This is a genomic window from Knoellia sp. Soil729 (assembly GCF_001427985.1).
Taxonomy (GTDB): domain Bacteria; phylum Actinomycetota; class Actinomycetes; order Actinomycetales; family Dermatophilaceae; genus Knoellia.
In genome coordinates, this window is the sequence record NZ_LMSA01000002.1 from 1,187,134 (window position 1) to 1,302,476 (window position 115,343).

Below are 115,343 nucleotides of genomic sequence, written 5' to 3' on the forward strand. Positions count from 1 at the left end.
ACCGGTCTGGACGGCGGCGATCTTGTCGACGACGTCGCGGCTCTCCTGGTCGGCGACCTCACCGAAGATGGTGTGCTTGCCGTTGAGGTGCGGGGTGGGCGTCACGGTGATGAAGAACTGCGAGCCGTTGGTGCCCTTGCCCATCTGCTTGCCGGCGTTGGCCATGGCGAGGAGGTAGGGGCGGTCGAACTGCAGCTCGGGGTGGATCTCGTCGTCGAACGCGAAGCCGGGGCCACCGAAGCCCTTGCCCAGCGGGTCGCCGCCCTGGATCATGAAGCCGGGGATGATGCGGTGGAAGATCAGGCCGTCGTAGAAGCGGTCGGGGTTGCTGCGACCGGCGTCGTCCTTGTAGTCGAGCTCGCCCGTGGCGAGGCCCGTGATGGTCTTCACCGTCTTGGGTGCCTGGTCCTCGAACAGGTTCAGGTTGATCGTGCCGTGATTGGTCTTGAGGGTTGCCTTCATGCCTCCAACTGTAGATGTTGCCCCGTGACCCTCTTGTGACAGTGGGCCCGTGACAGTGTTTGATGGAAGAAGTCGCTCAGTCGTCCATCGATAGGAGAACGCTGTGTTCCGCACCAAGAGCAAGACCGAACAGGCGCGCGACGCCGTCGCCGCCAAGGCCGAGTCCGCTGCCTCCGCCGCCTCGGACGCCACATCCTCCGCCCACTCCGCCGCCGCTGACCTCAAGTCACGCGCCGCCGACCTCAAGGTCAAGGCCGCACCCCACGTCGAGAGCGCCCGCGACACCGCGCGCCTCTACGCCGACCAGGCCGCTCCCAAGGTCCAGGACGCCCGCGACACCTTCGTCGACGAGGTCGTGCCCAAGCTGGCCACCGCGTTGGCGACCGTGATCGCCGGTGCCACCGCGGCCAAGGGTGCAGCGGTCGAGGCCGCTGACCGCGCGCCCGACGCATACCACGTGCTCAAGGGCGACGCCGTCGCCAAGCAGACGGGTGGCGGCAAGACCAAGGGGCTCCTGCTCCTCCTGCTCGCGGCCGGTGCCGCTGCCTTTGCGTGGAAGAAGTCCACCGAGAAGAAGGACCCGTGGGCGACCGCGGGCGCCTACACCCCGCCCGGTGCCGGACGCGACTCCTCCGTCGGTGGGCACTCCGCCAAGGGTTCCTCGGTCGGCGACAAGGTGACCGACCTCGCCGCCGCCGCCAAGGAGAAGGCCGCCGCGGCTGGTGCCGCCGTCAAGGACAAGGCCTCGGACGCCAAGGACAAGGCGGCCGAAGCCAAGGACAACGCGGCCGACAAGGCCGACGACACCAACGCCTCCGACTTCGGTGGCGAGCCCACGACCGAGTCCGTCGCCGAGGGTGATGCTTGGTCGAGCGCCGGCGACTTCGCCGACGGCTCCGCGCCGTCGGTGTCGGGCACCTCCGAGGGCTCCGACCTGTCGACCCCCAACATCGACAAGGGCCACGAGCAGGGCTGATCGCCTCCCGCTCGCCCAGCCCCACCTTTTCCGGCTGATCCCGGAAATGCACTGTTCCCCCCGGATCCGTTCCGGGGGGAACAGTGCGTTTCCGGGCCGAACCTCGCCCCCGATACCGTGAGCGCATGTCATCGTCGACGCCAGCCACCGCGACCCCCCTCGTCGACACCGGGATGCGGACCGAGCCCGACCGCGCGTGGGTGCGCGAGGCCATCCGCAAGCTGCGCGCGGACGCGACCCGCACCTCCGACACCCACCTCATCAAGGTGCACCTGCCCGGGTGTGGACGCGTCGACCTCTATCTCAAGGACGAGTCGACGCACCCGACCGGCTCACTGAAGCACCGGCTCGCGCGCTCGCTGTTCCTCTACGGCCTCTGCAACGGGATCATCGGCCCGACCACGACCGTCGTCGAGGCGTCGTCCGGGTCGACGGCGGTGAGCGAGGCGCACTTCGCGCGGATGCTCGGGGTGCCGTTCATCGCCGTCATGGCGTCGTCGACCTCACCGGCCAAGATCGCGCTCATCGAGCGTGAGGGTGGTCGCTGCCACCTCGTCGACGACCCGACCGCCGTCTATGACGAGGCACGACGGGTGGCCGACGCGTCCGGTGGCATCTACCTGGACCAGTTCAGCAACGCCGAGCGGGCGACGGACTGGCGCGGCAACAACAACATCGCGGAGTCGATCTTCGAGCAGATGGCGCTCGAGGAGCACCCGGTGCCGTCGTGGATCGTCGTCGGCGCGGGCACCGGCGGCACGTCGGCGACGATCGGCCGCTTCGTGCGCTACCAGGCGCTCGACACCAAGGTGTGCGTCGTCGACCCCGAGCACTCGGCGTTCCTCCCCGCCTGGCAGGGCGACGGGGAGGCACGGCTGGCGTCCTCGGCGATCGAGGGCATCGGTCGCGCCCGCCTCGAACCCTCGTTCCTGCCGCTTGTGGTCGACCGCATGCTGGGCGTGCCCGACTGCGCGTCCATCGCGGCGATGCGGTTCCTGCGCGAGCGCACCGGCATCTCCGCCGGCCCGTCCACGGGCACCAACATCTATGGCGCTCTCAGGCTCGCCGCCGAGATGCAGGCTGCCGGAGAGCGCGGCTCGATCGTGTCCCTGGTCTGCGACCGCGGCGACCGCTACGAGGACACCTACAACAACGACGCCTGGGTCGCGTCCAAGGGTCACGACCTGGCCCCGTATGCCGCGGTGCTGGCTTCCGCGTGGGACGACGGTGTCTGGACTGGCTGAGGCCCTCGGTGTGGTGCTGGCTGGCCCACTTGGACCACGTCGGCATCAGATTGGCGCCTGAAGCACCCGAACCCCTCACGGAACCCCACTGTGCAGGCGCATCATCGAGGGGTGGGCCCGTGCGCCCGTCCGGCTCCACGTTGGAGGTGGGCCATGTTCTCCCCGCGACGCATTACATCGTGGGTCGCTGCCGCTCTCGCAGCCGGTGCTCTTGGGGTGGCTCTGCCGCCCGCGGCCAGCGCGGACCCGGCCACGCCCGGCGCCTATCCCACAGCCTCCTCGGCCACCCGCGTGTCGGGTCGTTTCTTCGACACCTGCACCGCGCCGTCTCTCTCCGCGCTGGCCGCGTGGCGTGGCACCTCCCCCTACACCGGGGTGAACATCTACTTCGGGGGCCGCAACAGGGGCTGTGCCCAGCCCAACCTCACCGCCGCGTGGGTGCGCAGCGCCTCGGCCGCGAACTGGTCGCTCGTGCCCACCTACTTCGGCGACCAACCGTTCTGCGTGTTCGGATCGAAGCCGTACCGGTATGCCGCCAGCGGCGCCGCTGCCCGTGGGGCCGCCGATGGCGCCGATGCGGTGGCCAAGGCCAAGGCACTCGGGATGCTCGCGGGCAGTGCCCTCTATGCCGACGTGGAGCACTACGACCGGGCTGCTTCGGGCTGCATCGGCGCCGTGCGGACCTATGTGTCCGAGTGGACGAGAGCTCTGCACCGAAGCGGTTATCTCGCGGGCGTCTATGTCCACCAGGACTCAGGGCTGCGCGACCTCGCGGCCAGCTACCTGACCACAAGCCTCGCGCGACCCGACGCGGTGTGGATGGCGAGGTGGGACAACGTCGCCACCGTCACCGGTTGGCCCACAGCGGGCAACACCCTGTGGGCCGAGTGGCAGCGCGCGAAGCAGTACCGCGGTGACCACGTCGAGACCTGGGGAGGCGTGTCGATGAACGTCGACAGCGACATCATCAAGGGCCCGGTCGCGACCGTCGCCAGGTCCTACCGGGTGACCAGCTCTGGCTCGCTCAACGTGCGCAGCGGGCCGTCCAGCGCCTATCCGATCGTCGGCTCGCTCGCGGCCAACTCGACCGCCGCCGTCATCTGTCAGGCGCGCGGCCAGGTGGTGGGCTCCAGCGGGGTTTGGGACCGGATCAGCACCGGTGGCTTCGTGTCCGACTACTACGTCTCGACACCGTCGCAAACCACGTTCAGTGCACCACTGCAACGGTGCTCCTACCCGGGGCAGGTCAACATCTCGACCCCCGTGAACACCCGCAGCGGCCCTGGCACCTCGTATGCCGTCAACGGCACGCTGCAGGGTGGGGCGCTGGCCTACGTCGCCTGCCAGAAGGCGGGCACGCTCGTCGGCACGACCCGCGTGTGGGACCAGCTGGTCGACGGGCGCTGGCTCAGTGACTACTACGTGTCGAACAGCTCCAACAGCACGTATGCCGCCCCCGTCCCGCGGTGTCCGTGAGTCCGGGGGTCCCTTCCGTTCCGATCCACCGCATCGGGCCCGGCTGAGTCAGGTCGACTGGGTTTCGAGCACCCCTTCGAGGAACTCCTCGATGGCGCCGCACTCGTTGCAGACGAGAGCCAAGCTCTCCTTGTTGGCCCAGGCGAACCCGAAGAACTCGGCACCCGAGGTGTTGAGCTTGATGCGGCGAGTGCCGAACGTCGTGCCGTCGCAGTGGCGGCACGTCACGGCTCGGCCCCTGATGGTGGCCGTGACAAGCGCAGAGTCGTTGAAGAAGTTCCCCATGAGCCGAACTCTGCCACCCACCGCCAGCCGCTGTGGGGCGGACGCCAGTTCAGCCAGGGCCCATAACCGAGAACTCGTTGCCGTCGGGGTCGGCCAGCACCACCTCGCCGTCCCTGCTGCTGCCCTGGCCCGGATCGAGCCGCGAGGCTCCGAGTCCGAGAAGCCGCTCGACCTCGGCCTCGTGGTCGGCATCGGCGTCAAGAGCCAGGTCGAGTCGGATGCGCGCCTTCACGGTCTTGGGTGCCACGGGTGGGCCTCCCCACGACATCTTCGACCCGCCGTGCCTCCTGAGGGCGTTGCCCCATGTCGATGAGCCGGCCACCGAGCTCCAGTGCCCGGGCGATGGTCAGCGCCATCTGCGTGTCCGAGGAGCTCGTGAGGTCGAAGTGGGTGCGGTTGACGTCGACCCGCTCGGCGTCCGACGGCACGAAGCGCACCCGGAACCCGCGCCCGTCCGCCGGCAGCAGCGCCACCGCACCGCCCGGCTGCACCTCGACCTCACGCCCGAGCAGTCCCGCCCAGAACGCCTCAGGGTCGTGGGCGTCGAAGGTGACCGCGTGCAACTGGGATGACATGCGTCGCACGCTAGGCCCGCGACCAACCCATCGCAACGCGGTTTCGACTAGGGGCCTTTCGCCTCCACCAGCCGGCTCGGCGTGGAGTCGTCGTGCCAGACTCCTCGACGTGGCCATGCATCCCCAGGACCTCACCGCCGACGCCCTCGAGTTCGTGGCGCAGCGGCACCTCGCGACCCTGACGACGCTGCGGGCCAACGGCACGCCGCATGTCGTGCCAGTGGGCTTCACCTGGGACACCGAGGCTCTCTTGGCCCGAGTCATCACGAGCGGGAGCTCACAGAAGGCGCTCAACGCGGCCAGGCGAGGCAGGGCCGTCATCTGCCAGGTCGACGGTCGCCACTGGCTCTCGTTCGAGGGAGACGCCCGCGTCGTGGACGACCCAGCAGCGGTCGCCGACGCGGTCGAGAGGTATGCCGTTCGCTACCGACAGCCTCGCGTCAACCCGGCGCGGGTGGTCATCGAGGTCGGCGTCGACCGGGTCCTCGGCAACCTCTGAACCGGGCCTTTCGGACCACATCCACAGATGGTCACCCCGGAGCCGGTTTGCCCACCGCGTATCGGGGAATGTCGGGAGTGTGAACAGCAGGCAGCTCGACATGCACCAGTCGCATCTCCTCTCCGACGGCAGCACCTTCCCGCCGGTGACGCCCGACCCACCGCCACCTCCCGGCTACGTTGACCCGCTCGCAACGCGCGAGGCCCCCGAGGAGGACGCACAGGACGACGACAGCGACTCGAGCAGCACGCACTGACCGCAGGAAGCCAGGCCGGAGGGGGCCTGACGATCCAGCGCCGGCCGGTCGGCCTCAGGCGCCCGAGTCCGCGGTTCCCCGCTCGTGGTACTCCGCGTTGGGGACGAAACCCAGCGCGCTCGAGACACGGTTGGTGAGGTTGAACATCGCGACCACCTGCACGAGCTCCATGACCTGGTGCTCGTCCAGTCCGACCGTACGCAGCGGCTCGAGGTCGGCCTCGGTCATCTCAGCAGGGTGAAGGGTGAGCTTCTCGGCATAGGCCGCCATCGCTGCCTCGCGCTCGGCCAGGTCGGCCTGGCGCCAATTGATCGCCACGAGGTCGGCCGTGCGCTCGTCCTGGCTGAAGGTCCGCAACGCCTGCCCGTGGCTGACGACGCAGTAGGTGCAGCGGTTCACCCCGGACACGACGACCCCGAGCAGCTCGCGGTCGGCGTTGCTCAGGTGGCCCTCCTTGTTGACGAGAAGGTTGAAGTAGCGCCACCACGCGAGGAACTGCTCCCCGTTGACGGCCTGCGCGCGGAAGACGTTGGGCACGAAGCCGAAGGCCTCCTGCGCCTTGTCCCACAGGCGGGTCACGCCCTCGGGGACGTCGGAGCGGTCCGGGACGCGGAGGTACGAGATGCGTGAGTGGTCTCCCATGAGGGCACCCTATTGCGGCGGCCGAGAAGCCCGCAGGCCTGCCCCGACTGGTCAGACCTTTTCGCGCAGGATCCGCCTGAAGTAGGTCACGGGCAGCGCGTAGCGGTCCACCGCCCAGGTGAGCCGTCGGGGGCGGACGAGGTCCGGTGCGGGCACCGATGGAGCGGGCCTCCCCTCGCGGTCGATCTCGACGAGCATGAGCTGGTGTCGGCCGACCGTGATCGGCATGACCGTGTAGCCGTCGTAGTGCTGGAGGTCCTTGGGGTCGCTGGCGAGGAGGTTGGGCGACAGCACGGCGACCTGCTTGCGCAGGGCCCCACCGGACGGCTTGATGCCGAGGACGGCGACGTCACCGAGCGACCAGACGTTCTCGTGTCGACGGTGGCGCAGGGTGAGCGGGTCGACGTCAACGAGGCCCGCCTCGCCAGCTCCGGCCAGGTCGCTGTCGGTGATCCAGCCGGGCGCCCGGTAGCCCGGGATGACGTGGGCATAGGACAGGTCGCCGATCTCCGTCTCCCCCTCGGGGCTCGCGACCGTCACCTGCCGGTCGCCCACCCGCGTGACGCGCGCGTTGCGCAGGACCTGCACGCCGTATGCCGTCAGCGCGTCTTCCAGGATCACGTCCGCCTTGGCGACGCCGATCGGCGTCGGACCGGGCAGGACGAGGTGAACGTCGAGGGCCTCGAGCACCCCTGCGCGTCGCCAGTGGTCGCAGGCCATGAACAACGGCTTGAGCGCCGTCGCAGCGCAGGGGGCCGGCTCGGGCGGCATCGAGAACACGACGCGCCCGCTCGTGAGCTGACGCAAGGCGGGCCACACCTTCGGGGCACTCTCGACGACGAAGGTCGACCCGGCCCAGCCCACGGCATACCCGGTTGTCAGTCCCGGAGTGGCGTCCCAGTCCTCGTCAAGGCCGGTGGCGACCACGAGCGTCGTGTAGTGGATCGTCCTGCCGTCGCGCGTGGTCACGCTCTGCCCGACGGGGTCGCAGGAGGTGACCCGGTCCCGGATCCACGTGGCACCATCGGGCATCACCGTGGACGCAGGCCGCTCCAGGTCGCTCATCGTCGCTTCGCCACCGCCGACGTAGTTGAGCATCGGGCGGTAGCGGTGGGTGGACTCCGACTCGATGATGGCGACGTCCTGCGCACCGTCGCGAATGAGCTTGGCGGCCAAGGAGATCCCCGCGTTGCCGCCCCCGACGATCAACACTTCGTGGTGGTCCATGTCGTCCTCCGAAGGTTCGGCTCTGACCTTCGACCGTAGCTTGGATGCTGCCGCCAGGACGGGGAGCGGATAGACATGGTCGGTGCCCCATGATCCGAGTGACCACTTCGTCCATGTCCGCGGAGCCAGCGAGAACAACCTCAAGAACGTCGACGTCGACCTGCCGCGCGATGCGATTGTTGCCTTCACCGGGGTGTCGGGCTCGGGGAAGTCCTCGTTGGCGTTCGGCACGCTCTATGCCGAGGCGCAGCGCCGCTACTTCGAGTCCGTGGCGCCCTATGCCCGCCGACTGCTCCAGCAGGTGGGCGCCCCTCACGTGCAGGAGGTCACCGGGCTACCGCCTGCCGTGGCGCTGCAGCAGCGACGGGGAGCGCCGAGCTCGCGCTCGAGCGTCGGCACCCTGACGACGCTGTCGAACCTCGTGCGGATGCTGTACTCACGGGCAGGTACCTACCCGCCGGATGCGTCCCGGCTGGAGGCTGAGGCCTTCTCTCCCAACACCGTGGCCGGTGCCTGCCCACGCTGCCACGGGCTGGGTGAGGAGCACGACGTCAGCGAGAAGCTGATGGTGCCGGACACCTCGCTGAGCATCCGGGAGGGAGCGATTGCTGCCTGGCCCGGCGCCTGGCAGGGCGCCAACCTGCGCAGCATCGTCTCCGGGCTGGGGATCAACGTCGACACTCCGTGGCGCAAACTCAAAGTCAAGGACCGCGAGTGGCTGCTGTTCACCGACGAGCAGCCCAAGGTGCTCATCAAGCCCGAGCGCGACCGGATCGACCACGGCTACTACGGGCTGTTCTGGAGCGCCCGCGCGCACGTCAACCATGTCCTCGCGACCTCGAAGAGCGAGATGATGCGCGAGAAGGCGATGCGCTTCGTGCGCAGCATGCCGTGCTCGGCCTGCGGCGGCAGTGGGCTGCAGGCGGACTCGCTGGCGGTGACGTTCGCGGGCCTCAACATCGCGCAGCTCAACGCACTGTCGTTCGTCGAGCTCGCGGCGCTGCTGCGCCCCGTGGCCGAGCTGGCCGACGCTGCGGCGGCGACGTCCTCGGCCGACTCGGGGGAGGCCACCGAGGTGGCGGTGCGGATCTGTGCCGATCTCGTGGCCCGGGTTCAGGTGCTGCTCGACCTCGGGCTGGGCTACCTGTCGCTCGGTCGCAGCTCGACGACGCTCTCACCCGGGGAGGCACAGCGCCTGCGCATCGCCACCCAGCTGCGCTCGGGGCTGTTCGGCGTCGTCTACGTGCTCGACGAGCCGTCGGCGGGGCTGCACCCGGCGGATGCCGAGCCGTTGCTCAACGTCCTCGACTCCCTCAAGGCCTCCGGCAACTCGCTCTTCGTCGTCGAGCACGACCTCGACTTCGTGCGCCGGGCCGACTGGGTCGTCGACATCGGTCCCGGCGCGGGAGAGCTGGGTGGTGAGGTGCTCTACTCCGGACCGGTCGCCGGGCTGGAGACGGTGAAGACGTCGGTCACCGGCGACTACCTCTTCGGCCGCGTGGTGCCGGAGGAGCGGCAGAAGCGCAGCCCCCACGGATGGCTGCACCTGCACGGGGTCAGCCGGCACAACCTCGTGGACCTCTCCGTCGACATCCCGCTGGGTGTCCTGACGGCGGTCACGGGGGTGTCAGGCTCGGGCAAGTCGACACTGGTCTCCCAGGTCCTCGCCGAGCTCGTCCGGCGCCACCTCGGTCAGGCTGTCGACGACGGGGACGACGACGAGCTCGAGATCGACGTCGACGACGCCGCTGGCCTGGAGGCGTTCGACCGGCTCGTGCGGGTGGACCAACGTCCGATCGGACGCACTCCGCGCTCGAACCTCGCCACCTACACCGGGCTCTTCGACGCGGTCCGCAAGGTGTATGCCGCGACGCCCGAGGCGCGTCGGCGCGGCTATGGAGCCGGTCGCTTCTCCTTCAACGTGGCGCAGGGCCGCTGCGAGACCTGTCAGGGCGAGGGCTTCGTCTCCGTCGAGCTCCTCTTCCTGCCCGGCACGTACTCGCCGTGCCCGACCTGTCACGGTGCGCGCTACAACGCGGAGACTCTCGAGATCGACTACCGCGGCAAGAACGTCGCCGAGGTGCTGGCGTTGTCGGTGGACGAGGCTGCGGAGTTCCTCGCCGACGTTCCTGCGGCCGCACGCAGCCTGGCGACGTTGCGCGAGGTCGGCCTGGGTTATCTGCGGTTGGGACAGCCGGCTCCCGAGCTGAGCGGTGGGGAGGCGCAGCGCATCAAGCTCGCCACCGAGCTGCAGCGAGCTCGCCGTGGGCATGCGCTGTACCTGCTCGATGAGCCGACGGCCGGGCTCCACCCCGCCGACATCGCGCTGCTCCTGCGCCAGCTGCACCGCCTGGTGGATGCCGGGAACACGGTGGTGTTGGTCGAGCACGACCTCGACACGATCGTCAGTGCGGACTGGGTTCTCGACCTGGGTCCCGGTGGTGGCGACCACGGCGGCCGCGTCGTCGCGACGGGGACACCGAGGGACGTCTCGCAGTCCACGGAGGGGGTCACGGCGGCATACCTCGCCGCACGGCTCGCCTCCCTGGACTCGCTCGGCACGGGTCGCTGAGAGCCGAGGCGGGTTCCATGTGTGCTTGCGGCGCCCATGGAAAGATTTCGGAACTCGATGTCGAAGACACCGGCATCCGTTCGACGTACGTGCACGAAGCACCACCCCGTCAACCACATCAGGAGTGATTTCAGATGCCCCGTTTCATGGGATTCGTCAGGATGGAAGAAGGCATTGGCATGCCGCCCCAGTCGCTGTTCGAGGCGATGGACACCTACATCGGTGAGCGAGCCGCGTCAGGCGTGTTCCTCGACGGAGGGGGCCTGTACGGGACCGAGGACGCCGTGAACTATGTCGTCCGCAAGGGCGAGGTGACCCGGGTCGACGGTCCGTACGCGGAGGCCAAGGAGGTCGTCGGCGGCTGGTCGCTCCTGCAGTACGACAGCCTCGAGGACGCCGTGGCGGACCAGGAGAAGTTCGCCCAGCTGCACGCCGAGCACTGGCCCGAGGTCACCGTGGTCGCGACCCTGCGCCAGGTCTCCGAGGGTCCGGAGGCGACCGGCGACTGACCGGGACTCTCTACGCTGGCGGTGTGCCGGCAGAGAGCTCGTCAGACGATTCGCAGCGGGTCGTCGTCGCGACCTGGCGGGCCGAGTCGGCCCGCCTGGTTGGCGGCCTCACCCGGATGACGCGGGACCTGGAGCTGGCGGAGGACCTGGCCCAGGACGCACTCGTCGCCGCGCTGGAGCAGTGGCCTACGAGCGGCGTCCCGGACAACCCGGCGGCATGGCTCATGTCGGTTGCGAAGCGCCGCGGCATCGACCACTTCCGGCGCGCCGACACCCTGCGTCGCAAAACGGCGGAGCTCGGCCACGCCCGCGCTGGAGAGGAGGCGGAGATGCCCGACTTCGACAGCCAGGTCGACTCCATCGAGGACGACGTCCTGCGGCTGATCTTCCTGTCGTGCCACCCCGCGCTGACGGCGGAGTCCCGGGCCGCGCTGACCCTGCGCCTCGTCGGCGGACTCACCACCGCCGAGATCGCCCGTGGGTTCATGGTCAGCGAGTCCTCCATGGGGCAGCGCATCTCCCGGGCGAAGAAGACGCTGTCCACGGCTGGCGTCGAGCTCGAGCTGCCCACGGGTTCGGAGCGGGCCCAGCGTCTGGACGACGTCATGGCCGTGATCTACCTGATCTTCAACGAGGGCTACACGGCCACCGCTGGCGAGGACTGGATGCGGCCAGCCTTGGCCGAGGAGGCAGTCAGGCTCGCCGGGATGCTCGTCGACCTCGCGCCCGGGGACGTCGAGGTGCTCGGGTTGCGGGCTCTGCTGGAGATCCAGGCCTCGCGGATGGACGCTCGGGTCGACGAGCGCGGCCAAGCGGTCCTGCTGGAGGAGCAGGATCGGAGCCGTTGGGACCAGACGCTCATCTCCCACGGGCTGGAGGCCTTGGAGCAGGCAGAGCGGCTCGCCAGGCGGGGGACGCCGGTCGGCAGGTACTTCCTGCAGGCGTCTATCGCGGCCGAGCATGCCCGCGCCGGACATGCCGAGGACACGAACTGGCGCCGGATCGCAGGGCTGTACGACGTCCTGGCCGGGGCTGCACCCGGGCCGGTGGTCGAGGTGAACCGAGCGGTCGCCCACGGGCGCGCCTTCGGCCCGGATGCGGGGCTTGCCGTGCTGTCGGCACTGGACGAAGGCGCTCTCGATGGCTCCCCCCTGCTCCCGAGCGTCCGCGGCGACCTGCTCGCACGGGCTGGCCTGCACCCCCAGGCAGCCGAGGCCTTCACCGACGCCGCGGCTCGCACCAGGAACGAGGGCGAGCGTGCCGTCCTGCAGCGTCGGGCCACGGAGAACCTGACCTTCGGATCGACCCCAGGGTGACCCTGCGCAGCGTCTTCGGCCGCGCAGGCTGGAAACATCCTCTCCAACGAGGGAACGGCCCTCTGACCTGCGTTGCACCAAGGAACCCGAACCCCTGACCCCCTGCTTGCAGAATCCCCGAACTGGTTCCGCGAGAGGGTAGTTGAGCACTCGATGGGGCATTGTGGGGTACCCGATCGCGCCAGTTTCGTGACGCGCTGCAGTACTTCTCTGGCGTACCGGCCCCACCAGCCGACGCAGGTTGAGAGCGCACGAGGGGCACCGTTTTCGCACGCGTCTGCGTCGTCGAACCCAACACCGCACCAAGGTGCGGCGCGCACCATCGCGGGGGTCAGCACAGCGATGGCACCCGCGTGCCACTCGTGGACCGCGCAGGCGCTCGAGCCATGCCAGGCGGTCCATCCGCGCCCAACCGGGACCAGCGCCCTCTAACGACCGCTGACTGAGCCAGAACTGGTACGGCGAACCCGGGAAGACAGAGAATGGACCCGATCCCGAATTAGCCGCGTTGTCTCTGCGGCCTCCGGAGCCGCGCCTGGGATGGCCAGGATCACAGCCCCTGTGCCAAGCACCAGTAGCAGGATCAAATCAGTAGTTGGGAGAGCCCCGCCCGCCGGCCGGCCCGACGAGCGCGCCATCTCGACGAGACTCACGACGAGCGCCCCGAAGAGCGCCCACCGCTCCAGTCTTCGTCTCCAGAACGACGGACTTGTGCCTAGGGCAAGAAACCCTCGAGCAGCCACCAGGAGCCCGAGAGCGACTACCAGCCCTTGCGCTAGGGGCTGGGCGCCGAGCGATGCTGCGCAGAATGCAATGGGAAATCCGAAGACCAAGGGCGCATACCTGGCCAACTTCGTGCGCCTCGGGACCAGGCGCCAACCGACCTCGGGCGGGCGGCGTTCGGGAAACGGCATGACCTCGACGCGGTGCTGCCGCATTGAGCCGGTTAGCAGCCAGAGGGAAGTCCAGCCGGCGACGACGGTCGGCCAACGCACCGAGAGGGCGGGGTGCAGAGGATTGAGTCGCCACGACTTGGTCTCACCCGGTTCGAGCCGCAGTGGCAGGCCCAAGTCCCGAGTTAGGTCCAGACCGCCTCTGCCCCCGGCTCTCCCTCCGATCACCATGTGCTCGATCGACTCTGCAGTCCGGCCCGCGTTGAAGACACGCAGGACCAGCACCTCTTGATACGCCAGGGAATGAATTCGTAGCGCCGGGCCAGCTAAACGCCAAGACAGCACCGCCCAGATAACACCAGTTAGTGCGATGGTCGCAGTTGCCATCGTGATCCCCCGAGCCAACCAATCCATGGCGACACTATGCACATGACCACCGACAATCCGGAGGAAGCATTGGGTTCGCACCTAGATGAGTTCAATCTGTGCCGGCGGGAGTCGCAATGTGTGTCCTGCCAGACGTCGATGCGGTGCCCTAGCCTGCGTGACATGACAGGCTTGATCAGGTGAACCTGGGGATCGCCGCGCTGCAGCCCCTGTACCAGCTCATCGCGTGGTGTAACGGCTACCGGTGGGAGGCGCCGTGGCGGGAACTGCGGCCACCGGACGAGGTCATCGCCAGGGCGCTGGCGCTGCGGGATGAGGGTTTGCGCAGGCACTTTCGTGACAAGGATGCTCGCCCGCAGGTGCCCACGATCCAGGTCACGTCGTGAGCGGCGCACTGATCCGGTGGCTGCCCCTGGGCAGACCGGTGCAGCTCGACAATGGGCGCCACCTGACCATGGACGCTGGCAGCGTGGATGACTGGGCGCGCAGCTTGGACCTGGTGCCGGTGCTGCTTAAGCACGACCCGCACCGGCCAGTCTGATGGGTCACGAAGGCGCGAGTGAGCACCCGCTGCCTGTACCTGTTCGGTGAGCTGGACGACACGTTCGACCCCCGCTCACGCGCAGCCGGTCATGTCATCCGGAGTGGGATCGTGCAGGGGCCTGTCGCCCCTGGTGACCAAAAGGCAGGGCAGGGCAGCAGCGTCTATGCGGACGGGCGATGGGGCCCCGGAGAGGTCTACTCGTTCCCCGAGTTGAGCATCGTCGGCACGCCACGCGCTGCGAAGGCCCGTTGGCGAGCCCCGCGCCGCTGACGGACTCGCACGGCTTGCGGCACGCGTCCCCGATCGTCGTGTCTCGACAGATGGACCGCCGGTCACCGGGTCATCTGGTCGCGGCTCTCAGCCTCTACTTGGTGTAGATCTTGTCGCCGGACTTGCAGGGCAGGCCCATGGGAGCCTCTGTGGCCGGGTTGAAGATGCAGGGCGGGAGCCCGGCCTCCCACAGGTCGCGGCGGCTCCGCTCTTCCTAGTCCATCGTGTTCAGTTGGAGAAACCCAAGGACAGCGATACCCACCAAAACGAAGATCCAAGGCAAGCGGGACTTGCGAGGCTGGGTCACTGGCTGGGCCATCCTGGCTCCTGTTGAACGATGGATGTGTAGACAACCTGCAGGTTTTCACGCCCGGAGAGGTGGAGTGTGCGATTCGGCGAGATTCGCCTTAGGAGCCGAGTTTGCACCGCCGGGCGGGTGTCCTGGTTCCCCGGTCTGAGCGTGGTCGGCACCCCGCGGGTACCGCGGGCGCACTGGGAGGCGCCGCGCCGGTGACGAACGCGATCAGAGTCCCAGCAATCGGTCAGGACCGGTGGGGGTGAATGTAGCCCTAACTACCCAGCCAGTCCGGAAGTGCAGACGGGTCGAGCTGCAACAGCTCCTTTGGTGCGTCCTCCAGTCGCCCACGCGCGATGACACCCGGCTGATCATGGAACTCAAGCACCAAGTCCACACGCGCGTCACCTGTCAGGTTGGGTAGCGGCCACAGGTCAGGAACAGACAGTGGGTAGGTCCCGGAAGCGGGGTTGCGCTACAACACCACGGTCAACTCGCGGATGACTTCCAACGGCGCGCCTGCGCCGAGATCAACGCCATGCAGGGAAGAGAGCTTGGCCAGCCACGCGCCCAGGTCCAGCCGGGTACGCGCATCAACGGGCCAACCCTGGCTGGCTGCCTCACCCAGACGTTGGCCTGCTCGCGCCATGGCTTCCTGCTCGGTCGATCTTCCCGTACCGGAACGGCTTCGCGGCTGACGTGTGGATCGTGACGCCGAAGGGCCGTCGGCAGCGCAAGACCGTCTACGGGAAGACCCGGCCGGAGGTCCACGACAAGTGGCTCCGGCTCCACGAGCATGCGCGGCGGGGACCGATGGTGCCGGTCTCCCCGCGCCTGCGGGACTTCCTCGAGCGGTGGCTGGAGGAGACGGTGCGGCCGACCCTGTCGCCTGCCACCACCTCGAACTACGAGATGTTCTCGCGGCTGTACATCGTCCCGGACCTGGGCGACCGAAAGCTCGACAAACTGATGGTCCGCGACGTCCAGGTATGGGTGAACACGCTGCGGGTCCGCTGCCAGTGCTGCTTCCAGGGCAAGGATGCCGCACGGCCGGAGCCGCAGTGCTGTGCCGTTGGCGCGTGCTGCCACGAGGCCGCCTCGGACTGGACGGTCCACCAGGCGTGGCGGGTGCTACGCGGTGCGCTGACCCAGGCAATGCGCGAAGAGCTCGTCTTCCGCAACGTTGCCGCGCTCGCTCGTGCGGGTACCCATGCCGCGGTCGAAGAAGATGCCGGTGTGGACCGTCGACGAGGCGCGGCGGTTCCTCACGTCGGCGCGCGCGGATGGTGACCCGATGTATGCGGGTACGTCCTGCTGCTCTCGCTCGGGCTGCGTCGGGGGGAGTTGCTCGGGTTGGCCTGGGAGGACGTCGACCTCCAGCAAGCGGAGGTGCTCATCGCGTGGAAGGTACAGCGGGTCGACCACCAGCTGCTCCGGCGACACACGAAGACGCCGTCCTCGGATGCGCCGCTGCCACTACCCGAGATCGCGGTGCGGGCACTGGAGCGGCACCGGGTCGAGGAGGCCAGGCGGCGGCTTGCGGCGGGCGACATGTGGGGCGATTGCGGCTTGGTCTTCACGACTCGGCTCGGCGAGCCTGTCGACCCACGCAACTTCCACCGCGACTTCAAGCTAAAAGCCGCGAAGGCCGGCGTGCCCGTTGTCCCCATTCACTCAACTCGACGAACCTGCGCCAGCCTCCTCGTCGCACTTGACGTCCACCCGAGCGTGGCAATGGCCGTCTTACGCCACAGCCGAATCGCCCTGACGATGGAGATCTACTCCCAAGTCTCGTCGACCTCTACACGAGATGCGCTCCGACGGCTCGGCAGCGAGTTTGCGGCTGACTGATCGGTCACTCGTCGCTCGCCGGCATTACGCCACGGGCTCGTCATCCTCAAGGTCGTCTGGCGCATCGACATACCTCGCGGCTTCACGGATCCGCGACCTAAGCGGCAGCCAATGGGCGCGTCGCGCTTCACGACCATGAGGATCGCCGGCTACCCGTACGACTCCGTGCGACACATCAGCCTCAGTCGGGTCATGGACGACCCCAGAGTGCGATGTACGCGCTACTGCGACCGAGAAGACCGCGAGAGCGTGGGTTGTCCACTCGACAAGGGTACGAGCACTTCCTCTCGGTACGTGAAATCCGACAGATACCGACAGGCCCGATCCATGGTCGTAGGTGAATGCATCCGGTTGGAGTATCGGCTCCCCAGTCATTGCGTCCAATGCCACGCAGGACGGTTTGCGTGGGATCCGCCGCAAGAGATTCGAGTCATCCGGGATGCTCGCGTCGTCCCAGACCCAAGCGCCCTCACTCACGACGCGAAGAGTGAACGCCACCGCGGATTCGATTGCACGACCAAATCACTCAGATCGCTCAGAAAATTACTGGTCTCCAGCAATGGGAGCCACCTGAAGAAGCCAACGACTATCTCCGAACCATCGTGGTCAGTCATCCTCAAGTAGGCATCGCCCTCGGCCGGAATAGCGAGCTCCAAGGACATCTTGCTAGCCGACCATAGGGCGATGATCTCGCCCTCCTCATCCGCGGTAATGTGGGGGAACACGTGCTCTGGCTTTTGGATCTGCCGGAGGACCCGCAAGAATCGAACGGCTGCACGCGGGTTGGTCCGCTCTTCCCTGAGAAGTTCGGAGAGTTTGGCCACCGCGAACTCGAAAGCCTCATCGTGGGTGCGCGACTCCCGGACCAAGTTGCGGTGTTGAGCGAGTGTCGCGGCAGCACTCACCACGGACTTCGATGCAGGCGATGAACCTGCCCCGACAGCGCGGGGGCGCAACCAGGACTTCGCGCGTGGTGCGAATCCAGCGACGAGCCCTGTCGCACTCATGGCCACGCTCGGTTCAAACGTTACGGTCGTCACTTCTGCCCCCAGTTCTGTCGCATGCCCTCTGATGTCCACTCTACAAAGGTGCGGATGAGGTCGTCATGCGCAACCTTGATACCAGACTCTGGTGACAGCTCACCCTCGGCCTCACTCCGCGTCACCAACTGCAAGGTAATCCCGATGTCTTCTCCCTCGGCCGTTGCAGACACCCATACAGGACGGTCTTTGTCGCCCTCGGAATGGTAGTGGCGAGAGAACATGGTCCCCTCTCGAAGTGAAGGGTTGGCGATGTAGTCCTGATTCCATCCGGTGAGAATGCCGAAGGCGTACGTGTCGATCGCCACCTCGGGAATCTCATTTGTGTAGACGCACTCTGCAACCTTCACTACTAATCGGCTGCCGCCAGCGGAGCTTACTTCGTCACAGAAACGACCGAACCGGGCCAACAGTTCCTCACACAGTCGCTCGAATCCCGGATACACGGAAGCAGCGTCAAGATCAGGGTCGAAGTTCCAAAGCACGCCGAAGCGGTCATCCTGGAAGAAGATGCTCTCACCCGAGTCCGGCTTCTCCATTTCGGTGAATGGGAGTGGCCAATAGTCATCCTGACCGATGAATGCGACGTCACGAGTAGGCTCGGTTATGGATGCCCTAGGCGGAGACTGCACGATTTCGGGATACTCCGTCCGCCAAAGCCCAAAGAGTGAACTCGTGTGAGCGGCGCTTATGCGCTCCTCAGCTTCGAAGTAGAATGCGAGTCTGACGCTGCGCACTGGCGGCCTGGTGAAACTGAGGGTGTCAGACCGTTCTGCCATGACACGAGGCTATATCACCCGGTTCGCTTGCTCTGGGAGATGAGACGAACGCTGCCGGCCGCGCCTGATCGACCGGTCAAGGGGCTGATGCCGCGGGACGCTCCTCAACCACTCGGACCCAAACAGGCGGCTGCATTACTTTGCTGGAGTACGGGGGCGGCCAAGGAACCTTCCGATGGATGGAAAGGGCCCCTGACCTGCGGTGGAGCCAAGGGGACTCGAACCCCTAACCCCCTGCTTGCAAACTAGATGCTCGTGAACGCAAGGAACGCATTGGCCTCTGGTTGAAGGACCGGCCAGCGGCCTACAGTGAGGCCATGGCCAAGCAGAAGAAGACCTGGTCGGACCTCACTGTGGACCAGAAGCGCGCCATCTATGTGGGCGGAGCCGCCGAGGCGGTGCTCACGATCGCAGCGTTGCGTGACCTCGCGAAGCGTCCGTCGGTGCTGGTGCGCGGACCAAAAGCGGCGTGGGTGCTGGCGTTCTTCGTCCAGCCCTTCGGCCCCTTGACCTACTTCCGGTTCGGCCGGCGATAGCGCAGCCCGCCCATCCCGACTCCCGCTCTTCCGCTCATTGCGGCTGATGAGCACGCGAGGAGACGCTCACCGTTGACGGCCTGCGCGCGAACGACGTGGGCACCAAGCCGAAGGCCCTTTCCCGCGTGGGGAAAGGGCTCTTGAGCGGCGCGATTGTGGAGACTAGGGGGTTCGAACCCCTGACCCCCGCCTTGCAAAGGCGGTGCTCTACCAGCTGAGCTAAGTCCCCGTGCCCCCGGCCCCGTGAGGCAGGGCGCTGTCAGCTGCCTGCGGTGGGGGTGACCGCGGGGCGGTCGTCGGTGGCCTCGGCCCACAGACGCTGGTCGGCGCCCTGTGCGTCGAGCTTCTTCTTGACCAGGCCGGCCGTCAGCGCGGTCAGGGCAACGAAGAGGATCTTCTTCACGAGAACACCACCTGTGGGGTCGAGGATCGGGTGGTGGGCCTAAGAGGACTTGAACCTCTGGCCTCTTCCTTATCAGGGAAGCGCTCTAACCGTCTGAGCTATAGGCCCGTCGCCGATCCGGCGGCGCCACCTGCACGGTGACGCGAGAGACGAGGTTACCTCACGCCCCCGGCCACAAACAAAACGGTATGCCGGCCGCTGTCGTGCGCGGCCGGCATACCGGCTGTGGAAGGGCGACTTCACCCCGGAAGCTCTCACTTCGCAGCATGGCGGCGGTCACGCGAGGTGAGAGAAACCCACTTCAGGCGGGAAAGGGGTCAGTCGTCGGTGAGGGTCAGCTGGAGGCCGCCCACGAGGCTGCTCGACACGTTGTAGAGGAAGGCCGCCAGGGTCGCGAGCGCCGTCATGAGGATGACGTCGATGACGCCCACGACGATCGCGAGCGAGACGACCCGACCGAAGCCGAGGAAGTCCATGATGTCGAACGTCTGGTTGCCGTCCTGGATGATCTGCCCGACGAGGCTGTTGACCTGGTCGAAGACGCCCATACCCGCGAGGATCGTCCAGAGCACGGAGACCATCACGACGCCCGCGATGCCGAGCGCCACCGACAGCAGGAACGACATCTTCATCGCCGACCACGGGTCGACCCGCGAGACGGTGAGCCGCACGCGACGTCCCGTGCCGCGCGCCGGCGCCGGAGCCCGGCTCGGTCCCGCTTGGGTCGCCCCACCCTGCGTCGCGGCACGCGCTGCCTGAGGACGCTGCAGTGGTCGCGTGGGCTCGGCGGAGGGACCCGATGACGACCTCATCGTGGTGCCTGCCTGGTCAGCCGTGCTCACTCGTCGCCTCCGTCAGCCTGCACACCGTCTGCAGTGTCGCCATCACTCGTCTTGTCGACCGACGGTACGCCATTGCTCGCGTCGGAGTCACTCTCAGCGCCTGAGCTCGCGGACGTGTCGGGTGCATCCTCGACCGGCGTGCCGTCGACCGGTGAGACACCCTCGGCGTCAGCCTCGGCCACCTCTTCCTCGACGACCTTCTCGGCGTTGCGGGCCACACCGACGATTGCGTCCTTCTTGCCGGGCTTGGCGAAGATGACGCCTTGTGTCTTGCGTCCGGTGCGAGAGACCTTTGACGACGGGACGCGAACCACATTCCCCTTGGCAAAGACGACCAGCACGTCGTCACCCTGTCCGACGGTGAGTGCACCGACGAGGTCACCGTTTCTCTCCGTGATGTTGGCAACGGCGACGCCCAGGATGGCGCGGCCCTTGATTCTCCAGTCCGACGCGGCCGAACGCTTGGCCATGCCGTTCTCAAAGACGACGAAGATGTCTGGGTCGGTGCCGTCCTCGATAACCGACATCGCAAGCAGCGAGTCGCCGTCGCGGAACTTCATGCCGGTGACGCCGGAGGTCGAACGGCCCATGGGCCGCAGGGTCGCGTCGTCGGCGTGGAAGCGGATCGACTGACCCTTCTTCGACACCAGCATCAGGTCGTCGGCCGACGAGGCCAGTTCGGCGCCGACGAGCTCATCGCCCTCGCGCAGGTTGACGGCGATGAGGCCACCGGAGCGCGGGGAGTCGTACTCCGAGAGGCGGGTCTTCTTGACTAGACCGTTGCGGGTGGCGAGCACGAGGTAGGACTCCTGTTGGTAGTCCTTGATAGCCAGCACCTGAGCGATCTGCTCGTCGGGCTGGAACGCCATGATGTTGGCGACGTGCTGGCCCTTGGAGTCGCGGCTCGCGTCCGGGAGCTCGTAGGCCTTGGCCCGGTAGACCCGGCCGAGGTTGGTGAAGAAGAGCAGCCAGTGGTGCGAGGTGGTGGTGAAGAAGTGCGCCACGACGTCCTCGCCGCGCAGCGAGGCGCCCTTGACGCCCTTGCCGCCACGCTCCTGCGAGCGGTAGGCGTCGACCTTGGTGCGCTTCGCGTAGCCGCCCCGGGTGATCGACACGACGACGTCCTCCTCGGGGATGAGGTCCTCCATGGACATGTCGCCGTCGAAGCCGTGGATGATCGAGCGGCGCTCGTCGCCGTACTTCGCCACGATCTCGGCGAGCTCCTCGGACACGATGGTCCGCTGGCGCTCGGGCTTGGCGAGGATGTCCTGGTAGTCCTCGATCTCGCGCTGGATCGCGTCGTGCTCGTCGATGATCTTCTGCCGCTCGAGGGCGGCCAGGCGACGCAGCTGCAGCTCGAGGATCGCGCGGGCCTGGATCTCGTCGATCTCGAGGAGCTCGATGAGCCCGTCGCGGGCGGCCTCGGCCGTGGGTGAGCGCCGGATGAGGGCGATGACCTCGTCGAGCAGGTCGAGCGCCTTGAGCAGACCGCGCAGGATGTGGATGCGGTCCTCGGCCTCCTTGAGGAGGTAGGCGGTGCGGCGCTGGATGACGTCGATCTGGTGGTCGACCCAGTGTCGGATGAACGCGTCGATGGGCAGCGTGCGCGGCACCCCGTCGACGAGCGCGAGCATGTTGGCGCCGAAGTTGGTCTGCAGCTGGGTGTGCTTGTAGAGGTTGTTGAGCACGACCTTGGCCACGGCGTCGCGGCGCAGCACGATGACGAGGCGCTGGCCGGTGCGGCCGGAGGTCTCGTCACGGATGTCGGCGATGCCGTGCAGGCGGCCGTCCTTGACGTGCTCGGCGATCTTCTGGGCCAGCGAGTCCGGGTTGACCTGGTAGGGCAGCTCGGTGATGACGAGGCACTGACGTCCCTGGATCTCCTCGACCTCGACGACCGCGCGCATGATGACCGAGCCGCGACCGGTGCGGTAGGCGTCCTCGATGCCCTTGCGGCCCATGATGAGCGCGCCCGTGGGGAAGTCGGGGCCCTGGATGCGGGCCATGACGGCGTCGAGCATCTCCTCGCGCGACGCCTCCGGGTGGGTCAGCACCCACTGTGCGGCGTCGGCGACCTCACGCAGGTTGTGCGGCGGGATCTGCGTGGCCATGCCGACGGCGATGCCGGACGAGCCGTTGACGAGCAGGTTGGGGAAGCGCGCCGGCAGCACCGTGGGCTCCAGCGTCTTGCCGTCGTAGTTCGGGGCGAAGTCGACGGTCTTCTTGTCGATGTCGCGCACGAGCTCCATCGACAGCGGCGCCATGCGGCACTCGGTGTATCGCGGGGCAGCGGCCGGGTCGTCACCGGGGCTGCCGAAGTTGCCCTGGCCCTGCACCAGCGGGTAGCGCAGCGACCAGTCCTGCACGAGGCGCACCAACGCGTCATAGATCGCGCTGTCACCGTGCGGGTGGTACTGACCCATGACGTCACCGACGACACGGCTGCACTTGTTGAAGCCGCGGTCGGGCCGGTACCCACCGTCGTACATGGCGTAGATGACGCGCCGGTGCACGGGCTTGAGGCCGTCGCGCACGTCCGGGAGCGCGCGGCTGACGATGACGCTCATGGCGTACTCGATGTAGCTGCGCTGCATCTCGGTGTTGAGGTCGATCGGCTCGGTGCGGTCGGTCTCGCCCGGGGACCGGTCGTGCATCTCGGACCCGAGCTCGTTGGTGGGCTCGGCGTCCTCGATCACGTTGTCGTCGGTGCCGTCGATGTCGTCAGCCATCAGTTCCCTTGTCTCTCAGTGCAGTTCAAGAAGCGGCGTATGCCGTGTAGTCCAATGGAGCGCGACGCGAGGCGCGCCGTGGCCCGGGAGTCGAGCAGGGTGCGTTGCCTGGACAACGCTGGAAGGTGCCGTTCAGCGGAGCGGAGGAACGTGCCGTTCGCCGCCGGCTGGGCCTGGCGGGAGCCCGAAGCGCGCTCAGCGCGCAAGGGCGGATGGGACAGCGGCGAACGGCATGTTCGTCCGCGACCCAGCACAACGGCATACAAGATCAAATGTCCAGGAAACGCACGTCGCGAGCGTTGCGTTGGATGAACGAGCGCCTCGACTCGACGTCCTCGCCCATGAGGACCGAGAAGATCTCGTCGGCCGCGGCGGCGTCGTCGAGCGTGATCTGGAGCAGGATCCGGTGCTCGGGGTCCATCGTGGTCTCCCACAGCTCCTGGTAGTTCATCTCGCCCAGGCCCTTGTAGCGCTGGACGCCGTTCTCCTTGGGGATGCGGCGACCCTTGGACTGGCCCTCGGCGATGAGGGCGTCCCGCTCGCGGTCGGTGAAGGCGAACTCGTGGGGTGCGTTGCTCCACTTGATGCGGTAGAGCGGGGGCTGGGCGAGATAGACGTAGCCGGCCTCGATGAGCGGCTTCATGAAGCGGAAGAGCAGCGTGAGCAGCAGCGTGCGGATGTGCATGCCGTCGACGTCGGCATCGGCCATGATGACGATCTTGTGGTAGCGGGCCTTGTCGATGTTGAAGTCCTCGCCGATGCCCGTGCCGAAGGCCGAGATGAGGGCTTGGACCTCCTGGTTGGCCAGGGCCTTGTCGAGGCGAGCCCGCTCGACGTTGAGGATCTTGCCGCGGATCGGGAGGATCGCCTGGTTGTAGGGGTTGCGGCCTCGCACGGCCGAACCGCCGGCGGAGTCACCCTCGACGATGTAGACCTCGGAGACGGCCGGGTCCTTGGCCTGGCAGTCGCGCAGCTTGCCGGGCAGGCCGCCGGACTCGAGGACGCGCTTGCGGGTGGCCTCCCGGGCCTTGCGTGCGGCGAGGCGCGCGGTCTGGGCCTGGATCGTCTTGCGGACGATCTCCTTGCCCTCGTTGGGGTGGCGCTCGAGCCAATCACCGAACGAGTCGGTCATGGCGCGCTGGACGAAGCCCTTGACCTCGGAGTTGCCGAGCTTGGTCTTGGTCTGGCCCTCGAACTGGGGCTCGCCGAGCTTGACGCTGATGACGGCGGTGAGGCCCTCGCGCACGTCGTCGCCGGTGAGGTTCTCGTCCTTGTCCTTGAGCTGGTTCTGCTTGCGCGCGAAGTCGTTGATCATCTTGGTGAGGGCGGCGCGGAAGCCCTCTTCGTGGGTGCCGCCCTCGTGGGTGTTGACCGTATTGGCGTAGGTGTGGACCGACTCGCTGTAGGCGGTGGTCCACTGCATGGCGAGCTCGAGGCTGAGCTCACGGGCCTGGTCCTCGACCTCGATGCTGATGATGTCGGGGTGGACCGGCTCGGACTTCTTGCTCGACACGAGGTGGTTGACGTAGTCGATGAGGCCGCCGGGGTAGCAGTAGCTGACCTGGCGCTTCTGGCTCTCGTTGGCGTCGACCGTCTCGGCCTCCTCCTCGGCGCTCTCCTGCACGCGCTCGTCGGTCAGGTTGATCGTCAGGCCCTTGTTGAGGAAGGCGTACTGCTGGAAGCGGGCGCGGATCGTCTCGTAGTCGTAGTCGACCGTCTCGAAGATCTGGTCGTCGGCCCAGAAGGTGATGGTCGTGCCGTGCTCGTCGCTCTCGCCGACCTGCTCCAGGGGCGCGATGCGCTCACCGTGGTCGAACTCGATGCGCCACACGTGCCCGAGCTGGCGGACCTCGGCGATGAGTCTGGTCGCCAGCGCGTTGACGACGGAGGAGCCCACGCCGTGCAGCCCACCGGAGACCTTGTAGCCGCCACCGCCGAACTTGCCACCGGCGTGCAGCTGGGTGAGGACGAGCTCGACGGTGGAGACGCCGTAGGCCTCGTTCATGCCGGTCGGGATGCCTCGACCGTTGTCCCGGACCTGGACGCCGCCATCGGCGAGAAGGGTGACGTCGATGGTGTCGGCGTGGCCGGCGAGCGACTCGTCGACGGCGTTGTCCACGATCTCCCACACGAGGTGGTGCAGGCCGCGCTCGCCGGTGGACCCGATGTACATGCCCGGGCGCTTGCGGACCGCCTCGAGACCCTCGAGGACCTGGATCGCGGACGCGTCGTAGGTGGCGTCGTCGGCCACCGCGGAGCTGTTGCGGGTCGGGGTCGTCAGCGCGCCCTCGGCCGGGCTGGCCGGGCTGGTCGGGTTGGTCGGGGACGTGTCCGGCACCGCCTCAGCGGTCGTGTCCTGCGTCTCGATGCTGTTGTCGTCGGGCGTGCTGGGCACGGTGCTCCTTCAGCTGGTCTGGCTCATGCCGCGCGCCCGGGGCGGGAAACCGCCCAGGGCGCGACGTTCACCCCGAAGTTTACCTGTCAGCACCGTCAGCGCGCGCCAGTGGAGGGCCGGGAACCCACTTTTCTCAGGTTTTCCCGGGTCCCGACGACCCGGCATACGCCCCCCACCCCTTCCAAGCGCCCTGAGCCACGTTTGTGGGCCTGCGTCCTCGCGGCCCTCGAGAGGGTGGCGAGAGCGTCGGGTCACCGGCCGACGGTGAAGAACGACCAGGTGCCGTCGCTGGAGATCCCGACCCGGTAGCCGGTGTAGCCACCGTCCTGCTGGCGCATGGTGGCGGCTGCCGAGCGCGTGACGAGTCCGGCGGCGATGACCTTGTCCCACTCGGCGTCGTCATCACGGAACCGTTCCGAGAAGACCTTGGGCTGGATGGTGCCGTCGAAGGTCTCGGTTGACTCCAGGCTGAGCAGCGTGGCGAGGGCGACGTAGTTCTGTGGGCTGTTGTCCGTGAAGACCACGGCGGGGCGCTTGTCCCCGGCGAGGCCGGTCGAGTCGGCGGTGGCCAGGGCGACCAGCGCCTTGGCGTCACACGCCTTGGCCGCGGCAGAGATCTTCTTCGCCTTGGCGGCCGCCGGGGCCGACATCCCCGTGGTGTTGGATGCACCCACCTTGGTGGCGGCACATGCCACCGCCTTGGTGGGAGCCGGCGTGGGGGTCGGCTTCGGAGCCGTGGTGCGGGTGGGGGTCGGGGTGCTCGTCGGCGTGGGCGAGGGAGTGACCGTCACGCTCGGGGTGGAGCTCGGCGTCTCCGAGGTGCTCGGAGTCGGGGTGGAGGTCGAGGGGGAGGCAGAGGCGGAGGGTGAGGAGCTGCTCGGGGCGGGGGCGGCGTCGGGCTTGTCGCTCGAGCAGGCGCTCAACGTGAGGCCGGCGAGCAGCAGCGGGGCCGCCACACGGGTGAGGCGGGCGGAGAGGATCGTCGGGCGCCGGTTCGTCATGGCGTCACTGTAAGGGGAGTGACTGGTGTGACTGCGGAGCCACGGCGTGAGGTGGTGGGTCCTCACCGGTGCGAGAGGCCGGTCAGGGCTGAGCCGCGGAGTTGCGCTCGACGACCTCGCGCACGACGTCCGGCAATGCGACGGTATGCCGGCCGGTCCGGTCGACGTAGACCTGCGCCCAGAGGCCGTGCGCGGCGATGTCGTCGCTGCCCTCGGCGAAGAGGCCGAAGGCGAAGGTCACGCTCTTGGTGCCGACGCGCTCGACCCGGACCCCGACATCGATCGGCTGCGGGTAGGCGAGCTCGGAGTAGAAGCGGCACGAGGACTCGGCCACCACACCCATGGCCTCGGACACCGTCTCGTCGATGCCGGTCTCACGGATGAGCCAGGCGTTGAGCACCGAGTCGAACAGCTCGTAGTACACGGCGTTGTTGAGGTGGCCGTACATGTCGTTGTCGGACCAGCGGGTCGACACCCGCTGCATCTCCGGGAAGTCGGAGCGCCGCAGGGTGCGTGGGTCGGCGCTCGCGGCTCGCGTCTGCGGTTCCGAAGTCATGCCGCCGAGAGTAGCCGCGCCCGCGCTGGGACCGCGCGGCACGGCATACGGAAGGGCACGGCATACGGAGGGAAAGGTGGGGGTCCGGACGGAAAGGTGCCGTCCGGACCCCCGAGCTTCCCTCACGGGGAGCAAAAGTGGTGCGCGTGAGGGCTCAGGCGTCGAAGGCCGGGAGCACCGAGCCGTCGGGCCACGTCTTCTCGATGTAGGCCTTGACCTCCGGGGAGTGCAGCAGCTCGTCGAGCTTCTTCAGGGCCGGGTTGGACTCGTCCTTCTTCTGCACCGCGAGGAAGTTGGCGTAGGGGTTGCCCTCCGCGTCCTCGACGAGGATCGCGTCCTTGGTCGGCGAGAGGTCGGCCTCGAGCGCGTAGTTGCCGTTGATGACGGCGACGTCGAGGTCGTCGAGCGAGCGCACCAGCTGCGCGGGGTCGGTCTCCTTGAACTGCAGCTTCTTGGTGTTCTGGTCGATGTCGTAGATCGTCGCGTTGGTCGCGTCCTTGCCTGCCTTGAGCGTGATGACGCCCGCCTTGGCCAGCAGCTCGAGCGCGCGGCCCTGGTTGGACGGGTCGTTGTTGATGCCGACCTGGGCACCCTCGCGGAGCTCGGAGACGTCCTTGACCCTCTTCGAGTACAGCGCGAACGGCTCGATGTGGACGCCGTCGTAGTGCGCGAAGTCGTAGCCCCGGTCCTTCACCTGCGCCTCGTAGTAGGGCAGGTGCTGGAAGTAGTTCGCGTCGAGGGTGCCCTCGGCGAGCTGCACGTTGGGCTGGATGTAGTCGTCGAAGGTCTTGATGTCGAGGTCGAGCCCGGCCTTGGCGGCCAGGTTGGCGTCGACGAACTCGAGGATCTTGGCGTGCGGCGTCGGGGAGGCACCGACGACGAGCGTGGTCACCCCCTTGTCGTTGGCCTCGGGAGCGCTGGAGTCGCCACCGCCGGCGCCGCAGGCCGTGAGACCCGTGACGGCGACGAGGGCGAGACCGGCGACGAGTCGGGGGCGGGCCGGGCTGTTCATGGTGGTGTCCTTTCGTGGCGCGGCGAAGGTGCCGCGGGGGTGGGGTGTCCAGCGGAGGTATGCCGTGCGCGCAGGTGAGCGTGCGGCATACCCGGTCGTCCTTGACCGGAGAGGGAGAACGGGGCGTCAGCGGTGGTCGACGGCGCGGGCGACCCGGTCGCCGACGACCTGCACCAACTGGACGACGATGACGAGCAGCACGACGGCCGCGATCATCACGTCGGTCTGGAAGCGGTTGTAGCCGTAGGACATCGCGGTGGCACCGAGGCCGCCGCCACCCACGGCACCGGCCATGGCGGAGTAGCCGATGAGGGCGATGACGGTGGTCGTGAGCCCGGCGACGATGCCGGGCAGGGCCTCGGGCAGGAGCACCTTGCGGGTGACGTCCCAACGGGTGGCGCCCATCATCGTCGCGGCCTCGACCTTGCCCGAGCTCACCTCGCGCAGCGACGTCTCGACGAGCCGGGCGAAGAAGGGGACGGCACCGACCGTGAGCGGCACGACCATGGCGCGCCAGCCGATCGTCGTGCCGGCGATGAACCTCGTGATGGGGATGATCGCGATCATGAGGATGAGGAAGGGGAGCGACCGGCCGACGTTGACGACCGCACCCAGGACGCGGTTGAGGGTCGGCTGTGGGGTGATGCCACCGGGTGAGGAGTTGTGCAGCAGCACCCCGACGAGGACGCCGAGGACCGCGGTGATGAGGGCGGAGCCGATGCTCATGGCGAGCGTCTCCCACAGCGCGGTGGGCAGGCCGTCGGTGATGACCGGGTTGTCGAACCAGGTCGGGTCGGTGCCGAACCTCATGCCGCCACCTCGGGGTGGAGGCGGGCCTGGTCGAGCAGGTCGCGGGCGCGCTCGGTCGTGCTCGCGTCGGCGAGCTCGACGAGGAGGCGACCGACCCGGCGGCCGGCGATCGTCTCGACCGTGGCCGCGGCGAGGTCGGCCTCGATGCCCTCGTGGCGCAGCAGCGCGATGATCCCGTCGATCGAGCCGACCGTGGCGTCGGGGTGGCCCAGGGCGACCTGGAGCCGGACAAGCCCGTCGCTCTCCGGCTCGACGAGCGGGATGAGCTCGCGGTGCAGGCGGGTGCTCGGGTCGGCGATGACCTCACCGAGGCGCCCCTGCTCGAGGACGGCTCCGTCACCGAGGAGGGTCACGGCGTCGCAGATCTCGCGGACGACCGAGGGCTCGTGGGTGATGATGACGACGGTGATGCCCAGGCGGTCGCGCAGCTCTCGGAGCAGGGCGAGGATCGAGCCGGTGGTGGCGGCGTCGAGGGCGGAGGTGGGCTCGTCGCACAGGAGGATCTCGGGGCGCGCGGCCAGGGCGCGGGCGATGCCGACGCGCTGCTGCTGGCCCCCCGAGAGCTGACCGGGGTGGCTCTGCGCGCGGTCCGACAGGCCGACGAGGTCGAGCAACTCCGCGACCCGGGCGTCGCGGTCGCCCCTGTCCCAGCCCGCGACCTCGAGCGGGAGGGCGATGTTGTCGGCGGCGGTGCGCGAGTCGAGGAGGTTCGCGTGCTGGTAGACGACGCCGAAGCGACGGCGGGCGGCGCGCAGCTCGGCGCCGCGCAGCCTCGTGATGTCCTCTCCGGCGACGACCACCTCGCCGGAGGTCGGGAGCTCGAGACCGGTGAGGCACCGGATGAGGGTCGACTTGCCCGCACCCGAGCGGCCCACGATGCCGTGGATCTCGCCGCGGGGGACGCTGAGCGACACGGCGTCGAGGGCCGTGACCCTCGAGCCTGGGGTCTCGAAGACCTTGGTCAGGTCGCGGACGGCGAGGGCTGGGCCTGTCTGTGAATGGTCAACCACTCGTCAATAAGTATGCGTTATCCAAGTGATAAGCAAATCGGCGGCCACCTGGTCTCGGGGACTGGGCGGGACGGCATACGGAGGGAAGGTTGGCGTGGGGAGGGAAAGGTTCCATCCGCTCGCCAAGGTTCTCGCATGGGGAGCAAAAGTGGAGGCGTCGTCAGGTGGGGTCGTCTGCCAGGGCCGCGTCGCCGCTGAGCAGGCGCGGCACGATCCCCGCGGCGATGGACGCGAGCACCTCGGTGCCCACGGGATAGCGGACGGAGTGCGGCTGCCACGAGCGGACCGTGCGGCCGGAGGCGAGGCGGACGGTGTGGAGGATGAACGGGCCCTGGTACTCGACGCGGTCGACGACGGCCGGAGCGCCGGTGATGCCCGCAGCGGGCAGGCGCAGGCTCACCTCGTGCGGGCGCACGACGACCTCGGCATCGCTGACGTCGGTGCGGATGGTCACAAGGCCGAGCTCGCAGCCGAGGCCACCGTCGACGAGCGAGGCGGGCAGGAAGTCGGCGTCACCCATGAAGGAGGCGACGAACCGGCTCACCGGACGCTCGAACACCTCGACCGGGCGCCCCCACTGCTCGATGACGCCGGCTCGCATGACCCCGACGTGGTCACCGATGGACAGGGCCTCGGTCTGGTCGTGGGTGACGAGGAGGGCCGTCGTCCCCGTGGCGCGCAGGGCGGTCACGGTGTCGGCCCGCACCCGGGCACGCAGCGACTCGTCGAGCGAGGAGAACGGCTCGTCGAGCAGGACGACCTCGGGGCGGGGAGCGAGGGCGCGGGCCAGGGCCACGCGCTGCTGCTCGCCGCCGGAGAGCTCGTGCGGGTAGCGGTCGACCACCTGGGGCAGGTGGACGAGCTCGAGGACCTCGAGGACGCGGGCCTCCTGCTCGGTGCGCGGCTGACGGTCGAGCCCGAAGCGGATGTTGTCACCGACGGTGAGGTGCGGGAAGAGCGCGTGCTCCTGGAAGACCATGCCGACCCGGCGCTGCTCGGGCGGCACCCAGCCCTGGCCCTCGCCCGCGACCAGCCGGTCGCCGACCGCGACGGTGCCCGCGTCCGGGCGCTCGAGCCCGGCGACGAGGCGCAGCAGCGTGGACTTGCCGCAGCCCGACGGGCCGATGAGGGCGACGATCTCGCCCTGCTCGACGGAGAGGTCGAGCTCGCTCACCGCGAGGGTCTCGCCGTAGGACTTCGAGATGCCCCGCAGGGTCACGGCGCCGCTCACGAGCCCACCTGGCGGGGCGGCTCGGCCAGGCGCACCTGCCGCACGAGGAAGAACACGGGGATGATCGCGAGCGCGACAATGAGCAGGGCGGGCAGGGCGGCCTGCTCCCAGAAGTTTTCGTTGGCGAGCTCGTAGACCCACACCGACACGGTGGTGAAGCCGAAGGGTCGCAGGAGCAGCACGAGGGGCAACTCTTTCACGGCGTCGACGGCGACGAGCACGAGCGCCACCGCGATGCCCGAGCGCGACAGCGGCAGGTGCACGCGCCGCAGCACGCGCAGCGGCGAGGCGCCGAGGGAGAAGGCGGAGTTGGTCACCGACGGCGAGATCGTCGTGAAGCTCGCGTCCACGGCCTGGTATGCCGGCGCGAGGAACCTCACGACGTAGCTCGCGAGCAGCCCGATCACCGAACCCGTCACGACGAGCCCGGTGCCGCCGGGGACCCCGAGCCCTTCGAGCGAGCGGTCGAGCGCGGCGAAGGAGACGAGGACACCGATGCCGATCACGGCGCCCGGCACGGCATACCCGAAGGTCGTGAGCTGCGCGGCGGTGCGGGCGAGGCGGCCACCGGTCATGCGCACCCCGTGGGTGACGAGCAGGGCGAGGGTGACGCAGGCCAACGCGGCGAGCGCGGCCATGACGGCGCTGTTGGTGAGGCTGGTCGCGAACCGGCCCGTCGACAGCGACGACGAGTCGGTGAGCGTCGCCGTCACCGCCCACCACACGAGCTGGACGACGGGCAGGACGAACCCGGCGGCGAGCACCGAGGCCGCGGCCGCGAACGCCCACCAGCGCGCGACGCCGGACAGGACGGTGGGCGCGGCCGGCGGCCGGTGGGCGCCGCGGGCGTCATAGCGGGCTCCGCCGCGCAGCAGCCGCTCGCCGGTGAGGACCATGACGGCGAAGGCGAGGACGAGGACCGAGAGCTGGGCCGCCGAGGCGAAGTCGAAGGTGCCCTTCCACGTGAGGTAGACACCGACCGACACGGTGCGCACCCCGAAGTACTGGACGGTGGCGAAGTCGGTGAGGGTCTCCATCATGACGACGGCGAGACCACCGGCGAGGGCCGGGCGCGCCAGCGGCAGCAGCACCTGGCGGAAGGCGCGCCACGGGCTCGCACCGAGCATCCGTGCGGCGTCCCAGGTCACCTGGCCCTGGCCGCGGAAGGCTGCGCGCGACAGCAGGTAGACGTAGGGGTAGAGCGTCAGCGACAGGACGACCGGCGCACCCATCCAGCCCGAGAGCACCTCGACGGCGCCGGATCCGCCGAAGGCCGAGCGGGACAGCCGTGCCGGCACACCCGCTGGACCGAACGTCGACAGGAAGAGGAACCCCAGGACGTAGGCCGGCATGGCCAGCGGCAGGACGAGCATCCACGAGAAGAGGCGGCGGCCGGGGAAGTCGTAGGCCGTGACGAGCCAGGCCAGGCCGACGCCGAGCACCGCTGTGCCGAGACCCACCAGGGCCAGCAGGGCTCCCGTGGTGAGGACCATCTCGCCGAGGTTGCCGGGCAGCGCGAGGTTGCCCGCGCTCGCGAGCGCCTGGACGAGGACCGAGACGACCGGGACCGAAACGATCAGCGCGATGACGACGACGAGCGCGGTCCACCCGGGGCGACCCGTGCCCGAGAGCCGGGTCGCACGACCGCCGCCGGCCCCCGGCCGGTCGGTCTCCACGTCGGTCTCCACCCCGGCTTCCACGTCGGCGCTCACCTGCGCATCATGTCAGCGGGTCGGGGGCGCCCACGCGCCACCGCTCACTTGTAGCCGGCCTCGGCGAGGAGCTTGACCGCGTCGGCGTTCTCGGAGCCGTAGGCCTCCGCGGAGATCGGCATGCGCTTGAACTCCCCGAAGCCCGCGATGAGGGGCTCGGGCTCCACGCTCGGGTTGACGGGGTACTCGTGGTTGCCGTCGACGAACGAGCTCTGCCCCTTGGTGGCCAGCCACTCGATCAGCTGCTGGGCCTGGGCAGCGTTGTCCGAGGTCTTGACCACGCCCGCACCGGAGATGTTGACGTGCGTGCCGGCGCCGGACTGCGAGGCCCAGAACGGCTTGACCTTGAGGTCCGGGTTCTTCTTGAGCTCGCGGGCGAGGTAGTAGTGGTTCGTGATGCCGACGTCGCAGCTCCCGGCGTCGATCGCCTTGAGCAGCTCGACGTCGTTGGACTTGATGTCCACACCGTTGGCGACCCAGCCCTTGACGGTGGCGAGTGTCTTGTCGCGGCCCTCGAGGCCGATGAGGCTCGCGACGAGGCTCTGCGTGTAGGCCGAGGTGGCGTCGCGCATGCAGAGGCGGTCCTTCCACTTCGGGTCGGCGAGACCGGCATACGTGTTCGTCTTGTCGAAGTCCGCGGGCGAGACCTTGTCGGGGTTGTACATCGTCGTGCGGGCCCGCATCGCGAGGCCGAACCACTGGTTGCCGCTGTCGCGCAGGTCCTCGGGGACGGCCTCTGTCAGTGCGGCCGAGTCGAGCGGGCGGAGCACGCCCTGCTCCGCGGCGTTCCAGAGGTTGCCGGCGTCGACGGTCATGAAGACGTCGGCCTCACCGTCGGCGCCCTCGGCCTTGATCCGCTGCAGGAGCTCGGCGTCGCTGCCCGAGATGAACTCGACGCTCACCCCGGTCTCGTCGGTGAACTCCTTGAACGCACCCTCGAGGTCGTAGTGCCGCGCCGAGTAGATCTGGAGGTCGGCATTGCTGCCACCGATCCCGAGGACGCCGCAGCCGGCGAGGGGCAGGACGGTGGCGGCGGCGACGAGACCGGCGAGGCCGGCACGGGGAAGGCGACGAGGGGGCACGGAGGACTCCTGGGAGGGGGACAGCTGACGCTGCATTCTTGCTCAAGTTAGGTAAGCCTGTCCAAATCCCCCTATCATCCTGCGGTGTGAAGGCTCCCGTCCTGCCCCAGCACCGCCCCGCCCTGGTCGGGCGGCTGCGGTCCTTCGGTGACGCGGTCGCGCTGCGGTGGGTCGAGGGGTCGGCGATGCAGACGATGTCGTATGCCGTCCTCGCGGCTCGCGTGGACGCGCGCTGGGCCGTGCTGGGCAGGACCCCACGGCTCGTCCTGCTCGAGATGGGCAACGACGTCGAGAGCGTCGTCACCCTGCTCGCCGCCCTCGGTGGGGGCCACCCGGTCATCCTCACGGCGCCGGACGGTGGTGCCGCTCTCGCCCGGGCGTGGGACCCCGACGTCGTCGCCCGCGGGGCCGAGCTGGAGGCGCGACGCGAGGGCAGTGCCCATGACCTGCACCCCGACCTTGCGCTCCTGCTCTCGACGTCGGGCAGCACGGGGTCCCCCAAGCTGGTTCGCCTGAGTGCGGCCAACCTCGACTGCAACGCCGAGCAGATCGTCGACGCCCTCGGGCTCGGTGCCGACGACGTCGGCGCGAGCAGCCTGCCACTGCACTACTGCTACGGCCTGTCCGTCCTGCTCAGCCACCTGTCGGTCGGCGCGGGGGTGCTCCTCACCGACCTGTCCGTCGTCGACGCGTGCTTCTGGGAGGCGTTCCGGGAGGCCGGCGTCTCCACTCTCGCCGGGGTCCCGTACACGTTCGACCTGCTCGACGCGGCCGGCTTCGCGTCGATGGACGTGCCCCGCCTGCGCCTGCTCACCCAGGCCGGCGGACGGATGGACCCTGCCGCCGTCCGGCGTTGGCTCGCACTGGGCGAGGAGCGCGGGTTCGACCTGCTCGTGATGTACGGCCAGACCGAGGCGACCGCCCGGATGGCCACGCTGCCGACCCACCTCGCTGCACAGAACCCGTCGAGCATCGGCGTCGCCGTCCGCGGCGGTCACTTCTCCCTCGCTCCCGTCCAGGGTGCGGCCGCCGGTGTCGGGGAGCTGGTCTACGAGGGCGGCAACGTCATGATGGGCTACGCCTCGTCGACGGCCGAGCTCGCGCGCGGCCCGGAGGTCACGGCGCTGCACACCGGCGACCTCGCCCGGTTCACCGCCGACGGCCTCGTCGAGGTCGTCGGACGACGCAGCCGCTTCGCCAAGGTCTGCGGGCTGCGCATCGACCTCGACCGCGTCGAGGGCGACCTCACCCGAGGTGGGCGCACGGCATACGCCATGGACGGCGGGGACCGCCTGCTCGTGGCGACCATCCAGGACGCGGGGTCCGTCGACGTCACCGCGGTGCGCCGCCAGGTGAGCGAGCGGTATGCCGTCCCCCGCGCCGCCGTCGTCGTCACCGACGTCGGTGAGGTGCCGCGGACGGCGTCCGGCAAGGTCGACCGCCCGGCGCTGGCCGCGCTCGTCGACGCGTTCGGCGAGGGCACCTGCCCCACCCCGGACCGACTGGTCCTTCCCGAGAGGATGCGGGCGCTGTATGCCGAGCTGCTCGACCGGCCGGAGGCCACTCTCGACGACTCGTTCGTCACGCTGCGCGGCGACTCGCTGTCCTACGTCGAGGCGTCGGTCCGGCTGGAGGGCATGCTCGGCAGCCTCCCCGAGTCGTGGCACGTGCGCCCGGTGCGCGAGCTCGCCAGTGCGGTCGAGCCCACCCCCTCGGTGCCGTGGTGGCACCGGTGGCGCTCGCTGGAGACGTCGGTCCTCCTGCGCGGCGTGGCCATCGCCGTCATCGTGCTCACCCATGCGGGCGTGCTCGACATCCGGGGTGGCGCGCACGTCCTCCTCGCCGTCGCCGGCTTCGCGTTCGCACGCTTCCAGCTCTCCAGCGCCACGCGGGGCGAGCGCGTCGCGCACGCGCTCGAGTCGGTGACCCGCATCGCCCTGCCAGCAATGGCATGGCTCGGGGTCCTCTTCCTCGTCGACGAGCGCTACTCGGTCTGGAACCCGCTGCTGCTCACCTCGATCGGGGGCAGCAACGTCCACCCACAGTGGCGCTACTGGTTCGTCGAGGCGCTCGTCCACATCCTCGTCGGGCTCACCGTGCTGCTCCTCGTGCCGGCCTTCGACCGGCTCGAACGGGCCCGTCCCTTCGCCGTGCCGTTCGGGCTCGCACTGGCCGCACTGGTCTTCCGCTACGGGGTCATCGACGTGGGCTCACACCACGTCAACGGCCGGCCGGCGGTGGTCCTGTGGCTCTTCGTCCTGGGGTGGGCGATGGCCCGCAGCCAGGGTCGGTGGCAGCGGATCCTGCTCACGGCCTTCGTGCTCGCGGTCGTCCCGGGCTTCTTCTCGGACCCGGTGCGCGACGCGACCCTGGCGGCGGGACTGCTCGTGCTGCTGTGGGTCCGCTCGGTGAGGGTGCCGGCGATCGTCGTGCCGGCCATCGTGCCCATCGCCTCGGCGTCGCTGTTCATCTACCTCGTCCAGTGGGAGGTCATGGGCCGGGTCGGCTACTCCCCGCTCGGTGCCGGCGTCACGCTGCTCACCGGCTGGATCGCGTGGCGCGGCTCGAGCCCGATCATCGAGCCGGTGGCCCACTGGGTCGGAGCCCGGGCGACGCGGGTGGTGCACCCGAGGGCGTCGTCGCCCGTCAGCTGAGGATGTCCTGCCGGCGGAAGCGGCGGAAGCCCAGGGCGAGGAAGAGCACGGTGTAGAGCACCGCCCACAGCACCCCGTGCCGCAGGTCGCTCCAGTCCACCGGCCCGGACACGAGCAGGTCGAGCCATGCCCGCGAGTAGTGGGCGGGCAGCGCCTTGCGCCAGTCGCCGAGCGCGTCGATCGAGTCGAGGATGCCCGAGACGATGAGCAGGACGAGCGCGCCGCCCACCGCCGCCAACGGCGTCTGGCTGCGTACGCCCACCCAGAACGAGAAGGCACCGATGGGCGCAATCATGACGAGGACGTAGAGCACCGCGACGGCCATCCGCGGCAGCCACACGCTCCACGGCAGCTCGCCACCGCCGAGGATGCTGAAGGGCTGAGGGCCGTAGGCGAGGGTCCCGACGACCAGGGACCACACGGGCAGCGCGATGACGAGCGTCGCCGTCGAGAGGAACCCGATGACGAGCTTGCTGGTGAGCAGCCTCGCCCGCGACACCGGCGCGGTGAGCAGGTAGCGCAGGGACGCCCAGGACGCCTCGGCGGGCACCGGGTCACCGGCGAAGAGCGCCGCCACGATGAAGAGCAGCAGCTCCGCGGACACGACGAAGGCGAAGACCGTGAAGTTCGGACCCCCACCGGTCGCGAGGTCGACGAGCCGCACGGTGGGGTCGCCCGGACGCCCCGGGCTGTCGTCGAGCGAGAACGCGGCGACGAGGACGAGTGGCAGAGCGACGACGATGGCGATCATCCACAGCGTGCGTCGCCGGCCGAGCTGGCGGCGCAGCTCCGCCCGCCACGACAGGGGTTTGCTGCTCATCGGGCACGCACCTGTCGAAGTCGCTCGACCATCGAGCCATCGCCGTCTCCGTCGCTGCCGTCCGCCGGGCCCTGCGAGGAGGCGATGACCCCGAGGAAGACCTCCTCGAGGTGGCGGCGGCTGCCGACGCCGACGACCTGCGCGCCGGAGTCGACCACGACGCGCACGAGCGCCTCGCGGGGGAGGTCGGAGACGACGGTGACCATGGGCTTGGTGGGGTCGTCGACGACCTCGACCGAGCGTATGCCGTCCGCCCCCGCGAGCGCGGCCCGCGCCGGGGCGAGCGAGGCTCCCGGGGCAAGCTCGAAGACGGTCGTGTCCTCGCTCGAGAGCAGCTCGGACACGGGGCCGGCGGTGACGACCCGGCCGGCGTTCATGACGACGACGTGGCTGCACGTCAGCTCGACCTCGGCAAGGAGGTGGCTGGAGACGACGACGGTGCGGCCGGTCGCGGCATACGACTGCAGGATCGGGCGCATGGCCGCGATCTGGGGCGGGTCGAGACCGTTGGTCGGCTCGTCGAGGAAGAGCACCTCGGGCCGGCCGAGCATGGCCTGGGCGATGCCGAGCCGCTGCTTCATGCCGTGGCTGTAGGTGCGGACCGGGCGGTCGAGCGCACCACCGAGCGCGGCGACGCCGAGGGCCTCGTCCATGCTCGCCTCGGCCATCGGCCGGCCGGTCGCGGCCCAGTAGGCCTCGAGGTTCTGGCGGCCGGTGAGGTGGGGGAGGAAGCCGGGACCCTCGACGAGTGCCCCGACCCGGCCCAGCACCTCGGAGCCGGGGTGGACAGGGCGGCCGAGGACGTGCACCGTGCCGGAGTCGGGGGAGATGAGCCCGAGCATCATGCGCATGGTCGTCGTCTTGCCGGCACCGTTGGGCCCGAGGAGTCCGACGACCTGGCCGCGCTCGGCGCGCCAGGAGACGTCATCGACGGCCCGGTGGCCGTCGGCGTAGGTCTTGACGAGCCGGTCGACGACGAGGGGGACGTCGGCGAGGTCGTCACGGACTGCCTCGCGGTGGCGGCGTCGACGGCGCAGGAGCGCGGACGCGGCGATGACGGCGAGCAGGGCCGCGATGCCTGCGGCCAGCGCGATCGACTCGGTGTCTCGATCGGTGGACGAGGCAAGGATCCGGCCCTGCGCCGTGGGGACGGTGAGCACGGGGGCCGCGAGGCTGATCCGGTCGGCCCGGGCCTGGCGAGGGGTGGTGAACGAGCTGTCGGTCGACGTGACGAGCACCCGCCACTGGCTTCCGGCGGCCATCGACCAGACGGAGGCCGGCAGGTCGACGGTGACGTCGGTGGCCTTCCCCGGTGCAAGCGCCACCCGGACCGGGGTGGTGAGCGCCCGCTGCTGCACGGCGTCCGAGCCCTCGACCCGCCAGAGCGAGACGAACAGCGTTGCCTCCGTGCCGGTCGAGGTGACGCTCAGCCGCACGCTCGGCGAGCCGACGACCGTGAACGATCGGTCGAGAACGGTGCTGTCGAAGGCGGCCGACATGCCGGGCAGCGCCGCGAGCCGATAGGTCGGCAGCCCGGAGGTGCCCAAACCGGGGATCGAGGTCATCGAGCTCGGCTGCCCGCCGGGCGGAGTGAGGAGGACGGACGGCTCCTGAGGGGCCTTCAGCGACACCTTCTCGGTTCCACCGCGCAGACCCGGGTAGGTGTCGAGGGTCGCGACCGGCGCGGAGTCGGTGCCGCGGGGGACGGGCAGCGAGTAGGTGAAGGCCGGCACCGGCAGGGGGTCGGTCCGTGTACCGGCGAGGTAGGTGCGGACCCAGGTCCGGCCGGCCTCCTCGTCGAGACTCGGGTTGGACGACGGGCCGTCGTGGCCCCCGTCGGTCCACCGCACGGCGTGGCGGGTTCCGGCGGAGGCCAGGCCTGCGGCGTTGGCATCGGCCTGGTCCAGCCCGAAGAGGGTGTCCGCCTCACCCTGGACGAGCAGGGTCGGCGCCGTGACCCTGCTGATGCTCGCCTGCGGGCTGTTGCGGCGCAGGGTCGCGGCGAGGGCAGCGCTGGGCCGGCCGTTCTCCGCGGCGTCCTGCAGCTGCCGGCAGAGGGTGACCTCGAACCGTCCGCAGAGCAGGTCGGAGGGCTTTGCGGCAGCCGCAGCGCCGGCACTGCTCGCACCTGCCGCGCCCGCGCTGCTCCCACCTGCTGCACCTGTCGCAGCTGCGCCGCCCGTGGCGCCGAGGGCCCCGTCGACGCTCGCGCCGAAGAACCGGGCACCCCAGAGCTGCTTGTAGGGCCCGGGGGTGGAGCTGTCCCGCGCACCCTGGGGGAAGAGGGCACTGGCGAGGTCGTTCCACGTGATGGCGGCGACCGTGGCGTCGACGCGGGGGTCAGCGCCGGCCAGCATGAGCGCGAAGGCGCCACCGTAGGAGCCGCCCGCGACCGCGACCCGGGGGTCACCGGCGCCGTCGCGCCTCACCTCTGGGCGAGACGCGAGCAGGTCGAGCAGGACGCGGCCGTCGGCGATCTCGAAGTCGGGGGAGTCGAGGTGGATCAACCCGCCGGAGCGACCGAAGCCGCGGGCGGTGAAGGTGAGGACGACGTTGCCGTCGGCCGCGTACGTCCGTGCCTCCGCATCCACTGACTCCTTGGAGCCCCCGAAGCCGTGGGCGAGGAGCACTGCCGGCCGTGGCGCCGAGCCGGCCGGCAGGTAGAGGCGGGTGTCGAGCCGGACAGGGGTGCCATCGGCCTCTGGACCGACGTCGACCATCTGGTCGCTCGTCCTCACCTCGGAGGTTGTCGAGGCCGCGGGAGCGAGGGAGAGTCCCGACGCGGCCGAGGCACTGACGCCGGGGGTCAGGACGAGCGCGAGGCCGGCGAGCAGCGGGACGGCCGCGGCGAGGACGGCGCCCCGACGTCGGGCCTGAGCGAGCCGCTGCATGGCTCATCCTCTCGCGACGACATCGGGTGGGCCTGCCGGTCTACGGCCCGCACTCGTCGAACGCTTCACCGACGCGCGGTGTTCCGCGCCCTGCCCAGCCTTCTCGTGGCCGGTGCGGCCGGTCGGGTCAGGCCTCGAGGGTCCGGTCGAACAGCTCGCGGACGTGGTCGGGCAGCGCCGGCTCCTGGATCGTCAGCTCGAGTGGGGGGAGGTCGCAGCTGACGCCGTAGCAGAAGCGGTCGGGCTGCACGTGTCCGCCGGCGTAGGCCTGGAGCTCCGGCGTCGGACCCGCCAGCAGTCCTCGCCACGCCGACGCGTCGGGCTCCGGCAGCTCGTCGAGGACGACGCTGCGCTCCCTCACGATGCCGGCGAAGCCACCGGTGCGGCGGACCTGCACCTGCTGCGGGGTCTGCGGCGAGGCCGGCGCGGGGGCCGGCTCGGATCCCGGAGCCGGCGCGGGCGTGGGTGTGTCGGCGCCCTGCGTGACACCGACCTCGCGCCAGGCCGACCTCACCGCCTCGGCCTGCACGGAGTCCTCGCCGTGGACGGTGACCGCCGCGGCCACGGTGAGGTCGGCAAAGGTCGCGAAGTCGCAGTCCGCCTTGATGTCACCGGTCACCGCGGCATACCAGATGGCACCGGCGACCTCCCAGGCGTTGCCGCCCAGTGCGGTGGCCACGAGGTGGAACGCACGGTTGGGGATGCCGGAGTTGATGTGGACGCCACCGTTGTCGTCGTCGGTGACGACGAAGTCGCGCATGTGCGCGGGTTGGGGGTCCTTGCCCAGGCGCGGGTCGTCGTACGCCGTGCCGGGCGCCTTCATCGACCGCAGACCCACCCCCTTGACGCCTGGGGCGAGGAGCTCGGCGCCGATGAGCCAGTCGGACTGCGCGGCGTCCAGACCCAGGGCGCGCTGCTTGACGAGGATCCCGAAGACGTCGGAGACGTGCTCGTTGAGGGCGCCCGCCTGGTCCTGGTAGTTCAGGCCCGAGGTGTACTGCGTGACGCCGTGCGCCAGCTCGTGCCCGATGACGTCGAGGCTGCGGGTGAACCCGAGGAAGACCTGGCCGTCACCGTCACCGAACACCATCTGCGAGCCGTCCCAGAAGGCGTTGTCGTACCTCTGGCTGTAGTGCACGCTCGCGACGAGGCCCAGTCCCTTGTCGTCCAGCGAGTTGCGGTCGTAGGCCGCGTGCCACAGCTCCCAGGTCGCGCCCAGCCCGTCGTAGGCCTCGTTGACCGCGGTGTCATCGCTCGCGCCCTCGCCCTCGGCCCGCACCTGCCTGCCCGGCAAGGTCGTCGAGCCCTGCGCGTCATGGATGACGCGGTTGGGTGCCTCCGTGGTGGCGCGGGTCGCCCGCCGGCTCACCCCCTCACCCGTGGCGCGCAGCGAGTGCTCGCGTGCGTGCTGCTCGTAGCGGAAGAGGTCGAGGCGCAGCGTCTCGCGAGCACGCTCCTCGATGCGGGGGTCGCCCGACGTCGCGAGCGCCTGGAGCAGGTAGGGCGGCACGATGCCGCAGAACACCGGAGCGGAGCCCTGGCTCGGGGAGGCTGGTTGCGAAGTCATGCCTCCATCTTGACCCCGACCTCCGACAGGCGCTCGCCGGAACGTGTCACCCTTGAGGAGTCAGCGGTTGCTGCCCCGCCGCTCCACCTCTCGCCCCAGGAATCACGGAACGTCCATGACCACGCGCCTTCCCCGCCGTACCGTCCTGCAGTCGGCCGGTGCAGCGGTCGTGGTCGTCGCGACCGGCACGGTCACCGCGTGCTCCAGCCACAGCCCCGGCGACAGCTCCAGCGCGAAAGCCCCCCACGAGCTGACCGTGAGCACGGCGGGAGCCGCCGCTGTGGTGGACCCGAAGGGAACCCCTGCCGCGGTCACGGTCGCCGCGACGCGTCTCCTGCTCGAGCGGGCGAGCGCGGTCGTCGTGACCTCGACACACGAGACCGACATCACCGCGGGAGCAGCAACGGCCCGGCGCCTCGGCGTGCCCCTGCTGGTCGCCGGACCCGAGCTCGTCGGCGAGCTCGACCGGCTCGGCACCCGCACGGTCATCCGGTATGCCGGCCGCTCACCCCAGTCGCCCGACCCCGCCGCCGTGCCCGACGAGTTCGGGAAGCGCGAGGTGGTCGAGGGCCCGGCCGGCGACGGCGTGCCCGAGGTCGCGGGCCTGCCACTCGAGCCGCCCACGGACGCGGCGACCGTCCTGCTGCTCGAGGGCACCACGCTCCCGGCCGCCCTCGCGCCGCTGCTGCACGCCGTGGGCGCCACGCCGCTCGCCGTGGCCGCGCCCGACATCCGCCGCTCCGCACAGGTGCGCGCGGCGCTGACCACCCGGCCGAAGGCACCGGTGCTCGCCGTGGGCGCGAGGTTCGGCGCGGAAGAGGTCTTCGCCCAACGGGTGCGCACGACGACGCACGCCTCCGAGCTCCCCGGTGGCGGGCTCGTGCCCTTCCCGGACCGGATGATGGTCGCGCTCTACGGTCATCCGCACACCGCCGACCTGGGGATGCTCGGTGAGCAGTCGGCTCGCGAGTCCGTGGTGCGGGCCCGGGCCCTGGCGAAGGAGTACGCCGCGCTCACCGACACGGTCGTCGTCCCGGCCTTCGAGCTCATCGCGACCATCGCCTCGAGCGTCAGGGGCGACGGCTCCTACTCGACCCGCACCCGCAGGAGCGAGCTGCTCCCGTGGATCGAGGCCGCGGAGAACGCCGGTGTCTACGTCGTGCTCGACCTCCAGCCGGGCCGTTCGGACTTCCTCACCCAGGCCAAGGCCTACGAGGAGCTGCTCGTCCGGCCGTGGGTGGGGCTCGCCCTCGACCCCGAGTGGCGTCTCAAGCCCGACCAGGTGCACCTCAAGCAGATCGGGTCGGTCGGCATCGAGGAGGTCAACGAGGTCGGAGCCTGGCTCGCCGGGCTCGTGCGTGCCCACGACCTGCCGCCCAAGGTCCTCACGCTTCACCAGTTCAACCTGCGGATGATCCGAGACCGCGAGCGCCTCGACACCTCCCTCGATGAGATCCAGTGGTTGGTGCACGCCGACGGCCAGGGAACCCAGTCCGAGAAGCAGGAGACCTGGAAGGCGTTGCGCCGCAACCTGCCCGACGGCGTCTGGCTCGGCTGGAAGAACTTCGAGGACGAGGACAGGCCCATGCTCACCGTCGAGCAGACGCTGGAGCTCGTCCACCCACGCCCGTCGTTCGTCTCCTACCAGTAGGCGTCCACGACCCGGGGCATCCGTTCCGGCTCAGCCGTAGGTGTCGCGCGGACCCCGGCCGTCCTGCACGCGCCGCATCCCCTTGGACCAGGACGGAGCGCTGGGGCCGACGACCCGGATCGAGGTCACCGTGCCCTCACCGACCTCTCGCGCCAACGTCCCCATGAGCGTGGCCGACATCAGGCGCAGGTTCGTCGCCCACGCCGTGGAGTCCGCCCGCACCGTGAGCACGGTGTCGACGAACTCCACCGGCTGGCAGTGCTGGGCCACTTCCTCGCCGACGATCGTGGGCCACCGCCCGAGAACCGCTCCGACGGCAACATCGACCTTCCATCCACGCTCGCTCACGAAGGCGTCGAGCTCCTCGCCCAGGAGCATCGGGTCCCGGCCGTTCTTGCGCCCGCCCATCCCGTCGGGCACGTCCTTGAAGCGACGTTTCGGCTTGACGCCGGGTCGCAGACCCCGGGAGCGGGCCGCGGCGCGCGCCCGGGCCAGCGCGTCGGCCGGCGCACTCTCCAGGTCTCCCACGGTTTCACGTGAAACGTCGGCGGTGCCCGGATTCTCGCCGTCGGCCGAACCAGCCTGTCCTGCAACGGGATGGGGTTCCTCAGCCACGCGCGGTCACCTCACCCAGCGACACGGCATACGTGCGTCCTCGCAGCTCGGACGGCACGTCCGCCTCCACGGCAGCGGTGATGAGCACCTGCTCGCAGTCGGCGACCATGGCGGCCAGGCGCTCGCGCCGTCCGGCGTCGAGCTCGGCAAAGACGTCGTCGAGGATGAGGACGGGGTCGTCCCCGAGGTCGTGACGGAGCAGGTGGTATGCCGCGAGCTTGAGTCCCAGCGCGAAGCTCCAGCTCTCGCCGTGGCTGGCGTAGCCCTTGGCGGGCAGCTCGCCGAGCGTGAGCACGACGTCATCGCGGTGCGGCCCGACGAGGGTCACGCCGCGCTCGATCTCCTGGGCGCGCACCTGCGCGAAGGTCTCGAGCAGCTCGGCGTGGATCTCGTCGAGCTCGGGCACCTCGCCCGCGGCGATCCGGCCCGCGAACTCCTCACGCAGCGACGCCTTGTAGCTCACCCGGGCGTCCGACTGGCCGGCACTCACCTCGTCGTAGGCCTTGCCGAGCAGGGGCCCGAGGTCGCGCAGCAGCCGCAGCCGGGCATAGAGCAGGGGGGCCGCGACCTGGGCGAGCTGGGCGTTCCAGACGTCGAGGGTGTGCAGTGCCGCCTCACGCTGCGACACGACGTCCGCGGCCTGTTCGTCGGAGCGCAGCGGTCTGCGCTGCTTGCCGCGACCGCGCAGCACGGGGGCGGCGGACTTCAGCAGGGCGTTGCGCTGCTTGAGGATCCGGTCATAGTCACCACGGGCGCCGGCCCAGCGGGGCTGGCGGGCCACGAGCAGCTCGTCGAGGAAGCGCCGCCGCTCCGACGGGTCGCCCTTGACGAGCGCGAGGTCCTCGGGCGCGAAGAGCACAGTGCGGACCTGCCCCAGCACGTCACGGGTGCGGGTCAGGGGTGACTTGTTGAGCCGTGCCCGGTTGGCCCGCCCCGGCGTGATCTCGAGCTCGACCATCGACTCGCGCCCGTCACGCACCACCGCGGCACGGATGATGGCCTGCGCCGCGCCGAACCGCACGAGGGGAGCGTCGTTGGCCACCCGGTGCGACGACAGGGAGGCGAGGTAGCCGATCGCCTCGACGAGGTTGGTCTTGCCCTGGCCGTTGAGGCCGACGAACGTCGTGATCCCGGGCTCGAGCGGGAGCTCGGCGCTCGGGTAGCTGCGGAAGTCGCCGACGGTGAGGTGCCGGACGAACACCGGGGTCCCCTCAGGACTTCGTGGCGCTCTTGGTGCGCTTGCGCGTCGAGCCGGAGCGCGTGGAGCCGGTCCCGGACGTCGGAGCGGAGGCACCGGTCGAGCCCGAACCCGAGGACGGGCCCGCCTTCGCGGCCTCGCGTCCCTTGTCCGCTGCCTCGGGGGCGCTCTTGGTGGGCTTCTCGTGGCGGGCGGCCTTGGCCTTGGAGGCAGGCGCCGAGCGCGGACCCTTGGCCGCTTCGTCGCGCAGCGTCTCACCCTCGTCCACCGTCATGACCTGGTGGCCACCGAACTGTCCTCGCAGTGCCGCGACCGCCTGCATCGTGGGCGAGGACTTCTGGCGTGAGGCGAAGCGGGCGAACAAGGAGGCGGAGATGACGGGCATCGGCACGGAGTTGGCGATGGCCTCCTCGACGGTCCAACGGCCCTCGCCGGAGTCGGCGGTGTAGTCCGACACGTCGTCGAGCTGCGGGTTCTCCTCGAGCGCCTTGACCATGAGGTCGAGCAGCCAGGAGCGCACGACGGTGCCACGGCTCCACGCCTTGAACGAGCCCGGGACGTCCTTGACGATGTCCTTCTTCTCGAGGAGCTCGAAGCCCTCGGCATAGGCGTGCATCAGGCCGTACTCGATGCCGTTGTGCACCATCTTGACGTAGTGGCCGGCGCCGACGTCGCCGGCATGGACGAAGCCCTCGTCGCGCGGGCCCTCGGGGCGCAGGGCGTCGAAGATGGGCATCGCCTTGGCGACGTTGGACTTGGTGCCACCGACCATGAGGCCGTAGCCGTTCTCGAGGCCCCAGATGCCACCGGAGACACCGCAGTCGACATAACCGACGCCCTTGCCCTTGAGCAGCTTCTCGTTCTCGATGTCGTCGGTGAAGCGGCTGTTGCCACCGTCGATGATGAGGTCGCCCTTGTCGAGCAGCTCACCGAGCTTGGCCACCGTCTCGCGGGTGGGGTCACCGGAGGGGACCATCACCCAGACCACGCGTGGGGCATCGAGCTTCTTGACGAGCGCGGCGAGGGTCTTGACGTCCGAGACGTCGGGGTTGCGGTCGTAGCCCACGACCTCGTGGCCTGCGCGGCGGATGCGCTCGCGCATGTTGCCACCCATCTTGCCGAGCCCGATGAGTCCCAGTTGCATTGACTACCCCTTCACGTGACGGACGGTGCTGTTTCTGCAGGCTACGCCGCTCAGCTCGCGAACCGCACCGGCATGATGACGTAGCGGTAGCTCGTGTCAGCCTCGCCGTCGGCCTCGGCCTGCCCGCTCAGGACGGCCGGCCGCGACGGCTGGGTGAAGGAGAGCCGGCTGAACTCGGTGCCGACCGCACCGAGGCCGTCGAGGAGGAACCCGGGGTTGAAGGCGACCTCGACGTCTGGTCCGGTGAGCGTGGCCTCGACGGCCTCGCTCGCCTGGGCGTCCTCGCCGGTTCCCGCCTCGATGGCGACCTGGCCCTCGGTGAAGCGCAGTCGCACCGGGGTGTTGCGCTCGGCGACGAGGGCGACGCGCTTGACGGCCTCGACGAGCTCGGCGGTGTTGACGACGGACTCGGTGTCGGAGGTCGTCGGGAAGATCGAGCTGACCTTGGGGTACTCACCGTCGAGCAGACGGGTGGTCGTGCGGCGGGAGCCGGCCTCGAAGCCGACGAGCCCGTCGCCACCTGCAGCCGAGCCCAGAGCGACCTCGATCGACCCCGAGGCTCCGAGCGAGCGCGCCGTGTCGGCCAGGGTGCGGGCCGGGACGAGGACGATGTGGCTCGCGGCGCTGTCGGTGGGGTTCCAGGTCAGCTCGCGCATGGCCAGGCGGTAGCGGTCGGTGGCGAGGAGGGTCATCTTGTCGCCCTCGATCTCGACGCGCACGCCGGTGAGGATCGGCAGGGTGTCACCGCGGTCTGCTGCCACCGAGACCTGGCTGACGGCCTGGGTGAAGAGGTGCCCGTCGATGGAGCCGCTGGGCTCGGGCGAGGTCGGCAGAGTCGGGTAGTCGTCGGAGGGCATCTGCAGGAGGCTGAAGCGGCTCGAGCCGCAGACAACCTGGACCTTGGAGCCCTGGACCTCGACGTCGACCGGCTTGTTGGGCAGGTTGCGCGAGATGTCGGCGAGCAGGCGGCCCAGGACGAGCACCGTGCCGGACTCGGCGACCTCGGCGGCCACCGTGAGGCGGGCGGAGACCTCGTAGTCGAAGGCCGACAGCGTCACCGTCCCCTCCTCGTTGGCCTCGATGAGGATGCCGGCGAGGACGGGCACGGGAGGGCGCGCGGGAAGTCCGCGGGCGACCCAGGTGACCGCCTCGGCAAGGACTTCGCGCTCGACGCGGAACTTCACGGCATACCGACCTAACTGTGTGTGTGGTGCAGCTGGCAGAACAGAAGTGGGCGTCCCGGGTGGGCGCTGGGGTGCGCAGGCACGCGGGACAGATGACATTAGTGCACGGACGGGAGCGGGGACACCCGAGATGGAAGTTGTCGTTCGGCCTGCTCGATCCGAGGTCGAGAAGGGATCCCCGGGTCGCAGTTCCACAGGCAGGTCATCGGGGCAGGACCAGTGATAGGGGGATCTCGTCAGAGTTGTAGGAGGTGTGGATCCTGTGGACAACTCGGTGTTCCTGCAGGTCAGCGCACCATCGATCACGTGGACGACCGGTGGACGGCATGTGGAGGGTTCGGCGCCGCCTGTTGACGGCCGCAACGGCGTGCGAGCCCGTCCACCGTGGCGACACCTGTCGTCCACCCTCCCGGGGTGTTCGTCCACAGTTGTCCACAGGGGTTGGGGACGAAAAGCACCTTTCGCCTGTCCCCACGGTGTCCCCACCTCGTCCCCACGTTGTCCACAGGGTCGAGTTGTCCACAGGGATCTCCACAACCCGTGGATGGGCTGCCTCGTGGCCCCGGCGGGCCAGCCGAAGTGACGAATGGGTGGCGCGGTGCCCACAGGTGTGGATTGCCCTGTGGACAACTCGACCAGGTCCGCACTGATGGCCCGTTGGGCCAGTGACTCGTTGCCCTCGCAGCGGGCCACACGGGCCATCAGTGCGGGGGGAGCTGGGTCAGCGGGACTGCTGCTTGATCCGGTTGGTCAGCTCGGTCACCTGGTTGTAGATCGCGCGTCGCTCGGCCATGAGCTGGCGGATCTTCTTGTCGGCGTGCATGACCGTGGTGTGGTCGCGGCCACCGAACTGCTGCCCGATCTTGGGCAGGGAGAGGTCGGTGAGCTCGCGGCACAGGTACATCGCGATCTGTCGCGCGGTGACGAGGACGCGCGAGCGCGACTGGCCCTGGAGGTCCTCGAGGGTGAGGCCGAAGTAGGCCGCGGTCTGCGCCATGATCGTCGCGCTGGTGATCTGGTTGGCGGAGTCGTGCGGGATGAGGTCCTTGAGCACGATCTCGGCGAGCGAGATGTCGACCGGCTGACGGTTGAGGCTGGCGAAGGCGGTGACGCGGATGAGGGCGCCCTCGAGCTCGCGGATGTTGGTCGTGATTCGCGAGGCGATGAACTCGAGCACGTCGTCGGGGACGCTGAGCCGCTCCTGGGCGGCCTTCTTGCGCAGGATCGCGATGCGGGTCTCGAGGTCCGGGGGCTGGACGTCGGTCATGAGGCCCCACTCGAACCGACTGCGCATGCGCTCCTCGAAGCCGCTGAGCAGCTTGGGCGGCAGGTCGCTCGTGATGACGACCTGCTTGTTGGCGTTGTGCAGCGTGTTGAACGTGTGGAAGAACTCCTCCTGTGTCTGCACCTTGCCCTGGAGGAACTGGATGTCGTCGATGAGGAGCACGTCGACGTCGCGGTAGCGGCGCTGGAAGTTCGCGGCCTTGTCGTCGCGGATGCTGTTGATGAAGTCGTTGGTGAACTCCTCGGAGTTCACGTAGCGCACCTTGACGTGGGGGAAGAGGTTGCGCGCGTAGTGGCCGATGGCGTGCAGCAGGTGCGTCTTGCCCAGACCGGACTCGCCGTAGATGAACAGCGGGTTGTAGGCCTTGGCGGGGGTCTCGGCAACCGCGAGGGCCGCCGCGTTGGCGAAGCGGTTGCTCGCGCCGATGACGAAGGTGTCGAACGTGTACTTCGGGTTGAGCCGGGTCAGCTCGACCTGCTCGGGAACGGTGGCTCCGGGGCGCGGTCGCAGGGCACCCGGCGAGCGGGTGCGAGCGACGGAGGCGTGGTCGCGGCGTTCGTCCTCGTCGTCCTCGACCAGGGCGATGCCGTCGAGCTCCGCGCGACGCTCGGCACGGCGCCCGTCACCGTCGGTGGGGGCCGGCTCGGTCGCCGAGGTCGGTGCGGGACCCGGCGGCCCGGCAGCGTGGGGGGCGGCCACCAAGTCCGCGTCGCCGGCAGGGACGAGCACCGGGGCATCACCCAGTGAGGGATCCACCGTGACGGCGAGGCGGACGTCGTGGCCCAGCTGGCTGCGCAGCGTCTCGGTCACCCGGTCGCGCAGCCGCGTCTCGACGATGTCCTTGGTGAAGTCGTTCGGGACAGCGATCAGGGCGGTCTCGTCGAGCAGGCCGACGAGCTTGGCCAGGGAGAGGAACGCTCGTTGCTGAACGGGGATGCCGTCGGAGTCGAGGGCGTCGAGGGTCGTGCGCCAGATCTGGTCCATCGAGGCGTCCGGCACCTGATCACCCCAACCTTTCCGTCGTCCGCCTGCGTGGCCCTACGAGTGTCCACAGGGTTGTCCACAGTCTGTGGGTATGCGGGGTGACGCTAACAAGGGGGTGGCTCCGCGGCAACCCGAACGCCTTCCGAATCCCGTCCCGGGCGTCGACCGTCCGCGTGTCGCGCACAGGTGATGACACCGTGAGGTGAGAGCATAGGGGGTTGGCCGCACCTTGCGGGGCCGCGGCGCGTGGGTTTGACCCGGTATGCCGCTCTCCCGTACCTTGGACAGGCCTGTTGCGGCGGCCGTTGTCGCCTGCCCACAGCCTTCGGCCAGCACCACCCAGACCTGCCAGACCATGCGGTTCGTCCGTATGGGTCCGTCCCGTGAGAAGAGATTTCCCGTGAGCAAGCGTACGTTCCAGCCCAACAACCGTCGCCGGGCCAAGACCCACGGCTTCCGCCTGCGCATGCGCACCCGTGCGGGTCGCGCCATCCTCGGTGCCCGTCGCCGCAAGGGCCGCTCCGAACTCTCCGCCTGAGGCTTTCGGTGCTGCCGGCGCCGAACCGACTGCGGACGCGGTCGGACTTCGCGTCGGCGATCCGTTCCCCTGGTGCGGCGCGAGCGGGATCGAGGATCCTCGTGGTGCACGCCAACGTGACCGACTCTCGTGCGGGACTCCCGCCGCGGGTCGGTTTCGTCGTGTCCAAGGCCGTGGGCAACGCGGTCGTCCGTAACCGGACCAAGCGCCGACTGCGCGCCGTAGTGGCAGCCGAGCTGGCCGGCATACCGGATGGCGTTGACGTCGTGGTCCGGGCGCAGGCGGCTGCCTCGCAGGCCACGTTCGCAGAGCTCGAGTCGGCGCTGAAACCGTTGCTGCACAGGGCCGTTCGCCGCACAGCAGCGTCTGGGACGGCGTGATCATGTCCCTGGGACAGATCATTGCCAAGCCGATCGTGTGGCTCGTTCGTGCCTACCAGCTCGTCGTCTCACCGATGCGGCCCGCCACCTGCCGCTACTTCCCCTCCTGCTCCGCGTATGCCGTGACCGCCCTCAGTCGCCACGGAGCCTTCCGGGGAACCTGGCTCACGCTCCGGCGGTTGGGCAGGTGTCACCCCTGGGCGGCCGGCGGCGTCGACCACGTGCCGGCCCTGCCCGGCGAACCCGATGACGGCGAGCTCATCGCTCGCCACATCCCCCACGAAACCACCACCTGACCCGCACGCACAGCAGCACGGTGCGGGCCCACTCCGGCAGAGACGCCGGAACAACCGAAGGACAGCATGGGAGACTTTTTCCAGAGCCTGATCTACCCGATCGAGGTTCTCGTCGCGTGGATCATGTACGGATTCCACCAGGTTTTCACGAGCCTGGGCCTCGACCCGGCGTCCGGCCTGGCGTGGGGCCTGTCGATCATCGGCCTCGTGCTCGTCATGCGTGCCGCGATGATTCCGCTGTTCGTCAAGCAGATCAACGCCTCGCGCAAGATGCAGATGATCCAGCCCGAGCTGCAGAAGATCCAGAAGAAGTACAAGGGCAAGAGCGACCCTGAGTCCCGCCAGGCGATGACCCAGGAGACGATGGCGCTCTACCGCAAGGAGGGCACGAACCCGTTCTCCTCGTGCCTGCCGATCCTCGTGCAGTCCCCGTTCTTCTTCGGTCTCTTCCGGGTCCTCAACAACCTCGACGACATCGGTGCCGGCACCCACGACAAGATCGGCCCGATCACCCAGACCGTCGCGTCCCAGGCCGAGTCGGCAACGCTCTTTGGCGCGCAGCTCTCGGACAAGTTCATCGGCGCCGAGACGACGACCACCAAGGTCGTCACGATCCTGCTCATCCTGCTCATGTCGGCCACGACGTTCACCACGCAGCGCCAGCTCATGACCAAGAACATGCCGGCGTCCGCCCTGGACAACCCGTTCGCCAAGCAGCAGAAGATGATCATGTACGTCATGCCGGTCGTCTTCGCCGTCTCGGGCATCAACTTCCCCATCGGCGTCCTGCTCTACTGGTTCACCACCAACGTGTGGTCGATGGTGCAGCAGTTCTACGTGATCCGGAAGATGCCGGCACCCGGCTCGGCGGCCGAGAAGGCGCTGCACGAGCGGCTGGCCAAGCGCGGCAAGCCCATCCCCGGTGAGGCCGAGCGCAAGGCCGCAGAGGCCGCCGAGGCAGAGGCCGCGGCGGAGCGGTCCGCCCAGCGCGTCCAGCCCAAGAGCAAGAAGCGCGCGAAGAAGAAGGGCGCGACGGCGGTCACCCCCACGCCCAAGAAGAAGGCCCAGACCGAGAACTGACCCCACTGTGCCGTATCAGGCTCTGACCTGCGACGATACGGCGCCGGACCGGCCGACCACGACGTCGGCCGCCACGAGAGGAACAACCAGATGAGTGACGTGACGGACACCCAGAACAGCGGCTCGGCCCCCACGCCCGAGGACGATGCCATGCCGACCGACGCCGTCGAGGCGCCCCCCGAGGGCGGCGACGTGGCGGCCCCCGCGGACAGGGGGGCCCCCGCGGACCTCGAGAAGGAGGGCGAGGTTGCTGCCGACTTCCTCGAGAGCCTGCTCGACATCTGCGACCTCGACGGCGACATCGACGTCGACATCGACGGTGACCGAGCAGCTGTGGCCATCGTCGACTCCGAGGAGGGGCGCGTCCCCCGTCGGCTCGTCGGTGACAACGCGAAGGTGCTCGACGCCCTCCAGGAGCTCACCCGCCTCGCCGTGCAGTCGGCCACCGGCCACCGCAGCCGCCTCATGCTCGACGTCGCGGGTCACCGCGCCGGCCGCCGGGCCGAGCTCGTCGAGATCGCCAAGGACGCGATCGCCTCGGTCAAGGACTCCGGCGAGAAGCTCGCGCTGGACTCGATGACGGCATTCGAGCGCAAGGTCGTCCACGACGAGGTCCTCGCCGCCGGCCTCTCCTCCGAGTCCGAGGGTGTCGAGCCCCGTCGCCACGTCGTGGTCCTGCCCGCGTGAGCGATGTTTCACGTGAAACGGGAACCTCGGACGAGGTTCCCGAGCCTGCATCACCGCCAGCCGCACCCTCGGGTGCGGCTGAGGTGTTCGGGGAGGGGCTGCCCGCCGCCACCCGCTTCGTCGAGATCCTCGCCGACACGGGAGTGAGCCACGGGCTTCTCGGCCCCCGAGAGGTCCCACGCCTGTGGGAGCGGCACGTGCTGAACTGTGCCGTCATCGAGGACGCGTTCCCGCAGAACGCCAAGCTGATCGACGTCGGCTCCGGGGCCGGCCTGCCCGGCATCGCCCTGGCCATCGCCCGCCCCGACCTGGACCTTCACCTCGTGGAGCCGATGCAGCGCCGCACCGACTGGCTCACCGCCACGGTCGCCGACCTGGGGCTCGAGAACGTGACCGTGCACCGCGGGCGCGCCGAGGAGCTCGTCGGCACCCTGTCCGCTCCGTGGGTCACCGCCCGCGCCGTCGCCCGTATCGCCAAGCTCGCGCGCTGGTGCGTTCCCCTGCTCGAGGGACGAGGAACCCTCGTCGCGATGAAGGGCCGCTCCGCCCAAGAGGAGCTCGATGCCGACCGCCGCGACCTCACCAAGCTCGGCCTCGTCGACGCCACCCTTACCGAGCACGGGACCTCCGTCATCGCCGAGCCCACCCTGACACTGGACCTGACCTTCCAGCCCAAGAGACGCCCCAAGAAGTAGCTCCGTCACCAGCGGCCCCTGTGTTCTCTTGAACCCGGGGGTCGCTTGGTTTGCTTCCGTTGTCGCCGTCGCACGTCAGGGGCGGTTCGCCGCCGTCCCATCCGCCGTCCGCGCGCTGCGCGCACTCCCGGCTCCCGCCAGGCCCAGCCAGCGGCGAACCGCCCCTGACGTGCTCCACAACGTCGCCTCCCAAGGCCGGCAGTTCATGAGAAGCCCCCAGGGCGTGTTTTCTCCACACGGCTTATGTGGAGTCACCTTGACGTGGCGCCCGCCAGTTGCGTCCGTCCTCCCCGGGCTTCTTCGCGTCGACGCCCGCGAATGCCAGACCAGCGAGAGCGCCGGGGTGGGGGGATGGTCGCGGAGGAGATTCAGGCCGAGCACCGCCCCCGCGCGCGGAGGGGATGCCAAGCGCGATGTTTCACGTGAAACGGGACCACAGCGGCGGGTGACCTTGAGGAGGGGAGACGCTTGTGATCGCCGCTGGCTGGGCCTGGCGGGAGCGGCGAGTGCGCGCAGCGCGCGATCCGCGGATGGGACTGCGGCGATCACAAGGGTCACCACGACCACAGGGGATGACGGAGCAGGGAGGATGTTTCACGTGAAACGTTGTGCTGTGAGCGGAACTGAGGGAAACGCGGGGGTGGGGTTTGGCGTGTCGGGGGGCGGTCCTGTTGGATTGGGTGTTCCCAACCGACGACCCTGAGGTGGATCCCGACGATGCCAGTCGAGGCCGAGCGCCGCGTGACCCCTGGGCTGGGCTTTCCCGCCCTTCCCGGCCCCCAGACGGCACCGCTGGGGTGGCCGGGGCTCGACGGCCTGGAACGTCGCGATGTTTCACGTGAAACGGAGGTTCCCGCCGACAAGCTCGATTCCGTGGAAGCGGAAGCGCCCATTCCGGCTGTCGCCGAGCCGGCTGATGTTTCACGTGAAACGGAGCCGTCCGAGTCGGAGAAGGCCGCGGATGCCTTCGCGCGTGTGTCGCGGGACTCAGCGGACGAGGACGTGGCCGACATTCCTGCGGTGGGCGCGGACACCCCGCTGGCCCAGGCCGTGGCGAACGACACCCGCAAGCGGATCACTCTCGTCGGGCGCGACCTACCACGGCCGAGCCGGACCCGGGTGCTCACGGTCGCCAACCAGAAGGGCGGGGTGGGAAAGACCACCACCACGGTGAACGTCGCTGCCGCGCTGGCCCAGGCCGGGGCCACGGTGCTGGTCATCGACCTCGACCCGCAGGGGAACGCCAGCACAGCACTGGGGATCGACCACCACGCCGAGGTTCCCAGCATCTACGACGTCCTCGTCGACGGGGACCCCATGAGCGAGGTGGTGCAGCCCTGTGCAGACATCGCCGGCCTGTACTGCGCTCCCGCGACCATCGACCTCGCCGGCGCCGAGATCGAGCTCGTCTCCCTCGTGGCGCGTGAGACGCGCCTCAAGAAGGCGGTCGCCGCCTATGTCACGGAGCGCGCCGAGAGCGGTGAGCGCATCGACTACGTGCTCATCGACTGCCCGCCCAGCCTGGGGCTGCTCACGGTGAACGCGTTCGTCGCGGCGAGTGAGGTCTTCATCCCCATCCAGTGCGAGTACTACGCCCTCGAGGGGTTGTCGGCCCTGCTCAAGAACATCGAGCTCATCCGTGACCACCTCAACCCCGACCTGCACGTGTCGACCATCCTGCTCACGATGTTCGACGGACGCACCCGCCTCTCGGCGCAGGTGGCCGACGAGGTCCGCAACCACTTCCCGGACCAGACGCTCAAGGCCACGGTGCCCCGCTCGGTCCGGATCTCCGAGGCGCCCAGCCACGGGCAGACCGTCATGACGTACGACCCCAACAGCAGTGGCGCCCTCTCGTACCTCGAGGCCGCCTCAGAGATGGCAGCGCAGAACGCAGCCCAGAACAGTGAGGACCGCTCATGAGCGACAAGCGACGTGCCCTGGGCCGCGGACTCGGCGCCCTCATCCCCCCGGGCGCCGGTGGGGCGGCGATCAACCGGCCGACGGACGTCTTCTTCAAGGAGCGCCCCCCGACAACGGACGGGTCGCTCGACACCGTCGAACCTGCGGCCAGCGACGCTCCGGCTCCCGCTGCGCACGCCGAGAGGCACGCCGACCAGGCGAGTGACGCAGGGGCATCGTCGCAGGTCAGCGCGCCGAACGAGCTTGCTGACGCGAACGGCGATCTGGCCGAGGAGGTCGGGGAGGACGGGGAGGACACGGCAGTCGCCGCGGAAGTGACCGACGGTCCCGAGCTCGTCGCCGTTCCCGGTGCGCAGTTCGCCGAGCTCTCGCTCGACTCGATCCGCCCGAACCCGCGCCAGCCGCGCACGGTCTTCGACGAGGACGACCTCGCCGAGCTCGTCCACAGCATCCGCGAGATCGGCGTCCTCCAGCCAGTTGTCGTCCGCCCCATCCCCCCCGACGCCACCGACGTGCCCGAGGGTGTGCAGTACGAGCTCATCATGGGCGAGCGCCGCTGGCGGGCCAGCCGTGAGGCCGGCAACGACACCGTTCCGGCCATCATCAAGGCCACCGAGGACGACGACCTCCTGCGCGACGCGCTCCTGGAGAACCTCCACCGCAGCCAGCTCAACGTCCTCGAGGAGGCCGCGGCCTACCAGCAGCTCCTCGACGACTTCTCGTGCACGCAGGAGGAGCTGGCCACGCGCATCGGGCGCTCGCGTCCGCAGATCAGCAACACCCTGCGCCTGCTGCGCCTGCCCCCGATCGTCGCCCGCCGCGTCGCCGCCGGCGTGCTGTCGGCCGGGCACGCACGGGCCCTGCTCGGCGTCTCGGACGCGGCCGCCATGGAGCGCCTCGCCCAGCGCATCGTGGCCGAGGGGCTCTCCGTCCGCACGGTCGAGGAGATCGTCTCGCTGGGTGTCGAGGACGAGAAGCCGCCCAGGCGCCGGCCGCGAGCCGGTGGGCGTCACCCCCAGCTCGACGACATTGCCGCCAGCCTCTCGGACCGGCTCGAGACGCGCGTCGGCATTGCCCTGGGCAAGTCCAGGGGCAAGGTCACGATCGACTTCGCCTCGGTCGAGGACCTCAACCGGATCCTCGACGCGATGAACCTGCGCACCGAGGCCTGAGCCGGCCTGAGCCGGCATGACCCTCCGAAGTCAGACCGGCGCGACAACCCTCATCATCGCGAATACCGTTGCAGCACAGCACTGCTCAGCACAAGAACAAGCCCCCCGGCCGTGAGGCCGGGGGGCTTGTGCGTGATGACGCTGGTCAGCTGAGGAAGGGCTCGAGCTCGCGCAGGAGCTTGGGCTTGGGCATCGCGCCGACGATGGTCTTGACGATCTCGCCGTCCTTGTAGACATGCATCGTGGGGATCGAGGTGATGCCGAGCTTGCCGGTCACGGCCGGGTTCTCGTCGGTGTTGAGCTTGACGACGTCGAGGACGTCGGCGTGGTCACGCGCGATCTCCTCGAGGACGGGGGCGATCGCCTTGCACGGACCACACCAGGGGGCCCAGAAGTCGACAAGAGTGACCTTGCTGTTCTTGACGACATCGGTGTCGAACGAGGCGTCGTCGGTGGTGCGGGTGGCTCCCATGATGGGGTCCTTCCTGAGGTGGGGCGGTCGGAGTCTGCTGAGGTGTGGGGGCAGGTCAGGGGGCGACGAGCGTCGCGACGAGCGCTGCGTCGCTGGCCTGCACGTGGTCCTGCTCGAGGGAGGCGAGGAAACGCTCGGCGTCGAGGGCTGCCGCGCAACCGGAACCGGCAGCCGTGATGGCCTGGCGGTAGGTGTGGTCGACGAGGTCACCGCACGCGAAGACACCGGGCAGGTTGGTGCGCGTGGAGCGCCCTTCGACGACGACGTAGCCCTCGGTGTCGAGGTTCACCACGCCCTGGACCAGCTCGTTGCGGGGGTCGTGGCCGATGGCGATGAACAGGCCGGTGACGTCGAGCTGCCGGCTCTCACCGGTCGTGGTGTCGCGCAGGGTGAGGCCAGTCAGCTTGTCGTCGCCGTGGATGGCCTCGACCTCGCTGTTCCAGGCGAACCGGATCTTGTCGTTGCTGTGGGCCCGGTCGGCCATGATCTTGGAGGCGCGCAGCTCACCGCGACGGTGCACGATCGTCACGGACCGAGCGAACTTCGTGAGGAACGTCGCCTCCTCCACGGCGGAGTCGCCACCACCGATGACCGCGATGTCCTGGTCGCGGAAGAAGAAGCCGTCACAGGTCGCGCACCACGAGACACCGTGGCCGGACAGGCGCTTCTCGTCGGGCAGTCCCAGCTCGCGGTAGGCCGATCCCATCGCCAGGATGACCGAGCGGGCACGCCACGTGCGCCCCTCGCCGTCGACGACGGACTTGACCTCACCGTCGAGCGAGACGGACTCGACGTCGTCGGTGACGAGCTCGGCGCCGAACCGCTCGGCCTGGGCCCGCATCTCGTCCATGAGGTCGGGCCCCATGATGCCGTCGCGGAAGCCGGGGAAGTTCTCGACCTCCGTGGTGTTCATCAGGGCTCCACCAGCGGTGACGGCCCCCTCGAACAGGACCGGTCGCAGGTTGGCGCGCGCGGCATACACGGCTGCGGTGTAGCCGGCCGGGCCGGAACCGATGATGATGACGTCTCTGAGGTCGCTGTCGTCCTGGCCGAAGGCCTTGGCGGGGGAACTCACGAACACCGTCCCTTGTGGCTGGAAATGGGGAGCACCGCTACATACGGTGGCCTCGATGCAACCGATCCTAGGCGCTCGCTGTTCCCGACACACGGCCCGACCCGCGGTCAGGGCACGGTCACCGGGCCGGCCAGCAGTGACGGGTTGCCGGTGGTGCAGTCCCGGCCGACGGCGTATGCCGTCCGCTCCCCTCCCAGCGTGATGACGAGCACCGCCGCCGGGGTCCCGTCGAGCGAGGCGAGGTCCACGTCGGCCGCACTGGCGCGCGGGAGGCCGAGGGCCGCGAGGCAGGAGCGCACGCCCACCTCGGTGCCGATCGGGCCGATGGCGGGGGACTCGGCCGTCAGTGGCGGGGTCGTCGTGCCGGTCGCGACGCCGGCAACCTGCTCTGGCAGGTCACCAGCGGTGTAGCTCCGGCCGGAGTGGCGCACCAGCACGGGTCCCAGGGCGGCCTCCTGGGTGCTGGCGCCCTGGCCGGACGAGGAGTCCCGAGGAGCACCGGCGTCCCCCCGCGATCCGGACAGGCTCTCCGTCTGGGACCCGCCCTCGGCGGAGCTCCCCGCAGCCGAGGTGGAGTCTCCGCCTCCTCCGAGGATGCCCAGGGAGCCCGAGGCCACCGCGCCGCCGCCGAGGAGGACGACGGCTGCCACCGCTGCCCGGCCGGCGTGACGCCCCCACCAGGAGCTGCGGGAGGCGGGCGTTCCACGTGAAACGTCCTCGTCGCGACCCCCGTCGGCGTGACCTTCTCCGGGCCCGTCGAGCGCGGGCAGCTCGGTCAGGGCCGACTGGATCCGATGCACGAGGTCGTCGGGCATCGGCCCGGGGTCGGGGAGGCTCCTCAGCAGGGCGCGCATGCCCGTGGGGTCCTCATCGTCATCCTGCAACGTCACTGCTTGCTCCTCCTTCCGGGCATCGGCCACCCACTCCGCCGCTCGACGGCGGCAGCAGAGCTGGCAGGACTCACCAGATAGGACGTCACGCGCTCGCCCCCGGTTCCCGATCGTTGTGGTCCCTGGCTCCTTCGAGGAGCTCGGCGAGCGCCAGGCGGCCTCGCGCGCAGCGCGACTTCACCGTGCCCACGGCGACACCCAGCGTGTCGGCGACGTCTGCGACCGGCATACCGTGCATGTCGACGAGGACGAGGACGACTCTCTGGTGCTCGGGCAGGCGGGCGAGGGCGGAGCGCACGTCGAGCCCGGTCGCGGCCTCGTCGTGCCGGTCGTGGGAGTCGATGATGTCGATGTCGGCCGCGTCACCGGCCCGTCGCAGCACGTCGCGCTCGCGGCGCAGCCGGTCGAGGCAGGCGTTGACGACGATGCGGTGCAGCCACGTGGACACGGCCGCATCCCCGCGGTAGGAGCCGGCCCGGCGGAAGGCGTTGACGAAGCCGTCCTGGACGCAGTCGGCGGCGAGCTCACGGTCGCCGGTGGTGCGTACCGCCACCGCCCACAACCGGTCACGGTGGCGCCGGAACAGCTCACCGAAGGCGTCGGCGTCCCCGGCGACGTGGCGGGCCATGAGGGCGCGGTCATCCACGCCCTCGAGGTCGCTCATGTCAGTTCGTGACCTCGACCTCGCCGAGAATGGCGCGGTAGCGGCCCTTGTCGTCGGGGGTGAGCTGGGTGAACCAGACGATGACGTACTGACCCTGGGTGCCGGCCTTGACCGGGAAGGTCACGGTGCCATTGGCCCCGTCCTTCTCCCCGACCTTGGTGGCGTCCTTAAGGGACTTCTCGGCGCCGATGTAGACGGAGACGTCGGCCGTGTTGTTGAGGGTGAGCTTGACGGTGCGCGCGGCGACGTTGGGCCCGAGGTCGACGCTCACGCCCACGCCCTTCTTGAGACCGCCGAAGGCGGCTGAGGCGTAGCCCTCGGACTGCCACGACGTCTTCGGGTCACCGTCGAAGACACGGGGGGCGAGCGTGCCGTTCTCGCGGCCGTCGCCCTCGGGGTCGTAGCCGTCGGCCGCCAGGACCTGCATCGACTCACCGGTGGTGGCGCTGGGGCTGGCCTCCTGCGATCCACTCGCGGACGGCGAGGAGGAGGACGACGACGAGGGGTTGTTGCTGGCGGAGCTGCCGGGGAGGCCCCCGAAGTCGAGGTCCCGCGTCTTGGAGCCGATCCGCGAGACTCCCCACAGGCCGATGATGAGCGCCAGGATGAGGAAGCCCGCCACGATGGCCAGGGCGGTCTTGGACTCGTCCTTGGTGAGTGGCTGCGCAGGGACCAGGGGGGCGGGTGCCTCCAGTACGGCGTCCCTGCCGGTCCCGGGCCGCAGTCGCTCACCGTCGGGCGTGAGGCCGGGCGCGTTGGGACCGGTGATGCGGTCGTGGAAGCCGCGGCGTTCGGCGGCCTTCTCGGCTGCACGGTCGCCCACCTGGCGGCCCAGCGTGCCCACGCGCGAGCCCAGCCGACCGACGGCACCGGCCACGGCGGAACCCGCACCGGCCACGGCGGCACCGGCAGCCGATGCCGCGGCAGCAGCGCCAGCGCCAGCACCGGGTCCGGACGCAGCACTGGGCTTCGTGGGGCCGGGCGCGGCGGGCCCGGCCGGGGAGGGGGTGGAGCCGGCCGAGACGGGAAGCACCTGCGTCTGTGTGGAGTCCGGCGAGGCGGCAGCCTCCGGCTGACCCGTGGGCCGTTCCATGACGTGGGTCGGGGTGTCGTCCTCCGACGGCTCGTCCCCCTCGACCAGCTCGCCGTCGCCACCGTCGTGGCCCTGCCGCTCCGCAGCAGCCAGGGCGGCCGGCGTGAGCGGTGGGGTCGTGGGCGACGGGGTGGGTGGCGCTTGAGCGGGTGCCACCTCCACCGGGGGCACCGCTGCGGAGCGGCGGGGGTCGACCGTGCTCGAGGTCACGAGCGTCGAGCGACCGGCGACCTGGCGCGAGGGCCACGGCGCGATCTGCCGGGCGAAGTCACCGGGGGACGTGGGTCCCTGGTCCTCGCCGAGGGTCAACCGGCACAGGGCGTCGAGGTCCCGGGGCACCCCGGCCGCGATCTCGGACGGCGCGGCCACCCCACCGAGCACGCGCGGCGCGGAGCCGAGCGACGTCTCGTCGGGACCGGGCCACAGACCGGTGAGGCCGGCATACGCCAGGGAGACGACGCCGACGGCGTCGCGACGGGACGCGTCCTCGGACTCGAGGTCGTCCAGCTCGGCCAGGGCGGCGCTCGTGGCGACGCCACGCAGGCGCACCTCGCCGTCGACGGTGCGCAGCACGTCCTCGGGACGCAGGTCGAGGTGGTGCAGGCCGCGCTGGCGCGCGGACTCGAGGGCGGTCGCGACCTCGCCGACGATGCGGCGGACCTCGTCGGCAGGCAGGCCACCCTCCTCGACCAGCTCGGCGAGGGAACGCGCGGCGGTGCTGTCCGCCTCGACGACCCAGGCGACGCCGTTCTCACGGCCGACGTCCAGCACGCGGTGCAGGGTGGGCGTCTCGACCCCCGCGGCACGGCGGGCGGAGTCCAGCAGGGCGCTGCGGCGGGAGTCGTCGTCGGGCAGGCAGAGGAGGATGACGGAGCGCCCGAGGGTCGTGTCCTCGGCGGTCCAGCGCTCAGCGCCGCGGCGCTGCTCGATGCGGCGCTGCGTGGTGTAGCGCCCATCGAGGGTGGTTCCGGGTCCGACGCCCTCCAACGGGTGCCCCTTCCGCTCGGTGTGGCTGCCCATCCTAGGTGTCAGCGGGGGGACAGGGCTGCTGCTTCAGTCCCCGGCGAGGCGCTGCCAGGCGATGCGCGCGATCCGGCGCTCGTTGGGGAAGGTGAGGTGACGGTGGGCGTCGCGCAGCGCGAACCAGGCGACGTCGATCGCCTCGTGGTCCGGGTCGTTCTCGATGGTGAGCACGCCGCCGGTCGCCTCGAGGAGGTAGTGGTGCACGTACTTGTGGATCCGCCGGTCGCCGACCGCGAACCAGTAGTCGATCGTGCCGAGCTCGATGAGGACCCTGCCCTGTATGCCGGTCTCCTCCGCGACCTCGCGTGCGGCGGTCTGCGGGAGGGTCTCGGTGCCCTCGATGTGGCCCTTGGGCAGGCACCACTCGACACGGCCGGCGCGGTTGCGGCGCGCGATGACCGCGATCCGGGCCTCGCCCTGGTGGACGTCGACGACGACGCCACCGGCCGAGCGCTCCTCGACCGCAGGGAGCCGCCGGGTGACCCGGGGCGGCTCCGCTGCGGCATGGCTCATCCGGTCACTCTAACCACGCCACCTGATGCACCTACTGTTGTTCCTCGTGTCGTCTCCTCCTCCCCCCGCCGCCCTCATGAGGCAGGCCGTCGCCCGCCTGGCACCGGTCCTGCCGCTGCTCACCGACCTGGGCGAGCGCTTCACCGCGGCGGGTCACGAGCTGGCTCTCGTGGGTGGACCCGTGCGCGACGCCTTCCTCGGACGCACGCCTCCGGACCTGGACTTCACCACCAGCGCGTCGCCCGACGAGAGCGAGGCGATCCTCAAGGCCTGGGGCTCGGCGACCTGGGACATGGGTCGCGAGTTCGGCACGATCGGGGCACGGCGGAGAGCCGACGGCACCGAGACGACGGTCGAGGTGACGACCTACCGCGCGGACGCCTACGACGGCGTGACCCGCAAGCCGGTCGTCGCGTTCGGCGACTCGCTCGAGGACGACCTGGTCCGGCGAGACTTCACCGTCAACGCGATGGCGCTCAAGCTGCCCTCGCTGGAGTTCGTCGACCCCCACAACGGCCTGGCCGACCTCGACGCCGGCGTGCTGCGCACTCCGGCGGCTCCCGAGGTGAGCTTCGGGGACGACCCCCTGCGGATGATGCGCGCCGTGCGCTTCGTGGGCCAGCTCGGGCTCCTGCCCACCCCCGAGGTGTCCGCCGCGATGAGCGCCATGGCCGAGAGCATCTCGATCGTGTCGGCCGAGCGGGTGCGCGACGAGCTGGTCAAGCTGCTGCTCGCCCCCGACCCCCGCGCAGGACTGGAGCTGCTGACGGCCAGCGGCCTCGCCGCTCACGTGCTGCCCGAGCTCCCCGCCCTGCAGCTCGAGGTGGACGAGCACCACCGCCACAAGGACGTCTACGACCACTCGCTCATCGTCCTCGAGCAGGCCATCGACCTCGAGGGCCCACCCGACGGGTCGGCCGAGTCGGTGCCGGGCCCCGACCTCGTGCTCCGCCTCGCGGCGTTGCTCCACGACATCGGCAAGCCGGCGACCCGGCGCTTCGAGCCGGCCGGCGGGGTGAGCTTCCACCACCACGAGGTCGTCGGCGCCAAGCTCACCGCCAAGCGGCTGCGGGCACTGCGCTTCGACAAGGACACGGTCAAGGCGGTGTCGCGCCTCGTCGAGCTGCACCTGCGCTTCCACGGCTACGGCGACGGTCAGTGGACCGACTCCGCGGTGCGCCGCTACATCACCGACGCCGGGCCACTGTTGCCCCGCCTGCACCGGCTCACCCGCGCCGACTGCACCACCCGCAACGTCCGCAAGGCCCAGCGGCTCTCGCGCACCTACGACGAGCTCGAGCGTCGCATCGGGCTGCTTCTGGAGCAGGAGGAGCTGGCGGCGGTGCGCCCCGAGCTCGACGGCAACGAGATCGCGTCAGTCCTGGGCATCGCGCCGGGCCCGGTGCTCGGGCGGGCCTACAAGTACCTGCTGTCGGTGCGCCTCGACGAGGGCCCGATCGGGCCCGAGGCTGCAGCCGACCGCCTGCGCACCTGGTGGGCCGAGCAGCCCGAGTCCCGCTGAGCACCCGGAAATCGCGAACTGTCCCGGTTGCAACCGGGACGACCCCCGACTTCCGCGTCACGGTCGACGCATCCGTGGCGGGGAGCTCTCCCCATCGTGTGGTTCCCGCCTACCGGGCTAGGCTGGTTCGGTTCATGCAACGGCGCCGGTGACGGTGCCGCCCCGACCGCCCCGGAGGTGGCCCCGATGCCCACGGTGGGTCATCCGAGCGCACTCAGCCCCCAGCTCCCGATGATCGAGCTGACCGTGCCCGACGGCTGGGTCGCCGAGCCGGGGGGCGACGCCCTGTTCCGGGTGACGCACGGCAGGGGAGGGGACCTCGCTCCGCAGCTCACGGCATACGTCCACACGTCGCGTGACTCGACCCCCGACGACCTCGTCGACGACCTCATGAGCCAGGCCGAGGGACACGACGAGGGGGAGTGCGACCCGACGTTCGAGGTCGAGCTCGGCGAGCGCCGGTGGACCGGTCTCAACGTCTCGTGGGTCGAAGGGGGTGAGCCGGTCTACCTGGTGCACCTGCTCACGGCCGTCGGCGCCGGTGAGGTCACGCAGCTCGTCCGGCTCACCGGCCGCATCGCCGGCCCGGACTCCGAGAGTGACTACGACGCGGTCCAGGACGCCATGGAGACCGTGCGGGTGACCCCCGCGGGCGGGGACAGCCCGTGAGCGCCGCGCACTACGCCTCCCTCACCGGTCCGGACGTCCACATCCGCTCGGGGGCGGCGACCCACGTCGGGCGGGTCCGAGACCACAACGAGGACAACCTCATCGCCGAGGGCCGCGTCTACGCCATCGCCGACGGCATGGGCGGTCACGCCGCGGGCGAGGTCGCCAGCGAGATCGCCGTGCGGTGCCTCGGGGAGCTCAACGCGCGCGAGCACGTGCGTTCCGAGGACGTCGTCGCCCTGCTCAGGCACACCAACGCCCGCATCCTCGAGTCGGCGGCCGAGCACCCCGAGCAGTCCGGCATGGGCACGACCGTCGCCGGGCTCACCGTCGTCGACGCGGGCGGTGCCGAGCACTGGATCGTCTTCAACGTCGGTGACTCGCGCGTCTACCGCTTCCTCGGCAACCGCATGAGCATGGTGACCCAGGACCATTCCGAGGTCCGCGAGATGGTCGACGCCGGCCTCATCACGGCCGAGGAGGCGCTGCGTCACCCGCTGCGCAACATCATCACGCGCTCACTGGGCACCGACCCCGGACCGAACGCCGACGTCTGGGTCTTCCCGCCGCACCCGGGCGAACGCTTCGTCCTGTGCAGCGACGGGCTGTCCAACGAGATCGACGACCGCACGATCATGGTCGCCCTGCAGAAGTACGACGACCCCCAGCGGGTGGCCGACGAGCTCTGCCGAGCCGCCCTCGACGCCGGGGGTCGTGACAACATCAGTGTCGTCGTCGTCGCCTTCGACGCGGACGACGATGACGGGGACGAGGCCGACACGGCTCCCCGCCACACCCTGATGCCGAGCTGAGGACCACATCGTGAGCAGCACCGAGGTCACGACCCAGCCCGCCAAGGGGTGGGTCGCGTTGTCCACCACCGACCGACACCTCCTCGTGCAGGCGCCTGCCTCGGCCGCGGACGACCTCCAGGGGCCCCTCGACTCCGGCCTGGTCGAGGCCCTGCAGGCGCTCGGGCGCGACGGGCTGGCTGCGCTGCCCGACTTCGCGCTGGTGGACACCTCGGGTGACGTGACCCGCGTGCTCGTGCGTGGCTCGGCGTTCGTGCGCGCCGACGGTTCCGAGGTGTCCGCAGACGGCCGTATGCCGTGGCGGGACTTCGATCTCGACGTCGCCACCATCGAGCTGGGCAACGGTGCCAAGGGCGGCTGGCGCCGCCCGAGCCGACTGGGTCGCCCGGTGGCCGCGGTGGCCGCGGTGGCCGCGGTGCGTGAGGAGTCCGAGCAGGAGAGCCAGCCCGACGCCGAACCGGAGCCGCCGTCCGACGCGGACGCCTCCGACCTCTCGGCGGCCGCGCCCGCACCGGGCATCCCGCCGGTCGACCTCACACTGCCCCCGGACGAGGAGCACGCCGGGTCGGCGCCCGCGGAGCGCGTCGCGCCCGTCACGGCGCCCGCGCCCGAGAAGAAGGTCCTCATCGACAGCGTCCCGTGGCGGACCCTGCCCGAGGACGAGGCGGCAGCCGCCCCTGCACCGCCGCCGCAGCCCGCCACCGAGGAGCTGCCCGCCGCGGACGGAACCACGGGCCCCGACAACTGGGGGATGACCGGCCCGCCCCCCATGCAGCAGCAGCCGCCCGCGACCGAGCCTGCTCCCGCGCCGGACAACCCGGGGCCCGGCGCCGACCAACCCGTCGAGTCCGATCAGCCGGCGGTCGCCGCCCCGCCCGTGCCGGACGTGACCATGGACCGCAGCGCCCTCTCCCCGGGCATCGACGGTCCCGCCGACAGCCCGGTCGTCCTGGCCGTCCTCTGCCCCGCCGGCCACCACTCGTCACCGCACGCGAGCGCCTGCCGGGTCTGTGGCCGTGACATCCCGACCCAGCAGCCCTTCCAGACGCCTCGTCCGCAGCTGGGCACGCTGCGCGTCTCCGCCGGTGGTCTCGTCCCGCTCGACCGCGGGATCCTGCTCGGACGCGCGCCCAAGGTCAACGCCGACCTGCCACCGAGCAGCCGGCCCCACCTCGTGCGCCTCGCCTCCCAGGACAACGACATCTCCCGCAACCACGCCGAGGTGATCCTCGAGGGCTGGCACGTCCTCGTGCGCGACCTCGGCTCGACCAACGGCACGACGGTCACCCTCCCGGGCCAGGAGCCGGTGCGCCTGCGCCCGACCGAGGACTTCGGCATCGAGCCGGGCGCGGTCGTCACCCTCGCCGACGAGGTCTCCCTCACCTACGAGGTCTCCGAGTGAGCCGAGCTGCACCCGGCTCGCCCCCGGAGATCCCGGGCCTGGTCTACCGCCAACCCCTGGGCTCGGGCGGCTACGCCGACGTCTTCCTCTACGAGCAGCAGCAGCCGCGGATGCCGGTCGCCGTGAAGGTGCTCAAGCGGGAGGGGCTGACACCGACGATCCGGCGCCAGTTCGTCGACGAGGCCGACACCATGGCCCAGCTCGCCGACCACCCCTACATCGTCCAGGTCTTCCGCAGCGAGCAGCTCGCCGACGGCGGTGCCTACCTCGTGATGAAGTACTACCCGCCGCCCAACCTCGCGACCCGGGCGAAGCGCGAGCGGCTGACGGTCGAGGAAGTCCTGCGGACCGGCATACAGCTGGCTTCTGCCGTGGAGACCGCGCACCGCGCGGGCATCGTCCACCGCGACATCAAGCCGGCCAACGTGCTGCTCAGCCAGTACGGCGTACCGGGCCTCACCGACTTCGGGATCGCCGGCCGGGCGGTCGGGCAGGAGGAGCACGACGAGGACGTCGGCGTGTCCGTGCCCTGGTCGCCGCCGGAGGTCCTCTATGGCCAGAGCAACGGTGACGCCCGCAGCGACGTCTACTCCCTCGCCGCCACCCTGTGGCACCTCCTCGTGGGGCGCTCGCCGTTCGAGCAGCCGGGCGGTGACAACTCGGCCTACGCGCTCATGCCGCGCATCCGGGCCACGCCCGTTCCGCAGACCGGGCGCGCCGACGTGCCGCTGAGCCTCGAGCGGCTGCTGGGCCACGCCATGGCCAAGAAGCCGGACGCACGCCCGCAGACGGCCATCGAGCTGGCCCGTGGCCTGCAGGCCATCGAGCAGTCCCAGCGTTTTGCCCGCACCCCGATCGTCGTGCTCGACGAGTCCGGGCACTCCACCGTCGCCGACAGCACCGGCCAGGCGGCGCCCGAGCACACCGATCCCGACCGCACCAGCGTCCGCGCAGCCAGGGTCTCGCCGTCCCAGGGCTACGGGCCCACCCCATCCGCGACGACGGCCACGCCCGCGCCGGCCGAGGACCCGGATGACGCCGAGCCCGCGCCGACGACGATCAGCGGCGGTGCACTGCTGGGCGGCGTGGGCGTGCTGTTGCTGGCGCTCGTGGCGACCCTCGTGTGGGCCATCGGGTTCCGTGGCCGTGAGGCACCCCCCGCCGACGCGGCGAACGCCCCGACGTCGTCGGCGACCTCCCGCGGAGGGCCCGTCGTGGACCTTCCCGAGGCGCCCACCATCGACGGGCGGGTCGTCGCCGGAGGCATCCTGTTCAGCTGGGAGTACGTCGGCGCCCGCAAGGGCGACTTCTACCGGATGCACATCGCTGGCAGTGAGGCCGAGGTCCCGAAGGCCATCGTGACCACGGTCCGCAACAAGGCGTCACACACCGTCGCCACCAAGCCGGGCCAGTTCGTCTGCGCGCAGGTGGCCGTGAGCAGGGCGGCTGGTGCGTCATCGACGTACTCACCGATCAAGTGCATGACCGGAGGATGACCCGATGACAGTGACGGTGGAGTTCTGCGGCGAGGAGTACCGGGCTCCCGAGGACGCGCCCCTCACCATAGGCAGGGTCGCGGACGTCGAGATCGACGACAACCCCTACCTGCACCGGGTCTTCCTGCAGGTGCACCGCGAGCACGACCTGTGGTGGCTGACCAACGTCGGCTCGACGCTCACGGCGACCGTCGGTGACCGGCAGGGGCTCTTCCAGGCCTGGCTCTCGCCGGGCGCCCGCATCCCCCTCGCCCTCGAGGCCTTCACGGTGTGGTTCACGGCCGGCCCCACGACCTACGACTTCGACATCACGGTCGAGGATGCGACGTTCACCTCGATCGTGACCGAGCCGGAGCCCGAGCCCGAGGACTCCCCCGGGGAGACGACGGTGGGACGGGTCTCGATGACCCCTGACCAGAAGCTGCTCATCGTTGCGCTCTGCGAGAGCTTCCTGCGCACGACGTATGTCGGCCAGGGCCAGATCCCGTCCTCGGCCCAGGCGGCCGCACGGCTGGGGTGGACGACGACGAAGTTCAACCGCAAGCTCGACAACGTCTGCCAGAAGCTGGCGGACGCCGGGACCCGCGGGCTCCACGGCGGCCCCGGCAAGCTGGCGAGCAACCGCAAGTCCCGCCTGGTCGAGCACGCCCTCTCGACGCGCATGGTCACCGAGGCGGACCTGGCCCTGCTGGACTGACCCCGGATCGTCCTCTGCCGATCCCCGGCCGGGGCGGCGTGGGTGGGAGGTCCGGCTCACAGCGTCGCCGCGTGGTCCACGCCCTGGTGCGGGCGGCATACCCGCAGGTCGGAAGGGTGCCGCTGACGACCACTCGGCGCAAAGTCCTTCCCTCCGGGGAACCGGGAAGGCAGGATGCACAGAAGTTCGTGCAAAGGGGCACGGACATCCGGGCCTCGGCCCGGTACTCGGAGGAGAAACATGACTGCTCGCAGTTCCGCGCGCGCCCGGCGGCGTTATCTCGCTGCCGTGCCTGCGCTTGCGCTCGCGGCGACCGGCCTGACCCTGGGGTCGAGCTCTGTCGCAGCAGCTCCCACGTCAGGTCCGGCGCCCGTCGGTGCCGCCCCCTCGTCAGAGGGCTACATCAACTATGTGGCACCTCGCATGGAGACTGCGGTCTCCAAGGACAAGGCCTTCAACCTCAAGGCCACGCCTGCCCAGAAGAAGGCCAAGGCTGCCGAGCGCAAGTCGGCGCTCGCCAAGGCCCTCGAGGTGGACCGCAAGCACAGCCAGGGCAACCCCACGGCTGCCAAGCAGCTCCGCAAGCTCGAAGCCGAGTCGATCAAGACAGGCAAGAGCCCCAAGGCCATCAAGGCCAAGAGGTTCAAGCAGGCCAAGACCACCCAGCAGGCAAAGCTGCTGACGATCCTCGTGGAGTTCAACGAGCAGGCCAACGACGACTTCACCGGATCGATGGTTCCGGATGGCTTCTCCTCGAGCACCTGTGTGCCGGGCACCGTCCAGAACGGGCCCAAGCACAACAACATCCCGAATCCGGCCGAGAGCGAGCTCAAGGACAACAACTCGATGTGGCTCGACGACTTCTCGTCGGAGCACTTCAACAAGATGCTGTACACCAAGGAGGGCATCACCGAGCGCGTCCGCCCCGACCTCACCGGTCCTGACGGCAAGCCCGGCATCGACATCTCCGGCTACACGATGAAGAACATGTACGAGGAGATGTCCAAGGGCGCCTACACCGTCGGTGGCGCCGCGACCCCGTGGGTCACCGTCCCGCACTCGGAGGCCTGGTACGGGGCCACCCGCTGCCACAAGGACGAGACCGGCAAGTGGGTGTACGGCGCGATCCAGGACATGCAGGGTCACCCGAAAAACCCGGCCGGGGCCGGCGCACTTCCCGTCGACGCCGTCGAGGCACTCGCCAAGGCGCAGCCCAACTTCCCGTGGGCCGACTACGACCTCGAGGACCAGGGTGACGTCGACGGTGACAACAACCTCCTCGAGCCGGACGGCGTCATCGACCACGTCGTGCTCGTCCACGCCGGAGAGGACAAGTCCGGAGGCGGCGGCGCCCAAGGCGCCAACGCGATCTGGGCCCACTCCTCGACCGTCGCAGGCGGGGAGCAGGTTCCCGGAACGAAGTTCAAGGTCTCCAACTACATCGTGCAGCCGGAGGACTCCGGCGTCGGCGTCTTCGCGCACGAGTACGGCCACGACCTCGGCCTTCCCGACCTCTACGACACCAGCGGTGTCGGCACCGACTCCGACGTCGACTTCTGGGACCTCATGAGCTCCGGCTCGCACTCGGGCCCGATCTTCCAGTCGATGCCCACCCACATGGGGATCTGGGACAAGTGGGTCCTCGGCTGGGCCGACCCGGTCGTCATCAACCCCGGCGACGACCCGAAGGCCGTCAAGGTCGGCCAGTCGAGCCGCACCCCCAAGGGTTCGGCCGACGGGGTCAAGGTGAACCTTCCGGCCAAGACGGTGGCCCTCGCCAAGCCGCACAGCGGTGCCAGCATGTGGTACTCCAACGCGGACCAGTCCTGGGCGAAGAACGCCCTGACCCGTGACGTGTCGGTCCCGGCCGGCGCCACGAATGCCAAGTTCTGGGCGTGGAACACCGGCACGATCGAGGAGGACTGGGACTACGGCTTCGTCGAGGTCTCGACCGACGGCGGCAGCACCTGGACCGAGCAGAAGCTGTATGACCAAGCAGGCGCGGAGGTCACCACGCCTGACGGCTACGCCGACCCGAACGGCCGTATGCACGACTTCGGCGGCAAGAAGTACGGCCTGACCGGTGCCATGCCCGACTGGGCGCACTACTACGCCGACCTGACCCCGTTCGCGGGCAAGGACGTCAAGGTGCGACTGCTGTACGCGACCGACGAGGCCTTCCAGGAGAAGGGCTGGTTCGTCGACGACCTGTCGGTGACCAACGGCGCCGAGACCATCTGGAGCGACGACGCCGAGGCCAACAACGGCTGGACCGCGACGGTCGGCACCTTCACGGACACGTCCGGCACCGGTTGGGTGCTCGACCCGGGTGTCAACCAGTACGCCCAGTACTACCTGGTCGAGTGGCGCAACTTCGACGGCTTCGACAAGGGCCTCCAGTACGCCTACGACACCACCTACCAGAAGCTTGGTGGCGACGGTGCGTGGAAGGTCGAGAAGATCAAGTACAACGCCCCGGGTGCACTCGTCTGGTACCGCGACACCTCGTTCGGCAGCACGAACCACGTGGGATCGAACGAGGCGGCCATGCCGAGCTACGGTGCGAAGGGTGGCCTGCTGATCGTGGACAGCCACTTCAACCCGTTGCAGCGCACCGGTGCGGCGGCGGAGGTCGACCCGTCGACGCTCAACGTGCTGCCGTCGCGGCCGCAGTCGTCCAACGCGGCCTTCGGTCTCACCGGGACGCACCCCTTCACGGAGTGCCTCACCAAGGACGGCGACGCGACGTACAAGGAGTACTGCACCAAGTTCGCGTCCCAGTCGCCGGTGAGCACCTTCACCGACGACAAGGGCTGGGTCCCCGGCTTCGCGCTGCGTGAGTCGGATGGCGCGCTGTTCTACCGCGACCGTGACGCCTCCACGGTCGTTCCGTCGGTGGGCAACGCGCAGTACTCCACTCCGCTGTACGACCTGCAGGGCAACCGTCTTCCGGACTATGACGGGGTCGACATCGGGCTCGGCCCGTTCGGCTCCGGCAACCCGGCGGACGACGGTGTGGGTTACGGCACCGTGGTCAACGTCGCCAAGGCCTTCGCGGGCAACCAGGCTGCGCTGATCAAGATCACTCCGACCAGCGCGAAGTGACCTGACGGCCTGAGTCCTCAGGTCGAACGACACACAACGGGCCCGCATCCCAGCCAGGGGTGCGGGCCCGTTGCCGTCTGCCGGGGGCGTGCGTCCGCAGAGGTGGTCGGGTTCGCGACCAGGGTTGCGGACGTTGCTGTATGCCGGGGGGCGTGCGTCCGCAGAGGTGGTCGGGTTCTCGACCAGGGTTGCGGACGCTGCGTGCCGGGCTGCGGACGTGCTGCGTTGTCCACAGCGCGGCGGCCTTCCCGAGGTCGTCCACAGTGGGAGAGGCCGGGTCTGGCGGCTCTGCGCCGATGCGGCTTCGCTTCGTCGTATGACGTACACCCCCGACGCACTGCATCGCCTCTCCGACGAGTTCGACGGTGTCGCGACCCTCAGCGAGCTGGCCTCTGCCGGCGTGAGCCGCGCAACGCGACGCAGCCTGATCCGTTCGGGCCGCTGGCGACCCATCGGTGCCAAGGGAGTCGTTCTCCACACCGGACCGCTGATCGGGAGGCAGGCGTGGCGCGCGGCCCTCATCAGGGTGGGAGCCGGCGCTGCGCTCGGCGGGGTCACGGCGCTGCAGGCGGGCGGCCTCCAGGGTTTCGACGAACCCAGAACCCACATCTGGGTTCCGAAGAGCTGTGCCAAGGACCCCCGCGAGCTGCCTGACGACGTCGTCCTGCACGAGACGAGACGGTGGTCGGCCAAGGACTGCGTCGATGCGGGCATGCCTCGTTCCTCGCCGCCGGTCGCGACCATCCAGGCGGCGTTGTGGGCCGTCTCCGCCCGGCAGTCGGCGCTGTGCCTCGTGATGCCCGTCCAGCAGCGCCTCGTCCGCCCCGCGGATCTCGTGGCCGAGCTCGACCGGGTGCAACGACATGCCTTTCGCTCCATGCTGCGTGCCGTGGCGGGTGACCTCCTCGGAGGAGCCCAGTCGCTCAACGAGCTCGACTTCGCGATCGAGTGCCGGCGTCGGGGCCTCCCGGAGCCCACCAGGCAGCTGCCCCGCAGGCTCTCCTCGGGCAGGGTGGTCCTGGACGTCTTCTGGGACCGCTATGGCGTGTGCGTGGAGGTCAACGGTGCAGGTCACGACCAGGTGCTGGTCTCCTTGCGCGACGAGGTGCGCCTCACGGACCTCCAGGCGCAGGGCGATGCCGCCATCCCCCTGTCGGTGCTCACGCTGCGCGTGGACCCGGACCCGTTCTTCACGGCGCTCGCGGGGCTGCTGCGCAGTCGCGGCTGGCCGGGCTGAGGTGGGCGGACGGCATACGCACGGCTTTGACGTCCGCAAGTCTGGTCGCTCCCGCGACCAAGGTTGCGGACGTTGGGGAGGCGTGAGATGGGTACGGGCACTCATTCGGAAAGGTGCGGATGTCTCGGTAGGGTGCGTGACGGCATACGTGGAACTTCTTGACATGTCGAGGGGTCTGCGAGTGTGTGATCACCCACGGGGGGTGATGCATCGAGCGTGGGGGCCGGCAGGGACTCCCACGCGGTGTCATCCCACCACTGCGATGAGAGGACTCCGACCCATGACGGTCACCCATGAGCAGGCCGCGTGGTTCACCAAGACCTTCGAGGCGATGGTGAGCAACGTCGACAAGGCCGTGCTCGGCAAGGAGCACGTCATCCGGCTCGCCCTGACCTGCATGCTGTCGGAGGGACACCTCCTCCTCGAGGACTTCCCGGGGACCGGCAAGACCCAGCTCGCCCGCGCGGTGTCGAGTACGGTGCACGGCACCAACAGCCGCATCCAGTTCACCCCCGACCTCTTGCCGAGCGACGTCACCGGCGTGACGATCTACGACCCCAACACCAAGGTGTTCGAGTTCCACAAGGGCCCGATCTTCGCGACCATCGTCCTCGCCGACGAGATCAACCGCGCCTCACCCAAGACGCAGTCCGCGCTCCTCGAGGTCATGGAGGAGGGCAAGGTCACCGTCGACGGCACCCGCCACGAGGTCGGCGAGCCGTTCATGGTCATCGCCACCCAGAACCCCATCGAGCAGGCCGGCACCTACCGCCTGCCCGAGGCGCAGCTCGACCGCTTCCTCATGAAGACGACGCTGGGCTACCCCGACCACGAGGCGACCGTGCGCGTGCTGCGTGACGCCAAGACCCGCGACCGCACCAAGTCGCTGGAGCCGGTCGTCACCTCGCAGGTGGTCATCGACATGGCCGAGCTCGCGGACGAGGTCCACGTCGACGACGCGATCCTCGACTACGTCTCGCGCCTGGCCGAGGAGACCCGCCGCCACGTCAGCGTCCGCCTCGGGCTGTCGGTGCGTGGCTGCCTCGCCTTCGTCCGCTGCGCCAAGACCTGGGCCATCGGCCAGGGCCGCACCCACGTCATCCCCGACGACATCAAGATGCTCGCCCACCCGGTCCTCAACCACCGGCTCCTCGTGACCGCCGAGGCCCAGTTCGCCGGCATCAGCGTCGACCAGGTCATCGACCAGATCCTCGGTGAGGTGGCTCCGCCGACCGAGCGAGTCGCCTGACGATGGCCGATCCGCTGGGGCCCGACGACGAGTCGGCCACGATTCGCCGCTCCGACCTGCACACGGACACGTCGGCCGACGGGGACGCGTCCACCGACTCGACCGTCTCGCGCTCCTCGCTCAAGGTCCGGCCCGCGCAGAAGCAGCCGGGTCGGCAACGCTCGTCCGGCGCGACCGCCACCGCCACGGGTGGGTCGCGATGGCGCTCGCTGCTCGGCCTGCGCCACGGCGAGGACGACACCCAGGGGGTCCAGCGCAACCGCCCTCCCGTCGGCGGGAGCAGCCGGTCCACGCGGCGACGCGCCGAGCTACCCACGATCACCCTGCCCAGGGTGCAGATTCCCTCGGCCCTCACCCAGACCGGCGCGCGGATCCTCGACCTCACCGGCGACCGCATCCGGCCCCTGGCGCGCAGGGCCCAGCCCGTGTGGCGCCCGGTCCACCGGGCGCTCGCGTGGGTGTCCCCGCTCGGGTGGACGGTGCTGGCCCTCGGGCTGGTCACCTGGTTCTTCGCCAGCCGCTACGAGTGGACCGAGCTGGCGATGATCGCCGTCGCGTGTCTCGTGCTCTTCCTCGCGTGCGTCGCGCTCGCCCTCGGCCACGCCAAGGTCGAGATCCGCACCGACGTCGACCCCACCCGCGTCACCGTCGGTGACCCCGCCACCGGCCGCATCGAGGTCCGCAACCTCTCGGGCCGCGGCATGCTCCCGCTGCTCGTCGAGCTGCCCGTGGGTCGCTCCGCCGCACGCTTCACGCTGCCCGCGCTCGGCTCAGGCAAGTCCCACGAAGAGCTGTTCGTCGTGCCGACCGAGCGCCGCGGCGTCATCCAGGTCGGCCCGGCGACCACGGTCCACGGCGACCCGCTCGGACTGGTCCGCCGCACGATGGAGTGGACCGAGCGCAGCGAGCTGTTCGTCCACCCGGCGACGACCTCGCTCGAGCAGCTGGGTGCGGGCCTGCTGCGTGACCTCGAGGGTGAGGTGACGCCCGACCTGTCGATGTCGGACCTGGCCTTCCACGCCCTGCGCGAGTACCAGCCGGGCGATGACCGCCGCTACATCCACTGGCGCTCGAGCGCCAAGCACGGCCGCCTGCTCGTGCGCCAGTTCCTCGACACCCGCCGCTCCCACCTCGCCGTCGTCGTCGACACCACGCCCGACGTCTACACCGGTGAGGACGCGGCCGTCGAGCTCGCGATCTCGTGCGCCGCCTCGCTGGCCGTGCGCTCGATCCTCGACGAGCAGGACACGACGATGGTGTGCAACGACCAGCGCATCTCCCGCTCCACCGCGCCCCTCACCCTCGACACGTTCGCCCGCGCCAGCGTCGGTCCCGTCGACATCTTCGCCTCCACCGGCGACGCCGCGGCCCTCGCGCCCGACGCCAGCATCGCGATCCTCGTGACCGGCTCGCACCGACCCTTCATCCAGGTGCAGCGCGCGCTCGCCCAGTTCGAGGTCGAGGTCATCAAGGTCGCCCTCGTCATCGACCCCGACGCCCAGGTCGGCGTCCGCCGCGCGGGCGGCCTCACGATCCTCACGGTGCGTGAGCTGCCCGACCTCCGCCGCGTCCTCCTCAGCGGAGTGCTGGCATGAACACCCCACGAAGTTCTTCCGCCGCTGCGCTCCCCCAGATACTTCGCGGGGACCCCGTATGAGCGTCGACGCCACCGCCAGCCGGCGCGCCCGCCGGGACCGCGGCACAGCCGAGGCACCGGAGCGTCCTTCGATCTTCCGTATGCCGTCGCGCGACGTCGTCGTCGACCTCGCCTTCGCGCTCGCGCTCGTCACGATCGCCCTCGTCGGCTTCCGCACCGGCTTCCTCGGCTGGCAGTGGGTCGTGGCCGCGGCCGTGGGCGTCATCCTTGGCACGGCCGTCGCCCATGTCGCCGTCGTGCGGTCCTGGCCGCTGGTCCTCACCGCGCTCGTCCCCGTGGCCGTGCACTTCGTCCTCGGTGGTCCGGTCGCCGTGCGCGGCGACCTCGTCGCGGGGGTGCTCCCGAGCCCGGCCACCCTCAAGGACCTCGCCGTCACTCCGGTGACGGGCTGGAAGGAGTGGCTCACCCTGCTCCCGCCGGTCGATGCCCGAGGCCCCCTGGTCGCGCTGCCCTGGCTCACGGGGCTCGTCGGGTCCGCGGCGACCTACGGAGTGGCCCGGCGGTTCCCGAGCGTGGGCGGCGCCGCCGTTGCGCCGGTGGTCCTGCTCGTCGGCAGCATCGCCCTGGGCACCCAGCAGCCGGCGGCCAAGCTGGTCCAGGGGGTGCTCTTCGCCCTCGTGCTCATCCTCTGGCTCGTTGCCCGCGCCGCGCGCACCCGGCCCGCCCTCCAGAACGGTGCCGGCCGGCAGGCCCGCACCATCACCGGAATCGTCCTGCTCGTCGTCGCGGCCCTCGCCGGCTCGTTCCTCGGACAGTTCCTGCCCGGCACCGACGAGGGCTCCGCGCGCGCGGTGGTGCGCAGCGAGCTCACCCCGCCCTACGACGTCGCCCAGTTTCCGAGCCCGCTCGCCGGCTTCCGCAAGTACACCGAGCCGAACTCGGCCGAGCTCTACGACACCGAGATCCTCAAGGTCACCGGTCTTCCGGCAGGCACCCCGCTGCGCTTCGCGACCCTCGACAGCTACGACGGCCTGGTGTGGGGCGCCGCCGACCGCGCGAGCGACGGCACCCCCTTCCAGCAGGTGGGCTCGCGGATCGCGCCCCGCACCACCGGGAAGGACGTCCACGCCAGCGTGACCGTCCCCGACGGCGGCTACGACGGCGTCTGGCTGCCGATCGCCGGCTCGACGACTGGCGTGCACTTCACCGGCGTCCGCAGTGACGACCTCGCCGACGCCCTGTGGCTCAACACCTCCACCGAGACCGCAGTGGTGCCGGCGACCCTCGAGCCCGGCGACAGCTACAGCTTCGACGCCGTCCTCGACGAGACGAGCTGGTCCGCCAAGCTGCCTGCCGATCTCGACGTCGCCAGCGGCGGGCAGACGGTCCAGGACACGAGCTTCCTCGACGCCAGGCTCGATGCATGGACCGGCCAAGCAGGAAGCCCGTGGGAGAAGCTCGTGGCCATCGCGAAGACCATGACCCAGGACGGCGCCTACACCGACGGGGGCACCCCCAACTCCTACGAGAAGGTCTACCTCCCCGGTCACGCGCTCAGTCGCCTCAGCCGCTTCGTCGGCTCCACCCAGCTCGCCGGCAACGACGAGCAGTACGCCGCCACCCTCGCGCTCGCCGGCAACCGCCTCGGGATCCCGACCCGCGTCGTCATGGGCGCGATCCCGCAGTCCGGTGGGAGCGTCGAGGGCAAGGACGTCCATGCCTGGGTCGAGGTCCAGGAGAGCAACGGTCGCTGGCACGCCCTCCTCCCGTCGACCTTCCTGCCCGACCGCAACAAGAAGCCCAACGAGCAGCAGCTCAAGTCCGAGGAGCAGAAGGTCGGCGCCCAGGTGCCACCACCCGCAGGGGTCAACCCGCCGTCGGTGCTGCAGGGGCCGGACCAGGCGCAGAACGCCACGGACATCAAGAAGAAGAAGCGCAACCCGCTCGACATCGGCGCCTGGCCGCTGTGGCTCCAGCTCCTCGTCCTCGCGCTGCTGCTGCCGATCCTGCTGCTGCTCCTCGTCCATGCGCTCATCCGCTGGCTGAAGCGCCGCCGGCGCCGGATGCACGCCACCACCGGTCCGACCCCGTCGCGTGCAGCCTGGGTGTGGCGCGACCTCGTCACCGATGCGCGCAGCCTGGGCCTTGACGTTCCGCGAGCGGCGACCCGCCTCGAGCAGGCCCGGGCCTTCCCGGAGGGCGTGGCTGCCGAACCCATCGCGACCGGCGCCGACACCGCCGTCTTCGGCCCGGGTGAGCCCGATGCCGACCTCGCCACGACCCTGCTGGCCGACGCCGACACCGTTCGCGGCCAGCTGCGGGGCTCCGTGACGAGCTGGCGCCGGCTGCGCGCCGACCTCGACCTGCGCCCACTCCTCGAACGGGACGGGCAGCACCGCCGCGCGACCCCCCGGAGCCTGTCCCTGCCCTCGATGCGCCGCACCCGGGGCGCCGAAGGATCGCTGTGAACCTGTTCGGCCGACCGAGCTCCACCAGCCCCGGCCAGCGCTCGTCGCGTGCCACGCGAGGTGCCCGGCCCGGGCCAGGGGCCTCCCAGGACGCCGGCGGACGAGCACGTGCCCGGATCGCATCCACCCTCGTGGTGACCCTCGCGGCGGCGACGCTGGGGTACGCCGCCGTGACCAGCCAGGGCGCCACCGTCCACGAGGCCGACGTGGGCGACGGAGGCGTGTGGATCACCTCCGACGTGCAGGCGAAGTTCGGCCGGCTCAACAAGGCGGCGGCCCAGCTCGATGCCGGCGTGGCCGCCGACGTGGCGCCCGGCGCGGGTATCGACGTGCTCCAGGACGGGGCGGCGGTCATCGCCTGGGCCAAGGCGACCGCCCAGCTCACGCCGATCGACGTGCGCACGGCACAGTTCCGCGAGGAGACGGCGACCGCCCCGACCGTGCCCTCACGCGAACCCGGCCGGATCCCGCCCACCGTTGTGGACCTGCGTGGCGGCACGGTTGCCGCGGTCGACCCTGCAACCGGCAAGGTCTGGGCCCAGCGGGTCGACACCAGTGAGGGCATCGACGACCTCTCGGGGCTGGGCACCGGCGCCAAGCCGCTGGCCACCGTCGGCGCCGACGCCGTGCTGGCCGTCGGCGAGGACGGCGCCGTCCACGTCGCCTCGGGCGCCAAGGGCACGGTCACGACGATCCGCCCGTCGGACGCGGGCTTCGCCAAGCCGGTTCGCGAGGCCGGCGTCAAGGGCACCCTCCTGCAGGTGACGGCCCTGGGCCCGTCGTGGGCGGTCTACGACCCCGAGCACGACGCCGTGCACAGCAGCGGTCACCTCGAGGGGACGCCCGCCGGCTTTGCGCCCACCGAGGGCGAGAGAGCGTATGCCGCGGTGCAGCTCCCCGGGCCCACCTCCGATGCCGTGGCCGTCTCCGGCGGGAACGGCCTGCACCTGGTGAAGCTCGGTGGCGGAACCTCGAGCGGCGGCATCGAGGTCTCCGAGCAGATGAACCGCAGCGGTGACGTGCCGCTTCCCGCGCGTCCCGTGGTGCTGCGCGGCTGCGTCCACGGTGCGTGGTCCGAGCCGGGCAAGGTCTTCTACGGCGTGAACTGCGGCCGCGAGCAGCCCGTCCCCACCGGCACCATCGACAACGTCGCCGAGACACCCCTGCGCGACGGGACCGCGTTCCGGCTCAACCGAGAGGTCCTGGTCCTCAACGACCTCGACAACGGCAGCGCCTGGGACGTGCAGAACGACCGGCAGAAGATCGACAACTGGGACGCGCTCATCCCGCCGCCGCAGCGCGACGACGACAACAAGAAGAAGGACAAGAACCTCGTCGATGACGCGGTCGCCCAGCAGCCGCCGACCGCGAAGCCGGACGACCTCACCGTCCGCGCCGGGCGGACGAGCAAGCTGCACGTCCTCGACAACGACACCGACGCCGCCGGCTCCGTCCTCGCGATCGACCCGCGCGACGTGAGTGCGACCTCGAACCCCGACATCCGCCCGTCCGTCTCGGCGGACGGCCAGAGCATCGACGTGGTGGTCCCGGCCGGGACGACCGCGCCCTTCCAGTTCAGCTATCTCGTGGGCAACGGCAAGGTCAAGGCCAAGGCGCGTGCCACGGTCAAGGTCACCATCGCCCCGGAGTCGACCAACAACGCCCCCTTCCTGCGCGAGGGGCAGGCGAAGCTGGCGAGGACGGCATACCCCGTCCTGGCCGGCAAACGCCTCGCGGTGCCCGTCATCGCGGACTGGCGCGACCCGGAGTCCGACCCGGTCCTCGCCGCGGTCAGCGGCGACTCCCTGAGCATCGACGGCCAGGGACGTCTCGCCTACCTGGCGCCGCCCACGGCCGGCAAGACCGCGATCGAGTACGTCGCCGAGGACGGGCGTGGCGGACGCACCAAGGGATCGGTGCCCGTCGAGGTCATCGCGCTCACCGAGACGCGCGCCCGCCCGCCGGTGACCCAGCCAGACGTGATTCGCGGCATCGTGGGCAAGTCCCTGCAGCTCGAGCCCCTGGGCAACGACATCGCCGGGGCCGACCCGGGTGATCCGGACGACCGGATGCACCTCGCGGGTGACATCCGGGCGACCGGTGCCCTCGCCATCGACACCAACCTCGACACCGGCGTCGTCACGGTGACGCCGACCGCAGCGGGCAGTGTCGAGCTCTCGTATGCCGCGCAGGTGGGTGGCGGGGTGGCGCCCGGCCGGATCCGCGTGGACGCCATCAAGGCGGCCGACCCGGACGCGCCGCCCGTCGCCGTCGGTGACACCGCGACGCTGCGCGACCAGTCGCCCACCCTGGTCGACCCCCTCGCCAACGACTACAGCCCCCGTGCCGACGTGCTCGTCACCCAGGCGGCGTCCGGGGCGACGAGCGAGGACTCGTGGCTGCAGGCCTCGATCTACCAGGGGCGCTGGATCCGCGTCGTCTCCCTCGAGCCCGCAGGTGCGGCCTCCGACGCGAGCCGCCGCGGGACGATCCGCTACACGGTGAGCGACGGCGCCAGGACGGCCTCCGGCGAGGTGAGCGTCACTCAGAAGCCGGCGCTCGACCTCAACCCCGTCGTCGAGGACGACACCGCGGTCGTGCGCGAGGGCGACACGGTCGCGGTGTCGGTCCTCGACAACGACACCATGGCCGACGGCATCCCGCTGCGGATCGACCCCAACAGCGTGAAGGTGCTCGGCAAGGACGCGCAGCAGTCAGCATTCGCCTCCGGCAACGTCATCCGGTTCGTGCCGTGGGCGAAGGACGTCACGACCGAGCAGCTCGTGACGGTCGAGTACGCCGCCTATCCCGAAGGTATGCCGGAGCGCGCCCAGACCGGACGGATCACCATCCGCGTCACTCCACTCCCGAGCACGGCCAGCCCCAACCAGGTTCCGGTGGCGAGAAGCTTCTCGTCGTCGGTGACCGCGGGCGACCCCATCACGATCACGGTCCCGACCTCCGGCGTCGACCCGGACGGCGACACCGTCGGAGTCACCGGTGTCGTCGGCACCGACGGCGGCCCTGTCGAGCTGACCCTCGGACGGGTCGTGTCCACGGGTCCGTCGACGATCCGCTACGAGTCCTTCCCCACGTCCTCGGGCACCGAGGTCATCCACTACGAGGTCGTCGACCGCTTCGGAGCGGTGAGCCGGGCCTTCGTGCGCGTGGGCGTCGTCGCTCCCGGTGACGCGCAACCGCCGGTGGCCATCGCAGACACGGTGACCGCGGCACCGGGCAAGACGGTCACGGTCCCCGTCACGGCCAACGACCTCATCGCCCGCGGCGACACGGTCGAGCTCGAGTACGAGGCGCTGAACCCGCCGTCCGAGAAGTCCCAGTGGAAGGTCGACGAGGACGAGCAGACGGTCTCCACGACCGTGCCCAAGGAGGGCGCGGCGGTCCACGACTTCACCTACGGCATCACCAACGGCGTCTTCGACCCCTCCCGTGCCAGCCTGCTCGTGCGTGGCCAGAAGGACTGGGTCAACCCGCCGACCCCCAACGACGACGTGGCCAAGCCCAAGGGCGGGGAGGTCACGACCACCGTCGACGCCCTGGCCAACGACACCGACATCGACTCCGACCCTGCCACGCTGCGGATCGTCGAGGTGCTCTCGCCGAACGCCACCATCGTGGGCTCCAAGGTCGACGTGACCATCCTCGACCATCCCTATGCGGCTCCCTACGTCATCGAGGACGAGGACGGCGCGCGGGCCATGGCCGTCATCCACGTCCCGCGTGGCACGGGCGGCACCCCGTTCGTCGTCGAGGGCGCGCTCATCGAGATGGACCAGGACGCGAGCAGGACGGTCAGGCTGGGGGACTACGTGAAGTCCCCGCAGGGCCACACCCTGGGCATCACCTCCGCGAGCACCATCTCGACCGCACCGTCGAGCAGGCTCGCCATGACGTCCGACAGCGACGGCACCCTCACGCTGACGTCGTCGGGTGGCTACGTCGGCCCGGCGTCGGTGATGTTCCAGGTGACCGACCAGATGACCGACGACCAGAAGGACGTCCACACGGCCTACGTGTCGGTCCCCGTCCAGATCGGCGCCAGGGTCCCCTTGCTGCGGTGCCCGGCATCGGCCGTGACCGTCCTCGCCGGAGGCCTGGCCCGCACCCTCGACATCCCCACCCTGTGCCGTGCCTGGCTGCCCGTGGGCATGACCATGGAGGACGTGACGTTCACGTCCGACTGGGAGCAGGACGCCCCGGACGCGGACCTCCGGCGCAGCGGCACGGGGTCGCGCGTCGTGACGCTGTCCGCCGGTGACCGGGCCAGGTCCGGCAAGGGGGTCCTGCGCATCGGTGTCCGGGGCTCCGACGTGACCGGCAAGGTCAACGTCACCGTCGTGGGCAAGCCCTCCGAATCCGACCAGGCCTCGGTGACCGACCCGATGGCCAACATGCCACCGCCACGTCTGCGCCCCATCACGATCAACGGCCTCAAGGAGGGTGAGAGCCAGCAGGTCGACGTCCGCTCCTACCTGGACTCCCCGCTCCAGGACGCCAGGTGCTCCGTGGACGCCGCATCGGTGACGAGCGGGACGAGCCTCACCGTGACGCGCAGCGGCTGCACGGTCACCGTGGCCGCCGGCGAGAAGCCGAGCCCGACGGGCCGGATCTCGATCAGCGTGTCCGACGCCCCGGGCCGCGTGGCCACGGGTGCCGTCAACGTCACCATGCTCGGGCGCCCTGGAGCTCCCACTGCCGTTGCGGCCCAGGCCGACCGTGACGCCGGTGGCCGCGCGCGGGTCAGCTGGAACGCTCCGGCATACGACGGCGGTGCGCCGATCCGCACCTACACCGCGACGTGGACCGGCGGCTCGACAGGCACCCAGGAGTGCTCGGCCTCGCCGTGCACCATCGCGGGCCTCATCAACGGCAAGGACTACGTCTTCACGGTCACCGCGACCAACATCGTCGGCGAGAGCGACCCCGGTGGTCCGAGCAATCCCGCCCGCCCGGACACCAAGCCCGGGCCCGTCACCGGGGTGACGATGGTCAGTCGCGGTGACGGCTCGTTGACTCTCCGGTGGGCCGCCCCCGAGAACAAGGGATCGGCCGTGTCCAAGTACGTCCTGCGGCTTCTCCCCACCGCCGGTGGGACGCCACGCACGGCCGAGGTCGCGGCGCCCGCGCTCTCGACGACCGTGACCGGGCTCAACAACATGAGCCAGTACAGCGTCGAGGCGCAGGCCTGTAACGAGGCCGGGCCGGGCCCGTTCGGTCCGGGCACGACGATGCAGTCGGCCGGCACGCCTCCTGCACCGGGCGGCTTCACGGCGACTCCTGACGGGCCGGGAGCCAACAAGGACCTTGCGGCGATCACGCTGACCTGGAGCATGACGAGCCCCAACGGGCCGCCGATGAAGCACTACACGGTCAAGCGTCGCGTCAACGGTGGGCCCTGGTCCACGCTCAGGACGGTCCCGGCCTCGACCACGCGGACGAACGACCAGGTCCGCTACGACGGCCGCACGTACGACTATGTCGTCACCGCGACCAACGGTGCCGACCTCACCTCGCCGGACTCGGCCGTGCAGTCGTTCACCTCGATCGGCATCCCGTCGACCCCCTCGGTGACGGCCTCCACCCCCAGCAACGACGAGAGGGTGCGGCTCGTCGTCTCACTCGGCCAGCCCCGCGCCGGGAGCTTCCGGTCCGTGAGGTGGAGCTCGTCCAACGGAGAGTCGGGGACGTACTCCTGCGGCACCTGCCCCTCCGGAAGCCAGGTGAGCATCCCGACGACCCAGCTGAGGACGACGCAGCAGACGTTCACCGTGACGACCCACAACGGCACGCGTTCCTCGAACCCCTCGGCGCGATCCAACGCGGTCACGCCCTACGGCAAGACCCCGACACCGGTGGACAACGGTGGGTCCACCTCGGCCAAGACCGTCACCTTCAACTGGAGCCTGCCGACCAACGGTCGGCCGATCACCGGTGTGCGGATCAGTGGCGACAAGTCCTACGACGGTGCTGACATCCGCAGCACCTCGGTGACGGCCGGCAACTACTCGCAGGACGTCACGATCCGGATCGTGGCCGTCTCGGCAGGAGGCGACTCGTCAGCCCTCACCATGACCCGCCGCACCGCTGACCCACCGGCCCCCCAGGTCACGAACGTCCGGCAGTCGTCCCAGCTCTACACCGCGACGACCCCGGGCTCGATCGGCCAGTGCGCTCCCGGCGGCCGAGGGTGTCCCAAGGTGGTCTTCGACTTCCAGGACTTCAACACGGGGCCCGCGACCTACGAGTGCCAGTCGGAGAAGTTCGGGAACGTGGGGCCCTACAACTGGCAGGTCTCCTCGCCCTCCGGCACCGTGACCGGCTACTGCCTCTATGGCGAGGGTGTCGGACGGGTGCGCATCGTCGCGACCCAGGGCGGGCGAACCATCACCTCTGCCTGGGCTCCGTGGCCGAACTACTGATGGTCAGGCACCCGTTCCTCCGTCGAGGCGGGGACTTCTCCCCATCCCGATCAGCGTGTGCGCGTGGGAGGATGCGTGCGATGGAAGGGGAGGCTCACTCGCGCGGGTGAGTGGGGGACGTCATGACACGCACATCACGCCGAGACGGGGGCGCAGCACGGGGACGTCGCGGGGTCGCTTCCGTCGGCGTCGTCGCCGTCGCTGCCTCCCTGCTCGCGTATGCCGCGGTGACCAGTGCGGGCACGACGGTCCACGACGCCGACGTGGGGGACGGCGGTGTCTGGGTCTCGTCCTCCGCGCAGGCGAAGTTCGGCCGGCTCAACACCCAGGCCCGTCAGCTCGACGCAGGGGTGTCGACGGCGCTCGCGGACGGTTCCAGGGTCGACGTCCTCCAGGACGGCGCGGCGGTGGTCGGCATGGCCACCGGCAACACCCTCCTGCCCATCGACGTGAGGACCTCGACCTCCGTCGAGTCCGGCGCCTCCGCCCCCGTCCCGCCGCCCGCCGACGACGGCACCTTCACACCCTCGACGGTGGACCTGCGTGGAGGCACCATCGCCACCGTGGACCCCAGGACCGGCAAGGTCTGGGCCCAGCGGGTCGACACCGAGGACGGCATCGAGTCGCTGCAGGACATCGGTGCCTCGGCCAAGCCGCTGGCCACCATCGGCGGTCGCGCCGCCCTGGCGGTCGACCTCGCCGGCAACGTCATCGCGGCCTCCGGCGCGACCGGTCGCGTGGTGACGATCGCGCCGCGGGGCACGGAGATGGCCAAGCCGGTCACCATCACCACCAGCGTGCGCGCCGCCCATCTCGACGTCACGGCGGTGGGTGACACCTGGGTGCTCTACGACCCGGTGAAGGACGAGCTCCACGTCGAAGGACGGGACGAGCCGGTCAGCGCGGGGGCAGCGCTCGGTGACGGTCCGGCATACGCCGCCCTGCAGCAGCCCGGCCCGGAAGCCGACACGGTGGTTCTCGCCAACATCGCGGCCGCCCGCCCGATCCGCCTCAGTGGGGGCGACGGCGTCGGCGGGGTCGAGGTCCAGGACCAGGCCAACCGCTCCGTCGACCCACCGCTGGTCACCCGGCCGGTGGTGCTGCGCGGGTGCCTCCACGCGGCGTGGGCCGAGACCGGCAACGTCTTCTACGGAGCCAACTGTGGCCGCAGCAGTGCGGTGGCCGCAGGCACCTTGCCCGGCAGCGGCACGGGCGTGGTGCGCGACGGTGTCGCGCTGCGGGTCAACCGCGGCAACATCGTCCTCAACCAGCTCGACACCGGGGACGTGTGGGACCTCGACTCGACCAAGCAGAAGATCGACAACTGGGATGCCCTCATCCCGCCGGCCAAGAAGGACGACGACAACGACAAGAAGGACGAGAACCTCGTCGACGACCAGCAGGTGAGCCAGCCGCCCAAGGCGATGCCGGACTCCCTGCGGGTGCGACCCGGGCGGACGAGCAAGATCCACCCGCTCGACAACGACACCGACGTCAAGGGCTCGATCCTCGCCATCGACCCGAAGGACCTCACGGCGCCGAGCGCCTCCGACGTGACGGCCACCGTCTCCAGCGACGGGCAGACCGTCGACGTCAACGTGCCCGCCAAGCCCTCCGCCTCGACGATCACGTTCTCCTACAAGGTGAGCAACGGCAAGGCCAAGGAGAAGACCTCCGCGCGGATCACGCTCTCCGTCGTCGGAGAGGAGGTCAACACCCCGCCCCGGCTGCGCCAGGGTCAGGCCGAGCTCGCCAGGACGACCTACCCCGTGGTCTCCGGGGGACGCGTCGCCGCCTCGGTCGTCGGTGACTGGCGCGACGGCGAGAGCGACCCGCTCACCGTGGACGCGGTCGACCCCACCACCGTCATCGACGGCCAGAACCGCGTCGGCATCACGGCCCCGGTCAAGCCCGGCCCGGCCTCGGTCGCCTACGCGATCAACGACGGCCGGCAGAGCACCAAGGGCGAGGTCAACCTCACGGTGCTCGACCTCGCCCAGCCCAACGCGGTGCCGCCCAAGACGCAGCCCGACGTCGTGCGCGCCGTCCTCGGCAAGCCGGTGCAGCTCGAGCCGCTGGGCAACGACATCCCCGGTGCCGACCCCGGCGACCCCGACGCGCGCCTCCGGCTGGCCGGCGAGGTGGCGCAGTCCGGTCCTCTCGACGTCGACACCAACCTCACCACCGGGGTCGTCACGGTCACCCCGAACGGGCTCGGCACGACCGAGCTGGCCTACGCCGCGCAGTCCGGTGGCACCGTGTCGCCCGGGCGCATCCGGATCGACGTCGTCGAGCCCGCGGACCCCGAGGCCCCGCCGGTGGCCGTGCCCGACAGTGCGACCCTGCGGGACCAGTCGCCCACGATGGTCGACGTCCTCGCCAACGACTACAGCCCCCGCGCCGATGTCGTCGTCACCCAGAGCGCCGGCGTCGACGCCGACAGCTCCTGGCTGCGCCCGACGGTCTACCAGGGCCGATGGGTGCGGATCGAGGCCCTCGAGCCCTCGCCGGTCAGCGGGGCGGGCAACCGTCAGGGCACCGTCCGCTACACGATCAGCGACGGCACGCGGCGCGCGACGGGCCAGATCAGCGTCGTGCAGCGGCCACCCCTCCCGGGGGCGGCGCCGACCGTCGAGGACGACCGGGCGACGGTGCGCGAGGGCGACAGCGTCTCGGTGGGGGTGCTCGACAACGACACGATGGCCGACGGCATCCCCCTCGTGCTCGACCCGGCCAGCGTCAAGGTTCTCAGCGGCGGGCAGAAGCGCGCGTTCGCGTCGGGCAACCTCATCCGCTACGTCCCCGAGCTGACCGGCCTGACCGCGCCCAAGGACGTCGTCATCGAGTACGCCGCGTATGCCGAGGGCTCGCCCGAGCGTGCCAAGACCGGTCGTCTCACGGTCACCGTCAAGCCCCTGCCGACGACGGCGACCCCGAACCAGGCGCCGGTCGCCCGCAGCTTCGCCGGGTCGGTGACTGCCGGCGAGTCCGTCACCCTGACGATCCCGTCGACGGGGGTGGACCCCGACGGTGACACCGTGACGATGCGCGGCATCGTGGGCAAGGACGCGGAGGCCCTCGACCTCAGGTTCGGTCGCGTGGTCTCGGTCGGTCCGTCGACCATCCGCTACGAGGGCTATCCCGATGCCGCGGGAACGGAGCTGATCCGCTACGAGGTGCAGGACCGGTTCGGCGCCTCGAGCCAGGCCTTCGTGCGCGTCGGCGTGGTCCGCCCGGGTGACCCGCAGGCCCCCGTCGCCGTCGAGGACGAGGTCGTGGCCGCGCCCGGCAAGCGCGTCACCGCCCACGTCCTGCGCAACGACCTCATCGCCCGTGGCGACGCCGTTCGCCTGGAGCACAAGGACCTCAACCCTGCCGACGTGGAGCGCCAGTGGAAGGTCGACGAGGACGCCAGCACGGTCAGCACGGTCGTGCCCGAGCCGGAGGCGCCCACCCACCAGTTCGTCTATGGCATCGACAACGGCATCTTCGACCCGTCCCGCACCACGGTGCTCGTGCGCGGGCAGAAGGGCTACGTCAACCCGCCGATCGCGCAGGACGACGTCGCCAAGGCCGTCCCGGGGGAGTCGACCTCGCTCGTGGACGTCCTCGCCAACGACACCGACATCGACTCCGACCCGGCCACCCTGAGGATCGTCGACGTCCTCTCGCCGCAGGGCACGGTCGAGAACGGCAAGGTGCGGGTCACGCTGCTCGACCACCCGCAGACCGTGCCCTACGTGATCGAGGACGTCGACCGTGCGCGTGCCCTCGCCCTGATCTACGTGCCCGCCGGTGACAACGGCGCACCCTTCGTCGTCGAGGGCACGCTCATCGAGATGGACAAGGACTCGACCAGGACCGTCGCGCTGGCCGACCACGTGAAGTCACCGCGCGGCAAGGCTCTGGCCATCACCGCGGCGGCCACCGTCTCCGCCTCGCCCGGGGAGTCGGTCTCGGCCCGGGCCAACGGTCGCGACAAGGTCACCCTCACCTCGCGTGGTGGCTACATCGGACCGGCAGCACTCATGCTCGAGGTGAGCGACCAGCAGAGCGCCGACGACAAGGATGTGCGCACGGCCTACGTGTCGATCCCCGTGCAGGTGGGTCCCAAGGTGCCGCTGCTGCGTTGCCCCGGCGCCCCGCTCGTGCTCGCCGCCGGTGGCCGAGCGCGCGAGGTCGACATCCCGACCTACTGCCGCGCGTGGCTGCCCGTCGGCATGAACCTCGACGAGGTCCGGTTCGAGGCGAGGTGGGACCCCCAGCCGCGCGACGCCGACCTCGAGCAGAGCCAGACCGGTGGGCGGCTCGTGACGCTGAGTGCGGGTGACCGGGCGCCCACGGGCACCGGCTCCATCACGGTCACCTCACCCGGTATGCCGTCCGTGAAGTTCCCCGTGCGCGTGCTCGGACGTCCCGGGGACGACGACACCGCTGCGGCAGCGGCTGCTGCCGCCGCCGAAGCTGCGGGCCAGGCGGGCGCCGCTGCCGTGGGCATGCCCAGGATGCGACCGATCCGCGTCGACGGCCTCAACGAGGGCGAGTCCGAGTCCGTCGACGTCAGTCGCTACCTCGACTCCCCGCTGAAGAAGCCTGCGTGCTCCATCATGGCTGCCGCCCTCGAGAGCGGCACCGGCATCGAGGTGTCCCGCAGCGGCTGCACGCTGACCCTGCGCGCGACTTCTCAGCCGAGTCCCAACGCGACCATCTCGCTGCTCGTCTCGGACGGGCCCGGGCGCCAGGCGGCCGGTCGCGTGACGGTGACGATGCGCGGCAGGCCAATCGCCCCGACCGGCGTGAGCGCGATCGCCGACCGCATCGCCGGCGGCCAGGCGCGCGTCTCCTGGACGGCACCGGCATACGACGGTGGAGTGACGATCTCGCACTACACCGTGCGGGGCGGCGCGAGCCCGAGGCGGTGCACGTCGTCGCCGTGCACCATCACCGGCCTCACCAATGGCAAGGACTACACGTTCACTGTCACGGCCAGCAACGCGATCGGCGACAGCCCGGCGAGCAAGCCGAGCAACATCGTGCAGCCCGACACCAAGCCCGAGGCGACCCCCGGCGTCCGCATGGTCTCGCGCGGTGACGGCACCCTCAACATCGCGTGGTCGCCCGCCCCCAACAAGGGCTCGGCCATCACCAAGTACGTCGTCCGGCTCATCCCGACCGGCTCGGGGGCGACGCCGCGCACCGTCCAGGCGGCCGGCGGCGCCACCAGCGCGACGGCTGGCGGACTCGACAACAACACGCCCTACTCCGTCGCGGTCCAGGGGTGGAACAAGGCGGGAGCCGGGCCGTTCGGACCCGCGGTCGAGATGCAGTCCGCGGGCACGCCGCCGGCCGTCACCGGAGTGGCGGGTTCGACGCGAGGTGCGGGTGCGGCATACGACTCCGAGTCGATCTCGGTCAGCTGGAACCAGCAGACCAACCCCAACGGGCCGCCGCTGAAGCACTACACGGTCTACCGCAACGTCGACGGTGGCGCCTGGTCGCGGATCGGGCAGGTCGGGGCCCAGACCCGCACGCTCGCCGACACCATCCCCTATGACGGTCGGCGCTACGGCTACACGGTCACGGCGACCAACGGCGCGGACCTCGAGTCACCCAAGGGCACCCCGTGGACCTACACCTCGGTCGGCGTCCCCTCCGACCCGCGGGTGAGCGCCGAGACCCCTCGTGCCGACAAGAGTGTGGTCGTCCACGTGCAGGTGGGCCGGCCGCGCGCGGGCGCGTTCCAGGCGATCCGCTGGCGGGGCGGCGGCAAGTCGGGAACCTACGCGTGCGGCTGCTCTCCCGACACGACCGTGACGTTCTCCCTGCCCACCATGGGGATCGACCCGCTGACGGTCAAGGTCCGGACGGTCAACACCGGCGGCATGCAGTCCAGTGAGGCGACGAGCAACCAGGTCCACCCCTACGGCGACACGCTGGCGCCGGTGAACCTCAGGGCATCGGTGAGCGGTCGCACCATTACGTGGACGTGGGACCTCCGCACCAACGGTCGAGCGATCGACCAGGTCGAGATCCGGACGTTCGACGGGCGGGGTTGGCGCGCGCCGGACAACCGGCAGAGCCACAGCCAAACCTTCGGCTATTCGGAGACCCACAAGCTGGAGGTGCGGGCGCACGCGACACCCACCGGCTGGAGCGCTGCGGCGGGGCCGCGCGAGGCCACGACCGAGTCACGGCCGAGGACGATCACCGACACCTGGTCCAAGAAGGGTTGTTCCGGGCCGAACGGCCAGCCATGCGTGGCCTTCTCCGTGGCCGGATTCGAACCGGGGACCTACGACGTGGTCTTCAACCACAGTTCCGAGCCGGGCGACTTCGACACCCGGACCGACCTCCGCGTGGGGTCGGACGGGACCGGAACGTGGGCCGGGGAGTTCTGGGTCAAGCGATACGGGACGGATCTCGCCATCAGGTTCAACGGGCCGGGAGCTGCGTTCACACTGCACACCCGCTGGTGACGCCGCATGGCCGCGTGGCTGGGGCCGACGCTGGCCTCAGTCGATGACGGCGAGGATGTCGCCCTCCTGGACGACGTCACCGACCTCGACCTTGACCTCGGAGACGGTGCCGGCGAGCTCGGTGAGGACGGGAATCTCCATCTTCATCGACTCGAGCAGCGCGATCTCGGTGCCCACCTCGACGGTGTCGCCCGGGTGGACGGCGATGGAGAGGACGTTGGCGACGAGGTCGGAGACGACGTGGTGCGACATAGGTCGAACGGTATCCACTACGCATCGGTAACCTCGCCTCCCGCTGGGCCGTGACGGCGCAGGTATGCCGTCCGCCCACGTCTCAGGGCCCGTTCGCGCGTTCGTCACGTGCGTGCCTCGCCGTTACTGTGGAATGTCGGACCACCCCTGCCAGAAGGACTTCCCATGCACTGCCGCTCCTGCGGAGCCGACCTGCCCGACCGCGCCGAGTACTGCCCACGGTGCGGCGCGCGGGTCGAGCTGGGCTCCGTCCTGGGCGTGGGGACCGACCTGCCGCCGATGCCGCCCCGGGAGGAAGCCGACGAGCCGACAGACCTCAGCCAGACGAGGGAGCTCCCGCGTGTGGCCGGGACGGCGGTCCCGGTTGCCGCTGGGGCCCAGGCGTCGCCACCGCCGGGGGCGCCCCAGCCTTCCGGGCCCCTCGACGAGGAGGACCCCAAGGGGTCCGGTCACTCCCGCGGGAGCATCCTGGCCATGGTCGCCACCTTCGTCGTGCTGACCCTCATCGGGACCTTCGCCCTGACGCGCCTCGTCGGTTCCGACGACCCGCAGCCGTCGGCGACTGCTGGGGCGCCGACGACCAGCCAGTCCACCAGCGGGTCGGGGCAGCCCTCACCGACCCCGTCGAGCACGAGCGCATCCACGCCGGCGCCCTCGACTGCCACCCCATCGGGGACTCCCTCAGCGTCGGCCAGTGCCACCACCGCCATTCCCGCGGGTGCCCGGCGCTGCTCCACGAGCGGGAGCGACGCCGTGGCCACGGCCTACGCCGGCACGGAGCGGACCTCGTGCGAGTTCGCCGCGGCCGTGCGAGAGGCCTACCGCTCCGCCGGGACGCCGGACGGTGCGACGACCCTGCGCGCCTACAGCCCGGTGACCAAGAAGTGGTACTCCCTCTCGTGCGACGGCGGCGAACCCGTCACGTGCACCTCGACGACCAACGCCGTCGTCCTCCTCGCCCCCTGAGCAGTCGAGAGTAGACAGAATCCCGCCTCCACCCAGTGGAAGCGGGATTCTGTCTACTCTCGACGAGGTGGGGAAGCGAGGGGTCAGCGCTCCTCGGTGCCGGCGATGAACGCCTCGAGCTTCTGGCGACCCAGGTCGTCGGGACGCTGCTCCGGCGGGGACTTCATCAGGTAGGACGAGGCGGACAGCAGGGCGCCACCGACACCACGGTCCTTGGCGATCTTCGCCGCACGGATGGCGTCGATGATGATGCCGGCCGAGTTGGGGGAGTCCCACACCTCGAGCTTGTACTCGAGGTTCAGCGGCACGTCACCGAAGGCGCGACCCTCGAGGCGCACGTAGGCCCACTTGCGGTCGTCGAGCCACGCGACGTAGTCGGAGGGGCCGATGTGCACGTTGCGGCTGTCGGTCAGGCCGGCGAGCGAGCCCGTGAGGTTCGACGTGACGGCCTGCGTCTTGGAGACCTTCTTGGACTCGAGGCGCTCGCGCTCGAGCATGTTCTTGAAGTCCATGTTGCCGCCGACGTTGAGCTGGTAGGTCCGGTCGAGCGTGACGCCACGGTCCTCGAACAGCTTGGCCATGACGCGGTGCGTGATGGTCGCACCGACCTGGGACTTGATGTCGTCACCGATGACGGGCACGCCCGCGTCCTCGAACTTCTTGGCCCACTCGGGGTCCGAGGCGATGAAGACGGGCAGGGCGTTGACGAAGGCGACCTTGGCGTCGATGGCGCACTGCGCATAGAACTTGTCGGCCTGCTCGGAGCCCACGGGGAGGTAGGAGACGAGCACGTCGACCCTGGCGTCCTTGAGGACCTGGACGACGTCGACCGGCTCGGCCGCCGACTGCTCGATGGTCTGGGCGTAGTACTTGCCGATGCCGTCGAGGGTGTGGCCGCGCTGGACCTCGATGCCCGTGGTGGGCACGTCGGCGATCTTGATGGTGTTGTTCTCGGAGGCGTTGATGGCCTCGGCGAGGTCCTTGCCGACCTTCTTGTCGTCGACGTCGAACGCCGCGACGAACTCGACGTCGCCGACGTGGTACTCGCCGAACTCGACGTGCATCAGTCCGGGAACCGACGCGGTGGCGTCAGCGTCCTTGTAGTACTCGACTCCCTGCACGAGGCTGCTCGCACAGTTGCCGACGCCGACGATGGCGACGCGAATCGAACCCATGATGGTGTTCTCCTTCTTCAGTGGTGGCCGTCAACCGGCGTATGCCGTGTGGCGCGGTGGATCTGTCTGGCTGGGTGGTCGGTGGTGGGCACTAGGGCTGCGGGCCCGGGTCGTCGGGGTGGCGACGTTCGGCGTCGATGAGCTCGGTGAGCCACCGGACCTCGCGCTCGGTGCGGTCCTCGCCGTGACGCTGCAGGGCCGCGGTCCACGAGTCCATGCGCTCACGGCTCCGGCTGGAGTTGGCGCGCACGGTCTCGAGCTGCTCCTCCACGCGCGAGCGCCTGCCCTCGAGGATGCGCAGCCGGACGTCGGCCTCGGTGCGGGCGAAGAACGCCAGACGCACGCCGAAGCCGTCGTCCTCGTAGGCCGCCGTGTCGATGCGCCGGGCGGAGTCCTCGAAGGCCTCCTTGCCAGCGGCGGTGATCTCGTAGACGATCCGGTTGCGCCCAGACGGCTTGGCGCTCGTCGCTTGCCAACGCGGCGCTGCCGACTGGGCGATGAGCCCGCGGTCGAGCAGGCCGGAGAGGGCGGGGTAGAGCGTGCCGTAGGACAGAGCCCGGAACGCACCGAGGGCCTCGTTGAGCCGCTGGCGCAGCTGGTAGCCGTGGGCCGGGCCCTCGTGCAGCAGGCCGAGGAGGGCGAAGTCGAGCAGCTCGGATCGCTTGCTCATGCTGCCCCGCCTCCTGCTCGCGCCGTGGAACCCGAAGTGACAAACTCGGACCTTGTCAACCCGACAGTACCCCACAGCTATATCGCCCCGATACATCTGTTGCCCGACTTATTGCCCGTTTGGCACGATCCGCGGCCCGCGAACGGTCGCTGGGAGCTGGCCAAACGGGCAATAAGTCGGGGGTGGGGGGCGGGGGTCAGCGGGCGAGGAGTCTCGCGAGTGCCTTGGGCTGGGTGTACATCGGCCAGTGGCCGGAGTCGATGTCGACGAGGTCGAGCTTGTCGATCCGGGCCAGCTCGGGCGTGTCCCCGCCCTCGATCCACTCCCTGGCCTGCTCGGGCGAGAACTCCGGGCACACGAGAACGGCCGGCACGGCATACCGGCGTTCGTCCCGCAGGTGCACGACTCCACGGCTCACGCCCACCGGCACGGGCACCATGTCCTGCTCGATCGCGGCCTTGAGCTCGTCTGAGATGTCGTCGCTGTCCGGTCCCTCGAACCTGGCCCAGCCCGGGAAGCCCATGAGCCCGTCGACGGGCTCGAAGTAGTCGGCGTACGCCTGTGCGTCCTCCTCGGGGAAGGCGCCGATGAAGACGACGCGAGCCACCCTGTCCGGGCGTGCGTCCGCAGCCAGCCATGCCAGCGTGCAGGCCGCCGAGTGACCGACGACGACCGCGCGGTCGGGTGACGCGTCGACCTCTGCCAGCACTGCGGTCACCTGGTCGGCGAGAGTGGCGTCCACGTCGCCGTCACCCTGCCCGGGCAGCGCGACAGGGACGGCCGAGTGTCCGAGGGCGGCCAGCTCGGCCACGACCTGGTCCCAGGCCGAGGGTCGCAGCCACAGTCCGCCGATGAGGACGATGCGCATTGCGGTGTCTCCTTGTTGGTGGGTGGGGGGTACGCCCACCGTAGGAGGTGTTGCGGACGGACCACTTCCGGAATGCCGTGCGCTCTGGAAGGTTGGTCGGCATGCGTTTCGAGCCCGCCGAGATGAGCGCGACCGCGCGCGTGCTGAGCACCCTGCAGGTCCTGCAGGACCGCCCGGGCGTCACGGCCGCCGAGCTCTCGAGGCGCCTGGGGGTCACCGAGCGGGCGACGAGGCGACACATCGCGATCCTGCGTGAGGCCGGCATACCGGTTCTCTCGACGCGTGGTCCCTACGGCGGCTACAGGCTCGGGCGCGGCGCCGCTCTCGCGCCGGTGGTCTTCACCGAGGCCGAGGCGCTCAGCCTGGTCATGGCCGTCATCGACAGCCACCCCAGCGCTGCGGCCGTGACGAGTGATGACGACGCCGTGGGATCGGCGCTGGACAAGGTGGTCCGCGCCTTGCCCCGCGCTGCCGGACGGGAGGCCGCAGCCCTGCGCGAGCATGCCTGTGCCACGCCCGACCGGCACCCCAGCAGACCGGACCCCGCGACGACGAGCGCCCTCGTCGCCGCGAGCGCGGGTCGCCGTCAGGTGCGCATCACCTACGTGAGCGAGTCGGGGTCGACGTGGCCGGACGTCGCGGACCCGTGGGCGGTCGTCGTGAGGCACTCACGCTGGTACCTCCTGTGCCGCTCGCACCGCGCCGACGCGGTGCGGACCTACCGCATCGACCGCATCCGGGAGGTGGTCGAGCTGGAGGAGCCGTTCGAGCCACCACCGGGCCTGGACCCGGTCAGCTCGCTCGAGGAGCACCTCGGCGTCGGCTGGGAGTTCGCCACTCGCGTCGTCATCGAGGCCTCGGTGGAGGAGGCGCAGCGCTGGGTGCACCCGGCCATGGGAGCCCTCACACGGCATACGCACGGGTGTGTCCTCGTGGGCAGCACGAGCAACCCGGCGATGTACGCCCGGGAGTGGCTCGCACGGATCCCGCTGCCGTTCCGGGTCGAGGGCGGCGCGGAGCTCGTGGGCACGACGCGCACCCTCGCAGTGCAGCTCTCGGCCGCCGTGGCGCCTCCCGCCCCAGCCGGGGAGGACCTTTCCTGAACGTTGCTCTCAGGTTTCTGGCGGCATACTGGATCAGGCGTCCGCTGCCCGCACGGGTGGACTGCGCCCCGTCCGCACCGTCTTTTCCCGAAAGTTGTCCATGAGCAAGTCACCCCGCTCGCGCGCCGAGGCCCGCAACCGCAACGAGGGCTCACCTCGCAGCCAGCGCCCGGGTTCGCGCCGGTCGTGGCCACGCCGGATCCTCTACACGCTGATCGCGCTGTTCCTCCTCGGGGTGGCCGGGCTGGGCGTCGCCTACGCGATGACGGACGTGCCCAAGCCCAACGACCTCGCGGTGGCGCAGACCAACATCATCTACTTCTCCGATGGCAAGTCCGAGATCGGGCGCATCTCCGAGCAGAACCGCGAGAACGTCAAGCTCAAGCAGATCCCGCTGCCGGTCCAGCACGCGATGCTCGCGGCCGAGGACCACAACTTCTACGAGAACAAGGGCATCTCACCGACCGGCATCGCGCGAGCCGTCTGGGTCGCGATCAAGGGCGGTGAGGCGACGCAGGGCGGGTCGACGATCACCCAGCAGTACGTCAAGAACTACTTCCTCACCCAGGACCGCACGCTGTCGCGCAAGGCCCGCGAGATCCTCATCTCGATCAAGATCGACGGGCAGCAGTCCAAGGACCAGATCCTCGAGAACTACTTCAACACCATCTACTACGGCCGCGGCGCCTACGGCATCCAGACCGCGTCCAAGGCCTACTTCGGCAAGGACGTCTCCAAGCTCACCCCCGCCGAGGGCGCCTTCCTCGCGGCGGCGATCCGTGGTCCCTCCTTCTACGACCCCCGCCTCGGTCCGGAGCAGAAGAAGAACGCGCAGAAGCGCTCCGGCTACATCCTCGACGCCATGGTGCGCGAGGGCTGGCTGACGCCGGAGCAGCGCGCCAAGGCGACGTTCCCGACGGACAAGGAGTTCGTCGACTACAAGCCGCCGTCGTCGACGGGGACCAACGGCTACCTCATGGAGCTCGTCAAGAGCGAGCTGGCCAAGAAGGTGAAGCTGTCAGAGGCCGATATCTCCCGGGGTGGGCTGCGCGTCGTCACGACGTTCGACAAGAAGAAGCAGCAGGCGGCGGTCGACGCCGTCAAGGAGCGCATCCCCGAGGACGCCAAGGGGCTGCACGTGGGCATCGCCTCGATCAAGCCCGGCGACGGCGCCGTCGAGGCGCTCTACGGCGGAGCCGACTACGCCAAGAACCAGTTCAACACCGCCACGGACGCGACGATGCAGGCCGGGTCCACGTTCAAGGTCTTCGCGCTCATCGCCGCCCTGGAGAGCGGTGACCTGAGCATCCGCCAGTCCTTCGACGGGTCGAGCCCGCAGTACTTCGAGGAGTTCGCGAACCCCGGGGGCAAGACCGACTTCAACCGCCGCGGTGGGGTGCGCAACTTCAACAACCGCGACTGGGGGCGCATCACCGTCCCGACGGCCACGGCGAACTCGGTCAACACCGTCTTCGCGCAGCTCAACATCATCGCCGGGCCCAAGAAGACCGCGGCCGCGGCGACGACCGCCGGCGTCACGGCCAAGCTCAGCCCCAACTACGCCAACGTCCTGGGCACGGACAACGTCAAGGTCATCGACATGGCCAACGCCTACGCCACCCTTGCGGCCAAGGGGGTCAAGGCCACCCCCTACTACGTCACGTCGGTGAAGTCCTCCGACGAGTCCTTCGACTACAAGGCCAAGCCGGTGAAGAAGCGGGTCTTCGACGAGAAGCTCGTCTCCGACGTCGTCTACTGCATGCAGCAGGTCATCGAGCGCGGCAGTGGCGAGTACGCCGGCAACCGGCTCGACCGCGAGGCCGCCGGCAAGACCGGGACCTCGAGCGACAACCTCTCCGCCTGGTTCGACGGCTTCACGCCCCAGCTCGCCACCGCGGTGGGCATGTACAAGGGCGACGGCTCGGTCAAGCCGGAGAACGAGATGAACGACGTCCCCGGGTGGGGCGCCATTACCGGTGGCACCATCCCGGTGCGCATCTGGAGCGACTACATGGTCGCGGCCACCGAGGGCATGGACAAGGTCACGTTCCCGCAGCCCGCCTACATCAACGAGGACGCAGCGCCTCGGCCGACGACGCAGGCACCGCAGCCCACGACGCAGGCACCCCAGCCCACCACCCAGGCACCCCAGCCCACGACCCAGGCGCCGACGCCGACGCCGACCCCCACCCCGACGCCCAGCAAGACCGCGACGCCGACGCCCACGCTGACGGTGCCGACGCCAACGCCGACACCCACGCCCACGCCGACCAAGACCAAGGGGCCCAAGCCTCCGCCGGTCCCCCTGCCGACCTCCTCACCGCAGCCCAGTGGGAAGACCGGCTGAGCCGGGAAGCGCGGCCGGGACCACCACGAGGCGGGACCGGCCGCGCTCGGCCGACGCGGGCCTCGCCCCGGTCGCGCTCCTCGCCGCGCTGCCGGTCCTCGTCTCGCTCTGGAAGCAGGGCCCCTGCCTCGACCACGGGTGGGGCGGCAGTGAGCCGTTCTGGCGGTACTGCTACTCCGACCTCGCCGTCGGGGTCCAGACCGCGGGAGCAGGGCGCGGGCTCACGGCCTACGTCTCGGGCGAGGTGCCGCTGGACCAGCCACCACTCACGGGGGCGTTCGTCTCGCTCGTCGCCGGGCTCGGGCCCGGCGGCAGCGACCTCGCCACGCAGCGCTGGGTTCTCGCCGTGTGGGCGGTGCTGGCGCTCGCCGCCCTCGTGCTCATGGCCTGGTGGGTTCGCACGATGCCCGAGCACCGAGGAGCTGACCCGTGGCAGGTCGCCCTGGCCCCCGTGGCCGCCCTCACCCTGCTCCTGTCCCCGGACCTGCTCGGCGTGGTGCTGGCGACGGGTGGACTGTGGGCTTGGGGCCGACGGCACCCCGCGCTGGCCGGCGCCCTGCTCGGGGCCGGGGCCATGGCGCGCACCTACCCGGCGCTGCTCCTCGTCGTCATCGCCGGGCATGCCTGGCGGACCGGGCGTGAGCGTGAGCTGGTTCCCCTCGCCGGTGCCTGCGTCGCGGTCCTCGTCCTCGTCGCGGCTCCGTTGCTCGCGCTCTCCCCGAGCACGCTGACCCAGTCGTGGTCGTCCTGGCTCGACGCTCCCGCCGGTCTGGGGTCGGTCTGGTACCTGCCCACCTTGGCCGGGAGCCAGTGGCCCTCGGCCGTGCTCACCGTGGTGGCGGTCCTCGGCATCACGCTGGCCCTGGTCCTGGCGGGGCTGCGCGTGCTGGGTGCGCCGTCGACACCCCGGCTGGGCGCGGTGGCGCTGCTCGCAGTCACGGTGGTGCTCGTCACTGGCAAGTCCTTCCCGGTCCAGGCATCCCTGTGGCTGGTCCCCCTCGTCGCCCTGGCCGGCCTGACGTGGCGCGACCACCTCGTCTGGGCCCTGGCGGAAGGCGTGCACTTCGTGGCGGTCTGGCTCTACCTGGGCGGCCTGCAGAACCCGGACAAGTCGCTGCCTCCGGGCTGGTACTCCCTCGCGCTGCTGCTGCGGGTGGCGGCCGTGGCCTTCCTCGCCGTGCGCGCCTGGCAGACCGCCTCAACTTTCCCACGCAGACCGTGGGACCCGCCGCCTGAAGTGGATTCCTCTCACCTCCGTGGGGATCCGCCGTCACGCGAGGTGAGAGCTCCCGCTCCGAAGTCGCCGGCTGCGCCGACGATTTAGCGGGTATGCCGTGCAGCCGGTACCCTTGCCGGGTTGCCTGTGCCCTGTGGACAACTCCACAGCGGTGTCGGCGGCATTGCATACCCTCCTGTCACGGAGAGACCGTGACCGTTCAGACCGAAGGAGGCGGGTTAACGCATGCGTCAGTACGAACTCATGGTCATCCTCGACCCGGAACTTGACGACCGCACGGTGCAGCCGTCGCTCGACAAGTTCCTCACCGTCATCACCAAGGACGGGGGCACCGTCGACAACATCGACGTCTGGGGCCGCCGTCGCCTGGCCTACGAGATCAAGAAGAAGGCCGAGGGCATCTACGCCGTCGTCAACTTCACCTCGGAGCCGGCCACCGCCAAGGAGCTGGACCGTCAGCTCGGGCTCAACGAGTCGATCATGCGGACCAAGCTCCTGCGCCCCGGCGCCTGAGCCTCCTCACGACTCAACCTCGGCTCGACCCAGCGACTCGTCGCTCACCGCACCATCCAGCCACCCAGCACCACGGCATACACATCCGTCGCATCTGCACCCAGACCAAAGGGGATCTGATCCATGGCAGGCGAGACCGTCATCACGATCGTCGGGAACCTCACCGGTGACCCCGAGCTGCGCTTCACTCCATCCGGAGCTGCTGTCGCGAACTTCACCGTGGCCTCCACGCCGCGCACGTTCGACCGCCAGAGCAACGAGTGGAAGGACGGCGAGACGCTGTTCATGCGTTGCTCGGTCTGGCGCGATGCTGCGGAGAACGTCGCCGAGTCCCTCCAGCGGGGCACGCGCGTCATCGTCACCGGCCGTCTGAAGTCTCGTTCCTACGAGACCAAGGAAGGCGAGAAGCGCACGGTCGTTGAGATGGACGTCGACGAGGTCGGCCCCTCGATGAAGTACGCCACGGCCAAGGTCAACAAGACCTCCCGCGGCGGAGGTGGCGGCGGTTTCGGTGGCGGCGAGGGTGGCTCTGGCGGCGGACAGGACCCGTGGGCCACCGGTGGCTCTGCACCTCAGGGTGGAGCGCCTGCAGGTGGCCAGGGTCAGGTCCAGGGCGGTTGGGGTGCACCCGGTGCCGGGCAGTCCGCGCCGCAGGGTCAGCCCGGTCAGCAGGGCGGCGCTCAGGGTGGGTGGGGCAACGCTCCCTCCTACGACGAGCCCCCGTTCTGACTTGGCCAACAACACTGAAGATTCACACCATCCCTGGGCGACCAGGGCTCATCCGCTGAAGAACTCAGCAGAAGGAGAGCACCACGATGGCTAAGCCAGTTGTGCGCAAGCCCAAGAAGAAGGCCAACCCGCTCAAGGCGGCGAAGGTCGAGAACATCGACTACAAGGACACCGCGCTGCTGCGCAAGTTCATCTCCGACCGCGGCAAGATCCGCGCTCGTCGGGTGACCGGCGTGTCCGTCCAGGAGCAGCGTCTGATCGCCAACGCGGTCAAGAACGCCCGTGAGATGGCGCTCCTTCCCTACTCCAGCTCGTCCCGCTGACGCGCGACTCACAGCACCAGAAGGAGAGCTGAACAATGAAGGTGATTCTCACGCACGAGGTCTCCAGCCTCGGCACCGCCGGTGACGTCGTCGACGTCAAGGACGGCTACGCCCGCAACTTCCTCTTCCGCCGCGGCCTCGCGACGCAGTGGACCAAGGGCGGCCAGAAGCAGGTCGACTCCATCGCCAAGGGCCGTGAGGTCCGCGCGGTCGCGTCGCTCGAGGAGGCCCAGTCGATCAAGGGCAACCTCGAGTCCAAGCCCGTGACCGTCCCCGCGCACGCCGGCAAGGAGGGACGCCTCTTCGGTGCCGTCTCCTCCGCCGACATCGCGGCGGCCGTCAAGGACGCGGTGGGCGCCGACCTCGACAAGCGCAAGATCGAGGTCCCGACCCCGATCAAGACCACGGGTGCCCACGAGGCCCTCATCCGTCTGCACCCCGAGGTGCAGGCCAAGGTCACGCTCAACGTCGTCGCTGGCTGACCAGCCCCGCACGAGCAGCGCCCGGTTCCCCGCAAGGGACCCGGGCGCTGTTGCGTCCCCGCCGCCCCCCACCCCACCTCACCCGTCCCAACTTTTGCTCCCCGTGCGGGAACCTGTGGGGTCCGGAGGGTTCGTTTCCCTCCTGACGCTGACCTTCCCTCCGCAAGGGTGCCGTATGCCGGTCGCCCCCGTTCCCGTTGACGGCTCGGCTCACGCCGGCCCGCCCACGCCGGCCCGGCCCTGCGCGCCTGCGCTGGTGTCAGAGCGCTCGTCTAGGTTGGCGCCCATGGCAGCGAAGGCGACGCGACCGGCATACCGGTGCACCGAGTGCGGCTGGACGACGGCCAAGTGGGTCGGGCGCTGCGGTGAGTGCCAGGCGTGGGGGTCGGTGACCGAGGTCGGTGCCGTCTCCGCGCGCACGACTGCGGCCAAGACGGTGGAGCGCCCTGCCGTGCCCATCGGCGAGGTCGACGTGAGCCGCGCCGAAGCCAGGGGCACGGGTGTGCCCGAGTTCGACCGGGTGCTCGGCGGTGGGCTGGTGCCCGGTGCCGTCGTGCTCGTCGCGGGTGAGCCCGGCATCGGCAAGTCGACCCTGCTGCTCGACGTGGCCGGGCGCGCCGCCCGTGGTGGGGAGCCGGGGGAGGAGCGACGGGTCCTCTACGTCAGCGGTGAGGAGTCGGCCGCACAGGTGCGCAGCCGCGCCGAGCGCATCGAGGCGATGGCCCGCACGCTGTTCCTGGCCTCCGAGACCGACCTCGCCACCGTTCTCGGCCAGATCGACCAGGTCGAGCCGGAGCTCGTCATCATCGACTCGGTCCAGACCATCAGCAGTGCCGAGATCGAGGGCTCCGCCGGCAACGTCTCGCAGGTGCGTGAGGTCGCGGCGAGCATCATCGCCACCGCCAAGTCCCGCGGCATCGCCTGCCTGCTCGTCGGGCACGTCACCAAGGACGGCTCCATCGCCGGCCCGCGGGTGCTCGAGCACCTCGTCGACGTGGTCATCCAGTTCGAGGGAGACCGGCACAGCCGGCTGCGGCTGGTGCGAGCGGTCAAGAACCGCTACGGCCCGACCGACGAGGTCGGCTGCTTCGACCTGTCCGACATCGGCATCACTGGCCTCGCCGACCCCAGCGGGCTGTTCCTGTCCAACCGCACCGCCGCCGTCGCCGGCACCTGCGTGACGGTGACGCTCGAGGGCCGGCGGCCGCTGGTCACCGAGGTGCAGGCACTCGTGGACCAGACCGAGATGCCCAACCCGAGACGGGCCACAAGTGGGCTCGACTCCTCGCGCGTCGGCATGATCCTCGCCGTGCTGGGGACCCGGGCCAAGGCGCCGATCGGTCGCAAGGACGTGTTCGTCTCCACCGTCGGCGGGGTGCGCATCACCGAGCCCGCTGCTGACCTCGCGCTGACCCTCGCGCTGGCGAGTGCCATCACCGACCAGCCGCTGCCCGTGGGCACGGTCGCCTTCGGTGAGGTGGGCCTGGCGGGCGAGCTGCGTCCCGTGACCGGTGCCCATCGCCGCCTCGCCGAGGCGTCGCGGCTGGGGTTCACCACGGCGATCGTCCCGCCCGGTGTCCTGGGCGGCGGTCCGGTGCCCGACGGGCTGCGGGTGCTCGAGGTGGACACCGTGCTGCAGGCGGTGACCTTGGCGAGCTCACCGGCCCACGCCCGCTGACGCGCCCCCGGCTGCTGCACAAACCGGTTCGTGAACCGTCGTGCTGCTCGCCAACCCGTTCGATCCGGCCCACGAGTGCGCGCGTGGTTCGCGAACCGGTTCGTGCGGCCCGGCTGCCGGGCTGGCGGACCGGCCCCAAGAATGCCCCGGACACGATCCGGTCACCGCGACCGGACGGCATACCGGCGCCGTTAGACTCGCCGAAGCACAGGGCGTCACGCTGTGCGCCCAGAGCGATGAGACACGAAGGGGGACGCACATGGCCACGCCGCTGGCTGAGGACGAGCTGATGCGCACGACGCTCGCCGCCGTCGCGCCCGGAACCGACCTGCGTGACGGGCTCGAGCGCATCCTTCGCGGCCGCACCGGCGCCCTCATCGTCTTCGGCATGGACCGCGTCGTCGACGAGATCTCGACCGGCGGCTTCCCGCTCGACATCGAGTTCTCCGCGACCCGTCTGCGTGAGCTCGCCAAGATGGACGGCGCCATCGTGTGCGACCGCGACGGCACCCGCATCCTGCGCGCCGCGACCCAGCTCGTGCCCGACTCCAAGATCGAGACCAGCGAGTCCGGCACCCGCCACCGCACCGCCGAGCGCGTGGCCAAGCAGACCGGCTTCCCCGTCGTCTCGGTGAGCCAGTCCATGCGCATCGTCGCGCTCTATGTCGGCGGCAGCCGCTTCGTCCTCGAGGACTCCAGCGCCATCCTGTCGCGCGCCAACCAGGCCCTGCAGACGCTCGAGCGCTACAAACAGCGGCTCGACGAGGTCACCGGCACCCTGTCCGCGCTCGAGATCGAGGACCTCGTCACCGTGCGCGACGTCGCCAACGTCCTGCAGCGCCTCGAGATGGTGCGGCGGATCAAGGACGAGATCGGCGACTACGTCCTCCAGCTCGGCACCGACGGTCGGCTGCTCAGCCTGCAGCTCGAGGAGCTCACCGGCGGCCTGTCCGACGACCTCGGCCTCGTCATCCGCGACTACCTCCACGAGTCGCGTGGCGACTACACCCTCGAGGAGTCCATCGCCAACCTCACCGGCATCGACGCCACCGAGCTGCTCGACCCGGCCGCCGGCGCCAAGGCCCTCGGCTTCACGGTCGTCGGCGATGCGCTCGACTCGTCGGTCAGCCCGCTGGGCTACCGCATGCTCAGCAAGGTGCCTCGGTTGCCGGGGGCGATCGTCGACCGGCTCGTCGAGCACTTCGGCAGCCTCCAGAAGCTCCTCGCCGCCGGTGTCGACGACCTCATGGGGGTCGAGGGTGTCGGCGAGGGCCGTGCCCGCCTCGTGCGTGAAGGGCTGTCGCGACTCGCGGAGAGCAGCATCCTCGAGCGTTACGTCTGACCCGGGCTGCTTCCGTGGTGAGCTCACTGCCGTCCGCCGTCGACGTGCGCTCCCTGCACCAGGACGTCTTCGACTGGTATGCCGTGCATGCCCGTCCCCTGCCGTGGCGCGACCCGTCGTGCTCACCGTGGGGGGTGCTGCTGTCCGAGGTGATGTCACAGCAGACGCCGCTGGCCAGGGTCGAGCCCGCGTGGCATGAGTGGATGGCGCGCTGGCCGACCCCCGCCGACCTGGCAGCCGAGTCGCCCGGGGAGGTCGTCCGGGCCTGGGGCCGACTGGGCTACCCGCGCCGGGCGCTGCGGCTGCGCGAGGCTGCTACCGCGATCGTCGAGCGCCATGACGGGCAGGTGCCCCGTGACCAGACGGCCCTGCTGGCGCTGCCCGGCATCGGCGACTACACCGCGGCCGCCGTCGCGGCGTTCGCCTTCGGCGACAGGTCTGTCGTGGTCGACACCAACGTCCGGCGGGTCGAGGCGCGGATCGTGGGCGGCCTGGCGCAGGCTGCACCGTCGCTGACGCGGGCCGAGGTCGACCTCGCGCGCGACCTGCTGCCGGACGTCGACCGCGACGCGGCGGTGTGGAACGTCGCAGTCATGGAGCTCGGGGCACTCGTCTGCACCGCGCGGGCCCCCCGGTGTGAAGTCTGTCCCGTCCGCGCGCGGTGCGCCTGGCTGGGAGCTGGGCGGCCGGCATACGAGGGCCCGGCCCGCCGGGGGCAGAAGTGGCACGGCACCGACCGGCAGGTGCGCGGCATCATCGTCCAGGCGCTGCGCGAGGTGCGCACATCATTGTCCCGCACAGAGCTCGCCCCCGGACAGGACGAGGCGCAGGTCGACCGCTGCCTCGCTGGGCTCATCGAGGACGGTCTGGTCGAGCCGCTGGGCGCGGACCGATTCGCCCTCCCCGGCCACGAGGAGGCGGCGTCGTGACCGCCAGCAACGAGCCCACCGAGCCGATCGAGTACGGCGACCGCACCTCGCCCACCGAACCCCTCGAGTCACCGAGCCGCGAAGGCGGGCGCCGGACGCCGCCGGACCCCTACGGCGTGCGGGCAGGGACGACCAAGGCGTTCCGGGTCATCGGACGGGGAACCATGGGCGGTGTGAGGCTGGCCGGCCGGGGCGGCCGCGCCGGCACCCAGAAGGCTCGGGCCTATGCCCAGTCCGCCGGCGCCGGTGAGAGCGGGCTGGCCCGGCTCGTCGAGCTGCACTTCGTCAACGTCTGCGGTGACGCGGCCCTGACGGTCAGCCTGGCCGGAACCATCTTCGCCATCCCCACCGACGAGGCCCGTGCGCAGGTGGCGCAGTTCCTGCTCCTCACCATGGCACCGTTCGCGCTGCTCGCGCCGTTCATCGGGCCGCTCCTCGACCGGTTCCGGCACGGCCGGCGCTGGGCGATCGGCACCACCTTGGCCCTGCGCGCCTTCCTCTGCTGGGTGCTGGCCGGGGCGGTCGCGACCAGCTCGGTGTGGCTCTTCCCGGCGGCGCTGGGCTGCCTCGTCGCCACCAAGGCCTACGGGGTCACGAGGTCTGCGGCGATCCCACGCCTGCTGCCACCGGGGTTCACCCTCGTCAGCGCGAACTCGCGCATCGCCCTGGCCGGGGTCGCCGCCATGGCGGTCGGTGGTGGACTGGCCGGCGCAGTGTCACGCATCGGCCCGGACTGGTCGCTGCGGCTGGCGTTCGTGATCTATGTCGTGGGCACGGTGCTCGCCATCCGCCTGCCCGCGCGCGTGGACTCCTCGGTGGGTGAGCTCGACATCGAGGACACCCGGCCCCTCCCGGCCACCTCCGACTACGTGCCCCGGACGGACATGAACGCACGGGCCTCGGCCGGGGTCGCGCGTCCCGACGGGGCACGACGCCGCAACCTGGGGGCGAAGCTGCGCGCCCGCATCCTCGCGCTGCCGGTGACCGTCCGGGCCACCCTCGTCAGCGCCATGGGGGCTCGCCTGCTCACGGGCTTCCTCACCCTGTTCATGGCCTTCCTCATGCGCGAGCACCCGATCCCGGGCTACAGCGGGACGCTGGTCCTGGCTCTCGTCGTGGGCGCCGCCGGCGCCGGCAACGCGCTCGGCACACTGGTCGGCAACGCGGCCCGACGGTTGCGCCCGGACCGGCTCGTCGCGGCCGCGCTCCTCGTCATCGTCGCCGCCTCCCTCGCCACCGCGTTGGCCTACTCGCTCGTGACGCTGCTGGTCCTCGGCCTCTCTGCGGGCCTGTGCGCCCAGGTCATCAAGCTGAGCAGCGACGCCATCATCCAGCGCGATGTCGCCGAGAACGTGCGCACCCAGGTCTTCGCGTGGTCCGAGACGGTGCTGCAGATCGCGTGGGTCCTCGGCGGCGGGCTCGGCATCGCCCTGCCCCTGGTGCCGCAGCTGGGGTTCGGCGTCATCAGCGTCCTGCTCGTGGCCGTCCTCGCGCTCTCGCTCCAGGTCCGCCGGACCTCGCTTCGGCCAGGAACTGCAGCGTTCTGAGGGGAACGGTTGCCGGCTGAACGCTCCGGATCCGTGACCAGCCGGAAAAGGTATGGCGCAGCGAACTCCTCAGAGGACGCGGAGCATCCTCGTGTTGCCCAGGGTGTTGGGCTTGACGCGCTCCAGGTCGAGGAACTCCGCCACACCCTCGTCATAGGAGCGCAGCAGCTCGGCATAGACCGCCGGCGCGACGGCCTGCCCCTCGATCGGCGTGAACCCGTGCCGCGCGAAGAACGCCGTCTCGAACGTCAGGCAGAACAGCCGCTCCACCCCGAGCTCGCGGGCCCGCGCGACGAGACGGTCGAGGATCTGCGTCCCGACCCCCTGCCCGAGCACGTCGTTCGACACGGCCAGCGTGCGGATCTCGGCCAGGTCCTCCCAGAGCACGTGCACGGCACCGCAGCCGACGACCACGCCGTCACGCTCGGCGACCACGAAGTCCGCGACCGACTCGTAGTAGGCCACGGCCTCCTTCTGCAGGAGCACCCGCTGCTCGGCCAGCGGCCCGACCAGGGCCCGCATCGCTCGCACGTCGGCCGTGCGGGCCGGGCGGATCCGTATGCCGTCGGACGGGTCAACAGGGCCAGGTGCGGTGGGCATGCCAGCCAGTATTCCGGCATACGAGCGAACCGGCCGCCCGTGCACGATGCACGGACGGCCGACTGGGCGCCGACACGACGAAGGCGGGGTATGCCGGGAACTCGCGTTCCGGCATACCCCGCCTGTGTCGTCGGGCCGGGTTCCTCGGGCTACTCGCCCGAGGCCACGGCGGGCGGCCCGCCGGCGGTGACCACCGGGACCTCGATGGCGCCGCTGTGCTGGGCGCCCTCGAAGGTGAAGATGGCGTCCTTGCCCTCACCGGTGGCGTCGACCGCGACGATCTCGCCGGCCTTGAGCTCACCGAACAGGATCTTCTCGGACAGCACGTCCTCGATCTCGCGCTGGATGGTGCGACGCAGCGGTCGCGCACCGAGCACGGGGTCGTAGCCACGCTTGGCGAGCAGCGTCTTGGCCGCGGTCGTGAGCTCCATGCCCATGTCCTTGTCCTTGAGGCGCTTGTCGAGCTTGGCGATCTCGAGGTCGACGATCTGGATGATCTCGTCCTGCGAGAGCTGCGGGAAGACGATCGTGTCGTCGACGCGGTTGAGGAACTCGGGACGGAAGTGCTGCTTGAGCTCGTCCGTCACCTTGGCCTTCATCCGGTCGTAGCTGCTCTGCGTGTCAGGACCGGCGGAGAACCCGAGGGCACCCTTGGAGATGTCACGCGTGCCAAGGTTGGTCGTCATGATGATGACCGTGTTCTTGAAGTCGACGACGCGACCCTGGGAGTCGGTGAGGCGGCCGTCCTCGAGCACCTGCAACAGGGAGTTGAAGATCTCCGGGTGGGCCTTCTCGACCTCGTCGAAGAGCACGACGGAGAACGGCTTGCGGCGGACCTTCTCGGTGAGCTGGCCGCCCTCCTCGTAGCCGACGTAGCCGGGAGGCGAGCCGAAGAGCCGCGAGACGGTGTGCTTCTCGCTGAACTCCGACATGTCGAGCTGGATGAGGCTGTCCTCGTCGCCGAAGAGGAACTCGGCAAGGGTCTTGGCGAGCTCGGTCTTGCCGACACCCGTGGGCCCGGCGAAGATGAACGACCCACCCGGGCGGCGGGGGTCCTTGAGCCCGGCGCGGGTGCGACGGATGGCCTGCGAGAGAGCCTTGATGGCGTCGTCCATGCCGACGACCCGCTTGTGCAGCTCGTCCTCCATGTTGAGCAGCCGGCTCGACTCCTCCTCGGTGAGCTTGAAGACGGGGATGCCGGTGGCCGCGGCGAGCACCTCGGCGATCAGCTCCTCGTCGACCTCGGCGACGACGTCGAGGTCGCCGCTCTTCCACTCGGTCTCACGCTGGGTCTTCTCGTTGCGCAGGTTCTTCTCGTCGTCCCGCAGTCGCGCGGCCTTCTCGAAGTCCTGCCCGTCGATCGCCGACTCCTTCTCGCGCACGACGGCCGAGATCTTCTCGTCGAACTCGCGCAGGTCCGGCGGTGCGGTCATGCGGCGGATGCGCAACCGGGCGCCGGCCTCGTCGATGAGGTCGATGGCCTTGTCGGGGAGGAAGCGGTCGTTGATGTAGCGGTCGGCCATGTTGGCGGCGGCCACGAGCGCGGCGTCCGTGATCGAGACGCGGTGGTGCGCCTCGTAGCGGTCGCGCAGACCCTTGAGGATCTCGATCGTGTGGGCGAGGTTGGGCTCGGCCACCTGGATCGGCTGGAAGCGGCGCTCGAGGGCGGCGTCCTTCTCGATGTGCTTGCGGTACTCGTCGAGGGTCGTCGCGCCGACGACCTGGAGCTCGCCACGGGCCAGCATCGGCTTGAGGATGCTCGCCGCGTCGATGGCGCCCTCGGCCGCACCGGCACCGACGAGGGTGTGGATCTCGTCGATGAACAGCACGATGTCGCCGCGGGTGCGGATCTCCTTGAGGACCTTCTTGAGGCGCTCCTCGAAGTCACCGCGGTAGCGGCTGCCGGCCACGAGCGCGCCGAGGTCGAGCGTGTAGAGCTGCTTGTCCTTGAGCGTCTCGGGCACGTCGCCGCGCACGATGTCCTGGGCGAGGCCCTCGACGACGGCGGTCTTGCCTACGCCGGGCTCACCGATGAGGACAGGGTTGTTCTTGGTGCGTCGGGACAGCACCTGCATGACCCGCTCGATCTCCTTCTCACGCCCGATGACCGGGTCGAGCTTGCCCTCGCGGGCAGCCACGGTGAGGTTGCGACCGAACTGGTCGAGGACGAGCGAGCCGGCGGGGGTGCCCTCGGCGGGGCCACCCTGACCGACTCCGGCCGTGGCGCCCTCCTTGCCACCCTGGTAGCCCGAGATGAGCTGGATGACCTGCTGGCGGACCCGACCGAGGTCGGCGCCGAGCTTGACGAGGACCTGGGCGGCGACGCCCTCGCCCTCGCGGATGAGGCCGAGCAGGATGTGCTCGGTGCCGATGTAGTTGTGGCCGAGCTGCAGCGCCTCGCGCAGCGACAGCTCGAGAACCTTCTTGGCGCGCGGCGTGAACGGGATGTGACCGGTCGGAGCCTGCTGGCCCTGCCCGATGATCTCCTGGACCTGCTCGCGGACGGCGTCGAGAGAGATCCCCAGGCTCTCGAGGGCCTTGCTCGCGACTCCCTCACCCTCGTGGATGAGCCCGAGCAGGATGTGCTCGGTGCCGATGTAGTTGTGGTTGAGCAGTCGTGCCTCTTCTTGGGCGAGGACGACCACTCGGCGGGCCCGGTCGGTGAACCGTTCGAACATGGTGCTGGCTCCTGACTATCTGCGTCACCTCGATGCTATCCCTGCTGCCTGTATGCCGGGGTCGCCCTTTCACAGGCAACCGCGCCACAGCAGCAGGGTGAGGCGTGTCAAGGCGTCCAACGCGGCATACGGTCGTGGTGTTCCATGGCCTGAGCCGAGCCGACTCATGTTCGCTCTCGGCGGACGTGCCGGGCGCCGTTCACTCACCTGACCTCACCTTTCCCGCCTCAAGTGGGTTTCTCTCACGTCGCTTGACTGCGGCGGTCAAGCGAGGTGAGAGAAACCTGCGGCCGGCCGCACCTCAGTTGGTCCTGGCTGCGCGCCCTGTCTTGAGGATGCGGGTCGTCTCGTGGCCGTCCTTGGTGGCGAGGACCATGACCTGGTCCCCCGTGGCCAGGGTCGAGACCTTGTCCTTGAGCCGCTGGCGGCTGTCGGCGCCGATCGTGTAGGTCGCCGAGAAGCCGTCCGTGCTCTTCACGGTGAGCTTGTCCGTGGTGACCTCGGTGACCTCGCCGCGCTGGAAGAGCACTGCCCTGCTCGCTGACCCGTCACCGGGCAGGACCGCCTCACCGTGGAGGGCTCCACCGAGGCCGGGCAGGTCGCTCGGGCCCTGGCGCTGTTGACCGGGAGGCATCTGCCGCGGACCCCCTTGACCGGGGCCCATGTGCTCCGGCATCTGTCCCTGACCGGAGCCCCCGGCCCGGGCAGCGTGCGCGTGGTCGCCGCCGAGGGTGCGGGCCAGGCCGAACCCGACGAGGGCCACCATGAGCAGTCCCACGAGGCTGAGGAGCGCACCGGCAACGATGACGGCCACGGTGCCCCCGGTGCTCGACAGGGCGTCACCCCACAGCGAGCGCTTCGGCGCGGGCGGGGCTGTGGCCGCCCACTGCTGGGTCGGCGGGTGTGGCTCGGTAGGCGGGGCGGGTGTCTGGGGTGCTTCCGGCTGGTCCGGGGTGTGGCTCATGGCGTCGTCCTTCCACTCCCCTGCAGGATGACCCGCGAACCTGTGACCGCGCCGGGAGCTGGCTCCGAACGTCCGCAGATGTGGTCCATCCAGGCACCACATCCACGGACGCCCGATGTCACCCGTGGCTCGGGTCGCCGCCCACCCGGGACTCGTCGCCGACCTTGACGACGAGCTGCGACCCGTACGGCAGCGACTGGACGAGTCGCTGACGGGCGAGCGCCGGGTGGTCCTCGAGCAGCTTCGCGCCGTTGGCCAGCGAGCGCAGCGCGGCCGTCTCGGCCCGGGCCATCTCCAGCTGGGCCGCCCCACGCTGACGCGCGGTCGCGAGCTCGAGCGTGGCCGACCGGACCTCGGCAGGCAGGATCACGTCCTTGAGGACGACCTCGAGGACCGTGAGCCCCACCGGACGAGCGGCGGCGTCGACGGCCGCCGTGAGGGTTGCAGCGTCGAGGCCGGCGCCACGCTGCGACACCGTCTCGAGCGTCAGCCCGGCTACGGCGTCACGCAGGGCGACCTGGGTCGCGAGGTAGACGAGCCCGAGCGGGTCGGTCGCGCGCTCGAGCCACGCGACCGGGTCCGCTACGGCCCACCGCACCGCCGCCGAGACGCGCACCTGCACGCCGTCGACGGTGAGGATCTCCTGTGGTGAGACCGCGAGCAGCTGCTCGCGCAGGTCCACCTGGACGTGGGCCGACCGGCGGACGCGACGGTGGCGCCCGGGCTCGAGCACCCGAACAGGGGTGCCGTCGACGAACTCGACCGCGGCGGTGTGGGCCGGGACGGTGACATGGATGAACAGCATGGGCAGCCTCCTTCGGGGTGCGCCGGTGGGATGGGGTGGAGCGGTGGACGCGACGGCTGGTGATGGCGCCGGTCGGGCGGACCGACGCGCGGGGCGCCGGGCGTCGTGCTGACCGCCCGGGCCGCAGAGCGCTGCGGTCCGTGTCCCCGACCGGCACCACCTGCCGAAAAGACGGGAGTTGAACCCGAAGCCGTGACAGGGCATGCCAGTGGATCCATCGGCGAGAGGCGATGCGCAGGACCGGTTCGCGGCACGCCGCTCCGACTGCTTCCTCCCGCTCGTCCGTGGTCCAGTGTGCCGATGCCGGTATGCCGTCCGCCACCGAATTACCGCTGGTGCCGAGCGCGTTGGGTGCCGGTGGAACCGCTCCTCGTGCGACTGATTGCCCGTTGGGCCAGTAACTCGTTGCCCTCGCAACTGGCCCAACGGGCAATCAGTCGGGGAGGTGGGCCGGGGCTCAGCCGCGGCGTTGGCAGTTGCCGCACCAGAAGAGGTTGCGCCCTGCCACGACCTGGGTCCGAACCCTCGACCCGCACACGTGGCATGCCTCGCCCTGGCGCTTGTAGACATAGGACTCGCGCGAGGTCAGGCGCACGTCCTCGCCCGCCTCGAGGGCCCGGGACACGGCATCGACCTGGTCGAGACGCATGGTGACCTCATCGAGGACCTGCTCTGACACAGGACTCAGTCGAGGAGGTTGTGGACCTCGGGGCCCGCGGTGACGCCGTCCACGAGGCGGTCGACCTGCTCGCTCGACAGTCCGGCTGAAGTCGGGATCTGGACACTGAGAGTGCGCTGCTGACCAGCGACGGTGATGGGGCGCTCAGCCAGCCAGATGCCGTCCGGCTCGTTGAGGAGAGTGCTGTGTTGGCCGGGCCGGGAATCCACTGTGGCAGTGATCTTTCCCGTGAAGGAGCTCGGGTCAGTCACCCCTCCTGTGGCGGGGACCAGGTGACCTGCGTAGTCGTTGCTGGGTCCGGCGACCCAGCCAGCCGGAGTCCGTGCGAAGTGGAAGGGACCAGCCTCTACAGCGGTGTTGGTCAGGGGAACGACCGGCCGATCGGGGACGGTGCCGGTCGGGGTCGGCATCGCAGCGGCGCTGCTTGTGGACCAGGCACCCGAGGACGGCCCGCCCGCGGGTGACACCGAGCCCGCCGGCCCGGAGAGCAGCGCAGCGCCACCGACGAGTCCACCCACGGCCAGGCCCGCCACCGCAATGCCGCCCCCTGCGGCAGCAATGCGGCGGCGGACCAGAGCGCGGCGACCGAGCCGGAGCTCGGTGGCCAGCTGGTGGGTTGAATCCGCGGCCGCACCGGAGGCCGGCCGGCTGGCGATGTCGAGCAGATCACGGAGGTCATTCATGACAGGGTCCTTTCGCGGGTCGCGAGGGGCGAGAGCCCCGGGAGTGCCCTACGCAGGGAGACGAGGGCCTTGTGGTTCTGTGACTTCACCGAACCGCTGGAGATGTTGAGGGCATCGGCGGTCTGATCCACCGACCAGTCGAGCCAGTGACGAAGCACGACGACTGCCCGTTGACCTGGTGGTAGGTCAGCCAGGGCCTGCAGGACCTGTTGGCGCACCACGGGGTCAGCACCGTCGTCGGCCTGAGGGACAGCCTCGGAGAGGGCAGGCTCGGGGGAAGCCCACTCGCGCTTTCGGTGTGCGCGGCGACTGTCATCGATGAAGGCGTTGATCAGAGAGCGATGCGCATATCGCAAGGGCTCGTCTGTGCGACTCACTGTGGGCCAGCGTGTGTAGAGGCGGACGAGAACCTCTTGGACGAGGTCTTCGGCTCGGGCTTCATCGCCCGTGGTGAGAAGCCGGGCGGAGCGCATCAGGCCGGGCCGGGCCTGCGTGACGAACTGCGTGAACGCCTCGTCGCGGGAGCTGATGCGCATACTTGTCCCCTCCGGATTCGACGCCGTCTTCACTCACCATGACGGATTGACTGGTGTTCCGGGTTGCCTCACCCCGGGTACAAGTGCCTGGAAGCACGCACACGGCAGTCGGGACCAAGGGCCAGCTATCCGATGAGGCAGGTTGGTTCGAGGTCGTGTCCCAGGGTCACGACCGCCAGAGCAGCACGACCCAGACCGCGTAGCCGAGCACCGCGACCGTGGCCACAAGGACCACGACCCCGATGACCTCAGGAGTCCTCACCTCACCCACACCTCCTGCTCCGTGCGACACCTGTCATGAGGCCACGCTCTCGCGCCCGGTGACCCACGGCCATGGAGGGCCCTACTCAGTTCGTCCGGCTAGCTCGGCTCGCTCGGCTCCCTCAGGCGCGGACAGCCCGTGCACTCGTGGCACCCCGGCAGTGCATAGATGAAGCAGCAGGACCGACGCTCGACCGTGGGGCCGTAGCCCTGCCCGATGGCTGCCCGCGCATCCCTCAGGGCCATGTCCCAGAGGTCGTCCACCATCCCGAACCGCTGGAGCGAGGACATCTTCACGCCGACGTCGAACCGCTGCGCGGTCTCCTGTCCAAGCCGTTCGTATGCCGTCCGCGCCTCATTGATGCGGGTCTCCAGGTCCGCGTCGGCCGGGGAGACGACCTCAAAACCGAGGCGCTCGGGATATCCGCCGGGGGCGAGGTCGACGGAGATCAATGACTCCTCGAGAGTTCCCAGCTCGACCCGCCACGGACCGGTCACGGCCGCAAATGCGGAGATCTGGGCGGGAATGCTCAGCAGGTGCTGGAGAACAAAGGCTGCGGCGACCTGCGGAGGTGAGGGGACGGCATACAGGGCGGAGTTGCGGGTGGTCAGGGTGTTGCACCATTGCTTCGAAAAAGCAAATGCGCTGGTCAGTGACAGGGCAAGGGGTCGGCCGACGAATTGAAGATATCCGTGGTGACGAGACAGAAGTGAGGCGACAGCACCCGCATCGGGTGCCGCCGCCTCACCGTGGGCTGTCGAGATCAGCTGTTGGCCTTGTCGTAGGCCTCCTGGACCGAAGCCGGAATGCGGCCCCGCTCACTGACGTCGTGACCGTTCTTGCGAGCCCACTCACGAACGTCGGAGACGTCCTTGCGGCGCGCACCGGTGGTCC

Annotated in this window: 95 protein-coding genes, 2 tRNA genes and 1 pseudogene (2 of these 98 only partly in view); 48 read left to right on the forward strand and 50 right to left on the reverse strand. The window is 70.1% G+C overall.

The annotated features are described in order from the left end of the window. Nucleotides 1–462 carry the 5' portion of a peptidylprolyl isomerase gene (locus ASG74_RS10635; protein ID WP_056142592.1) on the reverse strand. The gene continues 57 nt to the left of window position 1, outside the view, so only the first 462 of its 519 coding nucleotides appear in the window; the start codon lies at nt 460–462; the stop codon falls past the left edge of the window. A 103-nt stretch (nt 463–565) separates the two neighbouring features. Here ASG74_RS10635 and ASG74_RS10640 point away from each other — a divergent pair, with 103 nt between their 5' ends. The 3 genes from ASG74_RS10640 to ASG74_RS10650 all read left to right on the forward strand — a co-directional run bounded on the left by ASG74_RS10640 (nt 566) and on the right by ASG74_RS10650 (nt 4,158). Then, nucleotides 566–1,438, forward strand: coding sequence for a hypothetical protein (locus ASG74_RS10640; RefSeq protein ID WP_056142594.1), 873 nt, complete (start codon nt 566–568; stop codon nt 1,436–1,438). Nucleotides 1,439–1,611: 173 nt separating this feature from the next. Then, nucleotides 1,612–2,682 carry a PLP-dependent cysteine synthase family protein gene (locus ASG74_RS10645; protein ID WP_056143508.1) on the forward strand — a complete coding sequence of 357 codons (1,071 nt, stop codon included), beginning with the start codon at nt 1,612–1,614 and terminating at the stop codon, nt 2,680–2,682. 216 nt (nt 2,683–2,898) lie between these two features. Further along, complete coding sequence (locus ASG74_RS10650) at nt 2,899–4,158, forward strand: glycoside hydrolase domain-containing protein (RefSeq protein ID WP_235498890.1); 1,260 nt, start codon at nt 2,899–2,901, stop codon at nt 4,156–4,158. A gap of 48 nt (nt 4,159–4,206) precedes the next feature. Here ASG74_RS10650 and ASG74_RS10655 read toward each other — a convergent pair whose 3' ends face one another. The 3 genes and pseudogenes from ASG74_RS10655 to ASG74_RS10665 all read right to left on the reverse strand — a co-directional run. Further along, the gene (locus tag ASG74_RS10655) at nt 4,207–4,443 is read right to left on the reverse strand and encodes a hypothetical protein (protein ID WP_056142604.1); all 237 of its coding nucleotides are present in this window, start codon (nt 4,441–4,443) and stop codon (nt 4,207–4,209) included. A 49-nt stretch (nt 4,444–4,492) separates the two neighbouring features. Further along, the gene (locus tag ASG74_RS17460; RefSeq protein WP_327034861.1) at nt 4,493–4,765 is read right to left on the reverse strand and encodes a VOC family protein; all 273 of its coding nucleotides are present in this window, start codon (nt 4,763–4,765) and stop codon (nt 4,493–4,495) included. Then, nucleotides 4,758–5,135: pseudogene (locus ASG74_RS10665) on the reverse strand (VOC family protein); the annotation flags it as partial. The pseudogene ASG74_RS10665 and the gene ASG74_RS17460, both read right to left, overlap by 8 nt. Between ASG74_RS10665 and ASG74_RS10670 the strand changes: the two are divergent. Next, nucleotides 5,134–5,517, forward strand: coding sequence for a PPOX class F420-dependent oxidoreductase (locus ASG74_RS10670; RefSeq protein WP_056143510.1), 384 nt, complete (start codon nt 5,134–5,136; stop codon nt 5,515–5,517). The pseudogene ASG74_RS10665 and the gene ASG74_RS10670 sit on opposite strands and share 2 nt — an antisense overlap. A 100-nt stretch (nt 5,518–5,617) precedes the next feature. Further along, nucleotides 5,618–5,773, forward strand: coding sequence for a hypothetical protein (locus tag ASG74_RS17210; RefSeq protein WP_156465352.1), 156 nt, complete (start codon nt 5,618–5,620; stop codon nt 5,771–5,773). 54 nt (nt 5,774–5,827) lie between these two features. On the opposite strand, the gene ASG74_RS10675 is transcribed toward ASG74_RS17210, so the two are convergent. Next, nucleotides 5,828–6,415, reverse strand: a complete 588-nt coding sequence (locus ASG74_RS10675) for a peroxidase-related enzyme (protein WP_056142613.1) — start codon at nt 6,413–6,415, stop codon at nt 5,828–5,830. Nucleotides 6,416–6,466: 51 nt separating this feature from the next. Next, entirely contained in the window at nt 6,467–7,642 is a 1,176-nt protein-coding gene (locus ASG74_RS10680) for an NAD(P)/FAD-dependent oxidoreductase (protein ID WP_056142616.1), read from the reverse strand. 82 nt (nt 7,643–7,724) lie between these two features. Here ASG74_RS10680 and uvrA point away from each other — a divergent pair, with 82 nt between their 5' ends. The 5 genes from uvrA (at nt 7,725) to ASG74_RS17700 (ending at nt 13,860) form a co-directional block, all read left to right on the forward strand. Further along, the gene (gene uvrA, locus ASG74_RS10685; protein WP_056142619.1) at nt 7,725–10,214 is read left to right on the forward strand and encodes an excinuclease ABC subunit UvrA; all 2,490 of its coding nucleotides are present in this window, start codon (nt 7,725–7,727) and stop codon (nt 10,212–10,214) included. A gap of 179 nt (nt 10,215–10,393) precedes the next feature. Next, the gene (locus ASG74_RS10690) at nt 10,394–10,723 is read left to right on the forward strand and encodes a YciI family protein (protein ID WP_235498892.1); all 330 of its coding nucleotides are present in this window, start codon (nt 10,394–10,396) and stop codon (nt 10,721–10,723) included. Between the two features lie 23 nt (nt 10,724–10,746). Beyond that, a complete protein-coding gene (locus ASG74_RS10695) occupies nt 10,747–12,039 on the forward strand; it encodes an RNA polymerase sigma factor (RefSeq protein WP_056142626.1) in 1,293 nt (430 codons plus the stop codon). Nucleotides 12,040–13,498: 1,459 nt separating this feature from the next. Continuing rightward, nucleotides 13,499–13,705 (forward strand): hypothetical protein, encoded by a 207-nt coding sequence (locus ASG74_RS10700; protein ID WP_056142628.1) that lies wholly within the window; start codon nt 13,499–13,501, stop codon nt 13,703–13,705. Beyond that, the gene (locus ASG74_RS17700) at nt 13,702–13,860 is read left to right on the forward strand and encodes a hypothetical protein (RefSeq protein WP_235498893.1); all 159 of its coding nucleotides are present in this window, start codon (nt 13,702–13,704) and stop codon (nt 13,858–13,860) included. The genes ASG74_RS10700 and ASG74_RS17700 overlap by 4 nt, the downstream gene beginning before the upstream one ends. Before the next feature lie 1,043 nt (nt 13,861–14,903). Here the strand turns inward: ASG74_RS17700 and ASG74_RS17215 are convergent. Then, entirely contained in the window at nt 14,904–15,077 is a 174-nt protein-coding gene (locus ASG74_RS17215; RefSeq protein ID WP_156465353.1) for a hypothetical protein, read from the reverse strand. A 59-nt stretch (nt 15,078–15,136) separates the two neighbouring features. On the opposite strand from ASG74_RS17215, the gene ASG74_RS17465 reads away from it, so the two are divergent. Together ASG74_RS17465 and ASG74_RS17470 are read left to right on the forward strand one after the other, a co-directional pair. Next, nucleotides 15,137–15,718 carry an N-terminal phage integrase SAM-like domain-containing protein gene (locus ASG74_RS17465; protein ID WP_200942565.1) on the forward strand — a complete coding sequence of 194 codons (582 nt, stop codon included), beginning with the start codon at nt 15,137–15,139 and terminating at the stop codon, nt 15,716–15,718. 24 nt (nt 15,719–15,742) lie between these two features. Next, nucleotides 15,743–16,279, forward strand: a complete 537-nt coding sequence (locus ASG74_RS17470) for a site-specific integrase (protein ID WP_268766033.1) — start codon at nt 15,743–15,745, stop codon at nt 16,277–16,279. 473 nt (nt 16,280–16,752) lie between these two features. Here ASG74_RS17470 and ASG74_RS10715 read toward each other — a convergent pair whose 3' ends face one another. Beyond that, nucleotides 16,753–17,184, reverse strand: a complete 432-nt coding sequence (locus ASG74_RS10715) for a hypothetical protein (RefSeq protein WP_156465354.1) — start codon at nt 17,182–17,184, stop codon at nt 16,753–16,755. 131 nt (nt 17,185–17,315) lie between these two features. Continuing rightward, on the reverse strand, nt 17,316–18,098 hold the full coding sequence (locus ASG74_RS10720) for a hypothetical protein (RefSeq protein WP_156465355.1): 783 nt from the start codon (nt 18,096–18,098) through the stop codon (nt 17,316–17,318). Between the two features lie 317 nt (nt 18,099–18,415). Here ASG74_RS10720 and ASG74_RS10725 point away from each other — a divergent pair, with 317 nt between their 5' ends. Then, nucleotides 18,416–18,634, forward strand: a complete 219-nt coding sequence (locus ASG74_RS10725; RefSeq protein ID WP_056142639.1) for a PLD nuclease N-terminal domain-containing protein — start codon at nt 18,416–18,418, stop codon at nt 18,632–18,634. 156 nt (nt 18,635–18,790) lie between these two features. Here ASG74_RS10725 and ASG74_RS10730 read toward each other — a convergent pair. The 14 genes from ASG74_RS10730 to ASG74_RS10795 all read right to left on the reverse strand — a co-directional run bounded on the left by ASG74_RS10730 (nt 18,791) and on the right by ASG74_RS10795 (nt 33,417). After that, a tRNA-Ala gene (locus ASG74_RS10730) sits at nt 18,791–18,863 on the reverse strand. A 30-nt stretch (nt 18,864–18,893) separates the two neighbouring features. Further along, nucleotides 18,894–19,037: a DLW-39 family protein gene (locus tag ASG74_RS17475; protein ID WP_200942567.1), complete on the reverse strand. Its 144-nt coding sequence runs from the start codon at nt 19,035–19,037 to the stop codon at nt 18,894–18,896. 31 nt (nt 19,038–19,068) lie between these two features. Continuing rightward, a tRNA-Ile gene (locus ASG74_RS10735) sits at nt 19,069–19,145 on the reverse strand. A 209-nt stretch (nt 19,146–19,354) separates the two neighbouring features. Then, a complete protein-coding gene (locus ASG74_RS10740) occupies nt 19,355–19,708 on the reverse strand; it encodes a DUF3566 domain-containing protein (RefSeq protein ID WP_235498895.1) in 354 nt (117 codons plus the stop codon). A 167-nt stretch (nt 19,709–19,875) separates the two neighbouring features. Then, the gene (gyrA, locus tag ASG74_RS10745; RefSeq protein WP_082569654.1) at nt 19,876–22,608 is read right to left on the reverse strand and encodes a DNA gyrase subunit A; all 2,733 of its coding nucleotides are present in this window, start codon (nt 22,606–22,608) and stop codon (nt 19,876–19,878) included. A 268-nt stretch (nt 22,609–22,876) separates the two neighbouring features. Beyond that, nucleotides 22,877–25,003, reverse strand: a complete 2,127-nt coding sequence (gene gyrB, locus ASG74_RS10750; protein WP_082569655.1) for a DNA topoisomerase (ATP-hydrolyzing) subunit B — start codon at nt 25,001–25,003, stop codon at nt 22,877–22,879. Between the two features lie 251 nt (nt 25,004–25,254). Then, nucleotides 25,255–26,004, reverse strand: a complete 750-nt coding sequence (locus tag ASG74_RS17220) for a hypothetical protein (protein ID WP_156465356.1) — start codon at nt 26,002–26,004, stop codon at nt 25,255–25,257. Between the two features lie 82 nt (nt 26,005–26,086). Continuing rightward, nucleotides 26,087–26,560, reverse strand: coding sequence for an acyl-CoA thioesterase (locus ASG74_RS10765; RefSeq protein WP_056142651.1), 474 nt, complete (start codon nt 26,558–26,560; stop codon nt 26,087–26,089). Between the two features lie 154 nt (nt 26,561–26,714). Continuing rightward, nucleotides 26,715–27,572 (reverse strand): MetQ/NlpA family ABC transporter substrate-binding protein, encoded by an 858-nt coding sequence (locus tag ASG74_RS10770; protein WP_056142654.1) that lies wholly within the window; start codon nt 27,570–27,572, stop codon nt 26,715–26,717. A 126-nt stretch (nt 27,573–27,698) separates the two neighbouring features. After that, entirely contained in the window at nt 27,699–28,382 is a 684-nt protein-coding gene (locus tag ASG74_RS10775; RefSeq protein ID WP_056142657.1) for a methionine ABC transporter permease, read from the reverse strand. Next, entirely contained in the window at nt 28,379–29,392 is a 1,014-nt protein-coding gene (locus ASG74_RS10780; protein WP_056142659.1) for a methionine ABC transporter ATP-binding protein, read from the reverse strand. Before ASG74_RS10780 ends, ASG74_RS10775 begins: the two co-directional genes overlap by 4 nt. Before the next feature lie 160 nt (nt 29,393–29,552). Further along, nucleotides 29,553–30,623: an ABC transporter ATP-binding protein gene (locus tag ASG74_RS10785; RefSeq protein ID WP_056142661.1), complete on the reverse strand. Its 1,071-nt coding sequence runs from the start codon at nt 30,621–30,623 to the stop codon at nt 29,553–29,555. Then, a complete protein-coding gene (locus ASG74_RS10790) occupies nt 30,620–32,335 on the reverse strand; it encodes an ABC transporter permease (protein WP_056142662.1) in 1,716 nt (571 codons plus the stop codon). The genes ASG74_RS10785 and ASG74_RS10790 overlap by 4 nt, the downstream gene beginning before the upstream one ends. 44 nt (nt 32,336–32,379) lie before the next feature. Then, entirely contained in the window at nt 32,380–33,417 is a 1,038-nt protein-coding gene (locus tag ASG74_RS10795; protein ID WP_056143519.1) for an extracellular solute-binding protein, read from the reverse strand. 86 nt (nt 33,418–33,503) lie between these two features. On the opposite strand from ASG74_RS10795, the gene ASG74_RS10800 reads away from it, so the two are divergent. Next, a complete protein-coding gene (locus ASG74_RS10800) occupies nt 33,504–36,071 on the forward strand; it encodes an AMP-binding protein (RefSeq protein WP_056142664.1) in 2,568 nt (855 codons plus the stop codon). On the opposite strand, the gene ASG74_RS10805 is transcribed toward ASG74_RS10800, so the two are convergent. The 3 genes from ASG74_RS10805 to ASG74_RS10815 form a co-directional block, all read right to left on the reverse strand. Next, a complete protein-coding gene (locus ASG74_RS10805; protein WP_056142666.1) occupies nt 36,064–36,891 on the reverse strand; it encodes an ABC transporter permease in 828 nt (275 codons plus the stop codon). The two genes, ASG74_RS10800 and ASG74_RS10805, sit on opposite strands and share 8 nt — an antisense overlap. After that, nucleotides 36,888–39,782, reverse strand: coding sequence for an alpha/beta fold hydrolase (locus ASG74_RS10810; RefSeq protein WP_056142670.1), 2,895 nt, complete (start codon nt 39,780–39,782; stop codon nt 36,888–36,890). The genes ASG74_RS10805 and ASG74_RS10810 overlap by 4 nt, the downstream gene beginning before the upstream one ends. A 127-nt stretch (nt 39,783–39,909) precedes the next feature. Next, complete coding sequence (locus ASG74_RS10815) at nt 39,910–41,349, reverse strand: protealysin inhibitor emfourin (RefSeq protein ID WP_056142672.1); 1,440 nt, start codon at nt 41,347–41,349, stop codon at nt 39,910–39,912. Nucleotides 41,350–41,464: 115 nt separating this feature from the next. Here ASG74_RS10815 and ASG74_RS10820 point away from each other — a divergent pair, with 115 nt between their 5' ends. Further along, nucleotides 41,465–43,000 (forward strand): hypothetical protein, encoded by a 1,536-nt coding sequence (locus ASG74_RS10820; protein WP_056142674.1) that lies wholly within the window; start codon nt 41,465–41,467, stop codon nt 42,998–43,000. Nucleotides 43,001–43,030: 30 nt separating this feature from the next. Here the strand turns inward: ASG74_RS10820 and ASG74_RS10825 are convergent, their stop codons facing one another. From ASG74_RS10825 to dnaA, 5 genes are all read right to left on the reverse strand, one after another. Then, nucleotides 43,031–43,528 (reverse strand): DUF721 domain-containing protein, encoded by a 498-nt coding sequence (locus ASG74_RS10825; RefSeq protein WP_156465357.1) that lies wholly within the window; start codon nt 43,526–43,528, stop codon nt 43,031–43,033. A 79-nt stretch (nt 43,529–43,607) separates the two neighbouring features. Then, on the reverse strand, nt 43,608–44,816 hold the full coding sequence (recF, locus tag ASG74_RS10830; protein WP_056142680.1) for a DNA replication/repair protein RecF: 1,209 nt from the start codon (nt 44,814–44,816) through the stop codon (nt 43,608–43,610). Nucleotides 44,817–44,826: 10 nt separating this feature from the next. Continuing rightward, nucleotides 44,827–45,957 (reverse strand): phosphogluconate dehydrogenase (NAD(+)-dependent, decarboxylating), encoded by a 1,131-nt coding sequence (gnd, locus tag ASG74_RS10835; protein WP_056142683.1) that lies wholly within the window; start codon nt 45,955–45,957, stop codon nt 44,827–44,829. A gap of 50 nt (nt 45,958–46,007) precedes the next feature. Continuing rightward, nucleotides 46,008–47,141: a DNA polymerase III subunit beta gene (dnaN, locus tag ASG74_RS10840; protein WP_056142684.1), complete on the reverse strand. Its 1,134-nt coding sequence runs from the start codon at nt 47,139–47,141 to the stop codon at nt 46,008–46,010. A gap of 721 nt (nt 47,142–47,862) precedes the next feature. Beyond that, entirely contained in the window at nt 47,863–49,410 is a 1,548-nt protein-coding gene (dnaA, locus tag ASG74_RS10845; RefSeq protein WP_056143522.1) for a chromosomal replication initiator protein DnaA, read from the reverse strand. Between the two features lie 400 nt (nt 49,411–49,810). Here dnaA and rpmH point away from each other — a divergent pair, with 400 nt between their 5' ends. The 8 genes from rpmH to ASG74_RS10885 all read left to right on the forward strand — a co-directional run bounded on the left by rpmH (nt 49,811) and on the right by ASG74_RS10885 (nt 56,181). After that, nucleotides 49,811–49,948: a 50S ribosomal protein L34 gene (gene rpmH, locus ASG74_RS10850; protein ID WP_035938086.1), complete on the forward strand. Its 138-nt coding sequence runs from the start codon at nt 49,811–49,813 to the stop codon at nt 49,946–49,948. Nucleotides 49,949–49,956: 8 nt separating this feature from the next. Continuing rightward, complete coding sequence (gene rnpA / locus ASG74_RS10855; RefSeq protein WP_056142687.1) at nt 49,957–50,328, forward strand: ribonuclease P protein component; 372 nt, start codon at nt 49,957–49,959, stop codon at nt 50,326–50,328. A 2-nt stretch (nt 50,329–50,330) separates the two neighbouring features. Beyond that, on the forward strand, nt 50,331–50,624 hold the full coding sequence (yidD, locus tag ASG74_RS10860) for a membrane protein insertion efficiency factor YidD (RefSeq protein WP_056143525.1): 294 nt from the start codon (nt 50,331–50,333) through the stop codon (nt 50,622–50,624). Between the two features lie 66 nt (nt 50,625–50,690). Continuing rightward, on the forward strand, nt 50,691–51,704 hold the full coding sequence (gene yidC, locus ASG74_RS10865; RefSeq protein ID WP_056142690.1) for a membrane protein insertase YidC: 1,014 nt from the start codon (nt 50,691–50,693) through the stop codon (nt 51,702–51,704). Nucleotides 51,705–51,794: 90 nt separating this feature from the next. Continuing rightward, nucleotides 51,795–52,391, forward strand: coding sequence for a Jag family protein (locus ASG74_RS10870; protein ID WP_082569657.1), 597 nt, complete (start codon nt 51,795–51,797; stop codon nt 52,389–52,391). Beyond that, nucleotides 52,388–53,086: a 16S rRNA (guanine(527)-N(7))-methyltransferase RsmG gene (gene rsmG / locus ASG74_RS10875; protein WP_082569658.1), complete on the forward strand. Its 699-nt coding sequence runs from the start codon at nt 52,388–52,390 to the stop codon at nt 53,084–53,086. The genes ASG74_RS10870 and rsmG overlap by 4 nt, the downstream gene beginning before the upstream one ends. 873 nt (nt 53,087–53,959) lie before the next feature. Continuing rightward, nucleotides 53,960–55,009, forward strand: coding sequence for a ParA family protein (locus ASG74_RS10880; RefSeq protein ID WP_082569659.1), 1,050 nt, complete (start codon nt 53,960–53,962; stop codon nt 55,007–55,009). Continuing rightward, nucleotides 55,006–56,181 (forward strand): ParB/RepB/Spo0J family partition protein, encoded by a 1,176-nt coding sequence (locus tag ASG74_RS10885; RefSeq protein WP_056142698.1) that lies wholly within the window; start codon nt 55,006–55,008, stop codon nt 56,179–56,181. Before ASG74_RS10880 ends, ASG74_RS10885 begins: the two co-directional genes overlap by 4 nt. A 145-nt stretch (nt 56,182–56,326) precedes the next feature. Here the strand turns inward: ASG74_RS10885 and trxA are convergent, their stop codons facing one another. The 6 genes from trxA to ASG74_RS10915 all read right to left on the reverse strand — a co-directional run bounded on the left by trxA (nt 56,327) and on the right by ASG74_RS10915 (nt 61,911). After that, nucleotides 56,327–56,653: a thioredoxin gene (gene trxA / locus ASG74_RS10890; RefSeq protein WP_056142701.1), complete on the reverse strand. Its 327-nt coding sequence runs from the start codon at nt 56,651–56,653 to the stop codon at nt 56,327–56,329. A gap of 55 nt (nt 56,654–56,708) precedes the next feature. Beyond that, on the reverse strand, nt 56,709–57,734 hold the full coding sequence (trxB, locus tag ASG74_RS10895; protein ID WP_056142704.1) for a thioredoxin-disulfide reductase: 1,026 nt from the start codon (nt 57,732–57,734) through the stop codon (nt 56,709–56,711). Nucleotides 57,735–57,835: 101 nt separating this feature from the next. Further along, nucleotides 57,836–58,618, reverse strand: coding sequence for a hypothetical protein (locus ASG74_RS10900; protein WP_056142706.1), 783 nt, complete (start codon nt 58,616–58,618; stop codon nt 57,836–57,838). An 85-nt stretch (nt 58,619–58,703) separates the two neighbouring features. Continuing rightward, nucleotides 58,704–59,282, reverse strand: a complete 579-nt coding sequence (sigM, locus tag ASG74_RS10905; RefSeq protein ID WP_056142709.1) for an RNA polymerase sigma factor SigM — start codon at nt 59,280–59,282, stop codon at nt 58,704–58,706. A gap of 1 nt (nt 59,283) precedes the next feature. Next, entirely contained in the window at nt 59,284–61,395 is a 2,112-nt protein-coding gene (locus ASG74_RS10910; RefSeq protein ID WP_056142712.1) for a protein kinase family protein, read from the reverse strand. A gap of 33 nt (nt 61,396–61,428) precedes the next feature. Further along, the gene (locus ASG74_RS10915; RefSeq protein WP_056142715.1) at nt 61,429–61,911 is read right to left on the reverse strand and encodes an NUDIX hydrolase; all 483 of its coding nucleotides are present in this window, start codon (nt 61,909–61,911) and stop codon (nt 61,429–61,431) included. A 25-nt stretch (nt 61,912–61,936) separates the two neighbouring features. On the opposite strand from ASG74_RS10915, the gene ASG74_RS10920 reads away from it, so the two are divergent. The 13 genes from ASG74_RS10920 to ASG74_RS10980 all read left to right on the forward strand — a co-directional run bounded on the left by ASG74_RS10920 (nt 61,937) and on the right by ASG74_RS10980 (nt 91,081). Beyond that, nucleotides 61,937–63,433 (forward strand): CCA tRNA nucleotidyltransferase, encoded by a 1,497-nt coding sequence (locus ASG74_RS10920; RefSeq protein ID WP_056142718.1) that lies wholly within the window; start codon nt 61,937–61,939, stop codon nt 63,431–63,433. Between the two features lie 186 nt (nt 63,434–63,619). Beyond that, nucleotides 63,620–64,102, forward strand: a complete 483-nt coding sequence (locus ASG74_RS10925) for a hypothetical protein (protein ID WP_056142721.1) — start codon at nt 63,620–63,622, stop codon at nt 64,100–64,102. Next, on the forward strand, nt 64,099–64,914 hold the full coding sequence (locus ASG74_RS10930; RefSeq protein WP_056142724.1) for a PP2C family protein-serine/threonine phosphatase: 816 nt from the start codon (nt 64,099–64,101) through the stop codon (nt 64,912–64,914). The genes ASG74_RS10925 and ASG74_RS10930 overlap by 4 nt, the downstream gene beginning before the upstream one ends. A gap of 10 nt (nt 64,915–64,924) precedes the next feature. Continuing rightward, complete coding sequence (locus ASG74_RS10935; RefSeq protein WP_056142732.1) at nt 64,925–66,316, forward strand: FHA domain-containing protein; 1,392 nt, start codon at nt 64,925–64,927, stop codon at nt 66,314–66,316. Next, nucleotides 66,313–67,812, forward strand: coding sequence for a serine/threonine-protein kinase (locus ASG74_RS10940; RefSeq protein WP_056142734.1), 1,500 nt, complete (start codon nt 66,313–66,315; stop codon nt 67,810–67,812). Before ASG74_RS10935 ends, ASG74_RS10940 begins: the two co-directional genes overlap by 4 nt. Nucleotides 67,813–67,816: 4 nt before the next feature. Further along, nucleotides 67,817–68,509 carry a hypothetical protein gene (locus tag ASG74_RS10945; RefSeq protein WP_056142738.1) on the forward strand — a complete coding sequence of 231 codons (693 nt, stop codon included), beginning with the start codon at nt 67,817–67,819 and terminating at the stop codon, nt 68,507–68,509. 240 nt (nt 68,510–68,749) lie between these two features. Continuing rightward, complete coding sequence (locus ASG74_RS10950) at nt 68,750–71,614, forward strand: immune inhibitor A domain-containing protein (RefSeq protein WP_056142740.1); 2,865 nt, start codon at nt 68,750–68,752, stop codon at nt 71,612–71,614. Between the two features lie 316 nt (nt 71,615–71,930). Beyond that, entirely contained in the window at nt 71,931–72,851 is a 921-nt protein-coding gene (locus ASG74_RS10955; protein WP_056142742.1) for a hypothetical protein, read from the forward strand. A 280-nt stretch (nt 72,852–73,131) separates the two neighbouring features. Beyond that, a complete protein-coding gene (locus ASG74_RS10960) occupies nt 73,132–74,100 on the forward strand; it encodes an AAA family ATPase (RefSeq protein ID WP_056142745.1) in 969 nt (322 codons plus the stop codon). A gap of 2 nt (nt 74,101–74,102) precedes the next feature. Next, nucleotides 74,103–75,695, forward strand: coding sequence for a DUF58 domain-containing protein (locus ASG74_RS10965; RefSeq protein ID WP_056142748.1), 1,593 nt, complete (start codon nt 74,103–74,105; stop codon nt 75,693–75,695). Nucleotides 75,696–75,753: 58 nt separating this feature from the next. Beyond that, complete coding sequence (locus ASG74_RS10970; RefSeq protein ID WP_056142750.1) at nt 75,754–78,165, forward strand: transglutaminase family protein; 2,412 nt, start codon at nt 75,754–75,756, stop codon at nt 78,163–78,165. Between the two features lie 131 nt (nt 78,166–78,296). Then, entirely contained in the window at nt 78,297–84,605 is a 6,309-nt protein-coding gene (locus tag ASG74_RS10975) for a fibronectin type III domain-containing protein (RefSeq protein ID WP_082569705.1), read from the forward strand. A gap of 122 nt (nt 84,606–84,727) precedes the next feature. After that, nucleotides 84,728–91,081 carry an Ig-like domain-containing protein gene (locus ASG74_RS10980; protein WP_056142759.1) on the forward strand — a complete coding sequence of 2,118 codons (6,354 nt, stop codon included), beginning with the start codon at nt 84,728–84,730 and terminating at the stop codon, nt 91,079–91,081. Nucleotides 91,082–91,117: 36 nt separating this feature from the next. Here the strand turns inward: ASG74_RS10980 and ASG74_RS10985 are convergent, their stop codons facing one another. After that, nucleotides 91,118–91,333 carry a biotin/lipoyl-binding carrier protein gene (locus ASG74_RS10985; RefSeq protein ID WP_056142761.1) on the reverse strand — a complete coding sequence of 72 codons (216 nt, stop codon included), beginning with the start codon at nt 91,331–91,333 and terminating at the stop codon, nt 91,118–91,120. 165 nt (nt 91,334–91,498) lie between these two features. Here ASG74_RS10985 and ASG74_RS10990 point away from each other — a divergent pair, with 165 nt between their 5' ends. After that, the gene (locus ASG74_RS10990) at nt 91,499–92,299 is read left to right on the forward strand and encodes a zinc ribbon domain-containing protein (RefSeq protein ID WP_056142763.1); all 801 of its coding nucleotides are present in this window, start codon (nt 91,499–91,501) and stop codon (nt 92,297–92,299) included. Nucleotides 92,300–92,382: 83 nt separating this feature from the next. Here ASG74_RS10990 and ASG74_RS10995 read toward each other — a convergent pair whose 3' ends face one another. The 3 genes from ASG74_RS10995 to ASG74_RS11005 all read right to left on the reverse strand — a co-directional run bounded on the left by ASG74_RS10995 (nt 92,383) and on the right by ASG74_RS11005 (nt 95,012). Next, nucleotides 92,383–93,474, reverse strand: coding sequence for an inositol-3-phosphate synthase (locus ASG74_RS10995; RefSeq protein ID WP_056142766.1), 1,092 nt, complete (start codon nt 93,472–93,474; stop codon nt 92,383–92,385). A 91-nt stretch (nt 93,475–93,565) separates the two neighbouring features. Further along, entirely contained in the window at nt 93,566–94,144 is a 579-nt protein-coding gene (locus tag ASG74_RS11000; protein ID WP_056142770.1) for a PadR family transcriptional regulator, read from the reverse strand. Nucleotides 94,145–94,340: 196 nt separating this feature from the next. Beyond that, nucleotides 94,341–95,012 (reverse strand): alpha/beta fold hydrolase, encoded by a 672-nt coding sequence (locus ASG74_RS11005; RefSeq protein WP_056142772.1) that lies wholly within the window; start codon nt 95,010–95,012, stop codon nt 94,341–94,343. 101 nt (nt 95,013–95,113) lie between these two features. Between ASG74_RS11005 and ASG74_RS11010 the strand changes: the two genes are divergently transcribed. The 11 genes from ASG74_RS11010 (at nt 95,114) to ASG74_RS11060 (ending at nt 107,242) form a co-directional block, all read left to right on the forward strand. Next, on the forward strand, nt 95,114–96,115 hold the full coding sequence (locus tag ASG74_RS11010) for a helix-turn-helix transcriptional regulator (protein ID WP_056142776.1): 1,002 nt from the start codon (nt 95,114–95,116) through the stop codon (nt 96,113–96,115). A 100-nt stretch (nt 96,116–96,215) separates the two neighbouring features. Further along, the gene (locus ASG74_RS11015; RefSeq protein WP_056142779.1) at nt 96,216–98,462 is read left to right on the forward strand and encodes a transglycosylase domain-containing protein; all 2,247 of its coding nucleotides are present in this window, start codon (nt 96,216–96,218) and stop codon (nt 98,460–98,462) included. After that, complete coding sequence (locus ASG74_RS11020) at nt 98,446–99,786, forward strand: hypothetical protein (protein WP_056142781.1); 1,341 nt, start codon at nt 98,446–98,448, stop codon at nt 99,784–99,786. The genes ASG74_RS11015 and ASG74_RS11020 overlap by 17 nt, the downstream gene beginning before the upstream one ends. A 138-nt stretch (nt 99,787–99,924) precedes the next feature. Then, complete coding sequence (gene rpsF / locus ASG74_RS11025; protein ID WP_056142783.1) at nt 99,925–100,212, forward strand: 30S ribosomal protein S6; 288 nt, start codon at nt 99,925–99,927, stop codon at nt 100,210–100,212. Between the two features lie 123 nt (nt 100,213–100,335). Beyond that, nucleotides 100,336–100,941 (forward strand): single-stranded DNA-binding protein, encoded by a 606-nt coding sequence (locus ASG74_RS11030; RefSeq protein ID WP_056142785.1) that lies wholly within the window; start codon nt 100,336–100,338, stop codon nt 100,939–100,941. Between the two features lie 86 nt (nt 100,942–101,027). Next, entirely contained in the window at nt 101,028–101,264 is a 237-nt protein-coding gene (rpsR, locus tag ASG74_RS11035; protein ID WP_035904052.1) for a 30S ribosomal protein S18, read from the forward strand. 35 nt (nt 101,265–101,299) lie between these two features. Continuing rightward, on the forward strand, nt 101,300–101,746 hold the full coding sequence (gene rplI / locus ASG74_RS11040) for a 50S ribosomal protein L9 (RefSeq protein WP_056142788.1): 447 nt from the start codon (nt 101,300–101,302) through the stop codon (nt 101,744–101,746). A gap of 286 nt (nt 101,747–102,032) precedes the next feature. Next, nucleotides 102,033–103,424 (forward strand): DNA repair protein RadA, encoded by a 1,392-nt coding sequence (radA, locus tag ASG74_RS11045; protein ID WP_056142800.1) that lies wholly within the window; start codon nt 102,033–102,035, stop codon nt 103,422–103,424. 259 nt (nt 103,425–103,683) lie between these two features. Further along, nucleotides 103,684–104,766 (forward strand): DNA integrity scanning diadenylate cyclase DisA, encoded by a 1,083-nt coding sequence (disA, locus tag ASG74_RS11050; protein ID WP_056142806.1) that lies wholly within the window; start codon nt 103,684–103,686, stop codon nt 104,764–104,766. A 26-nt stretch (nt 104,767–104,792) separates the two neighbouring features. Then, complete coding sequence (locus ASG74_RS11055) at nt 104,793–105,695, forward strand: A/G-specific adenine glycosylase (protein ID WP_056143535.1); 903 nt, start codon at nt 104,793–104,795, stop codon at nt 105,693–105,695. Beyond that, nucleotides 105,692–107,242, forward strand: coding sequence for an MFS transporter (locus ASG74_RS11060; protein ID WP_056142809.1), 1,551 nt, complete (start codon nt 105,692–105,694; stop codon nt 107,240–107,242). Before ASG74_RS11055 ends, ASG74_RS11060 begins: the two co-directional genes overlap by 4 nt. 69 nt (nt 107,243–107,311) lie before the next feature. Here the strand turns inward: ASG74_RS11060 and ASG74_RS11065 are convergent, their stop codons facing one another. The 9 genes from ASG74_RS11065 to ASG74_RS11105 form a co-directional block, all read right to left on the reverse strand. Further along, nucleotides 107,312–107,842 carry an amino-acid N-acetyltransferase gene (locus tag ASG74_RS11065; RefSeq protein WP_056142811.1) on the reverse strand — a complete coding sequence of 177 codons (531 nt, stop codon included), beginning with the start codon at nt 107,840–107,842 and terminating at the stop codon, nt 107,312–107,314. Between the two features lie 149 nt (nt 107,843–107,991). Continuing rightward, nucleotides 107,992–110,520, reverse strand: a complete 2,529-nt coding sequence (locus ASG74_RS11070; protein WP_056142814.1) for an ATP-dependent Clp protease ATP-binding subunit — start codon at nt 110,518–110,520, stop codon at nt 107,992–107,994. Between the two features lie 301 nt (nt 110,521–110,821). Next, on the reverse strand, nt 110,822–111,484 hold the full coding sequence (locus ASG74_RS11075; protein WP_056142816.1) for a hypothetical protein: 663 nt from the start codon (nt 111,482–111,484) through the stop codon (nt 110,822–110,824). Nucleotides 111,485–111,602: 118 nt separating this feature from the next. Further along, complete coding sequence (locus tag ASG74_RS11080) at nt 111,603–112,289, reverse strand: slipin family protein (RefSeq protein WP_056142819.1); 687 nt, start codon at nt 112,287–112,289, stop codon at nt 111,603–111,605. Nucleotides 112,290–112,746: 457 nt separating this feature from the next. Then, nucleotides 112,747–112,968 carry a zinc finger domain-containing protein gene (locus tag ASG74_RS17885; RefSeq protein WP_056142821.1) on the reverse strand — a complete coding sequence of 74 codons (222 nt, stop codon included), beginning with the start codon at nt 112,966–112,968 and terminating at the stop codon, nt 112,747–112,749. Nucleotides 112,969–112,973: 5 nt separating this feature from the next. Then, on the reverse strand, nt 112,974–113,651 hold the full coding sequence (locus ASG74_RS11090) for a hypothetical protein (protein ID WP_056142824.1): 678 nt from the start codon (nt 113,649–113,651) through the stop codon (nt 112,974–112,976). Beyond that, on the reverse strand, nt 113,648–114,187 hold the full coding sequence (locus ASG74_RS11095) for a SigE family RNA polymerase sigma factor (RefSeq protein ID WP_056142827.1): 540 nt from the start codon (nt 114,185–114,187) through the stop codon (nt 113,648–113,650). The genes ASG74_RS11090 and ASG74_RS11095 overlap by 4 nt, the downstream gene beginning before the upstream one ends. A gap of 360 nt (nt 114,188–114,547) precedes the next feature. After that, nucleotides 114,548–114,946, reverse strand: coding sequence for a (2Fe-2S)-binding protein (locus ASG74_RS11100; RefSeq protein ID WP_056142830.1), 399 nt, complete (start codon nt 114,944–114,946; stop codon nt 114,548–114,550). 266 nt (nt 114,947–115,212) lie between these two features. Continuing rightward, on the reverse strand, nt 115,213–115,343 hold the final stretch of the coding sequence (locus tag ASG74_RS11105) for a histone-like nucleoid-structuring protein Lsr2 (RefSeq protein ID WP_056142833.1). It continues 193 nt past the right edge of the window; the window shows 131 of its 324 coding nt (coding positions 194–324); the start codon falls outside the window, past its right edge; it ends in the stop codon at nt 115,213–115,215.

Bases quoted from the DNA above. Each gene is read 5' to 3' on its own strand.
- ASG74_RS10645 (WP_056143508.1), top strand. From the start codon at position 1,612: ATGCGGACCGAGCCCGACCGCGCGTGGGTGCGCGAGGCCATCCGCAAG.
- ASG74_RS10655 (WP_056142604.1), bottom strand. From the start codon at position 4,443: ATGGGGAACTTCTTCAACGACTCTGCGCTTGTCACGGCCACCATCAGG.
- ASG74_RS10670 (WP_056143510.1), top strand. From the start codon at position 5,134: ATGCATCCCCAGGACCTCACCGCCGACGCCCTCGAGTTCGTGGCGCAG.
- ASG74_RS17210 (WP_156465352.1), top strand. From the start codon at position 5,618: ATGCACCAGTCGCATCTCCTCTCCGACGGCAGCACCTTCCCGCCGGTG.
- ASG74_RS10675 (WP_056142613.1), bottom strand. From the start codon at position 6,415: ATGGGAGACCACTCACGCATCTCGTACCTCCGCGTCCCGGACCGCTCC.
- ASG74_RS10680 (WP_056142616.1), bottom strand. From the start codon at position 7,642: ATGGACCACCACGAAGTGTTGATCGTCGGGGGCGGCAACGCGGGGATC.
- ASG74_RS10690 (WP_235498892.1), top strand. From the start codon at position 10,394: ATGCCGCCCCAGTCGCTGTTCGAGGCGATGGACACCTACATCGGTGAG.
- ASG74_RS17215 (WP_156465353.1), bottom strand. From the start codon at position 15,077: ATGGCGCGAGCAGGCCAACGTCTGGGTGAGGCAGCCAGCCAGGGTTGG.
- ASG74_RS10720 (WP_156465355.1), bottom strand. From the start codon at position 18,098: ATGGCAGAACGGTCTGACACCCTCAGTTTCACCAGGCCGCCAGTGCGC.
- ASG74_RS10725 (WP_056142639.1), top strand. From the start codon at position 18,416: ATGGCCAAGCAGAAGAAGACCTGGTCGGACCTCACTGTGGACCAGAAG.
- gyrA (WP_082569654.1), bottom strand. From the start codon at position 22,608: ATGGCTGACGACATCGACGGCACCGACGACAACGTGATCGAGGACGCC.
- ASG74_RS17220 (WP_156465356.1), bottom strand. From the start codon at position 26,004: ATGACGAACCGGCGCCCGACGATCCTCTCCGCCCGCCTCACCCGTGTG.
- ASG74_RS10765 (WP_056142651.1), bottom strand. From the start codon at position 26,560: ATGACTTCGGAACCGCAGACGCGAGCCGCGAGCGCCGACCCACGCACC.
- ASG74_RS10770 (WP_056142654.1), bottom strand. From the start codon at position 27,572: ATGAACAGCCCGGCCCGCCCCCGACTCGTCGCCGGTCTCGCCCTCGTC.
- ASG74_RS10775 (WP_056142657.1), bottom strand. From the start codon at position 28,382: ATGAGGTTCGGCACCGACCCGACCTGGTTCGACAACCCGGTCATCACC.
- ASG74_RS10805 (WP_056142666.1), bottom strand. From the start codon at position 36,891: ATGAGCAGCAAACCCCTGTCGTGGCGGGCGGAGCTGCGCCGCCAGCTC.
- ASG74_RS10810 (WP_056142670.1), bottom strand. From the start codon at position 39,782: ATGCAGCGGCTCGCTCAGGCCCGACGTCGGGGCGCCGTCCTCGCCGCG.
- ASG74_RS10815 (WP_056142672.1), bottom strand. From the start codon at position 41,349: ATGACTTCGCAACCAGCCTCCCCGAGCCAGGGCTCCGCTCCGGTGTTC.
- ASG74_RS10820 (WP_056142674.1), top strand. From the start codon at position 41,465: ATGACCACGCGCCTTCCCCGCCGTACCGTCCTGCAGTCGGCCGGTGCA.
- gnd (WP_056142683.1), bottom strand. From the start codon at position 45,957: ATGCAACTGGGACTCATCGGGCTCGGCAAGATGGGTGGCAACATGCGC.
- dnaA (WP_056143522.1), bottom strand. From the start codon at position 49,410: ATGGACCAGATCTGGCGCACGACCCTCGACGCCCTCGACTCCGACGGC.
- yidD (WP_056143525.1), top strand. From the start codon at position 50,331: ATGTCCCTGGGACAGATCATTGCCAAGCCGATCGTGTGGCTCGTTCGT.
- yidC (WP_056142690.1), top strand. From the start codon at position 50,691: ATGGGAGACTTTTTCCAGAGCCTGATCTACCCGATCGAGGTTCTCGTC.
- ASG74_RS10870 (WP_082569657.1), top strand. From the start codon at position 51,795: ATGAGTGACGTGACGGACACCCAGAACAGCGGCTCGGCCCCCACGCCC.
- ASG74_RS10885 (WP_056142698.1), top strand. From the start codon at position 55,006: ATGAGCGACAAGCGACGTGCCCTGGGCCGCGGACTCGGCGCCCTCATC.
- trxA (WP_056142701.1), bottom strand. From the start codon at position 56,653: ATGGGAGCCACCCGCACCACCGACGACGCCTCGTTCGACACCGATGTC.
- sigM (WP_056142709.1), bottom strand. From the start codon at position 59,282: ATGAGCGACCTCGAGGGCGTGGATGACCGCGCCCTCATGGCCCGCCAC.
- ASG74_RS10910 (WP_056142712.1), bottom strand. From the start codon at position 61,395: ATGGGCAGCCACACCGAGCGGAAGGGGCACCCGTTGGAGGGCGTCGGA.
- ASG74_RS10915 (WP_056142715.1), bottom strand. From the start codon at position 61,911: ATGAGCCATGCCGCAGCGGAGCCGCCCCGGGTCACCCGGCGGCTCCCT.
- ASG74_RS10920 (WP_056142718.1), top strand. From the start codon at position 61,937: ATGCACCTACTGTTGTTCCTCGTGTCGTCTCCTCCTCCCCCCGCCGCC.
- ASG74_RS10925 (WP_056142721.1), top strand. From the start codon at position 63,620: ATGCCCACGGTGGGTCATCCGAGCGCACTCAGCCCCCAGCTCCCGATG.
- ASG74_RS10945 (WP_056142738.1), top strand. From the start codon at position 67,817: ATGACAGTGACGGTGGAGTTCTGCGGCGAGGAGTACCGGGCTCCCGAG.
- ASG74_RS10950 (WP_056142740.1), top strand. From the start codon at position 68,750: ATGACTGCTCGCAGTTCCGCGCGCGCCCGGCGGCGTTATCTCGCTGCC.
- ASG74_RS10955 (WP_056142742.1), top strand. From the start codon at position 71,931: ATGACGTACACCCCCGACGCACTGCATCGCCTCTCCGACGAGTTCGAC.
- ASG74_RS10960 (WP_056142745.1), top strand. From the start codon at position 73,132: ATGACGGTCACCCATGAGCAGGCCGCGTGGTTCACCAAGACCTTCGAG.
- ASG74_RS10965 (WP_056142748.1), top strand. From the start codon at position 74,103: ATGGCCGATCCGCTGGGGCCCGACGACGAGTCGGCCACGATTCGCCGC.
- ASG74_RS10970 (WP_056142750.1), top strand. From the start codon at position 75,754: ATGAGCGTCGACGCCACCGCCAGCCGGCGCGCCCGCCGGGACCGCGGC.
- ASG74_RS10980 (WP_056142759.1), top strand. From the start codon at position 84,728: ATGACACGCACATCACGCCGAGACGGGGGCGCAGCACGGGGACGTCGC.
- ASG74_RS10985 (WP_056142761.1), bottom strand. From the start codon at position 91,333: ATGTCGCACCACGTCGTCTCCGACCTCGTCGCCAACGTCCTCTCCATC.
- ASG74_RS10990 (WP_056142763.1), top strand. From the start codon at position 91,499: ATGCACTGCCGCTCCTGCGGAGCCGACCTGCCCGACCGCGCCGAGTAC.
- ASG74_RS10995 (WP_056142766.1), bottom strand. From the start codon at position 93,474: ATGGGTTCGATTCGCGTCGCCATCGTCGGCGTCGGCAACTGTGCGAGC.
- ASG74_RS11000 (WP_056142770.1), bottom strand. From the start codon at position 94,144: ATGAGCAAGCGATCCGAGCTGCTCGACTTCGCCCTCCTCGGCCTGCTG.
- ASG74_RS11005 (WP_056142772.1), bottom strand. From the start codon at position 95,012: ATGCGCATCGTCCTCATCGGCGGACTGTGGCTGCGACCCTCGGCCTGG.
- ASG74_RS11010 (WP_056142776.1), top strand. From the start codon at position 95,114: ATGCGTTTCGAGCCCGCCGAGATGAGCGCGACCGCGCGCGTGCTGAGC.
- ASG74_RS11015 (WP_056142779.1), top strand. From the start codon at position 96,216: ATGAGCAAGTCACCCCGCTCGCGCGCCGAGGCCCGCAACCGCAACGAG.
- rpsF (WP_056142783.1), top strand. From the start codon at position 99,925: ATGCGTCAGTACGAACTCATGGTCATCCTCGACCCGGAACTTGACGAC.
- ASG74_RS11030 (WP_056142785.1), top strand. From the start codon at position 100,336: ATGGCAGGCGAGACCGTCATCACGATCGTCGGGAACCTCACCGGTGAC.
- rpsR (WP_035904052.1), top strand. From the start codon at position 101,028: ATGGCTAAGCCAGTTGTGCGCAAGCCCAAGAAGAAGGCCAACCCGCTC.
- rplI (WP_056142788.1), top strand. From the start codon at position 101,300: ATGAAGGTGATTCTCACGCACGAGGTCTCCAGCCTCGGCACCGCCGGT.
- radA (WP_056142800.1), top strand. From the start codon at position 102,033: ATGGCAGCGAAGGCGACGCGACCGGCATACCGGTGCACCGAGTGCGGC.
- disA (WP_056142806.1), top strand. From the start codon at position 103,684: ATGGCCACGCCGCTGGCTGAGGACGAGCTGATGCGCACGACGCTCGCC.
- ASG74_RS11065 (WP_056142811.1), bottom strand. From the start codon at position 107,842: ATGCCCACCGCACCTGGCCCTGTTGACCCGTCCGACGGCATACGGATC.
- ASG74_RS11070 (WP_056142814.1), bottom strand. From the start codon at position 110,520: ATGTTCGAACGGTTCACCGACCGGGCCCGCCGAGTGGTCGTCCTCGCC.
- ASG74_RS11075 (WP_056142816.1), bottom strand. From the start codon at position 111,484: ATGAGCCACACCCCGGACCAGCCGGAAGCACCCCAGACACCCGCCCCG.
- ASG74_RS11080 (WP_056142819.1), bottom strand. From the start codon at position 112,289: ATGCTGTTCATCCATGTCACCGTCCCGGCCCACACCGCCGCGGTCGAG.
- ASG74_RS11090 (WP_056142824.1), bottom strand. From the start codon at position 113,651: ATGAATGACCTCCGTGATCTGCTCGACATCGCCAGCCGGCCGGCCTCC.
- ASG74_RS11095 (WP_056142827.1), bottom strand. From the start codon at position 114,187: ATGCGCATCAGCTCCCGCGACGAGGCGTTCACGCAGTTCGTCACGCAG.